The following is a 114,644-nucleotide window of genomic DNA, read 5'->3' as shown; positions in this document are numbered from 1 at the left end:
GGAGATCAAGTCCGCGCTGGCCGCCGAGCACCCGTACCGGGACTGGGTGGACGCCGGCGTGGTCCGGCTGGCCAATCTGCCGGCCCGCGACCGGGAGATCCCCAAGCACGCCGCGCTGGTCACCCGCCAGCAGGTGTTCGGCTACTCCGAGGAGGAACTGCAGATCCTGCTGCGGCCGATGGCGCTGACCGGGGCCGAGCCGATCGGCTCGATGGGCAACGACGCCCCGTTCGCCGTGCTGTCGGACCGCTCCCGCAGCCTGTTCGACTACTTCACGCAACTGTTCGCGCAGGTGACCAACCCGCCGCTGGACGCCATCCGGGAGGAGCTGGTCACCTCCCTGACCGCGACGGTCGGGCCAGAGACCAACCTGCTGGAGGCCGCCCCGGCGTCCTGCCGCCGGATCTCGCTCGAGTTCCCGGTGCTGGACAACGACGAGCTGGCCAAGCTGGTGCACATCAACGACGACGGCGACATGCCCGGCTTCCAGGCGGTCACCGTGCTCGGCCGGTACCGGGTGGACGGCGGCGGGGCCGCGCTGCGGGCCCGGCTGGACGAGATCCGCACCGAGGTGTCCGAGGCGATCGACGACGGCGCACGGCTGATCGTGCTGTCCGATCGTGGCGCGGACGCCCGCTACGCGCCGATCCCGTCCCTGTTGCTGGTCGGGGCCGTGCACCACCATCTCGTGCGGGAGAAGACGCGCACCAAGGTCGGTCTCGTGGTGGAGGCCGGCGACGCCCGCGAGGTGCACCACATCGCGCTGCTCATCGGCTACGGGGCGGCCGCGGTCAACCCGTACCTGGCCATGGCCGCCGTCGAGGAGCTGCCCGACGTCGAGCCGCAGAAGGCCACCAGCAACCTGATCAAGGCGCTGGGCAAGGGCGTGCGCAAGACCATGTCCAAGATGGGCGTGTCCACGGTCGCCTCCTACACCGGCGCGCAGATCTTCGAGGCGATCGGCGTCGGCGCCGAGGTCGTCGACGAGTGCTTCACCGGCACCACGTCCCGGCTGGGCGGCGTCGGCTTCGACGAGATCGCCGAAGAAGTGGCGCTGCGGCACCGAAAGGCGTTCCCGGCCGACGGCGTGCACGCCAGCCACCGGGAGCTGGAGGTCGGCGGCGAGTACCAGTGGCGCCGCGAGGGCGAGGCACACCTGTTCAACCCGACCACGGTGTTCAAGCTCCAGCACTCCACCCGGACCCGGCGCTACGAGGTGTTCAAGGAGTACACCCAGGCCGTCGACGACCAGGCCGAGCGGCTGATGACGCTGCGCGGGCTGTTCAAGTTCCGCGACGGGGTGCGGCCGCCGGTGCCGATCGAGGAGGTCGAGCCGGTCGCCGAGATCGTCAAGCGGTTCGCCACCGGCGCCATCTCGTACGGCTCGATCTCGCGCGAGATGCACGAGGTGCTGGCCATCGCCATGAACCGGTTGGGGGCCAAGTCCAACACCGGCGAGGGCGGCGAGGACGAGGACCGCCTCGACGACCCCGAACGCTGCTCGGCGATCAAGCAGGTCGCCAGCGGGCGGTTCGGCGTGACCAGCGAATACCTCGTGAGCGCTCAGGACATCCAGATCAAGATGGCGCAGGGCGCGAAGCCCGGCGAGGGCGGGCAGCTGCCCGGCAACAAGGTGTACCCGTGGATCGCCAAGACCCGGCACTCCACGCCCGGCGTCGGGTTGATCTCCCCGCCGCCGCACCACGACATCTACTCCATCGAGGATCTGGCCCAGCTGATCCACGACCTGAAGAACGCCAACCCGGCCGCCCGCATCCACGTGAAGCTGGTGTCCGAGGTCGGTGTGGGCACGGTCGCGGCCGGCGTGTCCAAGGCCCACGCCGACGTGGTGCTGATCTCCGGCCACGACGGCGGCACCGGCGCCTCGCCGCTGTCGTCGATCAAGCACGCCGGCGCGCCGTGGGAGCTCGGCCTGGCCGAGACCCAGCAGACGTTGCTGGCCAACCGGTTGCGGGACCGGATCGTGGTGCAGACCGACGGCCAGCTCAAGACCGGCCGGGACGTGGTCATCGCCGCGCTGCTGGGCGCGGAGGAGTTCGGCTTCGCCACCGCGCCGCTGGTGGTGTCCGGCTGCGTGATGATGCGGGTGTGCCACCTGGACACCTGCCCGGTCGGCGTGGCCACCCAGAACCCGGTGCTGCGGGAGAAGTTCAGCGGCAAGGCCGAGTACGTGGTGAACTTCTTCGAGTTCATCGCCCAGGAGGTCCGGGAACTGCTGGCGCAGCTGGGTTTCCGGTCCGTCGAGGAGGCGGTCGGGCACGCCGAGCTGCTGGACACCGCCGAGGCGGTCGAGCACTGGAAGGCGGCCGGGCTGGACCTGACGCCGATCTTCCACGTGCCCGAGCTGGCCCCGCGCGCGGCCCGGCACCGCACCACCGGCCAGGATCACGGGCTGGAGCGGGCGTTGGACAACACGCTCATCCAGCTGGCCGAGGGCGCGCTGAGCGCCGGCGACCGGGTGCGGCTGGAACTGCCGGTGCGCAACGTGAACCGCACTGTCGGCACCATGCTCGGCTCGGAGCTGACCAAGCGCTGGGGCGGCGAGGGCCTGCCGGACGACACCATCGACGTGACGTTCACCGGCACCGCCGGCCAGTCGTTCGGCGCTTTCCTGCCCAGCGGCATCACCCTGCGGCTGATCGGCGACGCCAACGACTACCTCGGCAAGGGCCTGTCCGGCGGGCGCGTGACGCTGCGGCCGGATCCGTCGGCGCCACTGGTGGCCGAGCAGAACATCATCGCCGGCAACGTGATCGCCTACGGCGCCACCGGCGGCGAGCTGTTCCTGCGGGGCAAGGTCGGCGAGCGGTTCTGCGTGCGCAACTCGGGCGCGCTGGCCGTCGTCGAGGGTGTCGGCGACCACGGCTGCGAGTACATGACGGGCGGCCGGGCCGTGGTGCTCGGCGCGACCGGCCGCAACTTCGCGGCCGGCATGTCCGGCGGCGTGGCCTATGTGCTGGACCTCAACCCGATGCGGGTCAACCACGAAATGGTCGACCTGGACGAGCTGACCGATGAGGACCAGGCGTTCCTGCACGACGTGATCAACCGACACCGCCGGGAGACCGAGTCGGCGGTGGCCGACGGGCTGCTGGCCGACTGGGAGCTGGCCGCCGGCCGGTTCACCAAGGTGATGCCCAAGGACTACAAGCGGGTGCTGGCCGCACGGGCCAGCGCCGAGGCCGACGGCCGGGACGTGGACACCGCGATCATGGAGGCCGCACATGGCTGACCCCAAGGGCTTTCTCACCACGCCTCGGGAGAACGCCAGCCACCGCCCCGTCGACCTGCGCCTTCAGGACTGGCGTGAGGTGTACGAGGAGTTCGAGCACCACCGGCTGGAGAAGCAGGCCGGCCGGTGCATGGACTGCGGCATCCCGTTCTGCCACCAGGGCTGCCCGCTGGGCAACCTGATCCCGGAGTGGAACACGCTGGTGTGGCGGCAGGACTGGCGCGACGCCATCGAACGGCTGCACGCCACCAACAACTTCCCGGAGTTCACCGGGACGTTGTGTCCCGCACCGTGCGAGGCGGCGTGCGTGCTCGGCATCAACTCCGACCCGGTGTCGATCAAGCGGGTCGAGATCGAGATCATCGACCGGGCCTGGGACGAGGGCTGGGTGACCCCGCAGCCGCCGGCTTCCCTGACCGGCAAGAAGGTCGCCGTCATCGGCTCCGGCCCGTCCGGGCTGGCCGCCGCGCAGCAGCTGACCCGGGTCGGGCACGACGTGGTCGTGTACGAGCGGGCCGACGCCGCCGGCGGGCTGCTGCGGTACGGGATCCCCGAGTTCAAGATGGAGAAGTGGCGGCTGGACCGCCGGCTCGACCAGATGCGGGCCGAGGGCACCCAGTTCCGCACCGGCGTGAACGTCGGCGAGGACGTTTCCGTTGCCGAGCTTCGGGATTCTCACGACGCGGTGGTGCTGGCCGGCGGGGCGACCGCGTGGCGGGACCTGCCCGTGCCCGGGCGGCAGTTCACCGGCGTGTACCAGGCAATGGAGTACCTGCCGCCAGCCAACCGGGCGTACGCGCACTCGCCGATCACCGCCGCCGGCAAGCACGTCGTGGTCATCGGCGGCGGTGACACCGGCGCCGACTGCCTCGGCACCGCACACCGGCAGGGAGCCGCTTCCGTCACCCAGCTGGAGATCATGCCCCAGCCGCCGGCTTCCCGCGCGCCGCAACACCCCTGGCCGACGTATCCCATGCTGTACCGGGTCACGTCGGCGCACGAAGAAGGCGGCGAGCGGCTCTACTCCGTGTCCACTGTGGAATTCCTCGGTGACGCCGACGGCCAGCTCCGCGGCCTGAAGCTCGTCGAGGTGCGGATGCAGGACGGCCGCTTCGTGCCCGTCGAGGGCACCGAGCGGGAACTGGAGTGCCAGCTCGCGTTGCTGGCCATGGGTTTCCTCGGCCCGCAGCAGGAAGGCCTGGTCACCGACCTCGGCGTTGACCTGGATCCCCGCGGCAACGTCGCCCGGGACCGGTCCTACGCCACCAGCGTCGACGGCGTCTTCGTCGCCGGTGACATGGGCCGTGGCCAGTCGCTGATCGTCTGGGCCATCGCTGAGGGCCGCTCCGCGGCGGCGGCGGTGGACAGCTATTTGACTGGCCGCACTGTTCTGCCCGCACCCATTCGCCCGACCGACCGCTCCATCGCCTAGCACCCCCGCGAGTCCCGCTCTCAGGCACACCGAATGTATGAATCCGTTTCGTGCATTCGGTGTGACGGTGGGCGGGACTCGCGGAGGTTGGACCGAACATCGACCTGGCGTCGTCCGTCCTGGCGGGCGCGGCGGCGTTGATAGCCTGACGGGGTGTCTGAACTGAGCACCAAGGGTGCCGATTTCGCTGAGTTCTGGCGGGAGCGGCATCTGTGCACCCTCACCACCGTTCGTCCTGACGGCACCCCGCACGTCGTGCCGGTTGGCGTCACCCTCGATGTTGTCGAGGGCATCGCCCGGGTCATCACGGACGGAGACTCGGCCAAGGCTCGGCAGCTGCGGTCCGCGGGGAAGGTGCATGCCGCGGTGTGCCAGGTGGATGGTCGGCGGTGGTCCACTTTGGAGGGTGTGGCGAGGCTGAGGGAGGAGCCGGAGGCGATCGCGGATGCGGTGCGGCGGTACGCGGAGCGGTACCGGCAGCCTCGGGTGAATCCGAATCGGGTGTTGGTGGAGATCGCGGTTAGTCGGGTGTTGGGGAACGTTCGGTAGGGCGTGTGGGGCGGGTGTGGGGTGGGGTCGTGTGCCCGCGCCGCGCAGTTGCCGTGCGTTGTTGATTCGGTGATTGACCGTCGCCGGGAAAGAGGGGGTTCTCCGGGTGGCTCCGGGTGGATTTTGCGTGGAGCCTCTGGGCGATGGCAATCGAGGCAAAGAACCGGGCAGGCTGCGCCTGCCTCGATCGCCGGAGAGAGAGCGTATGCCATCGCCCCCTCCACGCAAAATCCACCCTCCAAGGTTTGGGGTGGGGGTTGCTTGGGCGGTCGCACTTTTCGGCGCTGGCGCTTTGGCCAGATTTGGATCCTCATTACCTTTTCTTTGGTCCATCCCGAATTCATCTCCCGCGCTCCGCTCGGGCCGTCTTCTCGCCACCTTCTTCCTGGTCTTCACTTCAAACCCAACCTTCCGACCCCACCCTTTGTTGGCCAGTTATTTCTCTTCGTCGGGTGCTGTTTCGCTGTGGAGTTGTCAAAGAACGGGTGGTCAGTACTGGTGGGGCTGGGTGGTGTAGTGGCGGCCTTGCGGGGTGTGCCAGTGCAGGGTTCCGTCGGGATCCAGGGTTGCCGTGTAGTTGGCGTGTTTGAGGTGGTGATGGTGGGCGCAGTAGCCCTTGAGTTGGGTGGCGGAGGTTTTGCCGACCGGCCAGGGAACGGTGTGGTCGAGTTCTTGGATGGGACTGATACAGCCGGGGGCCGAGCAGGTGCCGCCGTCGCGGAGGGTGGAGAAGGTGCGGGTCTGGGCGTTGGGGCGGTAGGTGTGGGTGCCGATGGCGCAGGCGTGGCGGTACTCGTCGAGGAGCAGGCCGGCCCAGGGGCCGTGCATGGCGAGTTCGCGGGCGGAATCGGCGGCAATCGGGCCGTAGCCGTCCAGCAGGGCCGGGTCCTCGGTCAAGCCGATCAGCGTCTCCATCGAGATGGTGACATGCACCTTGACCTTGCGATCCACGCCGTAACCGAGGAAGCGGTCCAGGAAGGCGTCGGCTCGTTTCTGGTCGGTGGTGCGGTCGTCCTTGAGCAAGGCCCGGGCATCCTGGGTGAGCAGGTCGTAGGCCTGGCGGGCGTCGATGGCCGGCAGGATGATGCTGAGCTGGGCCATGCCGTCGGGCAGCGGGGTGAACTCCACCCGCCGGTCCTCGCGGGCCTTCAGGCGGCGCAGGTCGTAGCCGAGAGGGTCGGCCTCAGCGACTGCTTTGGTGGCCCGGCGGGCCAACTGCGTGCGAGTCAGGCCAGGGGCCACGTCCGCCAAGGCCGCATCCACTTGGGCGACCAGCTCCGGATCGGCCAGGTGGACCACTCGATCGTCAATGGTCTTGAGTCGGCGGGGGTCGATCTCGCCGCGCCGTAGTAGCTCCGCACATCGGGGTAGCCGGTCCAGGACGACACTGTATTCCTTCTGACGAACCACCGACTGCTCCGGCTCACGAACGGCCATGGCGATCTCGGCGGTGTCCTCGATCCCTCGAACCAGGCTGAGCTCGACGTAGTGGAGAGCCGCCATGGCCTTGCGGGTCAGAATGAGCAGAGTGAGCTTCTGATCATCGGTAAGACTCTCCACGTCCGCACCCAGGAGCAGGTCCACCATGACCCCGGAAGGCTTCGTGGATTCCAACTCTCGGGTGATTTGTTCCATGCCTCCAGAATACTCGCACACATGATCGAACTCGAATCACTGACGAGTGAATTCGGGCTTCGGGCAATACCGCCTATGCTGTGCCTGTGTCCGATCACCTGAACCCGTTACGCCAGCTCACCATCGACCAGCTGCGCCTGCGCACCAGCGAGAAGTGGCGCGCCCACCCGAGCGACGTCCTGCCGCTGTTCGTGGCCGAGATGGACGTCCCACTGGCCGAGCCGGTGGCCCAGACGATCACGGCGGCGGTCGCCCGCGGAGACACCGGCTACCCGATCGGCACGGACTACGCCGAGGCGCTGGCCGACTTCGCCCGCAAACGATGGGACTGGGACGGAATCGCGGTGCCGCGCACGGCGATGATGCCTGACGTGATGCAGGGCGTCGTCGAGATCCTGGCGGTGATCTGCGGGCCAACCGACCCGGTCGTGGTCAACTGCCCGGTCTATCCGCCGTTCTACCACTTCGTCCGACACAGCGGCCGCCCCGTCGAGGAGTCGCCTCTGGGCCCAGACGGCCGGATCGACTTCACCGAGTTGGAGAACGCCTTCCAGCGAGCCAAAGCCCGCGGCGACCGGCCGGCGTACCTGCTGTGCAACCCGCACAACCCCACCGGCGCGGTGCACACCGCCGACGAGCTGGCCACCGTCGCCACGCTGGCCGACCGTTACGGCGTAAGGGTTCTGGCCGACGAGATCCACGCCCCACTGGTCCTGCCCGGCGCGGTGTTCACGCCCTACCTGAGCGTGCCCGGCGCGGCGACCGGCATGTCGCTGATGTCCGCCTCCAAGGCCTGGAACCTCGCCGGCCTCAAGGCGGCGCTGGCCATCGCCGGCCCCGACGCCGCCGACGACATCGCGCGAATTCCCTGGTGGGTACAGGAAAGTCCGAGCCATCTGGGCGTCATCGCGCACACCGCCGCCCTCCGAGACGGCGGTGACTGGCTCGACGCGCTGCTGGCCGGGCTCGACAACAACCGCCGCCTGCTGTCCGACCTGCTCGCCGCGCACCTGCCCGACGTCCGGTACCGACCGGGCGAGGGAACCTACCTGGCGTGGCTGGACTGCCGTGCCCTCGGCCTCGGCGACGACCCCGCCGCCGGCTTCCTCGACCGCGGCCGGGTCGCCCTCAACTCCGGCCCGGCCTTCGGCACCGGCGGCGCGGGACACGTCCGCCTCAATCTGGCCACCACGCCGGAACTGCTCACCGAGGCGGTCCGGCGGATGGGAGAAGTCAGCTGAACTCGCGGGCGTTGGCCAGCACCGGGACCTTGCCCCGCGCATCGTCCACTTCGGACGGATCGAGGTCCACGACGAGCAGCTCCGGCCGGTCGACGGCCTGGGCCCGGATCTCGCCGAGCGGCGACACGACGGCGCTGTAGCCGATGCCGGTGGGCACGCCGGGCTTGGTGTCCACGCCCACGGTGGACGGATCGGCCTGGCCGCAGGCGGCGAGCCAGCTGGTGGAGTCGAGCGCACGGGCCCGGACCAGCAGCTCCCACTGCTCACGCTTGCCGGGGCCGGCTCCCCACGACGCCGGCACGAGGATCACCGACGCCCCCGAGCGGGCCAGTTTCTGGAACAGTTGCGGGAAGCGAAGGTCGTAGCAGGTGGCCACGCCGATGCCGACGCCGTCGACCGACAGGGTGAGGCTGCGGTCGCCGGGGGCGACGGTGGCCGACTCGGCGAAACCGAAGGCGTCGAACAGGTGGATCTTGTCGTAGTGCTCGTCGACGCCGGCCCCGGTGACGAGCAGGGTGTTGCGCACCCGGCCGTCGTCGGACGGCGTGAACATGCCGGCCACCACGAGCACGTCGTGCTGCTTGGCGATGTCCCGCACGGCCGAGGCCCACGGGCCGTCCAGCGGCTGGGCCAGCGGCCCGAGCGGGATGCCGAAGCGGGCCATGGCGGCCTCGGGGAACACCACGATCCGCGCGCCGAGGCGGGCGGCCTCGGCGGCCTGCTCGCCGATGGTCGCGAGGTTGACCTCGGGGTCGGTGTCGGACACGAACTGGCTCAGCGCGATACGCACGGGTGCTAGTGTATACCCCCTGTATACGAAAAAGGGGTCCGATGTCTGTCTCCGGCCGGGACCGCGCCTACGACTACCTGCGCAACACCGTGCTCGCCGATCCGGCGGCGCAGGGCACGTTCCTCAACGAGCAGGAGATCGCCGACCGGATCGGGGTGTCCCGCACGCCCATCCGCGAGGCGCTGCTGATGTTGTCGGCCGAGGAGCTGGTGCGGCTGGTGCCCAAACGCGGCGCGTACATCCCCGAGCTGACCGCGGGCGAGCTGCGCGAGCTGCTGGAGCTGCGCGGTGTGCTGGAACGGTTCGCGGCCGAACGAGCGCTGGCCGCCGGCGCCGCGCCGGTCGACGAGCTCCGAGCCGCGCTGGCCGACCAGAAGGGCAAAGATGACCGGACTTTCATCGAAGCCGACACCCGCTTCCACACCATCCTGGTGCGCGCGGCCGGCAACGAGACGCTGACCCGAACCTACGAAACGTTGCGAGCCCGGCAGGTCGTCTCCGGGCTGGTGGCGCTGCAGGGCGGGGTGCACCGGCGGGAGGCGGTGCTGGCCGAACACGAGGCGATCGTGGCAGCGTTGGCCGCCGGCGATCCCGACCCGGCCCGCGAGGCGATCACCGCGCATCTGGACGCGACGCTGCGGGCACTGCTCGCGATTCGCTGACCCGAGAGTGGTTGGCACGACACGAGGATCCGTCAAGATCACCGTCCCATGTGCACGGCGCACGCGCCGGATGGAGGGGGCCGGGGTCGACACCGACCGGTTCGGACCAAGGGTCCCCATGCTGATCGGCGCATCCACAGGACAGCTCACCGAATTGATCGAGAAATTCGAGGAACATGATCGTCGGCGCCGTTGCCGAGAAAGGCCTGGGTAGCGGGGTTGCCCCTCGCTCCCGATGGGTGTTTTGGGCGTTCTGCCCGGCACTGCACGGGTATAACCCCTCGGCGTAGCCTCGCCGGCGGCGCGCGTCGGGGCGAGCGCCGCCCTGTAAACTGTGATGAATACCTAGGCAGGACGGCTTCATCCGTGCTGAGGGAGGTGGACGGTGCCGGCGCTCGAGCCCGAGCCGACGTCGCTCGCTGCGAAGATCGACAAGCTGTTCCAGGTGGTCCGCAAGCCCAACCGCGAGCAGTACAGCCACGACGAGGTGGCCAAGGCCTGCCGCGAGGCCACCGGGGAGAGCTTCTCGACCACGTACCTGTGGCAGTTGCGCACCGGCCGCCGGGACAACCCCACCAAGCGGCACCTGGAGGCGCTGGCCCAGTTCTTCCAGGTCTCCCCCGCGTATTTCTTCGACGACGAGCAGAGCGCCAAGATCGCCGAGGAGCTGGAGCTGCTGGGCGCCCTTCGGGACGCCGGAGTACGCAACGTTGCCCTGAGAGCAGTAACGCTTTCACCCGCCGGACTCGACACCATCAGTGACATGATCGATGCGATCGCCCGCAGGGAGGCGATCCGCGACGGGGATTCCCGCTGACCGGGAGTGATGGTGCAGGACAAGCGGCTGTGGCGACGCTGCCGGGAACTGGCCGACTCGGTGCCGGTCCCCGCCCCGTTCCGCACGGACACGTTCGTCGCGGCGGTGGCCGCGCATCGGGGCCGTCCGATCGAGCTGATGCCGGCCCCGGCGACCTCGGGCGCGCCGTGCGGGCTGCTGATGACCACCGACCGGGCCGACTACATCCTCTACCCGGTCGACACCACCGAGCTGCACCAGCAGCACATCCTGCTGCACGAGGTCGCGCACCTGCTGTGCGGGCACACCGGCAGCACCGAGATCGACGCCGCCGCGACCAAGGCGCTGATGCCCAACCTCTCGCCCGAGCTGGTGCGCCGCGTGCTCGGCCGCACCGTGTACAGCGAGGCCGAGGAGCAGGAGGCCGAGTTGTTGGCCTCGCTGATCGCCCAGCGGGTGGCCCGGCTGCCGCGCCCGCCGTCGGCGGAGGCGCCGGACGAGGTCGTCCGGCTGGAGCGGGTGTTCGGGCCGCGGCGGCGACACGATGATTGAGATCGCCGCCTATCTCGGCTGCCTGCTGGCGATCCTGGTGGTCTGCTACCGGGTCCGGCCGGGCGGCGCGGAGGGGCGGGTGCCGGGCGGGCGGCACATTCTCGGCTTCGCGGTGAGCATCGCCGGCGCGCTCGGCCTGGACGCCTGGATGACGCTGGAGATCGACGGCCCGATGCCGGCGATCGCCGGGCTGGTCAGCGACGAGCTGAAGGTGGCCGCGCTGGCTTTCCTGATGCTGTTCGCCAACTCCGTACGCCCGGAGGCGGTCCGCGGCCGCCGGTACGTGCTGTGCGCGGCCGTGACCATGGTGGCGTGCGCGGTGCTGTTCTTCGCCGCCGGCGCCGACCAGACGACCGCCGTGGTGCAGCTCGCGCCGGACCGGGTCGGCGTTTTCGTGGCCTACGACGTGGTGCTGATCTGCTACGAGGTGTGGGGCCTGCTGACCTTCACCACGCTGCTCAACGAGTACGCCCGGCTGGTGGAGCCGGGCCTGCTGCGCACCGGGCTGCGGCTGATCATGGCTGGCGCGCTGGTCGGCGTGCTGTGGTCGGGCTGGCAGTTCGACGACATCCGGATCGCCTTGTCCCAGCACGAGAACACCACCAGCGAGGACGAGGTGTCGGCGGTGCTGGCGGCTTGCTGCGTGCTGGTGTCGGCGGCCGGGGCGACGCTGAGCGCGTGGGGTCCGTATCTGAGTCCGCCGCTGCGGTGGGTCGGCGCGCAGTGGCGGTACGCGCGGATCCAGCCGCTGTGGCAGGCGATGCACGCGGCGATGCCGGCCATCGCGCTGAGCACCGTCGCCCGGCAGCAGGGCGGCGTGGAGTTCGCGCTGTACCGGCACGTCATCGAGATCCGGGACGCGCAGTTGGCGCTGCGTGGGCACATCCACCCGTCGGTGCCGGAGTGGGCCGCCGACGCGGTGCGCCGCGCCGGCACCCATCCGTCCCGGCGCGACGCGACCATCGAGGCGGCCACGATCGCCGCCGCGGTGTTGGCCCACGATGCCGGCGTCGGCTACCGGGTCGGCGACCTGGCCCCGCGCTGGGTGGATCCCAGCGTGGCCGCCGAGACTCAGTGGCTGGCCCAGGTGTCGCGGGAGTTCACCCGCTCCAAGGCTGTCGCGTCCGTACGGGCCCGAATGGCCGCCGAACTCAGCGGGGTAGCGTCCACGCGCTCGTGATGATGGCGCGACTGTCCACACCGGACGGAAGCGTGCCCAGTGCGATGCCCCAGTCCTCACCGAGCCGGGAGGCGCAGAACGCGTCGGCGACGGCCGGATTTCCGTGCCGCACCAGCAGCGATCCCTGCAACACCAGCGCCATCTGCTCGACCAGCCGGCGGGCCCGGAACTCGATGTCGTTCACGTCGGCCAACTCCTTGCGCAGCAGCTCCACCGAGCGGTCCAGCCGGGCGTCCGCGCCGGCGGCCAGCTCCAGCTCGGCGAAGTAGGCCTCCACCGACTCGGGCTGGCGGGCCATCGCCCGCAGCGCGTCCAGCGCCGCGACGTTGCCGGAGCCCTCCCAGATCGAGGGCAGCGGCGCCTCCCGGTACAGCAGCGGCATGCCCGATTCCTCGACGTAGCCGTTGCCGCCCAGGCATTCCAGCGCCTCGGCGGCGTGCATCGGGGCCCGCTTGCACACCCAGTACTTGGTCACCGCCAGCGCCAGCCTTCGGAACGCCGTCTCGTCGCGGTCGGTCGCGCCGGCCAGGCGGAACATCACCACCAGCGCCGCCTCGGCCTCGACCACGAGGTCCGCCAGCACATTGGCCATCAGCGGCTGGTCCACCAGCAGGTTGCCGAATGTCCTGCGGTGGCCGGCGTGGTGCACGGCCTGTGCGACGCCGGCACGCATGCCGGCGGCGCTCCCGATCACGCAGTCCAGCCGGGTGTTGTTGACCATCTCGATGATGGTCGGCACGCCCCGGCCCTCCTCGCCGACCAGCCAGCCGACGGCGTCGTCGTACTCGATCTCGGAGGAGGCGTTGGACTTGTTGCCCAGCTTGTCCTTCAGCCGCTGGAGGTGGATCCGGTTGCGGGTGCCGTCGGGCAGGATCCGGGGCAGCAGGAAGCAGGACAGGCCGCCGGGGGCCTGGGCCAGCGTGAGGAACATGTCCGACATCGGCGCCGACGTGAACCACTTGTGGCCGCGGATAACGTATTCACCGTTACTGGTGGGCGTCGCCGTGGTCGTGTTGGCCCGGACGTCCGAGCCGCCCTGCTTCTCGGTCATCGACATGCCGGCGATCAGGCCGCGCTTCGTGCTCGGCTCGCGCAGGCCGTAGTCGTAGATCTTGGCCGCCAGCAACGGTTCGTACCGCCCCGCCAGCTCCTCGTTGTGCCGCAGGGCCGGGATCGCCGCGTACGTCATGGCCAGCGGGCACGTGTGACCGGCCTCGACCTGGCTCCACACAAAGAACTTGGCCGCCCGAGCCACGTGCGCGCCCGACCGCTCCTCACGCCAGGCCGCGCCTTGCAGGCCGTGCTCGACGCCCACCGTCATCAGCTCGTGCCAGTACGGGTGGAAATCCACCTCGTCGATCCGGTTGCCGTAGCGGTCGTGCGTACGCAGCACCGGCGGGTTCGCGTTGGCTCCCCGACCCCATTCCTGGGCCTGCGCGCTGCCCGCCAGCCGGCCCAACTCGTGCAGCTCCGGCTCGGCCCAGGCCGCTCCCTCCCGGCGCAGGCCCGCCAGCAGCGAGGGGTGCGCCGCGACGTCGTAGCCGGTCAGCGGCGGAACCTGGTTGGTGACCTCATGAGTGGGCGGCATCGTCGGCTCCCAGGGCACGAAGGGTGAAACGGACCAGACTCGGCACCGTGTCGGCGCTCGCGACACCGGCGGACAACGGGCCCACCAGCACCTCCGCGACCGCCCCCACCAGCGCCGCGGCGGAGATCTTGGCGTCCTGCGGCGGCAGCACGCCCGCCTGGATCGCCTCGGTGACGTGGCCGGCGAAAGCCTCCTGGAACACCCGCCGGAACACCAGGCGCTCGGCTTCCACCGCCGGATCCACGGGCTCGGCCAGCAGCGCGTAGGCCAGGGTCGGCGACTTCAGCGCCCGGTTCGCGAACGTCTCCACGATCGCCACCACCCGGTCGACCAGGTCTCCCGGGCCTTCGGCCGCGTCCTTGACCGCCTGCACCTCGCGGGTGACCAGGCTGCGGAACACCTCCACGACCAGCTCCGCCTTGCCCGGGAAGTACCGGTACACGCTGCCCGTCGACACTCCCGCCCGCGACGCCACCGCCGCCACCGAGCAGCCCCCGTACCCGCGCTCCGCGAGCAGGGCGACCGCGGCCGTCACCAGCGCCTCGCGCTGAGCGTCCAGCCGGGCCTGCACCTGAGGCGTACGTCGATAGGGCATGCAAGCAGTGAACCACGGTTCAGTGTTTGATGCCACGCGTGCCGCGTGGAGCTCGGCCCCCTTTAAGCCGGTGCCTCGCCCTTGCCGGATTTTCGGCCGCCGCGTCGGCTTGGGCCGGTGGGCGCGTTGTGTGGCGGCGGCCAAAAATCCGCCAACCGTGCGAAGCACCGGCGGGGCCGAGCACTCTCCTGTGTTGACGGAATGGGAGACTGTGTGCTCAGGCCAGGGGCAGGGCGTCTGAATCTAAGATGCCGGTGCGGTAGGCGATGGAAACCGCTTCGGCGCGGCCGTTCGCCTCCAGCTTGCGGATGATGTTCTTGGCGTGTGAGCGGACCGTTTCCACCGACACCACGAGCCGTTCCGCGATCACCTTGCTGCTCATGCCCTCGGCGATCAGCGCGAGGATTTCCGTTTCCCGCTGGGACAGGGCATGGCCGCGTTTATGCTCGGCGTTGGCAGGCTCACCCTTCGACTGGATCGGCACGCCGAGGTAAACGCCGGCCAGCACCTGGTGCAGATAGCTGGCCGAGGCCGTGGCCAGGGCCACCGCCTGCGCGCCCTGGCCGAACGCGAATCTGGCGTCCTCGTCCGCGTGGGCCGACGGGGTCAGCAGCACCACCACCGGGCACGGGGTGTACCCGCTGCTCAGCGACCGCACGAGGGTGAACCCGGGATCGGCCGTCTGATCCACCACGGCCATGCCGGTCACGGTCCGACTGGCGAATCGGACCGCCGCCGCCGGCGACGCCGCCGCGCTGATCGCCCCCACATCGGGAAGCCGCGACAGCACTCGCGCCAATCCGATTCGGGTCAGCGGGGAAAACCCCACGATCAACACAGGGCGACGGCGGTACATGGGCCGGATACTCTCACGCGCTGCGCCAATTGCGATACCTGGCGTGACCTACACGTCAGCCCCGATCACACCCGGTAATCCCGGAATTCGACCCCTTCACCGGATCAGATCACCGCACACTTTCTTTTCTACTGTAGGTAGATGCGAGGGGTAGTCACACCACGAGGCCCGGTCCGGCACGTGGAGTCCGACCGCCAACACAGCAGAGTGCTCGGCCCCGCCGGTGCTTCGCACGGTTGGCGGATTTTCGGCCGCCGCCACACAACGCGCCCACCCACCCACGCCGATGCGGCGGCCGAAAATCCGGCAAGGGCGAGGCACCGGTCACGAGGGGCCGAGCCGCGACGCCGAAGGCGGCGCCATGTTACTGCCCCTTCGGGTGGTATCGGCTGGATGCAGCAGTGACTCCTGTGGTTGTGCGTGACCATGACGACGTAGAACGGCTGATCTCTCGGGGGTGCTCCATGTCCAACACCGCGCGCCTGTCCCTGCTCGACGGCTTCGTGTTGTCGGCGGGCGGCCGGGAGCTGGTGGTGCCTAGGGCACAGCAGCGGTTGTTGGCACTGGTGGCCCTGCGGCGGGACACGAACCGGAACACGGCGGTGGGTCTGCTGTGGCCGGAGGGCCAGGAGGCGAGGGTGGCGGCGAGCCTGCGGACGGCGTTGTGGCGGTTGCAGCAGCTGCCGGTGCCGACGGTGCGAGTGGGCGGCGACGCGATCAGCCTGGATCCGGGGCTACGGCTGGATGTCGCTGAGCTGGTGGCGATGTCGGCGCTGGCCCGGCAGGGCTGCGACGACCTGCCGACGAGTCTGCTGCTGGGCCCGCACGAGTTGTTGCCGGGCTGGTGCGACGAGTGGGTGCTGGTGGAGCGGGAACGCTTGCGCCAGCTGTATTTGCACACGGTGGAGGGGTTCGCGGCAGCGTGCCTGCGGACGGGCCGGCACGGGGACGCCCTGGAGGCAGCGCTGGCCGCGGTGCGGGCGGATCCGTTGCGGGAGAGCCCGTATCGGCTGGCGATCGAGGTGCACCTGGCCGAGGGCAACGTGGCGGAGGCGCTGTCGACGTACCAGAACTACCGGCGTCTGCTGGCCCGGGAGATCGGCGTGGCCCCGTCCCCGATGATCCGCGGCCTCATCCACGAGTCCCTGGCCGCGGCGGTCTGACCGGCCCGTCACCAGTCGCCGTCGGCGAATATCTCGTCGACGGCGAGCCGCCGCTCCGACAGGCCCTGTTCGTGGAAGTGCCGGAGAAAGCTGTCGATGGCCGCGCGATTGGGGTCGATGCCGTACGCCCAGAAGTCGTCCGGGAAATGGTTGCGGTCCCACAGTGGCGTGAACCACGGAACCATCACGTCCATGTGTTGACCGAGAGAGCCGTGACGATAGCGATTCAGCGCGACATCCTTGGCCTCGGTGAATGCCCGGTAGACCGCCTGCATGACATCAGGTGCCAGGTCTCGGCGTACGACGAGGGTGTGCATGATGGGATAGATGCCGGTGCGGGAATAGTAGTTGCGTTCCACGGTCTCGTAGTCGGGGAACAACCGGCGAACCCGGGGCGAGCCGTCGACGATACACTGGGGCACCCGGGCGGAGATCAGGGCGTCGATCTCGCCGGATTCGAGCATGGCGCTGAGGCCCCGGCCGGCCGGCGCGGGTGAGACGTCGACGTCGGCAGGGTGGATGAGCGGCACGAAGTCGAAGGGGGTCATGGGGAAGTCGGCGCCGCCGATGACCCATCGGCATTGGTCAGGGGTGACGCCGTAGTCGTCGGCGAGCAGGCCCTTGGCAGTGACGCCGACATCGTGGCCGTAGGTGCCGAATTCGCCGATGGTCTTGCCGACGAGGTCCCGGGGTCGTTCGATGCCGCTCGCGGTGTTGACGAATATCGCCGCGTGCCGGAACTGGCGGGCCGGGAACACGGGAATCGCGACGAACGGCGGATCGGGCTGGGCCAGGGTGCGCAGATAGAAGGTCAGGCCCAGTTCGGCGACGTCGAAAGCCTGGTCTCGAACCATACGCTCGAACACGTCCGAGGCCAGTCGTCCGCTTTCGAACGTGGCGTCGACACCCTCGATGCGCACGCTGCCGTCGAACAGCGCCCGGGTGCGGTCGTACTCCATGCAACCGATGCTCAGATTCATACTAAAGGACTTTAGTGTCGACGCGGACGAGGCGCAAGCGCCGGTACGATCCGGTGGCATGAGCATCGAGGCCAGGCAGCTGTTCGCGGACGTGTCCCTCGGCGCGCCGGAGAACGCCGTCGGCTTCGTGCTGTGGCGCCTCGTCCACCGCTACCAGCGGGAGGCCGACCGCGCGCTCGCCCCGCTCGACCTCACCCAGCTCCAGTTCATGACACTGACCATGGCGGCCTGGCTCGGTCAGTCCGGCGAGCCCGTCGCCCAGGCCACCCTGGCCGAGCACGGCGACATCCAGCCGATGCAGCTGTCGCACATGCTGAAGGCCTTGGAGGGCAAGGGATTCGTCACCCGCACCCCCAACCCGGCCGATGTGCGGGCCAAGTGCGTGCAGGTCACCGCCGCCGGCCTCAAGGTCCTCCGAGAGGCGCTGCCGCTGGTGATCGACGTGCAGCGCCGCCTGTTCGGCGAGCAAGGCCTCCCCGGCGGCGGCCTCCTCCAGGCCCTGGTCGCCCTGGACCGCGAGTCCCGCTGACAGGCAACTGAAACACCAGTTCCGAGATGCCCGAACCTGTGTTTCATGTGCCCGAGAGCGGGACTCGCGGGGTTCTACTCGAAGGCGGACATGACGTGCTTGATGCGGGTGTAGTCCTCCAGGCCGTACGTGGACAGGTCCTTGCCGTGGCCGGAGTGCTTGAAGCCGCCGTGCGGCATCTCGGCGACGATGGGGATGTGGGTGTTGATCCACACGCAGCCGAAGTCGAGGCGCTTGGCCAGCCGCATGGCCCGGCCGTGGTCGCGGGTCCAGACGCTGGAGGCCAGGCCGTACTTGACGCCGTTGGCCATCGCGACCGCCTCGGCCTCGTCCCCGAACGACTGCACGGTGACCACCGGGCCGAACACCTCGTTCTGGATGATCTCGTCGTCCTGGCGCAGGCCGGAAACCACGGTGGGGGCGTAGAAGTAGCCACGGTCGCCGACCACGGAACCGCCGGCCAGCACGGCGGCGTGCGAGGGCAGCCGCTCGATGAAGCCGGCGACCCGCTCCAACTGGGAGGCGTTGTTGAGCGGGCCGTAGAAGACGTCCTCGCTGGGCGCGCCGGTCCTGATCCCCCGCGCCTCGGCGGCCAGCAAAGCCGCGAATTCCTCGTACACCGAGGCGGCGACGATCACGCGGGTGGCGGCGGTGCAGTCCTGCCCGGCGTTGAAGTAGCCGGCGGCGGCGATGCCGGCCGCGGCGGCGGCCAGGTCGGCGTCCTCGAAGACCACGACCGGGGCCTTGCCGCCCAGCTCCAGATGAGTCCGCTTCAAATCCTGGGCAGCCGCGGCGGCGACCTCCATGCCGGCCCGCACCGAACCGGTGATCGACACCATGTCCGGACGGTCGTGCGACACCAGGGCCCGGCCAGTGTCCCGGTCGCCGCAGACGACGTTGAACACGCCCGGTGGCAGGAACTCGGCGCACACCTCGGCCAGCAGGGTCGTGGACGCCGGTGTGGTGTCGGACGGCTTCAGCACCACGGTGTTGCCGGCGGCCAGCGCGGGGGCGATCTTCCAGACGGCCATCATCAGCGGGTAGTTCCACGGCGTCACCTGCGCGCACACGCCGACCGGCTCGCGCCGCACGTACGAGGTGTGCCCGGGCATGTACTCCCCCGCCGACCGCCCCTCCAGCACCCGCGCGGCACCGGCGAAGAAGCGCAACTGGTCCACGCACGGCGGGATCTCGTCGGTCTCGGTGACGGCCAGCGGCTTGCCGGTGTCGGCCGACTCGACCCGCACGAACTCGTCGGCGCGGGCCTCGATAGCGTCGGCGATCTTGAGCAGGGCCAACTGGCGCTGCGCCGGCGTGGTGTCGCGCCACGACTCGAAGGCGGCACTGGCGGCGGCGACGGCGGCGTCCACGTCAGCCGGGCCGGACAGCGGCGAGGTCGCGTACGCCTCGCCGGTCACCGGATCGACGACGTCCAGGGTGCGCCCGTCGGCCGCACCGACGCGCTCGCCGTTGACGAGATTGCTGAAGACGGTCTTGTCGGCCACCGAACGGATCCTTCCGGACACGGATTTAGTCGTAAACCATGCTCTCGCGCGACGGTATCAATTGCAACCGGTCGATTAAGTTGCTGTTTCAGTCGCCCGAACCATTGACTTCGCAAGCACGAGCGCCTTCACTACACCGCACGGGTGTGGCCCCTGTCACCCGCGGACCCTGTGGAGGCGCCCATGTCCGAGCAGCACACCCTCCGGGCCAACGTGCTCGGGGCGGCCGACACCGCCATGATGGCCGTCGCGGGCAGCGCGCCCGCCTACTCGATCGGCGCGAGCACCGCGGCCCTGGTCGCGGTCGCGGGGCTGGGCAGTCCGGCGGCGCTGCTCTGGTGCGGGCTCCCGATGCTCGGCATCGCCTGGGCGTTCAGCCACCTCGGCCGCACCGAGGTCAACGCCGGCGCCAGCTACGCCTGGGTCGGCCGCGCCTTACATCCGGTGCTCGGCTACCTGTCCGGCTGGGCGCTGATCGTCTCGGCCACGCTGTTCATGGTGGCCGGCGCGATCCCGGCCGGCTCGCTCACGCTGTCGCTGTTCGACCCGGGCCTGGCGTCGAACACGGCGCTGGTGACACTGGTCGGCGCGGTCTGGTTCGCGGCCATGGCCCTGGTGGTCTACCTCGGCGCGCACGTCACGGCCCGGGCGCAGTGGATCATGTCCGGCATCGAGGTGGCGATCCTCGTGGTGTTCCTGGTGGTCGGCCTGGTCCGCGCGCCGGGCATCGCCGTCGAGCACTTCGACTGGTCCTGGCTGGGTTTCTCGCACTTCGACGGCATGGGCGGCTTCGCCGGGGCCGCGCTGGTCGCCGCGTTCTACTACTGGGGCTGGGACGTGTCGGCCAACCTGAACGAGGAGACGAAGTCGGCCCGCCGGGCCGCCGGGCTCGGCGGCATCGTCGGCGTGGTGATCGTGTTCGGCCTGTTCCTGTGCTTCACCGTGCTGGTCAACCTGCTGCTGTCGGCCGACACCATCGCCGGCAGCAGCGGCAACCTGCTGGACCTGCTCGGCCAGGCGATCTGGCCCGGCCCGGGCGGCAAGATCCTGTCCATCGCGGTCGTGCTGTCCACCATCGCCACCCTGGAGACCACACTGATCCAGGTCACCAGGACGATGTTCGCGATGGGCCGCGACGGCACGCTGCCGCGCGCCTTCGGCCGCACCCACCTGCGCTGGCGCACCCCCACGCTGGCCACTGTCGTGGTCGCCGTGGTGTCGGTGATCCTGTTCGTGGCGGCCAACTTCCTCGGCTCGGTGGGCGAGATCCTGTCCGCCGCGATCAGCGCCATCGGCCTGCAGATCGCCTTCTACTACGGCCTGGCCGGCGTCGCCGTGGTGGTGTCGCACCGGGCCGAACTGTTCAAGAGCGTGCGCAACTTCGTGCTGATCGGGCTGTGGCCGGGGCTGGGCGCCGCGTTCCTGCTGTGGATGTTCGTGCAGGCCATCGGCTCCAACGACGCCGTGGTCAACGGGATCGGGCTGGGTCTGCTCGCGGTGGGCGTGGTGCCGATGGTTGTCGCTTGGCGCAAGGGTTCCACCTACTTCCACCGGGTCAACGCGGCGGCGGACACGGTCACCGCTGCCGTGCCAACCGGTGGAGACCTGCGATGATGCGCCGGTGCGCAGGAACACGGAGCCTCTGGACGAGGCGTCGAAACTGATCATCGAACAGCTCCAGGAGGACGGCCGGCGTCCGTACGCGGCCATCGGCAAGGCCGTGGGCCTGTCCGAGGCGGCGGTCCGGCAGCGGGTGGCCAAGCTGGTGCAGACCGGCGTGATGCAGATCGTCGCGGTCACCGACCCCATGCAGGTGGGGCTGTTCCGGCAGGCCATGCTCGGGCTGAAGGTGAGCGGCCCGATCGAGCCGGTGGCCGACGCGCTGGCGGCCATGCCGGAGATCGACTACGTGGTGGTCTGCGCCGGCCGCTTCGACATCCTCTGCGAGGCGGTCTGCGAGGACGACGCCGACCTGCTGGACCTGATGTCCAACCGGATCCGCACGGTCGAGGGCGTGCGGGACGTGGAAACCATGCCCTACTTGCGGCTGCACAAGCAGTCCTACCAGTGGGGCACCCGCTAAGACCTGCGGAATCCCTTGTATTGACCTTGCCGATGTGCGATAAACGTAGTCGAGAGCCACTTGGACGACGAAATCGGTGAGGACGCCATGACTGTCAGCCCCGGGAGCGCCGACCTCCCCGCCTCCGCCCGCGACCACCTGTGGCTGCACTTCGCCCGCCACTCCGCGTACACCGAGACCGACATCCCGGTCATCGAGCGCGGCGAGGGCGTCTACGTCTACGACACCAATGGCAAGCGCTATCTCGACGGCCTCGCCGGCCTGTTCGCGGTGCAGGTCGGCCACGGCCGCGAGGAGCTGGCCCAGGCCGCCGCCGAGCAGACCCGCAAGCTGGCGTACTTCCCGCTCTGGTCGGCCGCCCACCCGGCCGCGGTCCAACTGGGCGAGCGGCTGGCCACCCAGGCCCCCGGCGACCTCAACCGCGTGTTCTTCACGGTCAGCGGCGGCGAATCCGTCGAGACCGCGTGGAAGCTGGCCAAGCAGTACTTCAAGCTCACCGGCAAGCCCACCAAGCACAAGGTGATCAGCCGGTCGATGGCCTACCACGGCACCTCGCAGGGGGCGCTGTCGATCACCGGCATCCCCGGCGCCAAGGCCGACTTCGAGCCGTTGGTGCCCAGCGCCATCAAGGTGCCCAACACCAACTTCTACCGGGCCCCCGAGCACGGCGACGACCTTGTCGCGTTTGGACGGTGGGCGGCCGACCAGATCGAGCAGGCCATCCTGATGGAGGGCGCGGACACCGTCGCCGCGGTGTTCCTGGAGCCGCTGCAGAACACCGGCGGCTGCTTCCCGCCGCCGCCCGGGTACTGGCAGCGGGTGCGGGAGATCTGCGACACCTACGACGTCTTACTCGTGTCCGACGAGGTGATCTGCGCGTTCGGCCGGCTGGGCCACGACTTCGGGGCCAATCGCTACGGCTACCAGCCGGACATGATCACTGTCGCGAAGGGACTGACCTCCGGCTACGCGCCGCTGGGCGCGGTGCTGGCCAGCGACCGGCTGATGGAGCCGTTCCTGCAGGGCCACAACATCTTCATGCACGGCTCGACCTACGGCGGGCACCCGGTGTCCTGCGCGGTGGCGATGGCCAACCTCGACATCATCGAGAACGAGGGCATCTACGGCCACGTGCAGGCCAACGAGGCCGCCTTCCGGTCCACTTTGGACAAGCTGCGGGACCTGCCGATCGTCGGCGACGTCCGCGGGGCCGGCTTCTTCTACGGCATCGAGCTGGTCAAGGACAAGGACACCAAGCTGACCTTCACCGCCGAGGAGTCGGAGCGGGTGCTGCGCGGCTACCTGTCCACCGCCCTGTTCGACAACGGCCTGTACTGCCGGGCCGACGACCGCGCCGAGCCCGTCGTGCAGCTGTCGCCGCCGCTGATCTGCGACCAGTCGCACTTCGACGAGATGGAACAGATTCTCCGCGTCAGCCTCGAGAAAGCGTGGCAGCTCCTCTGATGGATCGCCTCAGGGCCAACTCAGTGGGTGTGGTCGGGGTGGTGTTCATGGCGATCGCCACGGCCGCCCCGATCACCGCGATGACCGGCAACGTCCCGGTCGCGGTCGGTTTCGGCAACGGAATCGGCGCACCGGCCGGCTACCTGTTCGCCACCGTGGTGCTGACGGTGTTCTCCGTCGGCTACGTGGCGATGACCAAGCACATCACCGCCACCGGCGCGTTCTACGGCTTCGTGTCGCAGGGCCTGGGCCGGGTGATCGGCCTGGCCAGCGGCCTGCTCGCGGTCATGTCGTACATCGTGTTCGAGGCCTCGATCGTGGGGATCTTCGCGTACTTCGCGCAGAGCACCGTGCTGGCCCAGTTCGGCGTGCACCTGCCGTGGCAGCTGTTCGCCGCGATCATGTTGGCCGCCACCGCGATCCTGTCCTACTTCGACATCCACCTGACCTCGCGGCTGCTCGGCGTGATGCTGGTCGCCGAGGTCAGCATGCTGTTCCTGATGGCCGTCGCGGTGCTCGTGCGCGGGGGCGGACCCGACGGGATCCCCCTGTCTCCCGTCAATCCGCTCAACGCCTTCGGCGGTCCCGCCGCCGGCCTGGGGCTGTTCTTCGCCTTCTGGTCGTGGGTCGGCTTCGAGTCGACCGCCATGTACGGCGAGGAGTCGCGGGAGCCGAAGAAGACCATTCCGCGGGCCACCCTGATCTCCGTGGTCGGGGTGGGGATCTTCTACATCTTCGTGTCCTGGATGGCCATCGCCGGCAACGGCCTGGCTCGCTCGGTCCAGGTCGCGGCCGCCGATCCGCTCGGCTTCTTCTTCGGCCCCACCGAGACCTTCGTCGGGCACTGGGCCGTGCTGCTGTTCCAGTGGCTGCTCATCACCGGTTCCTTCGCCTGCGGCATGGCCTTCCACCAGTGCGCCGCCCGGTACATGTACGCCATCGGGCGGGAGGGCCTGATCTGGAAGCGGCTGGGCCGCACGCATCCGCGGCACGGCTCCCCCTACGTCGCCTCCTTCACCCAGACCGTCATCGCCGTGGTGATCGTCGCCCTGTTCAGCCTGGCCGGCCAGGACCCGTACCTGAGCCTGTACACCCTGATGGCCATTCTCGGCACCATGGCCATCCTGATCGTGCAGACCCTGTGCTCGTTCGCCGTGATCGGCTACTTCGCCCGCAACCACCGGGAATCCCGGCACTGGTTCAAGACCTTCACCGCTCCCCTGCTCGGCGGCATCGGCATGATCGCCGTGGTCTGGCTGCTCGTCGACAACCTCGGGGCCGCCGCCGGCGCCGCCGCCTCGACCCCGTTCTTCCACGCCATTCCCTGGATCGTGGCCGGGCTGTTCGTGACAGGCATCGTCGGTGCGTTGGCGCTCAAGCGCTTCCGCCCCGACACCTACGCCATCCTCGGCCGCATCGTGCTCGACGACGCCCAGGAGCGCGCCGAGGAGGTTGCCGTCTAGCGTGTCAGGCCGCTGTCAGGGCGGTGTCAGCCCCGACGCCGACAGTGGCCGCATGACAACGAACACCACCTCGACATGGGCCGGTATGGTGCCGGTCGACGACACCGCCCTGGCCGTCACCGACACCGGCGGCCCGGGTATCCCCGTGGTCTACCTCAACGGCCAGTTCGCCACCCAGGGCTACTGGCGGCGGGTCATCGCCGACCTGGGCCCGGGGTGGCGGCACATCACCTACGACGAGCGGGCCCGCGGCCGGAAGTCGGGGCGCTCGGCCGACTACTCCTTCGCGGCCGCCGTCCGGGACGTCGACGCCGTGCTCGCGGCTCGGGGCGTGCGGCGCCCGCTGGTCGTGGGCTGGTCCTACGGCGCGTTCGTCGCGGCGCACTGGGTCAGCCGGAACCCGGATCGAGCCCTCGGCGCGGTCCTGGTCGACGGCGCGCAGCCGTTCGACTGGCTGGACGCGGCCATGGAGAAGCGGATCCGCGCGCTGTTCAAGCGATTGAACCTGGTCATGCCGCTGCTGCGGCCGACCGGCCTGACCCCGCGGATGAGCGCCGTGCAGATGGGCGACTGCAACATCGAGATCGGCCGGGTCGCCAGCGCCCGCGAACTCGGCCCGGTGCTGGACGACATCACCGTCCCGACCCGGTACGTGCTCGCCTCGGGGACGTCGCTGGGCAGCAGGGGCGATGAGCAGGAACGGATCCGGGCCAGCCTCGGGGCGGTGACCGGGCGCAACCCCAACATCCGGATCAGCGCGAAGGTCGCGAGCAACCACGGGGCGATCCTGCGCAAGGACTTCCGCGCCGTCGCCGCGGCCGTCCGCGAGATCGCTGATCGTGATTAGATCTGGTGTGAACCACTACGACACCCTGGCCGAGGCGTACACCGCCGAGAACGAGTCCAACCTGCTCAACGCCCACTACGAGCGGCCCGCGATGCTGGCGCTCGCCGGGGACGTGGCCGGGCGGCGGATCCTCGACGCCGGCTGCGGCGCGGGTCCGCTGTTCGCGGCGCTGCAGGAACGCGGCGCCGTCGTGACCGGCATCGACGCCAGCGCCGGAATGCTGGAGCTGGCCCGAAAGCGGCTCGGCGAGGAGGCGGACCTGCGGGTCGTCGACCTCGCCTACCCGCTGCCCTTCCCCGACAACACGTTCGACGACGTCACGGCGTCGCTGGTGCTGCACTACCTGGAGGACTGGGGCCCGACCCTCGCCGAGCTGCGGCGCGTCCTGCGGCCCGGCGGCCGGCTCATCGTCTCCGTCGAACATCCCTTCGCCATCTACCTCTGGCAGCGCGAGACCGGGACCAAGCCCGACTACTTCGCCACCCGCGAGCGGATCGAGGAGTGGACCATGGGCGGCCACACCGTCCCGCTGCGCTTCTGGGACCGCCCCCTGCACGCCATGACCGACGCCTTCACCGCCGCCGGCTTCCGCATCCTCAGCGTCGGCGAGCCCTACCCCGTGCCCGAAGCCCGCGAGAAGTTCCCCGACGACTTCCGCGAGCTCTCCGGCCCGAGCTTCCTGGCCTTCCTGTTCTTCGTGCTCCAGAACGACTAGGCCAGCTTGGCCTGGAGCCATTCGTGGAAGGCGCCGATGTGGTGCTCGCTAGGGACAAGCACGCCGCCCTTGGCGTAGGCGCGGGAGTTCATGGCCGGCTGGCAGCGTTCGCAGGCCTCGAAGTCCTGCTCGTTGACGCGGTGGAAGAGCTCGACGGAGCGGGAGACGTCCTTGCCGGTGTCCACAACGGACGGTAGGTAGAGCCAGTCGCACTCGACGACGGTGCGGTCGGCGGCCAACGGGAACATGCGGTGCAGGATGACGTGGTCGGGCACGAGGTTGATGAAGACCTGGGGCTTGACGGTGATGGCATAGTAGCGCCGGTCCTGGTCCTCGGTGACTCCCGGGATCCGGTCCAGGCCGGAGCTGCCGTCGACGGTGAAGCCCTGGATCTCCTCTCCGAACTCGGCGCCGTGGCCGACGTAGTACTGGGCCGCCAGGCCCTCGGTGAACTCGGGCAGCACCTCGGTGAGCTCGGGGTGGATGGTGGCGCAGTGGTAGCACTCCATGAAGTTCTCGACGATGAGCTTCCAGTTGGCCTTGACGTCGTAGACGATGCGCCGGCCCACCGAGAGGTTGGCCACGTCGTAATGGTCGATGGCCGAGGCGTCGCCCAGACGTTCGGTGCACGCGCCGACGACATCGTCTTCGAAGGACGGCGGGGTGTCGGCCAGGCAGACCCAGACGTAGCCGAGCCATTCCCGGACGTGCGCGGTGACCAGGCCGTACTCGACGCGGTCGATGTCGGGCATCTTGGTCAGGTTGGGGGCGGCGACCAGCTTGCCGTCCAGACCGTAGGTCCAGGCGTGGTAGGGGCACTGGAAGGCCCGCTTGGCCTCGCCCTCGTCCTCGACGCAGAGCTTGGCCCCACGGTGCCGGCAGATGTTGAGGAACGCCCTGACGGCGCCGTCTCTGGCCCGCGAGACCAGCACGCTCTCCCGTCCGATCTGGACGGTGCGGAACTTGCCCGGGGAGGGGATGTCCGAGGCCCGGACGGCGCAGAACCACATCGTCTCGAAGACCCGCTCCTGCTCCTGGCGGAAGATCTCCGGGTCGGTGTAGCACGCGCCGGGCAAGGTGGGGATCAGGCTGGCGGTCACGGACGTTTCCCCTCTCACCGGCGGATTCTGGCCATCTCGGGGTCGAAGAGCGGCTCGGCGCGGACCGTGGCCGGGATCTTCTCCCCGAAGTACTCGATCGTCACAGCGGCGCCGGGCTCGGCCACCGCGGGCGGCAGCCAGGCGTAGGCGACGGTCCGCCCCAAGCTGTAGCCGAACGACGCGCTGGTCACGTATCCGACGGCGGATCCGTTGCACCACACGGGTTCCTTGCCCAGCACCACGGAGCCGGGGTCGTCGACCGTGAGACAGGTCAGCTTCCGTTCCACCGCGCGGCTTTCCAACGCCGCGCGGCCGACGAAGTCTCCCTTGTCCATCCGCACGGCGAAGTCCAGCCCGGCCTCGGAGGGCGAGTGCTCGGGGGTCATGTCGGTGCCCCAGGACCGGTAGCCCTTCTCCAGCCGCAGGCTGTTGAACGCGCTGCGACCGGCGGCGATGACGCCGTGCTGCTGTCCGGCGGACCACAGCGTGTCCCACAGCTTCAGGCCCATGTCGGCGGTGGTGTAGATTTCCCAGCCGAGTTCGCCCACATAGGCCAGTCGCATGGCGGTCACCGGAACAGCGCCGAGATAGGCCCGCTTGGCCCGGAAGTAGCCGAAGGCCTTGTGCGAGAAGTCCTTGTCCACCAACGGCTGCACGAGCTCACGGGCCAGCGGTCCCCACACGCCGAGGCAGCAGGTGCCGGCGGTGATGTCCCGGACCGTGACGTCGGCCGGGGCCCGGCGGAGCATCCAGTCCAGGTCGAGGTTGCCGTTGGCGCCGACCTGGAACCGGTCCTCGGCCAGCCGGGCCACGGTGAGATCGCTGCGGATGCCACCGGTCTCGTCCAGCATCAGCGTGTACGTCACCGAGCCGACCGACTTGGCCAGGTTGTTGGTGGTCAGGCCCTGCAAGAACGCCAGCGCCCCGGGGCCACTGACCTCCAGTCGCTTCAACGGGGTCATGTCGTACAGCGCGACCCGTTCCCGGGTGACCCGGGCCTCGGCGGCGGCGATGGGCGACCAGTACCGGGCCGCCCAGTCGTCCCGTTCGGGCACGTCGATTCGCTCGACCAACGACTCGTTGGCCTCGAACCAGTGCGGCCGCTCCCAGCCGGCGGCCTCCAGGAACATCGCCCCGAGCTCCTGATGCCGCGTGTGGAACGGCGAGGTCCGAAGTGGACGCGGCGACTCCATGGGCTGCAACGGGTGCAGGATGTCGTACACCTCGACGAAGTTCTGCTGGCCGCGTGCCAGCACATAGGCCGGGGCCAGCTGGTGCTGTTCGAACCGGTTGAGGTCGCACTCGTGCGCGTCGATCGACGGCTGCCCGTCGACCAGCCACTCGGCCATGGCCCGGCCGACACCGGCCGAGTGTGTCACCCACACCGCCTCGGCCACCCAGAACCCTTGCAGGGACGGCGATTCGCCCATCAGCGGGAACCCGTCCTGGGTGAAGGAGAAGATGCCGTTGAAGCCCTCCCCCACCGCCGCGCGGCCCAGCGCCGGGAGCAGCCGCGTGGACGCGGTCCAGGCGTCCTCGAAGTCCTCGGGCGTGAACTCGAGCATGGACGGCATCGGATGCGTTGGCAGGTCGGAGATGTCGACCGGCATCGGCCGGTGCCCGTAGTAGCCGATGCCGAGCCGGTCGCCGTGCTCGCGGTAGTACAGGTCCTGGCCCTGGTGCCGCAGGATGGGCATCCGGCCGGTGAGCCCGGCGACCGGCGTGGTCTTGGCGTACTGGTGGGCCAGCGGGGTCAGCGGCACGGTCAGGCCGACGAGCTCGCCGACCGCCGGGCCCCAGAAACCGGCGCAGGAAACGACAATGTCGGCCGCGAACGTGTCGCTTGCGGTGCGCACGCCGGTGACCCGACCGTGCGCCTGCTCGACGGCGACGACCTGCTGCCGGCCGACGAACAGCGCGCCGCGGTCGATCGCCCGCCGTGCCTGCTTCTCGCCGGCCAGCACGGCGTTGGCCAGGCCATCGGTCGGCGTGTGGAAGCCGCCGAGAACATCCTTGCCCAGCAACGGAACCAGCTCGCGGCACTCGTCCGGCCCGATCAGCGCGGACGGGATGCCCCACGAGGTGGCCCAGCCGTGCCGGCGGGCCAGGTCGGCGTGCCGCTCCGGGGTCGTCGCCACCTCCAGCCCACCGACCTGGTTGAACGCCCCGAGATCACAGAGCTTGCGCACGGTGTAGGTGGCGAGCTCGGCCATGGTCTTCGACGGGTTGGTCTGGAACACCAGCCCCGGCGCGTGCGAACTGGAGCCGCCGGTCGAGAACAGCGGCCCCTGGTCCAGCACCGTGACGTCGGTCCAGCCGCGCTCGGTCAGCTCGTCGGCCAGGGCACAGCCGACCACACCGGCGCCGATGACCACGACCTTGGGCATCAGACCGCCTCCTCCGCCGTCACAGCCGGCACCTCGGCGGCGTGGTCAGCGAGCACGCCCGTCTTGTGCCGCAACACGATCCAGTAGTAGCCGAAGCCGAGCAGCGCCACCAGACCCACGAACAACACTGCACCCCACTGGAGGAACCAGTGGAACGGCGGTGTCGGGTTGTAGACCTCGCTGCGCGGCCAGGCCAGGTTGATCGCCATGCCCGCGCCCCACAACACGGCCAGGATGTTCACCGGCAAACCCCAGCGCCCCAACGAGAAGCCGTCCTTGGGCGCGTCCTTGCCGGGCCAGCTGCCGCGCAGCCGGGCGATCAGCATCGGCAGCGTCACCAGCAGGTAGGCCACGTAGATCAGCACGACGCCGATGCTGGTGACCAACTGGAAGATCTGCGGCTGGCCGATGTTGACCACCAGCAGGATCACCGCGATGATCCCGATCAGCACCGCCGGCCGGACCGGGGTGCGCTGCTTGCCGTGCACCTTGGCCAGCCAGGCGCCGGCCGGCAGGTTGTTGTCCCGGGCCATGGCGAAGGTCATCCGGATGGCCGCGGTGTGCACCGCCAGGATGCACACGGTGATCGCGATGGCCACCGCGACCAGGAACACCTTGCCCAGCCCCGATCCCAGCACGTCGATCACCACGTACTGGAGGCCGATCGTGCTCAGCTCGGGCGCGTTGATGTTGCGCACGGCCATCAGGGCCAGCAGCAGGATCAGGCCGCCGATGACGAAGGACGCGATCAGCGCCCGCAGGATGGCCCGCGGCGCGTTCTTGCGCGGGTCAACGGATTCCTCGCCCAGCGAGCTGGCGGTGTCGAAGCCGTACATGACGTACGCGGAGGCCAGCGAGCCGACCAGGAAGGCGCCGAAGTAGCCCAGCGGCACGCCGTCGCCCTTGTGGGCGGTGTCCAGCACGATCTGCGGCCCGCGCACGACCGCGAACGCGAGCAGCACCACCAGCAGCACCGCGGCGATCAGCTCGATGAACACGCCGGCGCTGTTGATGCGGGCCATCAGCTTGGTGCTCCAGGCGTTGACCACCGTGCTGAACAGGATCAGCACCGTGCCCAGGATGACCGCGTTGACCGCGTTGTCCGGCGCGATCTGGAAGAAGTCGGCGATCTGCGGGAGCGTGATCTGGTAGGCCAGCGCCACCGAGGCCACCGTGACGACCGAGGCCACCAGCATCATCCAGCCGGCCAGCCAGGCCACGTGCGGGCCGCCGAGCTTCTTGGACCAGTTGTAGATCGAGCCGGCCACCGGGTAGCGGGCCGACAGCTCGGCGAAGCACAGCGCGATCATCAGCTGGCCGACGAAGACCATCGGCCAGGACCACCAGTTGGCCGGCCCGCCGATGGAGAAGCCGAAGTAGAACATCTGGAAGGTGCCGGTGAGGATGGAGATGTAGCTGATGCCGGCGGCGAAGGTGTGGAAGTTGCCCAGGGTTCTCTCGAACTCCTGCTTGTACCCTAACTCTGAGAGTCCGTGCCCGTCGTCTGAACTCATGACTGCTCCCGGTGGCGGTAGAACTCCACCTCGGCCGGCGGCAGGGGCGGCCGGCCGAGGATCAGGTCCGCGGACTTCTCCGCGATCATCATGGTCGGAGCGTAGATGTTGCCGTTGGTGACGTACGGCATCACCGACGCGTCGACGACCCGCAGCCCGTCGACCCCGTGCACCCGAAGGGTTTCCGGGTCAACGACGGACTGCTCGTCCACCCCCATCCGGCACGTGCACGAGGGGTGCAGCGCCGTTTCCGCGTCCTTGGCCACCCAGGCCAGGATCTCCTCGTCGGTCTGCACCGACGGTCCCGGCGAGATCTCCCCGCCACTGTACTCGTCGAACGCCTGCTGGGTCAGGATGTGCCGGGCGACCCGGATCGCCTCCACCCACTCGCGGCGGTCCTGGTCGGTGGACAGGTAGTTGAACCGCAGGGCCGGCTTGACCCGCGGGTCCCTGGACGTGATCTTCACCGAGCCGCGGGCGTCGGAGTACATCGGTCCGATGTGGACCTGGTAGCCGTGGTCGCCGGCCGGCAGGGAACCGTCGTAGCGCACGGCGATCGGCAGGAAGTGGAACATCAGGTTCGGGTAGTCCACGTCCTCGTTGCTGCGGGCGAAGCCGCCGCCCTCGAAGTGGTTGGTGGCGCCCGGTCCCTTGCGGAACAGCCACTGCAGGCCGACCAGCGGCTTGTTGTACCACTTCATGTACGGCGCGACCGAGACCGGTTTGGTGCAGGCGTACTGGATGTACACCTCCAGGTGGTCCTGGAGGTTCTCGCCCACGCCGGGCAGGTGGTGCACCACGTCGATGCCCAACTGCTCCAGTTCGGCGGCGTTGCCGACGCCGGACAGCTGCAACAGCTGCGGGGAGTTGATCGCGCCGCCGCAGAGGATGACCTCGCCGGCCCGCACCTCCCGCGTCCGTCCACCCTGGACGTACTCGGCACCAACGGCTTTCTTGCCCTCGAACAGGATCCGGGTCGTGTAGGCCCGGGTCTTGACCGTCAGGTTGGGACGCTTGCGCACCGGGTGCAGATAGGCCCGGGCGGCGCTCAGCCGGCGACCGCGGTGCAGGTTGCGGTCGAAGGCGGCGAAACCCTCCTGCCGGTAGCCGTTCACGTCATCGGTGAGCGGGTAGCCGGCCTCCTGCACCGCGCGGAAGAACGCCCGGAACAGCGGGCTGTCGGCCGGGCCGCGCTCCAGCACCAGCGGCCCGTCGCCGCCACGGAAGTCGTCCGCGCCGGCCAGGCAGTTCTCCATCTTCTTGAAGTAGGGCAGGCAGTGCATGTAGTCCCAGGACTTCATGCCCTCGTCGGCGGCCCACCGCTCGTAGTCCAGCGGGTTGCCGCGCTGGAAGATCATGCCGTTGATGCTGGACGAGCCGCCGAGCACCTTGCCGCGGGCGTGATAGACGCGCCGGCCGCCCATCGCCGGCTCCGGCTCCGACTCGTACTTCCAGTCGTAGAACCGGTTTCCGATCGGCATGGTCAGCGCCGCCGGCATGTGCACCAGCGGGTCCCAGATGTAGTCGGGCCGGCCGGCCTCCAGGACCAGGACCTGCGCTCTCGCGTCGGCGGACAGTCGGTTGGCCAGGCAGCTGCCGGCGGATCCCCCGCCGACCACGACGAAGTCGTACATCCTCATCACCCCGGGAACAGGCCGAGTGGTTTCGGATCGGTGTTGGTGTAGACGTGTTTCGCCTCGCGGTACTCGTCGAGACCGGTCGGCCCGAGCTCGCGCCCGATGCCGGACCGCTTGAAGCCGCCCCATTCGGCCTGGGGCAGGTACGGGTGGAAGTCGTTGATCCACACGGTGCCGTGGCGCAGCGCGCCGGCGACCCGGGCGGCTCGGCCGGCGTCGCGCGTCCACACCGCGCCGGCCAGGCCGTAGTCCGTGTCGTTGCCGAGCTCGATCGCCTCTTCCTCGGTGGTGAACCGCTCCGCGGTCAGTATGGGTCCGAACGTTTCCTCCCGCACGACGGTCATGTCGCGGCGGCAGTCCGCGAACACCGTCGGCCGGTAGAAGAATCCCTGCTGCAACTCGGGTTCCGCCGGACGCCGGCCACCGGCGAGCAGCTTGGCGCCCTCGGCGATCGCCGACTCCACGTAGCGCTCGATCTTGGCTCGGTGCTCGGCCGAGACCAGCGGTCCGCTCTGGCTGGTCTCGTCGAGCCCGTTGCCGATGCGGATCTTGTCGGCCCGGGCGGCGACCTCGGCCACGAACTCGTCATAGATGCTGTCCTGCACCAACAGTCGCGCCCCGGCCGAGCAGACCTGGCCGGCGTGCAGGAAAACGGCGTTGAGCGCCTGGTCCTTGGCCGTCTCCAGATCGGCGTCGGCGAACACGATGTTGGGGTTCTTGCCGCCCAGTTCCAGCGCGACCTTCTTGACGTTGCCGGCGGCCGCGACCATGATCCGCTGCCCGGTGGCCAGGCCGCCGGTGAACGACACCAGGTCCACGTCGTGGCTCTCGGCCAGCGCCGCGCCGACGGTGGCCCCCGCGCCCAGCACCAGGTTGACCACGCCGGCCGGCATCCCGGCCTCCTCGATCAGCCGGACCAGCTTGATCGTGGTCAGCGGGGTGAGCTCGCTCGGCTTGACCACCATGGTGTTGCCGGCGGCCAGCGCCGGCGCGATCTTCCAGGACGCCTGCAGCAGCGGGTAGTTCCACGGCGTGATCAGCGCGCACACGCCGACCGGCTCGTAGACGATCCGGCTCTGGGTGACCGGATTTCCGGTGTCCACGACCCGGCCCGGGTGCTTGTCGGCGAGGTCGGCGTAGTAGCGGAAGACGCGGACCACGTCGTCCACGTCGGCCCCGGCCTCGCCCAGCGTCTTGCCGGTGTCCAGGGTCTCGGTGCGGGCGATCTCGCCGCGGTCCCGCAGCAGCAGGTCGGCGACGGCGTTCAGCAGCGCGCCCCGCTCGACGGCCGGGGTCCGCGGCCACACGCCTCGATCGAAGGCGGCTCTCGCCGCGGCCACCGCTCTCAGCGCGTCCCCGGCGTCGGCCTCGGCGACTGTCGTGAGCACGCTGCCGTCGAACGGGTTGATCACTGGACGGGTGTCGCGCCCGGCCGTCCAGTGCCCGTCGATGAACAGTTCCGCCACGGGGACCCCCGATCACGGTTGTTTCTGATTACGCAACGGCACGCTGAATTCGCAACAGCATTGACGGTGTGGCCCCGTCCGTCAAGGGGCCACCACCGGCCGGGCGAGCTGCCGGCGCCACCGGGAGAAGAGCTTGGGCTGGTTCATGCCGAGCACCCCGACCAGCAGGTCGCGGCGCTCGTAGACGGCCAGGAAGCTGCGCCGGTCGACGTCGCCCTCGATCACCCGGACGGTGTCGCCGTCGAGCCGCGTGCCGGCGAACTGAATGCGCACGCCGTACTGGTCTGACCAGAAATACGGCACGGAGAGGTGTGGCCGCGGGTCACCGAGCAGCGTCGCCGCCGCCGTCGCCGGCTGCTCCAATGCGTTGGTCCAGTGCTCCGACCGGTGCCGCTCGTGCAGGTGCACGCTGTACGACGCGGCAACGTCGCCGACCGCCACCACCTCGGGCAAACCCGTGGCACAGGCGGCGTCCGTGACTACGCCGTTGTCCAACTGGAGGCCGGAGCCGTCGAGCCACTCGACGTTCGGCACCGCCCCGATGCCGACCACCACCACGTCAGCCGGAATGTGCCGGCCGTCAGCCAGCTCCACGCCGTGCACCCGCTCCTCGCCGAGGATCCGCCGCACCGGGACGCCGGTGACCAGGTGGACGCCGTGATCGGCGTGCAGGCCGGCGCAGACCATGCCGAGTTCCTTGCCCAGCTGGGGAAGCAGCGGCAGCGGCTCGGCCTCGACCACCGTCACGTCAGCGCCCAGATGCCGGGCCGTCGACGCCACCTCGGCCCCGATGAAGCCGGCCCCGACCACCACCAGCCGCACGCCCGGCACGAGGGCGGCACGCAGTCCGATGGCGTCGTCCAGCGTGCGCAGCACATGCACGCCGCCGAGCCCCTCGGTGCCCGGCAGCCACCGCGCCCGCGCTCCCGTCGCGATCACCACGCCGTCGCAGCGCAGGGTCTGGCCGGTGGACAGCTCGATGGAACGGTCACGGGGATCGAGCCTGAGGGCCCGCGCGCCCAGCCGCCAGTCGAAGTCCAGGTCCTCGTCGTCCGGCGTGCCCAGGCCGATGTCGGCTGTCTTGCCGGCCAGGAAGTCCTTGGACAGGGGTGGCCGGTCGTAGGGGCGGTGCGGCTCGTCGCCGACGATCACCAGCCGGCCGTCGAAACCCTGCTGGCGCAGCGCCCGCGCGGTGGACAGGCCGGCCAGCGAGGCCCCGATCACCGCCGCGGTGCGCATCAGCAGGCCACTTCGCTGTGCGCCACCCGGATCACGCCGTCCTCGACGACCACCGGGTAGGTGCGGACCGACTTGGTCGCCGGCGGGCCGCTGGGGCGGCCGGTACGCAGGTCGAAGCACGAGGCGTGCAGCGGGCACTCCACCGTGCAGCCCTCCAGCCAGCCGTCGGCCAGCGAGGCGTCCTGGTGGGTGCAGGTGTCGTCGACCGCATACAGTTCGCCGTCCTCGGTATGGAACACGGCGACGGGCGGGTCGACGGTGTCGATTCTGACCGCCTCACCCGGCGGCAGGTCCCCGACTCCGCACACAGTGATCATTGCCGCGCGTGCCGCGCGGGGCTCGGCCGCCTCAAGCCGCACATCGTCACCCGATTTCGAAGACTCCGCAGGCTCCGCCTCCGAAATCGCGCGCCGATGCACGGCGCGGCCTCGCGTCGTGGTCGGCTCGAGCGCACGATCTGCCATCGACCCCTCCGGTTGCGTATAACACAACTTGTCGTGCTGTACGCAACAGAGTGAGCACGCGGCGATGCTCCGTCAAGGCTCCATCAGCTCGACTACAGTGCGTGCATGGCTTCGAGCGAGGGGCCGGCGGCCCTCGTGCAGTCCGTCGACCGCGCGGTGTCCGTCCTGGAGTTGCTGGCCCTGCACGGCGACATGGGCATCACCGAGCTGGCCGCCGAACTCGGCGTGCACAAGTCCACGGCGTTCCGGCTGGTGTCGGTGCTGGACAGCCGCGGGCTGGTCGAGCAGACCGGCGACCGCGGCAAGTACCGGCTCGGCTTCGGCATCGTCCGGCTGGCCGGCGCCACCGCCGCGCAGATGGACCTGTCCCGGGAGAGCCGGCCGGTGTGCGAGCGGCTGGCCGCCCAGGTCGGCGAGACAGTCAACGTGGCCATCCTGGACGGCGGCTACGCCATCAACGTCAGCCAGGTCCGCGGCAGCGCCACCGTCGCCACCATCAACTGGGTCGGCCAGCGCACTCCCCTGCACGCCACCTCCAGCGGCAAGATCCTGCTGGCCAACCAGCCCCCCGTCGTCCGTGACGAGCTGCTGGCCCGGCCGCTGACCATGTACACCCCGCGCACCGTCATCGACGCCGCCCTGCTGCGGGCTGAGCTCGACACCGCCTCCGGCACCGGCTGGGCGTCGACCGCCGACGAGCTGGAGATCGGCCTCAACGCCGTCGCCGTGCCCATCCGCGGCATGGACGGCAACGTGGTCGCCGCCCTGAGCGTGTCGGGGCCGTCGTACCGGTTGACGACGGACCGGTTCCCGGAGGTCGCGCGGCTGGCGGGCGACGGTGCGAAGGAGATCAGCCACCGGATAGGCCACACCGGCTAAGGCCCGCGAGTCCCGCTATCAGGCAACCATAGAACCGGTTCGAGACAGCCCGGTCCGGGTCGGAACCTGTATTTCGGTTGCCCGAGAGCGGGACTCGCGAGACGGGGCGACCGTCTTCCACCGGGCGGGTGTTGTGGAGAGCGCAACGGTGCGCTTAATCTGCAACAGCGCAGGCTTCCTGGAGGTGGTCATGTCCGAGCACCCCGACCGGTTGTGGCGTAATCCCGAGCCCAGGACCGGCTACGACGTGGTCATCGTCGGCGGCGGCGGGCACGGGCTGGCCACGGCCTACTACCTGGCCGCCAACCACGGCATCCGCAACGTGGCGGTGCTGGAGAAGGGGTGGCTGGCCGGCGGGAACATGGCCCGCAACACGACGATCATCCGCTCGAACTACCTGTGGGACGAGAGCGCGGCGATCTACGAGCACGCCCTCAAGCTGTGGGAGGGCCTGTCGGCCGAACTGGACTACGACATCCTGTTCAGCCAACGGGGCGTGCTGAACCTGGCCCACACCCTGCAGGACGTCCGCGAGGGAACCCGCCGGGTGCACGCCAACCGGCTCAACGGGGTGGACGCGGAGTGGCTGGACCCGGACGAGGTCCGCAAGTTCTGCCCGATCGTGAACACCGCGCAAGACGTGCGGTACCCGGTGCTGGGGGCGACATTGCAGCCACGGGCCGGTATCGCGAAACATGACCATGTGGCCTGGGCGTTCGCACGTAAGGCGGACGAGCTGGGCGTGGACCTGATCCAGGGCTGCGAGGTCACGGGATTCCTCAAACACGGCAACAAGATCACCGGCGTGGAGACGAACCTGGGGCCGATCCACGCGGGGCGGGTCGGGCTGGCGGCGGCCGGGCACAGCAGCGTGCTGGCCAGCCTGGCCGGAATCCGGCTGCCGGTGCAGAGCCATCCGTTGCAGGCCTTGGTCTCCGAACTGCTGGAGCCGGTGCACCCGACCGTGGTGATGTCCAACCACGTGCACGTGTACGTCAGCCAGGCGCACAAGGGCGAACTGGTGATGGGCGCCGGCATCGACCCGTACAACTCCTACGCGCAGCGCGGTTCGGTGCACGTGATCGAGCAGCAGATGGCGGCCGCGCTGGAGCTGTTCCCGATCTTCGCCCGGGCCCACGTGCTGCGCACCTGGGGCGGCATCGTGGACGTCACGCCGGACGCGTCGCCGATCATCGGCCCGACGCCGGTGGACAACCTCTTTGTCAACTGCGGCTGGGGAACCGGCGGCTTCAAGGCGACCCCGGCATCGGGCTGGACCTACGCCCACACCCTGGCCACCGGCCGGGCGCACGAACTGAACGAGCCGTTCGCCCTGGAGCGGTTCACCACCGGCGCGCTGATCGACGAGCACGGCGCGGCGGCCGTCGCCCACTGAGGGAGGTACCGATGTTGCTCATCCCGTGCCCCTGGTGCGGCGACCGCGACGAGACGGAGTTCCACTACGGCGGCCAGGCCGGCGTGCCGTATCCGGAGCGGCCGGCGGAGTTGTCGGACGAGCAGTGGGGCGACTACCTGTTCGTGCGCGACAACCCCAAGGGCCGGTTCGCGGAGCGCTGGTCCCACTCGGCCGGGTGCCGACGCTGGTTCAGCATCGTCCGTGACACCGTGTCGAACGAGATCGTGCGATGAGGCTCCCGGAGGGCGGCCGCATCGACCGCACGAAACCGTTGCGCTTCACCGTGGACGACATCGAGTACACGGGCTGTGCCGGCGACACGCTGGCGTCGGCGATGATCGCCAACGGGCTCATCGAGGTCGCACCGAGCACGTATCGGGGACGGCCGCGCGGGATCTTCACGGCCGGCGTGGACGAGCCGAATGCCTTGGTGCAGCTGGCTGATCCGATGCTGCTGGCCACCACCATCGAACTGACGGACGGGCTGTCGGCAACTACCTTGCGCGGCAAGGGAAGGCTCACCGACGCGCCGGACTCCACCCGCTACGACAAGCGAAACGCGCACTGCGACGTGCTGGTGATCGGCGGTGGGCCAGCCGGCCTCGCCGCCGCGCTGGCGGCCGGGCGGACCGGGGCGCGCACGATTCTCGTTGACGAGCAACGGGAACTGGGCGGCTCGTTGCTGACCGAGAACCGCCTGCTGGACTGGCTCGCCGACACCGCCGAGGAGTTGAGCGCCCTGCCCGAGACCAGGGTGCTCACCGGGACCATGGCGTTCGGCTACTACGACCAGAACTTCGTTGCGTGCGCGTCGAAAACCCGGCTGTGGCACGTCCGCGCCAAGCGGGTGGTGCTGGCCACCGGCGCGCACGAGCGGCCGCTGGTGTTCGTGGACAACGACCTGCCGGGCATCATGCTGGCCTCGGCGGTCCGCCAGTACGTCAACCGGTACGCGGCGCTGCCGGGCCAGAACATCGTGGTGGCCACGACCAATGACAGCGCGTACGGCGCGGCCTTCGACCTCGCCGACCGGGTTTCGACCATTGTGGACAGTCGACCGAATCCGCCGGCCGAACTCCTGAACCGGGCCCGGGAACTCGGCATCGAGGTGCTGGCCGACTCGGTGGTGCGACAGGCCTTGGGCACCAGGCGGATCGGCGGCGTGCTGGTCGGCGACCGGCCCATCGCGTGTGACCTGCTCGCGGTGTCCGGCGGCTGGAACCCGGCCGTGCATCTGTTCTCACAGTCCCAGGGCCGAACCCGATACGACGAGCGGGTCGCCGCGTTCGTGCCGGGCCAGTCCGTGCAGGCGCAGCACGTCGTGGGCGCCGCGAACGCCGTCTACGACCTGGCCGGCTGCCTCGAAGCGGGCTTGCGCGAGGGTCTCAAAGCCGCGAAGCTGTCCGGATTCGACGGCACACTACCGGAAGCTCCTTACACCGCAACGGAAGCACTGGCCGACCCGAAACCCGTCTGGTTCGTCGACGGTCCGGAGGACCGACAGTTCGTCGACCTGCAACGGGATGCGACCGTCGCCGACGTGCGCCGGGCGACCGGGGCGGGCATGCGGTCGGTGGAGCACGTGAAGCGGTACACGACCATCGGCACCGCTCACGACCAAGGTAAGACCTCCGGCTTCGCGGCCATCGGCGTGATCGCGCAACTGCTCGGGGCCGAGACGCCGCAGGGAACCACCACCTACCGGCCGCCCTACACGCCGGTGTCGTTCGCCTTGCTGGCCGGGCGCGACCGTGGCGAGCTGCACGATCCGGTGCGCATGACCCCGATGCACGACTGGCATGTCCGCCACGGCGCGGTGTTCGAGAACGTCGGCCAGTGGAAGCGCCCCTGGTACTACCCGCAGCCCGGCGAGGACATGAAGGCGGCCGTGCTGCGCGAGTGCCGGGCCGCCCGCACCGGCGTGGCCGTGATGGACGCCTCCACCCTCGGCAAGATCGACATCCAGGGCCCGGACGCCGGCGAGTTCCTGAACCGCTTGTACACCAACGCGTTCGCCAAGCTCAAGGTCGGCCACTGTCGGTACGGCCTGCTGTGCAAGGCCGACGGCATGGTGTTCGACGACGGTGTGGTGATGCGGATCGCCGAGGACCGGTTCCTGGCCACCACGACCACCGGCAACGCCGCCGCGGTGCTGGACTGGTTCGAGGAGTGGTCCCAGACCGAGTGGCCCGAGCTCAGGGTGTGGTTCACCTCCGTCACCGAGCAGTGGGCGACGATCGCGGTCGTCGGTCCGCAGGCCCGCACCGTGCTGGCCATGGTCGCGCCGGACGTGGACTGCTCGGCCGCCGCGTTCGACTTCATGACGTTCAAGGACGTCACGCTGGCCGACGGCACCCCGGCCCGCATCGCCCGGGTGTCGTTCTCCGGCGAGCTGGCGTTCGAGATCAACGTGGACGGCCGGCACGGGGCTCGGACCTGGGACGCGGTGATGGCCACCGGGCTGCCCACCCCGTACGGCACCGAGACCATGCACGTGCTGCGGGCCGAGAAGGGCTACGTGATCGTCGGCCAGGACACCGACGGCACCGTCACCCCGCAGGACCTCGGCATGGCGTGGATCGTCTCGCCACGCAAGGACTTCGTCGGCAAACGCTCCTACCAGCGGGCCGACAGCGTCCGCCCGGACCGCAAGCACCTGGTCGGCCTGCTGCCGCTCGATCCCGACGACCTGCTGCCCGAGGGCGCCCAGCTCATCGCCCCCGACACGCCTCTGGAGCCGCCCGTGCCCATGCTCGGGCACGTCACGTCCAGCTATCACAGCGCCGCGCTTGAGCGGACCTTCGCCCTGGCCCTGGTCAAGGGCGGCCGGCAGCTCATCGGCCAGACCGTGCTGGCGCCCCTGGAGGACCGCACGATCGCCGCGACCGTCACCGAGCCGATCTTCTACGACCCGGAGGGGACACGCCGAGATGGGTGAGGAGTGGGCAGTGGCCTCGGAGAGCAGCGCGGTGACGGCTGAGGCGGGGCTGGCGGTGAGGCTGCGGGAGATCGACGTCGACCGGCAGGTCGACCTGCGGGTCGATCCCGTCGACCCGGCCGCCACCCGCATCGGGGAGGCCCTGGGCACGCCGTTGCCGGTGGTGCCGAACACCGGCTCGGAAACCGTGCTGTGGCTGGGGCCCGACCAGTGGCTGGTGTTCGGCGTGTCCGAGGAGCGGCTGCGGGCGGCGCTGGGTGACACGCCTGGCTCCGTCGTCGATGTGTCGGCGAACCGGGTGGTGCTGGAGCTGTCGGGGCCGGGCGCGCGGGAGGTGCTGGAGCAGGGCTGCGGCATCGACCTGCACCCGAGGGCGTTCGGGCCGGGCCGGTGCGCGCAGACGATGTTGGCCCGGGCCAACGTGGTGCTGCACCAGGTGGACGCGACGCCGACGTACCGGATCCTGGTGCGGCCCTCGTTCGCGGGTTATCTCAGGTCGTGGCTTCGGGACTCGGCGACGGCCCCGGCCCGGGGTTGAGGTCGTCGGGCAGCTGCGCCATCTGCCACAGCGGCAGATGGAAGCTCTCCTTGCGGATGCGCAGGTCGTGGTAGAGCAGTGTGGACACGCCGATCGTGAACGCCTGGCCGAGCGCGTACACCACGGCCGACAGCACGGTGATCATGATCAGCGCGGTCGGCGAGAACACAGTGCTGAGCACCGCCCGCGGGTCCGGCCTCAGGCTGGTGCTGATGGACCCCATCTGCGCGAGCTGCACGAACGATATCGGCAGCTCGACCAGGTAGCTGGCGAAGTAGACGATGACCCCGCACAGCAGCAGGACGCCAAGCGCCCGCCACCAGTTGTTCGTGACCAGCCAGCGGGACCGGCGCAGCGCGGTCAGCACCGGCGCCGGTTCCAGAACCAGCGCGGCCGGCGCGGTCGCGTAGGAGATCCAGTAGAAGGCGCCGACGAGGACGCCGCCCACGAGCACCACGAAGGCCAGCAGGCCCAGCATCGGGGCGTTGGCGACGATGGCCAGCGTGACGACCGCCGCGAACGGCACGAAGGCGCAGCCGAACGCGATGAGCCAGACCAGGACGGCCAGCCCGGCCAGGGGCAGCAGCCGCGGGGCGGCCGCGCGCAGCGCCTGGGGGATCGTGGTGGGACGGCCGAGCACCGCGCGGCTCACGGTCACCGTGACCACGGCCTGGGTGAGCACCGACAACGCGAGGACCAGCACCAGCTCCAGCAGCAGGAACAGCAGCGAGCGGCCCAGGAGCGACAGGACCTGGTCCGGGTCCGCCCGCCGGCCGGCCATGTCGGTCAGCTGGTTGAACAGGGTGAGCATCGGCACGACGCCGACGGCCGTGACAATGAGGGAGCCGACGAACGGCAGCAGCAGCGTCGGCAGCCAGTTGCGGAAGACGGCCCGGAACGAGCCGCTGATCATGGCTCCCACGTCCAGCGGGCGCAGCGGGATGACCCCTGGCTGAGGCGCCTGGAACGGAGCCATCGGCGGCTGCTGCGGGTACTGGCTGTACTGCTCCGGATTGTCCGTCATGTCGCCCCCTGTGCTGCTGGGTCCATGGTGTCACGCCGGCACCGCCGGTCCGGGCCAGGGGCCTGTTGATCAGACCGTTCAGCGGAGCCGGTTACCCCGATCAGGGCACGCCAGGCGTGACCACGGTCGGCGCACCGTACCCGGTCGACCGTCGTTGACCTGGGAAAACTCCCCTTTCGGGCGAGAATCGCGAACTTATCCGCGCCGTGCCCTCCGCACCGGGGCCTCCTGGTGGCATGATGTGCCCAGAGACCGGGGCTTTTCGTTGTGATGGCCTGGCTCGGCTTACAGGGAGTTAGTGGTATGGCGCAGGGCAGTGTGAAGTGGTTTAACAGCGAAAAGGGCTTCGGGTTCATCGCGCAGGACGGTGGCGGTCCCGACGTCTTCGTGCACTACTCGGAGATCCAGGGCAGCGGCTTCAAGACCCTGGACGAGGGGCAGCGCGTGGAGTTCGAGATCGGCCAGGGCCAGAAGGGCCCGCAGGCCCAGGGCGTCCGCGCCATCTGAGCATCCGAACAGGAGGAGCCCCGCGCCACCAGGCGCGGGGCTCCTCTGTTTTTGCGATGTGACCGCAGGTCTTAACTACTTCTCAGCCTTGGCCGTGTCGTAGGCCGCCTGGTTGGCGGTGACCTCCACCATGTGCTCCTCGACGAACTCGATGAGTTCGAACAGGCGCTTGGAGGTGGCCTCGCCCAGCGGGGTGAGGCTGTAGTCGACTCGCGGCGGGATGGTCGCCTGGGCGTCGCGGTGCACGAAACCGTCGCGCTCCAGGGCCTGCAGGGTCTGGGCGAGCATCTTCTCGCTGACCCCGTCCACCCGCCGGCGCAGGGCGTTGAACCGCAGCGAGCCGTCGCGCAGCGCGGCCAGCGCCAGGATCCCCCACCGTCCGGTGACGTGCTCCAGCGTCGCCCGCGACGAGCAGTTGCGGGCGAACACGTCGAACAGGACGCGGCCGTGCTCGTCGAACTCGGGTCCGCTCATGTCAAGCATGGTACCTCACGCACAGCACACACTTGTGGCTTGCACTTTCTAAAAGTTAGTGCCATCCTCGTGACGGTACGAACCCGATCGAAGGAGCACGTCAAATGATCGTCGTGACCGGCGCCACCGGCGCCCTGGGCCGTCTTGTCCTCGCTGGTCTGGCCAAGGCCGGCGCGACCGACGTGGTGGGCCTGGTCCGCGACCCGGCCAAGGCCGCCGACCTCGGCGTGCCAGTGCGGGTCGGCAGCTACGACGACCCGGCCAGCCTGGCCGGCGCGTTCGAGGGCGCGGACAAGGTGCTGTTCATCTCCGGCAGCGAGGTCGGCAAGCGCGTCGACCAGCACCGGGCCGTGGTCGACGCGGCCAAGGCGGCCGGGGTGCCGCACCTCGTGTACACCAGCGTGCTGCACGCTGACACCAGCCCACTGGGCCTGGCCACCGAGCACAAGGCCACCGAGGAGATGATCCGAGCCGCCGGCATCCCGTTCACGTTCCTGCGCAACAGCTGGTACACCGAGATGTACGCGCCGACCTTCCAGCAGGCCGTGGCCACCGGCTCGTTCATCGGCAGCGCCGGCGAGGGCCGGCTGGCCAGTGCCGCACGGGCCGACTACGCCGCCGCAGCGGTGGCCGTGCTGACCGGAGCCGGGCACGAGAACAAGGTCTACGAGCTGGCCGGCGACGTGGCCTGGAGCTACCCCGACCTGGCCGCCGCGCTCACCACGGCCGCCGGCAAGACGATCACCTACACCGACCTGGACGCGGACCGGCACCACGCCGTCCTGAGCGAGGCCGGCCTGCCCCCGCACCTGGTCGACCTGCTCGTCGAGGTGGACGGCAAGCTGGCCGGCGGCGCGCTGACCGACGGCTCCGGCGACCTGGCCCGGCTGATCGGGCACCCCACCACGCCGCTGGCGTCCTCGATCGCCGCCGCTCTGGACAGCTGACCACGGCTGCCTCCGGCAGACTGCCGGTATGGAATCACTGACGATCACGCTCGGCGAGCACGTGTTCGACGCGCTCGCCGCCGGTCCCACGGACGGCGAGTTCGTGCTACTGCTGCACGGCTACCCCGAATTCGCCGACTGCTGGACCGACGAGCTCACCGCGCTCGGCGCGGCCGGCTACCGGGCCGTGGCCGTCGACCAGCGTGGCTACTCCCCCAACGCGCGGCCCACGTCCATTTCGGACTACGTCGTGGCCAACCTGGTGTCCGACGCGCTGGGCTTCGCCGACTCCCAGGGCGCGGACCGCTTCCACCTCATCTGCCACGACTGGGGCGGCATCGTCGGCTGGGCCCTGGCCGGCGCGCACTCCGACCGGCTCAAGTCGTTCAGCGTGCTGGCCACGCCCCATCCGCAGGCGCTGCACGCCGCCGTGAACTCGGATCAAGACCAGTACGACCGGGTCGGCTACGTACGGTTCTTCCGCAGCGGGGTCGGCCCGGCCGAGCAGGCGCTGCTCGGCGACGACGCCGCCCGGCTGCGGGGCGCCTACGGCGGGGCCGTGTCCGAGGAGCTGGTGGCCAGCAACGTGAAGCGGCTGTCCGAGCCCGGGGCCCTGACCGCTGCCCTGAGCTGGTACCGGGCCGTCCCCACCGACGACCTGAACATCGAGGCCGGCCGGGTCACCGCGCCGACGCTGTACATCTGGGGCAGCGCGGATGTGGCCCTGGGGCGGCTGGCCGCCGAGTCCACCAAGGACTGGGTGGACGGGCCGTACCAGTTCGTGGAGCTGGCTGGGGCCAGCCACTGGCTGCCCGAGGAGTCCGCGGACAAGGTGATCCCGCTGCTGCTGGAGCACCTGGCCGCGAACAAGGGCTGACCGCTTCTGCCACATGCGCTTCCCATGTGGCATCAGGGCGCAAGTGGGAAGCGCATGTGGTGAAAAGGGGGTCAGCCGCGGCGGCGGGGTTTGCCGCGGCCCTTGGGGGCGCCAGTGCTCCGCTGCCGGCCGGCGCCGGCCGTCGGCTTGCGCCGCTCAGCAGCCTTCGCCGGCGGCTGGCCACCCCGCTCAGCGGCTTTGGCCTTCTCGGCCGGCTGACTGCCCCGCGAGCTGTTCACCGTCCGTCCCCGCACGATGCCGATGAACTGCTCCATCAGCTCCGAGGTCTCCCCCGCCGGCCACGACAGCGCCACCTGCGAGGTCGGGGCGGTGGGCAGCGGGCGGTAGGTGAGGTCCTTGCGGTGGTGCAGCCGGGCCAGCGACTGCGGCGCCACCAGCAGCCCGACGCCGGCCGACACCAGCTCGACGGCATCCTCGGTGGTGACGGGCCGCTCGATCGCCGGCCGGCCGGGCAGCGGCTCCGTCCACTCCAGAACGTCGTCGAACGGGTGCAGCACCACGTCCTCGGCGAGGTCCTTTTCGGACAGCTCCTCGGCGGCGGCCAGGAAGTGGTCCTTGGGCACGATGACCACAGTCGCCTCGATGTAGAGCGGGATCGCGTGCAGGCCTTCGCGGTCCACCGGCAGCCGCAGCAGCGCGGCGTCGGCCTCGCCCCGCCGCACGGCCGCCTCGGCGTCGGCGGCGGTCACCCGGACCAGGGTCAGCGGCACCTCGGGCACCCGCTCCCGCCAGGTGCGCACCCACTTGGCCGGGGTCACTCCTGGCACGTAGGCCAGCCTGAACGTCACGGGGTCAGGCTACCGGCCGTAGGCTGGCCCCATGACGTCGCAGAAGACACCCCAGACGATGAAGCCCGCGACCGCGGCGAAGAAGCTGGGTGTGTACCTCGAAGCCACCCCCGCGGAGTTCCGGGACGGTGTGGTCTCCCGCGACGAGCTGAACGCCCTGCAGGCCGACCCGCCGCAGTGGCTGAGCGACCTGCGCCGCAACGGCCCGCACCCGCGGCCGGTGGTGGCGGCCAAGCTGGGCGTGTCCATCGGCGGCCTGGCCCGCGGCGGCATCACCGAGGCGCTGACGACCGCTCAGATCGACGAGATCAAGGCCGAGAACCCGGACTGGCTGGTGCGGGAGCGGGAGACGCAGGCCGAGTTCCGCGACGAGCAGCAGCGGCTGAAGGACCGGGACGCCAAGCCGAGCAAGTCGCGCTGAGACCGACCGGGCAGACGATGCCTTAGCCGTGCTCCGGTCGTCCGTCATTCGGCCTACGACTCCACCGGCACCACCTCGAACAGCGGGTCGACCCGGTAGCCGACGGGCTCGGTGAGCGCGACGGTGGTGGTGCTGCGCAGCACGCCGGGACAGGCCAGCACGGCGGCGACGACCTGCTGGAGGTGGCGGTTGCTGCGGGCCACGACCCGCACCAGCAGGTCCCCGGAGCCGGCGATGCCGTGCGCCTCCAGGACGTAGGGCACGGTCTTGAGCCCGGCGACGGCCTCGTTGAGCCGGCCCTGGGCGACCTCCAGGGTGACGAACGCGGTGACCTCCAGGCCCAGCGCGGCCATGTCGATCTCACGGCCGCGGGCGCCGATGACACCGTCGCGTTCGAGGCGCTGGACGCGGGCGTGCGCCGTGTTGCGGGCTACGCCGAGCAGGCTGGCCAGCTCGGTGATGCCGGCCCGCGGCCGTCGCACCAGCTCACGCAGTATGCGCAGGTCCAGTGTGTCGAGAGTCACCGTTCTGCTCACCTCGTCGTCGAGTCACCCACCTCCGTTGAGCATATCGCTCAATCAGAGCACCCTCATATTGCGCATCGCCCGCGATGGACGTGCAATTTAGCCAACTTGCGCAGGGTTAAGGGAGGTTCGACGTGTCCGATCGGCAGCTGCTCAACGGTGTGCACGCGCTGGCCCGGCTGCTCGTCGACCAGAGCGAGGCCGACCGCGCCCGGGGCTGGCGCACGGCGGGCCTGGTCTCGGGCTACCGGGGCTCCCCGCTGGCCGGTCTCGACCAGCTCCTGCTGAAGCAGTCCAAGCTGCTCGCGGAGCACGACATCAAGTTCGTGCCGGGTGTGAACGAGGAGCTCGCGGCGACCGTGGTCTACGGCTCGCAGCTGAGCACCCAGCTGCCGGATCCGAGCTTCGACGGGGTGTTCGGCCTCTGGTACGGCAAGGCCCCGGGCGTGGACCGCTCGTCGGACGCCTTCAAGCACGCCAACTGGATGGGCACCACCCGGCGGGGCGGTGTGCTGGTGGTGGCCGGCGACGACCCGGCCAGCAAGTCCTCGACGCTGCCGTCGAACTCGGCGATGGCGCTGGCCGAGTCCTTCATGCCGGTGCTGGCCCCGGCCTCGGTGGCCGACGTGCTGCGACTGGGCCGGCTAGGCATCGAGATGTCCCGGTACAGCGGCTCCTGGGTCGGCCTGACCGTGCTGACCAGCATCGCCGACGCGACCGAGGTCGTGGACACGTCGGAGCAACTGGAGATCACCGTTCCCGAGTTCAGCTGGCTGGGCCGCCCCTGGCAGCCCACGCACAAGCCGGGCGTGGACATTCCGGCGGCACTGGCGATGGAACGCGAGGTGCTGGACGGCCGACTGGCCGCGGCGACGGCGTTCGCGCGGGCCAACGGGATCAACCGGATCGAGGGCGCCCGCGACGGGGCCCGGATCGGCTTCATCGGCGTCGGACGGTCCTATGTGGAGCTTCGCGAGGCGCTGCACCGGCTCGGCATCGACGACCAGATCCACCGAATCCGGCTGCTGCGACTGGGCATGGTGCACCCGCTGGACCAGGAGACGGTGCGCGAGTTCGCCGAGGGCCTGGACGAGATCGTGGTCGTCGAGGACAAGCGGGCCTTTGTGGAGCCGATGGTCCGGGACGCCCTCTACGACCTGTCGACCCGGCCTCGGGTGCGGGGCAAGGACCTCATCCCGGTCACCGGTGAGCTGGACGCGGACCGGATCGCCTTGGCCCTGACCAAAACGCTGGTGGAGCGGTTCGGCGTGGACGCGGTGCACCCGCTGCCGCGGCGGCGTCCGCAGCTGACTCTGACGGCAGTCAGCCGCACCCCGTTCTTCTGCTCGGGCTGCCCGCACAACCGGTCCACGGTGGTGCCGGACGGGTCGCTGGCCGGCGCGGGCATCGGCTGCCACGCGATGACCACGTTCATGGACCGCAGCCTCGGCATGACGCAGATGGGCGGCGAGGGCGCGACCTGGGTCGGCGCGGCCCCGTTCAGCGGCGCCGGCCACATGTTCCAGAACCTCGGCGACGGCACGTTCTTCCACTCCGGCAGCCTGGCCGTGCGGCAGGCGGTGGCGGCCGGCACCAACATCACGTTCAAGCTGCTCTACAACAGCGCGGTGGCGATGACCGGCGGCCAGGACGCCGACGGCGGCATCGACCCGGTCGGCGTGACGCATCTGCTGCACGCCGAGGGTGTGGCGAAAATCGTTGTGGTGGCTGATGATCCGGGCAAGTACCCGCGCGGCACCGCCTGGGCATCGGGCGTGACTGTCCGGCATCGTGACGATCTGGATGCCGTACAACGCGAGTTGCGGACTGTCACAGGCACGACAGTCCTACTCTATGACCAGGCGTGTGCGGCCGAGACGCGGCGGAAGCGCAAGCGCGGCAAGGCTCCCGAGCCGGCGCAGCGCGTGTTCATCAACGAGGCGGTCTGCGAGGGCTGCGGCGACTGCGGCGCGAAGTCCAATTGCCTCAGCGTGGAGCCGGTGGAGACGGAGTTCGGCCGCAAGACCAGGATCGACCAGACCTCCTGCAACAAGGACTTCTCCTGCCTGCTGGGTGACTGCCCGTCGTTCATGACGGTGGTGCCTGGGAAGGCCAAGGCCAAGGTCACGCCGCCACAGCTGGCCGGTGACCTGCCCGAGCCGGCGCAGAAACCCGGTCAGGCCAACGTGGTGCTGGTCGGCGTCGGCGGAACCGGTGTGGTGACGGCCAACCAGGTGCTGGCCGGCGCGGCGCTGCTGGACGGCCTGGACGCCCGCGCGATGGACCAGACCGGCCTGAGCCAGAAGGCCGGTGCGGTGGTGTCGCACCTGCGGATCGGCCCCGAGCACCGGGAGCGGCCAGGTCTGGTCGGCCTGGGCGCTGCCGACACCTACCTGGCGTTCGACGCCCTCGCGGCCACGGCACCGTCCAATCTGGACCGTTGCGCGCCGGACCGTACGGTCGCGGTGGTCTCGACCAGCCAGACGCCGACCGGCGAGACCGTCACCGACCCGTCGAAGGTTTTGCCGGCCAGCACAACGCTTCTGGGCACGATCGCGGACCGCACCATCGGCGGCCGCATGGTCGCCGTGGACGCGCTCGGCGTCGCCGCCCGGCTGTTCGGCTCCACCACCGCGGCTAACTTCCTGGTCATCGGCGCGGCCTACCAGTCGGGGCTGCTGCCGATGAGCGCCGCGTCGATCGAGGCGGCCATCGAGCAGAACGGCGTCGGCGTGGCCAGCACGATCCAGGCGTTCCAGGCCGGCCGCAAGCTCGTGCTCGAACCGGGCTGGGCGACCCAGGCCGAGAGCACCGAGGACGGACTCCTGCGAGCCGAGCCGTTCATGGCCCAGGCCAAGGAGATCCTCGCCGCCGCCGGCATCGACTCGGCCACCGCGCTGACCAGGACCGCGGACCTGATCGGCTACCAGGACTCGCGCTACGCCCGCCGCTATGTCGACGTTCTCGCCGGGGTGGAGAACGCGGCGGTGCGGGAGGTCGTGGCGCGCCAGCTCTACAAGCTGATGGCGTACAAGGACGAGTACGAGGTGGCCCGTCTGCATCTCGATCCGGCCGTGCGCCAGCAGTTCGGCCCGGACGCCAAGGTGAAGGTCATGCTGCACCCGCCGCTGCTGCGGGCCATGGGCATGCGCCGCAAGCTGGCCCTGGGCCGCACCGCCGGCCCCGCGTTCCGGGTCCTGCGGTCGATGCGCCGCCTGCGCGGCGGCCGCCTCGACCTGTTCGGCTACGCCGCGGTGCGCCGTCTGGAGCGTGACCTGATCACCGAGTACGTCGCCGTCGTCGGCCGCCTGGCCGGCGCTCCCGAGGAGCTGGCGCTACGCATCGCCGACCTGCCCGACATGGTCCGCGGCTACGAGGACATCAAGGTCGAATCGGTCCGCAAGTACCGGGCCGAGCTGGCGAACCTGGTCGCCGAGCTGGGCAAACGCCCGCAGCCGGTGCGCTGATTCCGGGGGCTGCCCCGGCTCCAGAAGGGTGGGGAGCCGGGGACAGCGGGCCGGACCCCGTCACGGGGGGGTGAAACGGGGGCTGGCCGGTTTCACGGTACGTGGCCGGGCGTGACCCCATGACGGGAAAAACACCGTCGCCGCCCGGCCCAACGCCCGCTACCCGTCCGCGGACACCACGTATCCGAGCGTGCCTTCCTTGACCACCTTCGGGCTCTCGCAGTTCGCGATCACCGAGTCGAAGTGGCTGTTGCCGGCGTTGCACCGGTACAGCGGGGTGCTGACCACGCCGTCCGGCTTGTCCTTGAAGACGTAGCCGAGCAGGGCGACGGTGGTCTGGCCTTCGCACTTGCCGGTCTGGTCCACCGAGCTGAAGTGGTCGTCGGTGGTCTTCATCTTGCACGCGTAGAACTTGACCGAGCCGGGCTCGGCCTTGGACAGCAGCGAGCCGAGCGGCCCCTCGGCGGTGAAGCCGGACGGCGTGGCGACCTTGGGCGTGCCGCTGAAGTGGAAGCCGACCGGGCTGTGGTATCGGGTCAGCACCACCAGCGCCAGCGGCGGCTTGGTCTTCGTGGTGGTGGTTTTCGACGTGGTCGTGGTGGTCGTCGTCGTGGTGGTCGTGGCGGCGGTCGTGGTCGTCGTCGGCGCGGCCGTGGTGGTCGCCGTCGTCGAGTTGACGGCCGCGGCTGAGGCGACGCCGTCCTGCTGCCCGGAGTTGGCCAGCAGCACCGCCGAGGTGGCGGCCACCGCGACCGCCGCCGCGGCCGCGCCGCCGATGAGGAAAGCCTTGCGGCGGCCGGGTTTCGGCTCGCCCTCCCACGGGTCCACCGGCCGGGTCGGGGTCAGCGGCGGACCGCCGGACAGCACCTGACGCACCTGCGCCGGCAGCCACCGCTGGTACGGGTCGGCGACCAGCAGTCCCATGATCACGTCGGCCAGCGGCCGCCGGCACAGTTGCAGCCGCGGCTCCTCGTACATGATCGCGTGCAGGGTGGCGGCGGTGGTGTCCCGGTGGAACGGTCCGTGGCCCTCGACCGCGTGGAACATGGTCGCGCCCAGCGCCCACAGATCCGAGGCGGGCCCGGGGAAGCCGCCGTTGAACAGCTCGGGGGCCATGTAGCCGGGCGAGCCCAGCACGCCGCTGCTGGTGTGGCCGGGATCGTCCATGGCCCGGGCGATGCCGAAGTCGGCCAGCTTGACCCGGTCGCCGGGCAGCAGCATCACGTTGCTGGGTTTGACGTCCCGGTGCACGATGCCGGCCGCGTGCGCGACCTCCAGCGCGGACAGCAGGGCCAGGCCGATGTTGGCCACCCGGTCCGAGTCCAGCGGGCCCTGCGCGGCCATGATGTCGGCCAGCGTCGGGGCCTCCACCAACTCCATCACCACGAAGGTGGAGCCGCGGTCGGTGAGCACGTCGTACACCGTGACCACACCCGGGTCGTTGAGCCGGCCCGCCGTGCGAGCCTCCCGCAGCACCCGCTCCATGCCGCCCGGCGGCACCTGGATCTCCTTGAGCGCGACCTGCCGCCCGATGACCCGGTCGTCGGCGCGCCACACCACGCCCATGCCGCCCCGGCCCAGCTCGCCGACGATCACATACCGGTCGGCCACCACCCGGTTCACGCTGCCTGACCCCCTCCACGAGACCTTCACATCTTCCGCCATCGCTCTCCACGGCCCGCGTCTAGGGTCGGTCCCATGGCTGACGGACAGGGCACGGGGGGACAGCGCAGGGTGCTGGTCGTCGACGACGAGCCGACCATCGCCAGGTCGGTGGCGGACCGGCTGCGGGCCGAGGGCTTCGAGGTGGAGATCGCCGCCGACGGGCCGTCGGCGGTGGCCGCGGCCGCGGCCCGGCGGCCCGACCTGGTGGTGCTCGACGTGATGCTGCCGGGCTTCGACGGGCTGGAGGTGTGCCGGCGGATCCAGGCCGAGCGGCCGGTCCCGGTGCTGATGCTGACCGCCCGGGACGAGGAGACCGATCTGCTGGTCGGGCTGGCCGTCGGCGCCGACGACTACCTCACCAAGCCGTTCTCGATCCGGGAGCTGGCCGCCCGGGTGCACGCCCTGCTGCGCCGGGCCGGGCGGTCCGAGCAGCTGGACGGCCGCCGGATCGTGCTGGCCGACCTGGAGATCGACGTGATCGAGCGGCGGGTGCACCGGTCGGGCGCGGAGGTGCACCTGACGCCGACCGAGTTCCAGCTGCTGGTGCACCTGGCCGGGCGGCCGCGGGCGGTGCTGCCGCGGGAGCGGCTGCTGGCCGAGGTGTGGGGCTGGGGCGAGGCCGCCGGCACCCGGACCGTGGACAGTCACGTCAAGGCGTTGCGACGCAAGCTCGGCGCGGACCTGATCCGCACCGTGCACGGCGTCGGCTACGCCCTGGAGGTGCCGCGGTGAACCTGGTGAACCGGGTGGTGGCGCTGCTGCGGATGCTGCCCCGGCCGCTGGACCCGGTGCGGTCGATCAAGCTCAAGCTGGGCATCGTGGTGGTCGCCTCCGGCGCCACGGCGCTGGCCTTCTTCTGGTGGCAGATCGGCTGGCTGCCGCCGTGGACCTCGGTCGTGGCCATCGCGCTGGCCCTGGTCACCTCACAGGTGCTGGCCCACGGCATGACCCGACCGCTGCGGGCGATGACCGCGTCGGCCAAGGCCATCGCCCACGGCGAGTACGAGGTGCGGGTGCGGGCCACCACCCGGGACGAGGTCGGCGAGCTGGCCGTCGCGTTCAACCAGATGGCCGCCGACCTGGGCGCGGCCGACCAGCAACGGCGGGATCTCATCGCCAACGTGTCCCACGAGCTGCGCACGCCCATCACCGCGCTGCAGGCCGTGCTGGAGAACGTCGTCGACGGCGTGACCCCGGCCGACCCGTCGACCATGAGCACCGCGCTGGCCCAGACCCAGCGGCTCGGGCGGCTCGTCGAGGACCTGCTGGACCTGTCCCGGTTGGACGCCGGCGTGCTGACGCTGGCCCGGGAGGAGCTGGAGCTGGCCCCGCTGCTGGCCGACATGGTCGCGGAGGCCGAGGTCGCCGGCCGCAGCACCCGGTTCGAGGTGAAGGTCGAGCCGGCCGACGCCGTGGTGTTCGCCGACCGGGGACGGCTGCACCAGGTCGTGGCCAATCTGCTGGACAACGCCTCCCGGCACGGCCCGCGCGGCGGTCTCGTGCGGGTGCAGGCCGTCGCTCACGCCGATCACACCGTGATCGAGGTGGTCGACGAGGGCCCGGGCATCGCCGCCGCCGACCGGCACCGGGTGTTCGAGCGGTTCACCCGCGGCGAGCGCTCCGGCGACGGCGGAACCGGTTTGGGGCTGGCCATCGCCCAGTGGGTGGTGGACCTGCACGGCGGCACCATCGCCGTGGTCGACCCCGGCCGCAAGGGCTGCCGGATCCGCGTCACCCTCCCCTCCCCCTCCTGACAACCAACGTTTGGGTGTCTCCAAGACCCCCAAACCCCCGCCGTCGACACCGCTGAGTGCTGCAAACCCGACCGGGTTTGCAGTCGTTGGCGACCTCATTTCCCGGGGTTTGTGGGTCTTGGAGACACGCATACCTCAGAGCTGGTTTGGAGTTGTGATGAATCCTGCCCCGAAGCCGTGGCCGGTGTTGCTGGCCGGAGTGGTGACCGCCGCCCTGGTGCCGCTGGACAGACCGGGGGTCGGCTGGCTGCTGGCCGCGCTGCTGCTGATCGTGGTGGTGTGCACGCAGATCAGCCGGCCGAAGCTGATCAGCATCGGGTGGGCGGCGGTCACGGTGCTGCTGGTGGGCGTGGGCACGGTGCGGGCCGCGGGATGGCTGTTCACGCTGTGCCTGCTGGCGGCGCTGGTCACGGCGTCGCTGGCGGTGAGCGGTGGCCGCACGGTCACGGCGCTGGTGTTCGGCGCGATGCGGGCGTTTCCTTCCCTGACCAAGGGATTCGGCCGGATCCGCGGTGGCGGGCGGATGACGGTGTCGATCGGGATCGGCGTGACCATGGTGGCGATCTTCGGCGCGCTGTTCGCGGCGGCCGACCCGGACTTCGCCGCGCTGATCCGCGACAGTTCGCCCACAGTGGACATCGGCTCGACGTTCCGCACGCTGTTCCTGTTCTGCTGCGGCGGTTTGGTCGCCGCCGGGACGCTGCGTCCGCACGTACGTCAGCGGGTACCCCGGCCGAGTCAGGCGGTGGTCCGCCGTCTGGAGTGGGCGGTCCCGGTCGGCATGCTGGTGGCGCTGTTCGCGGTGTTTGTTGGCGTGCAAATGGTTTCCTGGTTCGGCGGCAGCGATTACGTGATGCGGACCGCCGATCTGACCTACGCCCAGTACGCCCGTACGGCCTTCTGGCAGCTCACCGCGGTCACGGTGCTGACCCTGGCGGTCATCGGCGTCACGGCCCGGGTCGCGCCCCGTGAATCAGCCACGGATAGGTTGTGGCTCAGGGGAATTCTTGGCGCGCTGTCGCTGCTGACGCTGATCGTGGTGGCGTCGGCGTTGAGTCGCATGTGGGCCTATCAGGAGGCGTACGGCTTCACCGTGCTGCGGCTTCTGGTGGAGGCGTGCGAAATCTGGCTCGGGCTGGTGTACGTCATGGTGATCGTGGCCGGCGTGCGGCTGAGCGGCCGGTGGCTGCCCAAGGGCATGCTCACCACGGGCATCGCCGCGCTGCTGGTGCTGGCGGCGCTGAACCCGGAATACGTGGTGGCCCGCCAGGACGTGCAGCGCTGGCAGCAGACCCAACGGCTGGACACGCTGTACCTGTCCGGGCTGTCGGTGGACATCCTGCCGGCGCTGGACGGACTGCCGGACCGGCTGAAGGCCTGCGCCACGCCGTGGCAGCAACTCCCGGCGGACGACTGGCGCGAGTGGAACACCAGCCGCGCCGCCGCGAGGGAACTCCCCCACCCGGTGTGCCCCTGACGCTGCGCACCGGCGGCGTTACCGTGCGAACAAGCCCGGTAAACACCGTGATTCGCACGGCCCGTGGGGTTGCCAGCGGCGGTAGCATCCTGCCGCCAGGCATGCCCGGCCCCGACGGGAGTCCACGATGAACATGGTCCAAGCCCTGCCGCAGTGCCAGGTGGGGCCGGCGATCGGGGCCGGTCGCACGGGCGTGGTGTACGCGGGCGTGCACCGGTCGCTCGGCCCGGTGGCGATCAAGCGGCTGCCGGGCATCGGCGACCGGTTCGACCGCGAGGCGAAAATCCTTGCCGGGCTTGACCATCCGCACATAGCACCGGTCCACGACTACGTGCGGGCCGGCCGCGACGGCCTGCTGGTGACCGAACGTCTCGACGGCGGCACGGTTTTCGAGCGCTTCCGCCGCGACGGCATCACGCCCGACGCCGCCTGCGCCATCGCCCTGGCCACGCTGGCCGGGCTGCGGGCCGCGCACCGGGCCGGCGTGCTGCATCTGGACGTGCGGCCCAAGAACCTGTTGTTCACCGGACAAGGTGTGCTCAAGGTCGTCGATTTCGGCCTGGCCCAAGGCCCGCCGGCCTACACCGCGCCGGAGCGGGCCACCGGTGGCCCACTGACCCCGGCCGCCGACGTCTACTCCACCGGAACCGTGCTCTATGAGCTCCTTTCCGGCACGCTGCCGGACCGTGACGCGGCGACCACGCTCCGCCAGCGCGGGGTGCCGGAGCCGCTGGCCCGCGTGGTGATGCGGGCCCGGGCAAGGGAAACCAGCAGCCGCTACCCCGACACCGAGGCGTTCGCGACCGAGCTCACCGCCGCCGCGGACGCCACCTTCGGCCACGGCTGGCAGCAACGGTCCGGCGTGCCCGTGCATCTCGCCTCGGAGTCCGCGGAACCGGTGTCGGCCGGCCAGCCGGGACTGGTGCCGACCCTGATCGCGGCGATCTCGCTGCTGGCCCTGGTAGTTCTCGCCTTCGTCGCCCCGGCCCCGGGTCCTCGCACAGCCGTCACACAGATGGCGGTAGTCGGCGTCGGTCCGGGTCAACCGGCCAATGTGGACCTGAGCCTGCCGGTGCCGATCACCGGCGGCCCGGCGACGATGTCGCTGTCCCTGGCCGGCATCCCGATCACGAGTGCCGCCGGCCAGAACTCGGTGACGTTCCCGGCCATCACCCGCTGGCTGGTCGGCGGCACGGTCACCGGCCGCCTCCAGTCCCCCGCCGGAATCCAGGAATTCCCCGCGGTGGCCCAGCAGTTCCCGCTGGCCAGCGCGATGGGCCTGGGCAGCCTGCTGGCCTGCGTGTTCTCGGTGCTGTACCTGCGATTCCTGCTGCGCACCGTCCGACGTGGACAGGAACAGACCGGCACATTCATCGGTGCGGGAGCGGTGGGCGCGCTGTTCGGCGTCGGCGCGTGGCTGCTGATCTCCGTGCTCACCGGCAACGAACCCTCACCGCTGTACGGAATCGGCTGTGCCGTCGCCGGTGTGGTCGCCGCCGTCGCGACGATGCGGGCTACTTCCGCCCGCAGTCGTAGAGATGCTCGCGCACCTCAGGACAGTGTCCAGCTGCCCAGTTGACGTTGGTCTCGGCCACCGTCCGCGCGGGTGTGTGGACATCGCCCTTGACGTAGCGCAGGTCGCCGCCGCGGATGAGGTCGAGAAACTGCTCGGTGGTCGGAAACGGTGTGCGGCCGGTGAACCCGCCCATCGGCAGGACGCTGGCCCCGGTGTGCGCGATGATCGCCGCCGCGCTGCCCGCGCCGTCCACGGCCATCAGGTAACGAGCGCCACCGCTGTTGGTCCGCAGCCAGGACACCAACTCCTCGTCCTTGGCGGATAATCCGTGCGGCTTGTGGTGCGGGGCTCCGGCGGCCGGACTGGCCGCATCGGCCGTTGCGACCCGGGCATCGGTCGACAGCGTCCAGGCCGCCGGGGTGATCAGCATCGCCACGAGCCCGACCACGCCGCCGACCGCGGTCAGCCGTGAGCTCCTGGCGGCCAACAGGGCCAACACGCCGAACACCGCGAGCACGGCCGCCAGCGGCGCGACCTGCGGCAGAATCGGCCGTGCCGGCAACACGATCGTCCACACCGCGGTCAGCAGAATCGCGGTCGGCAGCACCCAGCGATGTCGATCCCGAACACGCCAGAACAGGACCACGCCGCCACCGGTCAACGCGGCGACTGCCGGCGCGAGCACGATGACGTAGTAGCTGTGCCGGAAATCCCCGATGCCGAACGCGGCCACGTGGACGGCGAGCCACAGTCCCCACAGCACGAAGCCGCTGCGCAGCACGCCACGAGTCCACAGTAGACCCAGCACGATCGCCAGTAGGCACAACGGCAGCAACCAGCCGACCTGCGGCGCGGTCCGACTGGTCAACAGCACCAGGAAACCCTTGCCGTGCAACCGGTTCGCGGCGTTGTACCCGAAGACCATGCCCAGCGGACTGTTGTCGGCGGTGGCATCGAAGTACGGACGACTGCCGGCCGGCGTCAGCAGTGCGATCAGCAGCCAGGTCGAGGACACCGCCAGACAGACCGCCCCGGCGGCCAGCAGATGCAGCCACCGGCGCACCGGCGCGACGATCAGGTAGGCGGCCGCGAACACCGGTAGCACCACCCAGGCCTGGAGCATCTTGACCTGGAACGCCAACCCGACCCACATCCCACACGCCAGCAGCGGTCGCAGCCGATCGCTGAACATGGCCCGCTGGCAGGCGTCGGCGGCCAGCACGAGCAGCAGGGTCAGCGGTGTGTCCACGATCTCGGACTTGGCCAGCGCGGCGACGATCGGTGTCAACGTCAACGTCAGGGCGGCGAGCAGACCCGCGGTCTCGCCGGCCCAGCGGGCCACGACCCGGTAGAGCACCAGCACGGTCAGCACGGCCTCGACGACCCCGGGCAGCGCCACTGACCAATCGTGAAAACCGAACAGTCGAACCGAAAGCGCCTGTGGCCAGAACCCGCCGGGGATCTTGTCCAGGGTGATGGATCCCTGGGGGTCGAACGCGCCGAACAGGAACGCCGACCAGCTGCCGGCCATGCTGCGCACGGCGGACGCGTAGTAGTTGTGGACCGGGTGGACCGCCATGCCCCAGGCGTAGATCACCGCGGCCAGGACGCCGATCGCCGCCAGCTTCGCCCTGGTGTTCACACCATGCCCGTCAGCGCGTCCACCAGCCGCGAACGCAGTTCGGGCCGCGCGCGGACCTCGCTGGCCGACTCGATGTGCACGAAGACACCGCCCAGCCCGTCCGTCGCGTTGCCCTGCACGTTCCGGCGGCCCTCCAGGTTGCCGCAGGACTGCTCCCACACCCGGCACACCGCCAGGCCCTGGCCGGTGAGCCGGTCGGCGATCCGCTCGTGCGCCGCCGTGTGCGGCGTCGACCCCGAGGACACGACGACGTCGGTGTCCGGCAGGCTCCGGTCGTCGAAGCCGTGCAGTTGCACCTGTGGCAGACCGAGCTTGGCCAGCTCCACCGCGACCGTGTTGAACAGCGAGTCCGCGTTGTGGGCGACGTCGGCGGTGTTGTCGCCGGCCTTGCGGTGCGCACCGGCGACCAGCACGGCCGACCCCGGCACCCGCCGGTACAGCTCGATGCCGACCTGTTCGGTGTTCAGGTCGAAGTTGGGGTGCGGCACCTCGATGACCAGCCGGGGACGGGCGCCGTAGTCGGCGATGTACATGCCCCAGCCACGCGCCGCGTCCGGTTTGGTGCTGGCCAGCACGAAGTGCCGCCCGGTCGCCTCGTCGACACCGTCCGACACGGTGAATCCCAGTGGTGTCAGCGGTTTCCGCTCCGAGTCGAGGTCGGTGCCGCCGGTCAGCAGCGGCATCAGCCCGTCCAGGGCGGCAGTCCGCTCCTGCTCGCCCGGCGGTCGGTAGGGGGCGTCGGGGCTCAGGGCGTCGGCGAACTCGGACACCTCCGCGTCGAGGTCGACCTTGGCGGTGCCGCCGCCGGGCGTGCGCAGCATCACCACAACCACCACACAGACCAACAGTGTCGCGATGATCAGCAGGTTTCGTCCGGACAGCATCTGAGCACCTCTTGGTCTTTGCGGCCTGGCGGCGGCTGCCCATTAGGAAGTCATGAGTGATGCTTGCTTTACCGCGAGAACCATACTCTAATGGGTGAAGTGGTGGCCGGACGGAGTGTTAGGAGACACCCCGCCGACACCGTGGCCGCTGACCGTCGCGACGTCCACCGACTTTGGTAGGGGATGTGCGATCCAGGTGGCTGAGAAGGTGTCCGCGGGCCACAGGGGCGGCGGGCACCGCGCGGCGCAGTGAATTGCGACGAATGGATGTCGATTCCTTTCGGTTAATGGCGGGCGAATTTGCTGTGGACACGACGAGGAGTACGTGGTGCCGGAGAGGACCCCTGCGGAAACATCGGTGGAGAATGCGTTCCCCGATGGCGTGCGCGCCCCCCTTGCCGTCGTAGCGACGGCGTTCGCGCTGTTGATCGGCTGCTGCCTGGTGGTGACGCCGACGATAAACGCCGCGAACAGCGCACACATTCTGGCCCAGTCACAGCAAAGGCTGGTCGACGATCTCGCGCACGCGACGGCCGATTCTCTCGGCGAGGTCGCCGTGGAGCTGAGCACGGCGGCCAAGCTGTACTCGATCAATCCAGACCGCACTCCCGCCGACGCCGTGACGGCGTTCGCCGGCAGCTGTCCACAGGCACGTGGCGTGGTGCTAATGGCCCAGGGCACCTCGAAACCGCTGGCCCGGCTGGGCGAGCCGGTACCGGTGGAGTCCTTTCCGGACAGGGGCATCGACCGGATCACCGTCCGGGTCGTGCACGATCAGACCGGCCCGGCGGTCGTGCTGACCGCGGCGCCGGTCCCGGGGACCGACTGGATTGTCGTGGTGTCAACGGGAATCCAGGTTCCGGTCAGTCCGACGATCAGGGAATCGGCCCACGCGATCCTGCTGACCACGCCCGACGGCCGGGTCGTCCAGTCGCACGGTCGCCCCGATCCCAGCACCCGGGAGCTGATCACCTCGGGCAGCGCGGCGGCGGCCGACGGCGCCGGCGTCGCGGTGGGGGACGAGGGCAGCGGCCCGGTGGTCAACAACGCCCGCACCACGCCGCTGACCGTCTATGCGCCGGTCAAGACCGGCACACCGGCCAGTCCGGTCGGACTGAACGTGCTGCTGGTCGCGGTGGCGCCGGTCGCGACCGACAGCCAGATTCCCGTGCCGATCGACTGGACGATCACGCTGGCGGCAGTCGTCGCGGCGGCGATGGCCCTGATCGGATTCGGCTTCATCCGGCCGATCCGTCGACTTCGGACCAGTGCCCTGACCGGTGTGCCCAGCGGCCGGCACCGGTTACGCGAAGCCGAGCGGATCGCCGCCGCGCTCGAAGGCCGGCCTCGCGACGCGAGGCGGTTACGGGTCCCGGCATGGGCTGTCGTCCTCGTCGCGGCGATGCTTCCCCTGGGGTGGGCCGCCACGGTCGGGATAGCCGCCGGACAGACCACGCCGACCGTGCCGGACGTGGTCGTGCAGGGGCAACGGGCGCTGGCCGACACCGCGGCCCAGGCGTTGCGGCAACAGCTGTCCGCGAGCCTGACCACCTTGCAGACCTTCACGACCCGGGTGGGCAAGGACATGTCATCGCTTCGACCGGCGCTGGCCGACCTGGTGGCACAGAACCCGCGCTACCGCAGCGTCTACGTCACCGACGCCGCCGGCGCCATCCAGGTCAGCGCCGGCCGGACGGCACTGCGCACCGAGGAACCGCCGCCTGGCGGATCCGGTCTGCACCAACAGAACACCGCCGGTCGGGTGCCGGTGCTCTTCGCCAGCAACCCGCTGCCGGACGGAACGCACACGCTGGTCGGTGAGCTCGATGTGGCCAAGCTCTCCTCGGTGCTGCGGCGCACCGCCGGCAGCGCCCGGCTGGTCGACTCGGGGATGCGCACGTTGGCCGCGGCCGACGGCTATCGGGCGTTCGATGTGGTGGACGAGGAACCGTTGCGGCAGAACGTGACTGACGCGCTGGCCGGTTCGGCCCGCCCCGGCACCGTCGAGATCGGCGGCCAGTGGTACGTGGTCGCGTCCGCCTCACTGGCCGGCACGTCGAAGACCGATCCACTGCGCTGGACCGTGCTGCTGCGGCAGCCGGTGACCGAGCTTCCGTTGCCGGACAACAGTGTGCGCAACTTCTGGCTGTTCGCCGCGATGGCCGGCGGCGCGTTCGCCCTGGCGCTGTTCGGTTGGTATCACTGGTGTTTCGTGGGGCCGCTGCGCCGGTTGGCCGCGGCCGCGGACCTGCTCGCCGGCGGCGATCTCAGGACCGTGATCTATCCGGAGCGGCTCAACGAGATCGGCACGGTGGCGCAGTGCCTGGACGCCTGCCGCCGCCGGCGCGCCGCATCGGTCGACTAACCGCTGTCCGTGTTGGTGTGAGGGAAGCCCAATGCTATTTCTCTACCTCGTGTACCTGGCTGCCTGCTTGCTGCTGCTCGCCGGCGGCGTGGTGGAACAGCGGCGACACAACCGAAACCTGGCCCGGATCAGGCATCGGGTGCTGGTCAACGGGATCCGGGGCAAGTCGTCGATCACCCGGCTGTGCGCGGGCGCGCTGCGCGGCGGCGGATTGACCACGGTGGCCAAGACCACCGGCACCGCCGCGCGGTTCATCCACCCCGACGCCCGCGAGGAACCGGTGCACCGCAAGTTCAACATCGCCAACGTCGTCGAGCAGATCGCCATCGTCCGGCGGGCCGCCGGCTACGACCCCGACGCCCTGGTGATGGAGTGCATGGCCGTCGCCCCGCCGTTGCAGGAGATCAACCAGACCAAACTGATCCAGTCCAGCATCGGCGTGCTGTGCAACGTGCGCGAGGACCACCTCGCCGAGATGGGCCCGACCCTGGACGATGTGGCGCGGTCGCTGTGCCGGTCGATGCCGGTCGGCGGCATCTGCGTCACGGCCGAACGCGACCGCCTGCACATCCTGCAGGAGGAAGCCGACAAGCGCCGCTGCACGTTGATCGCGGTCGATCCGGAGTCGGTGACCGATGAGGACATGGCCGGGTTCGACTGGATCACGTTCAAGGAGAACGTCGCCATCGCCTTGACGGTCGCCGAGCTGTTGGACGTCGGTCGGGTCGACGCGATGGCCGGCATGTGGGCCGCCCCGCCGGATCCGGGTGTGTTGCGGGTGGACCGGTATGCGGCGGCGGGCAAGCGGTTGAACTTCGCGAACGTGTTCGCGGCCAACGATCCCGAGTCCACGGTGATGAACATCGAGCACCTGCTCGATCACGGGGCGATCGGCCGGCCGCTGCACATCGTGATCAACTGCCGGCCGGACCGGATCGAGCGCAACGGCCAGATGGGCGCGCTGGTGCCGCGTCTGCGACCGGACCGGGTGCTGTTGATCGGGGAGCCGACCCGCAGCGCGCTGGCCGCGATTCCCTCGGACTGGCGGGCCAGGGTGGTCGACCTCGGCGGCCGCCGCAGCGCACCCGAGTTGTTGGACGCACTGGTCGACGGCATCGACGAGCAGGCCTCGCTCGCGGCCATCGGCAACATCCACGGACAGGGCGAAATCCTGCTCGCCCAACTGGAAACCCTGGAGCGGCTATGATCAGCCAGGAGCTGTCCCCGGAGGTGGCCACCCTGGGGTTGGCCATCGGGTTGTTGTTCTCCCTGCTGTGTTATCTCACCACGAACCTGTCGCCGGGTGGCATGATCACTCCGGGCTGGTTGGCGTTGACGCTGGTCGAGGACTATCGGCGGGCGGCGCTGGTGGTGCTGACCACGGTGCTGACCTATCTGGCCACGCTGGGGCTGAGCAAAGTCGTGATTCTGTACGGGAAGCGGCAGTTCGCGGCGGTGGTGCTGCTCGGCGTTCTTTTGCAGACCACGGTTTTTGTATTGATCCAGGATCATTATCCGCTGTTGTACGTGCACGAGACGCTGGGGTTTGTGGTGCCCGGCCTGATCGCCTACCAGTTGGTTCGTCAGCCGCCCGCGGTGACCGTGCTGGCCACCGGATCGGTTGCCCTTGCCTCGTACGGAGTGCTGGCCAGCGGGGTGCTGGTCGGCCTGATCCCCACCTCGTAGGAGCCCCTGCCGTGAAACACATGCGCACAGCCGTGTTGCTGACCACATTAGCCGTGTCCGGCGCCGCCGTGGTGCACCTCGCTCTGTCCGGCGATGCCCCGGCCCGCGCCCGTGACAGCCAGGTGGTCGTCGCGAGCCGGGCCGTCCACCCGCCGGCCACCAGCTACAGCTACGTCCGGCTGGACAACCCACCGCGTACCGAAGTGCTGGACCAGAACGACAAACTGGTGGCCACCCTCACCGACGGCGCCCGCTCGACCGTCCTGAGTGGACCGATCCGGACGTTCACCGACCCGGCCCGAACCGCTGCGGTGATACCCACCGAGACCTGGGTGCGGTTCACGCCTCAGCCTTGGCACGCCGGGGATGAGAAGGCGGACTGGTTCCGCCCGTGGCTGACCCACGCGCTCGCCGACACCAGTGCCGACCTGCTCGCTGTCGCCACGCAGTACGTGACCGGCGCGCGTTTCGCCTTCGACGCGGACGTCGCCGACTTCCTCGGCCAGGAGTGGCAGCAGCGCAATCCGCGCATGGACAAGCTGGGCCGGCTGGATTCGGCCGGCTATGCGCGGCTGGTCTACGGCTACCGGATGGGCTACCCCGGGGACGCCGGCGGCCTGCCCCGCAGTCCGGCGGAGATCGCCAACGCCAAGCTGGGCACCGTCATCGCTGACAAGGCAACGGGTGCCGCGTCCGCCAGGTTCCTGGCCCAACCCGGCGACCTGCTGCTGTTCGCCGTCGACGGCAAGGCGACCGCGGTCGATCATGTGGGCATCTACCTGGGCGCAGACGACTCCGGGCACCCGCGGTTCATCGCCTGTCGGGGCACCCCGGACGGGCCGACGTTCGGCGACGTCGGCGGGGCGAGCGTGCTGGACGACAACGGACCGTACGCGGCCGGCCTACGCGGCATCCGCCGGCTCTGAACGAGCCGCATCCGTCCGAACAGGAGCTTCCACGGCGCGACCGCCGACTCCAAGCTTCAGTACGCGAATCGAACGAACACGATCCCACCCAGCACGAAGAACACCAGCACCACCAGAGTCGACGAATAATCCCCACTGGAGCTGGTCACCGCCTGGTCGACAACCCCCGTCAGCGCCACCCCGCAACTCGCCACGATCGTGTGCCGCCCCGGCTCGATCCGACTGAACTGCACCGGCGCCGTGAACGCCCCACCGCCGTCAGCCTGCGCCGACCCCACCTGCTCGCCGTCAGAGCTCAACGTCACCGCATGCCCCGGCTCGCACCCACTCCCGGAGGCCATCAACGTGTCCCCCGGCTGAATGCTGCTGTGGTCCAAGGTCAGCCCGCCACCGGCCTTCGGCTCGTCGGTGACCGACGGGCTGGCCGATGTCGTTGGCGTGTCGGTGGTTGTGGTCGGAGGCGTGGTTGTTGTCGTAGTGGTCGTGGCGACCGGCACCGTCGTGGTGACCGCCGGCGGCGTTGTCGTGGTGACAACCGGAGGCGTAGTGGTTGTCGTCGTGGGCGGCGGAGTCGTTACGGTTGTGGTGCTCACCGTGACGGTGAACCGGGTCAACCCCTTCTGGTCCCCGCAGGTCGCATTGATGGCGTACGTCCCGGGCTTCGCGTCGGCGGGAGCCGTGGCCAGGACACTCCCCTGTGTGCCCGGCGATCCGCTCGCCAGGGGCGCCCCCGCCCAGGTGAAGGTGATCACCCGACACTGCGAGAAGCCGCCCCAGCGGATGGTGAACTGGCTTCCGGCCGGTCCACTGGTCGGGGTCACCGACACGGCCGGCGCGGTCGCCGCCGACGCCACCGCCGGCAGCACGACGCCCACGCAGAGCGCCAGGAACGTCACTGTGCGAACAAGTATCCGCATTGCCCCATCCACTGTGGTTCGTTCGGCCCACCCCACGGCCGGCCGGCGGTAGCATCTCCCACCAGTCACGCCCGGCTCAACTGGGAGTTCTCGATGGGACGTCTCACCGGTGTCGCGGTTGCCTTGGCAGCCGGCGTTTTTCTCACGGGAACGGCACCGGCCGCCGCCCAGGGGTCGGATGATCCCCTGACGCTGACGGCCACTCTGGACGGCCAGGACATCGCCGGGCACACCATGGTGATCACGCCGCGACGGCCCGTGCAGTTGTCGGTCACCGTCACGAACGACGGCGCCGCACCAGCACATGTGCGCAGCATCCGCCTGTCCGGCACGGCCCTGGCGCTGACATTTTTCGCCTACGACACGACTTTGCCGTTCGACGTGGGCCCGCACACCAGGGTCACCCGCACCTTCGGTCTTGACCTCGCGGACCTTGACGGCCAGGCGATCGGCCTGCTACCGGCCTCGGTCCAGCTGTTCGATGTGGACCGCAACGAGCTCGTCGCCGTGGACACGGTCACCGACGTCCGAGGCTCGTTCCTTTCCGTGTACGGGGTTTTCGGCATCGCGGTCCTCCTGCTCACCATCGCTGCCTGGGCGACGTGCCTGCTGGCGCTGGCAAGGCACCGCCTGCCGGCGAACCGCTGGCGACGCGCCCTCCGCTTCATGCCGGCCGGTTTCGGCACCGGACTGGTGGCCGTGGTGACGCTGTCCGTGCTGCGGATGATCCCGCCGGAACCCACCGTCGAAATCCCGATCATCGTCGGCACCACGGCGATCGGCCTGCTCCTCGGTTACCTCACCCCGCACCCGCTGCCGCCCGCCGTCGAGCAGGAGACCACGCGCATGCCGCTGACCCACGAGGTGACCGGGTGACCGCGCCCGCCAACGTCGTGCACGCCCTGCCGCAGTACCAGGTGGGGTCGGTGATCGGGGCCGGCGGCATGGGCGTGGTGTACGCGGGCGTGCACCGGTCCCTCGGCCGCCACGTGGCGATCAAGCAGCTGCCGGCCGAGCTGCTGGACAAGCCCGGCATGGGCAGCCGGTTCGACCGCGAGGCGAAGGTCCTCGCCAGCCTCGACCATCCGCACATCGTGCCGGTGTACGACTACGTGCAGACCGGCCGGGACAGCCTGCTGGTGATGGAGAAGCTGGACGGCGGCACGGTGTTCGACCGTTTCCACCGCGGCGACCTCAAGGCGGACGCCGCCTGCGCGATCACCCTGGCCACGCTGGCCGGCCTGCACGCGGCGCACCGCGCGGGCGTGCTGCACCTGGACGTGAAGCCGAAGAACCTCTTGTTCACCGGGCCGGGCGTGCTCAAGGTCGCCGACTTCGGCATCGCGCAGGTGATCAGCGAGGGCGCCACCCTCGTCACGCACGGCGGCGAGGTCCTGGGCACCCCCGCCTACATCTCGCCGGAACAGGCCTCGGGCAACCCGCTCACGCCCGCCGCGGACGTCTACTCAGCCGGAACCGTGCTGTACGAACTGCTTTCCGGCACGTTGCCGTTCGCCACCGACCGCGGCGCGCTGAGCATGATGCGCCAGCACATCTTCGGCGATCCCCGGCCAATCACCGGCGTCCCCGAGCCGCTGGCCCGGGTCGTGATGCGGTCCCTGGCAAGGGAGACCGACCAGCGCTACCGGGACGCCGAGGCGTTCGCTGCGGACCTCGCCGCCGCGGCGGACGCCACCTTCGGGCACGGCTGGCTGCAACGGTCCGGTATCCCCGTGCACCTCACGCCCCGCGTCACCGGCAGCGTCTCGCATCCCCGCCCGACCGCCGCGCCGGAGCCGACGCTCACCGCGACCCGCATCGAGAACGAAGCCCCGCGCCGAAAGTCCGCCCTCCTGCCGGGCCTCATCGCCGCGATCTCGCTCATCGCCATGGTGGCGCTGGCCTTCCTCGCACCGACTCCCGGCCCGCGCGCGGCCGTGACGCAGCTGGCCGTGTTGGGCAGCGGACCCGGTCAACCGTCCAGTGTGGACCTGAGCCTGCCGGTGCCGATCGTCGGCGGCCCGGCGACGATGTCGCTGTCGTTCGCCGGTGTCCCTGTCGCCAGTGCCGTCGGCCAGGACTCCGTGCTGTTCCCGGCCATCACTCGCTGGTTGGTCGGCGGCACGGTCACCGGCCGCCTCCAGTCCCCCGCCGGGGTCCAGGAATTCCCTGCGGCGGCCGAGCAGTTCCCGCTGGCCAGCGCGATGGGCTCCGGCAGCCTGCTGGCCTGCCTGTTCTCCTTGGCATACCTGGAATCCACGCTGCGGACCGTCCGACGCGGACGCGGCGGCGTCGGCACGTTCATCGGCGCGGCGCCGCTGGGCGCGCTGTTCGGGCTCGGTGGGTGGCTGCTGGTCGCCGTGCTCGCCGGGCACGAACCCTCGCTGCCGTACGGAGTTGCCTGCGCTGTCGCCGGCGTGGTCGCCGCCGTGGCGACGGTGTGGGCTACATCCGTCCGAAAAGGAGCTTCCACGGCGTGACCGCCGACTCCAGCTGCACCGCCAGCGTCATCTTGGAGGCGCCCTCGGCCCGCTCCTCGAACACGATGGGCACCTCCAGGATGCGCAGGCCCCGCTTCACCGTGCGGTAGTTCATCTCCACCTGGAACGAGTAGCCGTTGCTGCGGATCGACGGCAGGTCGATGGCCCGCAGCGTGTCCGCCCGCCAGGCCTTGAAACCGGCGGTGGCGTCCTTGACCTTCAGACGGAGGATGGCGTTGACGTAGAAGTTGGCCCACGCCGAGAGCGCCTTGCGGTGCCACGGCCACTCCGACGCCGTCCGCCCGCCCTCGACGTAGCGCGAGCCCAGCACCACGCCGGCGTCGGTGCTGTCCAGCTTCTCCAGTAGGGCCGGGATGCGGTCGGTCGGGTGCGACAGGTCGGCGTCCATCTGGATCACCACGTCCGCGCCCTCGGCCAGGGCGCGGGTCATGCCGGCGATGTAGGCCCGGCCCAGGCCGTCCTTCTCGGTGCGGTGCAGCACGCCCAGATCGCCCTCTGCCGATCCCTCTGCGGCCAGACTGTCGGCGACCGCGCCGGTGCCGTCCGGGGAGTTGTCGTCGACCACCAGCACGTGCAGGTCAGGGATCCCCAGGTCGCGCAGCCGGGCCACCAGCACGGGCAGGTTCTCGCGCTCGTTGTACGTCGGCACGACAACAACAACCTTCATGGTGATCCTCTGGGGCGCGGCGACTGGATGGGGCCGGAGTCTAGTGGCAGGCCGACCCCATCCTGTCGATCATGCCGAGGCGTGTCGCCTCACCGTTTCAGGGCATGTTCCAACGCGTCCGCGACACGGGCCAGCGGTTCGGTCGTGCCCTCGGCCCGGCACAGCACCAGCGCGCCCTCCAGGCCGGCGATCAGCAGGGTGGCCAGGTTCGTCGCCGCCACCCCGCTGAAACCGTTGCGCCACAGGCAGTCCCGGAACGCTTGCTGCCAGCGGTCGAATATCTCCCGGGTCGCCGACCGGAGCGCCGGCTCGTCCGGCCCGGCGCCGAGGGTGACCGCCGCGACCGCGCAGCCGGCAGGATGGTCCTCGCCGGCCATCACCACCGCAGCGGCGGCCAGAATGGCCCGCATGGCCGGAACCGGTTCCTCGGTGGCGCACACCGCCTCGATGGCCGGGCCGACCAGGCTATCCACATAGGCCAGCACCTCGGTGGCCAACTCGGCCTTCCCACCGGCGAAGTGGTGGTAGATGACGCCGCGGTGCGCGCCGGCCGCCTCGGCGACCTCCCGGATGCCGGTCCCGGCGTAACCGCTGCCGCGGAACAGCAGCGCCGCCTGCTGGATCATCCGCCGCCGGGTGTCGCGTGCCACCGCCGGCTCCTTCCCCACGGTTGACTAGGTCGATCGACTTAGAACATACTCCCCGGCATTCTAGGTCGATCGACTTAGAACTGGCCACGAAGGGACACCGAGCGCCATGTCCGCCACCGTCCGCGCCGCGCCGGCGCGCTACCTGACCGACGTGCGGCGGTCACCGGGCCAGCTCCTGCTGCTGGTGCTGTCGCTGTGGTTCATCAGCAACGGCCCCGTCGCCTACGCGATGTGCCCGAGCTTCGCCCTCGGCTCGCACATGACCTCGTGCACGGTTCTGGCGTTCGGCTTCATCCCGGTCACCGTCAACGGCTGGCACGCCCTGTTCCACTTCATCACCGGTGTGCCCGGCCTCTTCGCCGCCCGGTCGCCCCGCGCCGCGTTCTGGTACGGCATCGGCTGCGGCTGGTTCTATCTCGTCGTCGCCGGTCTCGGGCTGGCCGGCGACACCAGCGTGCTGCACCTGATGGCCGTGGACACCTTCGGCAACTGGGTGCACGCCGCCGAGGGCGGCCTGTGCATCACCGCCGCGGCGCTCACCAGACGCGCTTTCCGGTGAGTGGTCAGCGGGCGATCTCCAGCCGGACGTCCAGAGCGTCCACCAACTCGGTGCGGGCGCGGGACACGCGGGAACGGATCGTGCCGACCGGGCAGTCGCACACCTCGGCCGCCTCGGCGTAGGACAGGCCGACCACCCTGGTCAGCACGAAGGCCTCGCGCCGCTCGGGATCCAGGCCGTCGATCGCCGACCGCAGCGCCACCAGCCCCTCGGGGCCGGCCACCTCCAGGTCCAGCCAGCCGTCGGCGCTGGTGGTGCGCGGCGACCGCTGGGCGGTGCGGATCTGGTCGGCCGCCACCCGGCGGGCGATGGCCAGCAGCCACATCCGGGCCGGCGACCGGCCCTCGTAGCGGGGCAGGGCCGCGAACGCGCGCAGATACGTCTCCTGGGCCAGGTCGTCGGCCTGGCCCTGGTCGCCCAGGTACGCCATCAGCCGGCGCAGCTGGCGCTGCGTCGACCGGACGAAGTCGGCAGCGGCCGCCCGATCGCCGCGCTGCGCGGCCAGGGCGAACTGGGTGATCTCGGCGTCGTCGAAGCCCACGCCCGGTAGATACGCCAGCGGTTACTGGCAGGTTCACCGGAACTTTCCGGCCCTCGCCGACGACCTGGCTCGACGTGGACTGCGGCATCGCGCGTGAAGCGCTCTCGGCGGCCATGGACGGGGAGGCTGTTCCCGGCCTGGCCATGACGGACGTGGACCGGCACGTGCAGGGGTGTGCCCCGTGCGCACGCTGGCAGGACCGGGCGGCCCGGATCAACCGGCTGGCCGTCCTCTCCCCCGCGGGCGAGGAGCGGGACCTGACCGACGAGGTCCTGGCCAAGGCAGTGCTGCCGGCTGGCGAGCCGAGGCCCGTGGACACAGCAGCGCTGGCCCAGACCAGTTCGCGGCCCTCCCTCCTCTACATACTGGTGCGCATCGGCCTCGTGCTCGCTGCCGTCGCACAGGCCGCCGTGGCGATCGTCGAACTGCTCGGCCAGGACGACCCGATGATGACGATGGCCGGGCACATGGACCACGAGACGTCGGCCTTCAACTTCGCCATCGGAGTGGTGCTGGCCTTCGTGGCGGCCGACCCACGGCGAGCCCGACCCCAACTTCCCTTGCTGGGCAGCGTTGTCGGTGTGCTGGTGCTCGTGTCGACCTTCGACCTCGGCGCGCACGCCGTCGGCTGGAACCGGCTGGTGACGCACATCCCGTTGGCGGTCGGCCTGATTCTGGTGGCGGCGCTGGGAAGTAACACGGGCTCGGGAACCAACCGGAGCTCCGGGACGACCGGTACTGCGACGGACGTCAGGACACGGAGGTTCCCGATGAGGACAGCGAAGCGGCTCGGCGTGCTCGGCTCGATCGTGGTGGGCGGCCTGCTCGCCGTGACGGGCAGCGCCTACGCGCACGTGACGGCGCAGCCGGGCACCGCGACGCAGGGCAGCTACACGAAGATCGCCTTCCGGGTGCCCAACGAGGAGGACAAGGCGTCCACGGTGAAGCTGGAGGTCACCTTCCCCACCGACCACCCGATCGCCTCGGTGGAGGTCAAGGACGTGCCGGGCTGGACGGCCCAGATCGACAAGTCCACCCTGGCCACGCCGCTGAAGTCGGACGACGGCCCGATCACCGAGGCCGTCTCCAAGATCACCTGGAGCGGCGGATCCCTTGCCCCGGACCACTTCGCGGAGTTCGAGGTGTCGATGGGCCCGCTGCCCACCGACACCGACAAGCTGGTGTTCAAGGCGGTCCAGACCTACGACAACGGCGACGTGGTGCGGTGGATCGACACCTCGGCCCCCGGCGGCGCGGAGCCGGAGCACCCGGCGCCGACGGTGCAGCTGACGGCCAAGAACGCCAGCACCGCGGCGGCGGTCACGCCGACGGCGGACACGAACTCCACTTCGGACAGTTCGCTGCCGCTGGCCTTCGGCATCGCCGGCATCGTGATCGGGCTGGCCGCGGGTGGCCTGGCGGTGGCGGCGCTGCGACGCGGTCGAGCCGCCGAATGAGGGCGTTCTTACTGGTGCTGGCCGGTGTGTTCGCGGCGATGGCCGCGACCGCCGGCCAGGCGTCCGCGCACGCGGTGCTGGAGTCGACCACGCCGACCAACGGCGCGGTGGTGGATTCCGCGCCGACCCGGGTCACTCTGACGTTCGGCGAGACGGTGCAGGTGGAGCCGGACGGCGTGCACGTGATCGCCCCGGACGGCTCGTCGGCCGACAACGGCAAGACCGACCACATCGACGGCCGCGGCGAAACCGTTGGCGTGCCGCTGACTTCGACGGCCCAGGGCACGTACACCGTGTCCTGGCACGTGGTCTCCGCCGACTCGCACCCGATCTCCGGCGCGTTCACCTTCTCCATCGGCCACGCCTCGGCCGCCGCCCCGGTCGCCGCGCCGTCCGCCGGCAGCCTGGCAGTGTCCATTGTGTACTGGACCGCCCGTGGCCTCGAATACGCCTCGTTCGCGCTGCTCGTCGGCTCGGTGGCGTTCGTGTTCTGGTGCTGGCCCGGCGGGGCCGTGCAGCGCAGCGTCCGACGGCTGATCGGCGGTTCATGGCTGACGTTGCTGCTGGCCACCGTGGCCGGCGCGCTGTTACAGGGCCCGTACGGCGCGGGCGTCGGACTGGACCGCCTGTTCGACGGCAACCTGTTCTCGTCCACTTTGGACATCGCCCTCGGCACCGGCGTGATCGTGCGGATCGTGCTGCTGGCGCTGGCCGCCCCGTACATCGGCGAGGTGCTGGCCACCGCCGAGTGGACGCCCGACCGCCGGGCGGTGTTCGGCGGCATCGGCGTGCTGCTGCTCAACGGTCTGGCCTGGACCTGGTCGATGTCCGGGCACGCCGCCACCGGACTGGCGGCCGGCCTGGCCATGCCGGTCGACGTGCTGCACCTGGACGCCATGGGCATCTGGCTCGGCGGGCTGGTCGTGCTGTGGCGGGCCAAGCCGCCCCAGGTTGCCGTGCAACGGTTCTCGCAGGTCGCCCTGGTGTGCGTGGGCGTGCTGGTGGCGACCGGCACGTTCCAGAGCTGGCGGCAGCTCGGCAGCTGGGCCGGTTTCCTCGACACCGAGTACGGCCGCCTGCTGCTGCTCAAGATCGCCGCCGTGCTGGTGGTGCTCGGCGCGGCCTACTTCTCCCGCAAGTGGGTGCGCGCGCACGTCGGCAAGCTGCGCCGGCCCGTGCTGGTCGAGACCGCCGGCGCGGTGATCGTGCTCGGTCTGACCGCAGCCCTGGTCAACGCCGAGCCGGCGCGCACGGCCGAGGCCGCCACCGCGCCGGTCGTGCAGGCCACGCCCGACGGCCAGACCCTGCCCTTCGACACCGGCGGCCCGAACGGCAAGGGCAATCTCAAGATCTACATCACGCCCGCGCACACCGGACCCAACCTGCTCGACGTCACCGTCGAGGACCCGACCGGCACCCCCGAGGACGTCGCCGAACTGGACGTCAACCTGACGCTGAAGGCGCAGAACCTCGGGCCGCTGAAGATCGACATGCAGCACGTCGGCACCGGTCGCTACCGGGCCGCCGAGGCCCAGATCCCCCTGGCAGGGGCCTGGCAGGTCGCGGTGACCGTGCGCACCTCCGACGTGGACGAGACCACCGCCGCCGGCACCTGGTCGGTGTCGTGACCGGATCGTTCCGCATGACGACGTGACCGTGCCTGTCGGGCCGACCGCCCGGCCGGCACCATCACAGGTGTGACCAAGGCACTGATCGTCATCGACATCCAGGAATCGTTCCGCCAGCGGGAGAGCTGGGCCCGAGTGTCCACTCCGGACATCGCCGGGCGGGCCGGCCGCCTGGTCGACCTCGCCCGCGCCGCCGGCGACCTGGTGGTGTGGGTGCTGCACACCGAGCCCGGCACCGGCACCGTCTTCGACGAGGACAGCGGCTTCGTGCGACTGATGGACGGCCTCAAGCCGGAGCCGGGCGAGCCGGTGCTGCGCAAGACCTCCCGCAACGCCTTCACCACCACCAACCTCCAGCAGATCCTGACCGCACAAGGCATCCGGGAGCTGGTGCTCTGCGGCATCCAGACCGAGCAGTGCTGCGAGACCACCGCCCGGGTCGCCGCCGACCTCGGCTTCGACGTCACGTTCGTCACCGAGGCGACCGCCACCTTCCCCATCCCGCACCGCAACGGCGTCGACGAGCTCGCCGTCGAGGACATCATCGAACGCACCGAATACGCGCTGTCCGGCCGGTTCGCCACCATCAGCACGATCGCGGAGCTGGCCGTAGGCTGACCAGATCATGCCGACCGTCGCCTTCCTGCTCGCCCCCGACGTGCACCTGCTCGACCTGGCCGGGCCCGCGCACGTGTTCGCCGCCGCGGCCAAGTTCGGCCTCGACTACCGGCTGAGCTACCTGGCCGACACGCCGGTCGTACCGACCGCGCAGGGCGTGAGCCTCCAGGCGTCGACCGAGATCCCCGCGCTGGACTCCGGCGACATGCTTGTCGTGCCAGGCTGTTCCGGCGACCGGCTGTCGCGCACCCCGCGGCTCGGGGCGGCGCTGATGACCCTGCTGCGGGAGTTCCCCGGCACCGTCGCCAGCGTCTGCTCCGGGGCCGTGCAGCTCGGCCGGGCCGGCCTGCTCGACGGGCGGCGCTGCACCACCCACCACGAGCACCAGGACGAACTGGCCCACCGGTTCCCCGCCGCCACCGTGATCCACGACGTGCTGTACGTGATCGACGGCCGGATCGTCACCTCCGCCGGCATCGCCTCCGGCATCGACCTGGCCCTGCACCTGGTCGCCACCGCCCACGGCCCGGCCATGGCCGCCCGCATCGCCCGGGAGATGGTCGTCTACGCCCGCCGCAACGGCGACGCCCAGCAGGACAGCGCCATGCTGCGGCACCGTTCGCACCTCAGCGACACCGTGCACCGCCTCCAGGACCACATCGACGCCCGCTACACCGCCCGCCTCCCCCTCGCCGAGCTGGCCCGCTCCGTCGGCTGCAGCGAGCGGACCGTCACCCGCCTGTTCGCCCAGGCCACCGGCCTCACCCCGCTGCGCTACCAGCAGCTGCTACGTCTGGAACGGGCCGAACACCTCATCGGCCAGGGCGCCACCGTGGACAGCGCCGCCCACGCCGTCGGCTTCGAGGACGCCCGCATGCTCCGCCGCCTCCGCTCCCGCCCCTAGCCCGATCGCGATCGGATCGTCGAAGTTCCCGATGTCCGTGCGGTGACAGTGCCAGGCTTCGGTTCGTGAACCCAGTCGTCACACAGATCCTGACCATCGCCGGCGTCCTGCTCGGCTCCGCCGCGACGTTCGTCGTCACCACCAGCGCCGAGCGATTACGGTGGCGGCGCACGCAGTCCGCGCGCTGGGACGACAAGCGCCTGGCGGCCTACACCGAGTACGCGAACGCCGTGAAGCGCATGGTTCGGTTGTGCCGGCGCATCGCCGAGACCAGGAACCTGCTCGCCACCGGCCGGCCCGTCGACCTCGACGCCGCGTTCGCCGAGCTGGCCGAAGCCGAGACGGAACGCGCCCTGAACTGGGAGACCGTGCTGCTGCTCGGCGATCCCGCCACGATCACCGCTGCCCGGGCCTGGCACGAACAGGCCTGGCAGCTCGAACGCCTTCTGCGCGAAGACGGCCCCGACGAGGCGGCCTTCGTCGAGGCGTACAAGAACACCATGCTCCTGCGCAACGACTTCTACGCCCACGCCCGGGCCGACCTCGGCGTCGCCAGCGGCACACTGCCCGAACTCACCTGGACGTCGCTCCAGCCTCCGACCGACCGTTGACGAGCCCCGGTCGGCGGCAATGGCGGAGCCAGGGTGGTGTGGTGGGGTCATTTCACGACAGTGATGGTGCGTGCGGTGGCGGTGTTGGTGAACGGCGTGGCCGTCGCGGTCGCGTTGGCGGTCAGGACCGACAGCAGGGGGGATGTGCCACTGACGGTGTAGGTGGTGCTCTGGCCCGCTGCGAGGCTGGGCGGAATGTTGTTCCACGTGAAGGTGGTGGTGAGCAGCAGGCGCGTGTCCACGGATGTCGGGGTGGGGGTGGCCGAGGCCCACAGGAAAGCCAGTGGCGCGGGGGTGATCTGCAAGGCGACGTTCGGGGCGGTGGCGGTGGCGGGCCCCTGGTTGGTCAGGATCAGGGTGTAGGTCACGGTCCTCGTGAGCAGGCCGGTGTTCTGGACCTGGGCGGTCAATGTCAGCGCCAGGGTGGCCCGGTTGGGGACGTTGCTCAGGGCGAAGCCGGCGGTTCCACTGACGTCTGGGGCGGTCGCGGTGACCGTGTAGGAGCCGACTGTGTTGTTGGCGGTCAGGGTCGGCGCGGTGGCCACGCCCGTCGCGTCGGTGACCGCCGTGGCGCTGGCGGCGCTCCCGGGGAAGGTAGCTGATGGCCCGCTGGTGGGCACGGTGAAGGTGACAGTGACCCCAGGGACCGGGTTGCCGTCGGCGTCGGTGACCGTGGCGGCCAATGCCGTCGGGAACGCGGTGCCGACCGCGGTGGACTGGCCGTTGCCCGCGCTGGCGGTGATGGACGCCGGGGTGTAGGTGATCGTCACCGACGGGGTGCCGGTGGTGTCCGGAGTGAAGGACGCCCCGGTGGCCGTGGAAACGGCGAAGGATGAACCCCCGCCCCCGCCACCACCGGCGCCACCGAAATCGAACACACCCGCGGAGCTGAAGCACGTGACAGTGTCGGCCGAGCCACCACCGCCACCACCCTGGTAGCCGCCACCACCGCCGCCACCGCCACCTGACGCAGCGGCGCCACCGCCACCGCCCTGTCCCAAACCGCCGGCTGCCCCAGCACTGGCCGTGTTCGCAATAAAACAGCCGGCCGGCACGGTGGTGGCCTGACCGCGCGAGCCGCCCGCGCCCCCGGTGGTGGCGCTCCCGGCTTGGCCACTGCTGGCACCGTGGATGACCACCGGCTCCGGGCCTGTGTCGGACGCGAAGGTGGCTGACATGTCCGCGCCGGACGTGCCGGCCGCCGCGGCCGCCCCACCGGTGCCGCCGTTGGCCGGGGTGCCAGCCGGAGCGTGATTACCGCCGCCACCGCCCGCCCCACCGGCTGCCACGACCAGCCGCGAGTCATTGGTCGACAACGGCGTGGACGCCGACTGGGTGCGCACGTCGGCGGCACCGCCACCGCCACCGCCAACCGAGCTACCCGCGCAGACCCCCGAAGAGGTCCCGCCGCTCTGGAAGCCGCCCGAGCCGCCTCCGCCGCCGTTGAAACCGCCTCCTCCGCCCGCGCCCGCGCTGGCGTTGGTGGCACCGTTGCCGCCGACCTCGACATACAGCGTTTGCCCTCCGGTGACCGACACCGTCGCCGTGGCCGTTTCGCCGAAGCCTCCCGCGCCGCCCGTGCCACACTCGCTCGCGCCAGACGCTCCCTTGGCGCCTACCGCCGTGACCGTCACACGCGTCACCCCCACCGGTATCGCCAGGGTCTGCTCACCACCGGTGAAGGTGAACGTCTGCGTCACTGGGGACGCCGACAGGGCCCGGCTGCCGGTCGTCCTGGCTTCCCCTGCCACTGCGGTGACCGCCGACGACAGGAGTCCACAGATTGCGAAGATCGCAATAGGCAGAACACGGCTACTACGCATGGGGTACTCCAACAGAAGGGAGGATTGCCACGGTCAGCGGAGCTAGTGCAGACCCAAAATACCTATACCCCCAAGGACCATTCGGGTGATTCCACTGGTCGGCCATCGTAGACCATTCGGGTTGTCGGTTCCGTCGACATACCCGATCAGCGGTCCCGCACATCACCGGTCGAAGTCAAGTCTCAGGACGTATCTTCGCTCATGAACCGAGGGGTGCCGTCGCGTTACACGTTGCCGCGATCACCGCATCTCAATGAAATCCCGCCCCGCCGATACGGCAGACAGCACTACACACAACGAGGGCGACCGTTGAAACAAACACCCGCTCAGCGGCTAGAAGAGGACGTTTCCGGCTAAGCGCTTCGGCTCAGCCCTTCCCCTCGCGGGCGAAGCTCGGTTCCGCCGCCTCCAGTCGCGGCACCGCGACGCCCAACCGTCGTGCTTCGGCCAGGGTGTCCCGGCAGACCTCACGCGGCTCCTCGGCGTCAGGGGCGGAGTGCGCCGCAAAATTCACGCGCACCGGCGCGACATGAGCAGCCAGCCAGGCGAGCGCGGGGGCCATCAGCCAGGTGGGCACCCGGAACAGCAGCACACCGCCCCGGTGACGTCGCAGGTCAATGCCGCGCGCCTGGAGAAGCGGCAGCAGTTCGCGGCCGGTCAGCAGCGCCTCACGGAAGTCGCTCGTCGACCCGGCCAGCTTAGACAGGGAACCCAGCCGCAGGCCCTGCGAGAACAGGCCCGCATCCGACACGAAATGGACCCACAGCCAGCCGCGGAAGTCAGGCCGCTCCTTAAGCCGGAACCCGGCCTCGCGAAACGCCTGGCGCACGGCCCGCTCCCGGTCGGTCGGGGGCTGGCCGAGGGTGCCGAAGACGACCGACGGCAGCAGCGCCCCGCGGAGCACGCCGTCCGCGCCGAAACCGCCACCAGCCTGGGGAAAGCCCCAGGCGATCCGGTCGACGGGAAGTGCGCCGATCGCGGCCAGCGGCTCGGCCCAGACGTTGCCGAAGACCAGCACCGTCGCTTTGCTGACGCGCGGGGCCAGGAAAGCCGCCGCCTCCGCGAGGCGGTGGTGCGGCACGCTCAGCACGATCAAGTCGAAATCGTGGTCCGGCTCCAGCGCCTCGCGGTAACGCACCGGCCACTTCTCCACGACGCGCTGCCCCCACACCCGGCGCCGCATATCGAACAGGTCGAGGTCCACCGTGTCCCCGTACGCCGCCGCGCGGCCCGGGCGGACGTAGAACTCGACGTCATGTCCCGCCTGTTGCAGGGCCCAGCCGTAGACCGTGGCGATCACGCCTCGGCCGAACATCAGGATCTTCACGCTGCACCTCGTGGGGTACGATCGATCTGGAGATCATCTCCACTTTCCAAAATATGGAGGTCATCTCCATTTGTCAACAGGAGGCAGCGCATGACCGCCGACAAGCCACTGCGGGCCGACGCCCAACGCAAGCGCGAGGCCCTGCTCGCCACAGCCCGGGAGGTCTTCGACGCCGGCGACTTCTTCGACCTGCGCTTCGACGACTTCGCCCGCCTGGCCGGGGTGGGCACCGGCACGCTGTACCGCCACTTCCCCACCCGGGAGGCGCTGGCCGAGGCGGTCTACCACGGGGAAGTCGCCACGCTGTGCGACCGCGCCCGCCAGCTACAGGCCACGCTGCCCGCGGCGGAGGCGTTGGCGGCCTTTCTGCGCGGCATGGTCGACCACATGGACGCCCACCAGGGCCTGGCCCGGACGCTGGCCACGCTCATGGCCGATCGCTCGAGTGCCCTCGCCGAGGGCAGCCGGGCGCTGGAGCAGGCTGTCACCGACCTGGTGGCCGCCGCCGTGAAGGACGGCGCCGTCCGCGACGACGTGAGTGCCGGTGCCGTGATGATGGCGCTGCACGGCATCGGTGCGGCCCATGACCGCCCCGGGTGGCGGGCCGAGGCCGACGGTGTCATCACCCTCGTGTTGGACGGGCTCCGCCGGTCGTACTCAGGCGACAGCCTGCGCGAGCAAAACAGTGCCGGCGAGTTGACCTGAAATGCACCACCATCGGCGACCCCTCCGAGGCCAAGGTCAGCACTGAACGCGGCATGTGCCGATGTCCGGGAGTTGCGGCGGTCACTGGCCGTAGGAGTAACGAAGGTCAGCGAAGAGCAGTTGGTTGAGCCTCCGCCGAAGGTGGCCGGTTTTGCTCTGGTCAGGGGCTTCGTCAGGGGTGACCAAGGTGAACGTCAGCGAGGTCTCTCCGCCCCGAGCAGCCGTCAGCTCCAAGTGCACCTGGTCGTTGGGTCTGCCTGGCCAAAGGGATGACCACACGACGCGGTTGGGCTTGTCTGCCTCCAGGACTCTGGGTTCGACTTCGTCGGGCAGCAAGTTGAGCCAGGGCCGTGTTCCTGGCCGGTGCGGCTCCGTGAGCGACCCCCAGACGACGAATGGAGGTGCGGGCAGCCTGCGTGCCCTCGAACCGATCTCGGTCATGCCAACAGCGTAGGTGGCCCCTACCTCGACGTACGGGCGGTCATCGGTATGAGCGAGCAACCACCTCTCGGCGGCGTGAGAGAGTGTTCGGACGCCTCGTCGATGATGTGGCTACTGGCGATCTCGGCGGCCACGCCGTTGTCATGGCGCTGCGTTTCGGTCTGGCTCCGTGGCCAGCCACCCGAAGTGGCGAGCGGTGTTCGCCAGGATGTCCATCAGCTGTGGTGCGATACCGAACCGTTCGCGGTTGATCGTCAGGCTGTCGGCGAGGTCACCGTGCGAGGCACGTTCGGTGGCCGCCTTCCAGTCCGCCAGCATCTCAAGCAGGTCGACCAAGGTCATGCCGTTGATTCCGTCGGGAAAGTGCTCCGGATGATGACGGTTGTGCGCGTAATGGTGTCGCAGCCCCTCGCCCATCGCGTCGACCAGGGTCCGGTACTCCACGCTGCCGTAGGTCGTGGCGCGCAGTTGCGGCACGACCTCGTCGTAGACGGCCCGCTCCGGCTCGCGGGTCTTGCTCAGGTCGTGTCGGACCGACCGGTCGAGCAACTCCTTGATCAGCTCGCCCATCAGCTCGGCGACTCGCAGGCTGTGCCAAAGAGTGTCTGGCGTGGAGTCGTACGACATGTCATGTACCCCCTGATGTGGGCCTCCTCAGCCATTGGCCAGGACGCCCGTGATGCGATTCCCAACGCGCAGGATCAAGTGTGCGGTCTGCACCTGATCCGGGGAACGCCCGCGTCGGCAGTCCCACCACGGCCCAGCGCGTCTCACTCGTGGCCCGCCACGCCCCGCGCCGTCGTCCTCGGCACGATCACAGTGAGCCGAGAACGGCGATGAGCTCGACGATGTTGTACGCGGTCGGGAAGTCCGGCGCTTCGTAGCGCAAAGTGCATCCGTCTACGCGTTCCATGCCGGGCACCAGCAGGGCGTGTTCGGCCATGTACGGCCGATGCACCTGGACCTCCAGCCGCACCAGGCCCTCGAACCGCCGTGCGCGCACGGCGGCCCGGTCGGCCAGCGCCAGCGGCACCTCGAGCTCGATTCGCCGGCACGCCTCCTCGGGATGGATCATCCTCGCCGCGCGGGCGCCGAGCGCCCGCTTGACCACCACACAGCGCATACCCGCCGCCACCTCGACCGCCTCGGCGGCAACGGTGTCGTCGCCGCTGACCAGAACCGACGGCACCCCGTAGTGAGCGGCCAGCGCGGCGTTGAGGCCGAGTTCGCCGAGGGACGAACCATCGCAACGCACATCGGCAATGACCCGGCCGGAAACAGTGTGCGCCAGAACCGAACGGGCCGCGCCGGCCTTGCCGTGGTAGCCGACGAACAACACGGCGTCGATGTCGGCGTCGAGCCCGGCCAGCATCCCGTTGGGCCTGGGCGTCCCCCGCAGCAGTTCGGCCCGCTGGTTCAGCAGCTCGGGCAACAGGTTCCGGAATTGTGCGTGCGCGTCAGCGACCAGCACCTGCGCGTCCGCCGCATAGGCGTAGACGCCCCGCACCGCGGCATTGGCCTCCGCGGTCAGCAGCGCGCGGTTGCGCTCGTACTCGCGATGACCTGGTTGGATGTCATCGCTGTGGACCACCCCGGCGATGCCCTCCATGTCGACCGAGACGAGCACTCGCACGTTGACCACACCTCTCCGTCGATCGCCGGCCACCCAAGCCCATGGTGCCTCGGCCGGCTGGATGTGGCGCTCAGTGGCGAATCAGCCGTGCATACGGCAACTGTTTGACGACACAATCTTCTCCGTGTGGCGGACACGGACTCGGCCAGAGTTGACAAGGGGCGGGTCAACCAGTTGTAACGGCTCTGACCTGGTGATCTGAGACCGGATCTCGTTGTCTGACCAACCAGTTGGTCAAGTGTGGCGATCTGTCCGGGAGGGAGGCCAACCACTGCCCGTTCGACCCAAAAGCTGAGCAGGGCTTAGTACACACCTTGGAAAAAGTCGGCACGGATGTCAGCGTGGGCGTATCTGGAACCGCCCCCGCCGCTCCTGCACTGCGTACCCAGGGGGGCGCATCCAGCAGGACGGAGTTGACGTTGCACGTGATGCCGGTACCGGCCGAACGGGGTCTGCCCCTCGACGCCGCGCTCGCGCGTGGCCTGGCCGCCGCCGGGGAGCTGGGCCTGAGCCCGGACTTCACTCCCCTGCTGGACGCGAACCCGGGCAGCTGGCAGTGCACGCTGCGGTACGGCTGCGTGAAGGTGCAGGCGGCCGACGGCCTCGGCCACGGCGACCCGGAGACGGCCAAGGTCGGGGCGCTGTTCGAGGCCCTGGAGCACTACCTGTGCGGCCTGGACGGCCTGCGCAACCGGCAGGTCCGCCTGCACGACGCGCACGAGGTGGCGCACGGCCCGCTGGCCGCGGACCCGCTGATCGCCCAGCTCGCCGACGGCCCGGCCCGCGAACTGGGCTGCGTCCGCTACGAGGCGCTGGACGGCAGCGCCGACGCGCACGTGCCGGTGTTCCTGACCATCCCGGACTACCGCGGGGAATCCGGGGAGTCGGCCCGCTTCACCGTCGAGGACTTCTACGACTACACCGCGGCCGACCCCCGCATCGAGGCGGTCGGCTGGGCCGCCGGCGCGTACGCCGCCGAGGCGCTGGTGCACGCGGTCAACGAGACGATCGAGCGGGACGCGCTGGCCCAGCTGCTGGCCGACCGCTCCCGACCGCTACGGGTGGTCGACCCGGCGGCGCTGCCGGCGGACCTGGCCGAGCTGCTGGTCACCGCGGCCGACCGGTCGGGACGCTCCGTGCACCTGATCGACATGACCTCCGACCTGGACGTGCCGGCCTTCTACGCGTACCAGGCGCCGGCTTCGGGCGAACGGCCGGCAGCGGCCGGCAGCGCGGCGGCGCTGGGCAGCCGGGTCGCGGCGGCCCGGGCCCTGACCGAGCTGATCCAGGGCCAGAGCGCCCCCGTCACCCGGCCGATTCCCGACTTCACCGACCGGCTGCCGGACGCGGCGGAGGTCGGCTTCGACGAGACCAAGCAGCCGACCACGCCCCGCGAACACCTGGACCTGCTGGTGAACATGTTGCGCGACAAGGGATTCACCCCGTACGCGCGGGAGCAGTACGGGACCAGGAACCTGGCCGTGGTGAACGTGTTCGTGCCGGGGCTGGAGCGGTCGACCGACGGCCGGCGGCTGCGGGTCAGTCGCCGGCGTGCTCAAGCGCCCACCGGGTGAGCGCCGGGCGGGTGGTCAGCCGCAGCTTCTTGTAGCTGTTGTGCAGGTGCGTCTCGATGGTGCGCTCGCTGAGGAACAGCCGCTCGGCGATCTGCCCGTTGGTCAGCCCCGCGCCGACCAGCCGCACGATCTCCCGTTCCCGCTTGCTCAACGGCGGTGTGCCCGGTTTCGGCACGGGCAGCGGGGCGCCCATCGCCGCCAGCCGCGCGGCGGCCCGGTCGAGCCGCTCGGGGTCGTCCAGCATCAGCCCTTCCTGCCGGACGGCCAGCGCGTCGAGGAACGGCGAGGTCTTGGCGCCGTTGCGCAGGTCGTCCAGAACCTGTTGCGCCACAGCGTGATTCTTGCGTGCGACGGCCAGGTAGCCGGAGTAGGCGACCCGTAGCCAGTCGACGGTGAGGTCGCGCAGCGGCCGGTGCGGGAGGAAAGCCGAGTCGTCGACGGCCGCGCCGGTGCGCAGCGCGTAGGCGAGCTCGGCGAGGTCGACCGCCAGCACGAAGTCGTCGTACGTGGTGTCGTAGTCGGCCCGCGCGTCCTTGAGGTCCCGCTCGGCACGGGCCAGATCGCCGTTCTCCACCAACAGGAACGCGCGGGCGGCCAGCGCCCGGCCGACCAGCCGGTCCTGCCCGACCACCCGCTCGGCCAGCGCCAGGCTCTCGTCGGCGACGGCCAGCGCCCCGGGCAGGTCGCCGGCCGCGAACAGCGCGAAAGTCCTCACGTAGGCGACATAGTGCACCGCGCTCGGCAGAAAGACCTGCACCGACACGGCTCCCGGATTGTCGGCGGCCCGCACCCCGCCCGCGGGATCGCCGCGGAGCAGCGCCAGGCTCGGCGCCAGCAGTCGCGGCGTGTACGTGTACTGGTCGCGCACATCGGGCGGGGCGAGCTCGGCCGTCTCCAGGGCGATCAGGTTCTGGGTGTGCGCACCGGCGTAGTCGAGGCCGAGGCGGGCCACCATGCCCGCGCCGAAGTGCGCGACCGACCGGGCCAGGTCGTCGTCCCGGAGCCGGGCCAGGTTGATCATCTGGTCCAGCGCCTGCCACATCGTGGCCGTGTCGCCGGCCCGGACCGCCACCAGCCAGTGCACCATCAGCCCGATCGGCGGGTCGTCGTCGTCGAACGGCACCGGCCGGGGCAGCTCCGCCGGATGGCCGCGCTCAGCCTCCAGCATCGACCGGTAGTAGCCGAGCAGCCGCTGGCGCAGCGTGTCGCCCGCGCTCTGCGCGATGGAGTCCGCGTCGTCCCACATCAAGGCGGCGTCGTCGAGGCGGCCGCTGGCCTGCAACGCGAAGGCCAGGTCGGTCATCAGGTCCGGCACCAGGTCAGCGCGCCCGGCGGCCTTCGCGTGGTTCAGCGCCACGCTGAGATAGTTGACGGCCTCGTGCGCGTCGTGCACGTCCAGCGCGCGTTTCCCAGCCGCGCCAAGGACTTCGCTCGCCCGGACCGGGTCGACCATGTCGCCGGCGTCGCGGTAGTGCGGCGCGGCCTCCAGCACGTCGGCCGGGCCCAGCTCGGCGGCGATCGCCGCGTGCAGCGAACGTCGTTGTCCCACCGTGAGTTCCGCGTAGGCGACCTCGGCGTACAGCGGATGCGCCACCCGGTAGGTCAGTGCCGAGAAGCTTTGGGCAGGGCCGTCCACCAGCTCCTCGATCAGGCCCTGGTCGAACAACTTCCGCAGCACGGCGTCGAATCCGTCCTCGGCCCACACCGCGCGCAGCAGCCGCGGCGAGCCGCCGGCCCCGGCCACGGCGATCAGCTCCAGCAGCCGCCGGGCCCGATCGTCCAAACGCTGCAAGCGATCCAGCACCACGTCACGGACGATCACCGGCAGCCCGGCGGCGTCCCGGAGCGCCCCGCCGCCGACCAGCGCCGTGACGAACAGCGGCACGCCCTGGGCGCGGGCGGTCACCTTGCGCAGCACGTCGTCCTGCGGCCGCGTGCCGAGCAGGTCGCCGACCAGTTCGCCGACCGCGTTGTCCGACAACGGTTCCAACGCCATCTCGACCGAGGAGTCGTCGCGTCGCACTGTCATCGCCAACGCCGCGAGCGGGCCGCCCGGCTCGGCGCTGCGGTAGCCGAACCACAGCAGCAGCCGGCGGCGGCTCCCCCGGCTCAGGTGGTGCAGCAGCTCGATCGTGCCGCGGTCGGCCCAGTGCAGATCGTCCACAACGAACAGTGCCGGCCGCCTGGCGGTGATCCGCCCCGTCAGGCGCAGCACGGCCTCGAACATCCGGGTCCGCTCCAGCTCCGGATCACCGGACAGCGGGGCCGGCGACAGGCGAGGATCGGCGATCAGGCCGGCTATGTCGTGCAGGCCGTCCAGCAGCCGTGCCGACTCCGGCTCGGGGAGCGAGCCCAGGTGACGGCGCAGCGCCTCCACCACCGGGGCGTAGGCCAGGCCGGCCTGCAACGGGCTGGACGAGCCCATCAGCACCGCGAAGCCATGGTCCTTGGCCTTGTGCAGCGCGCTGATCGCCAGCCGCGACTTGCCGATGCCGGCCTGGCCGGACACCAGCAGCACGCGGCCGTCGCCGCCTTGGACCGCGTCGATCGCCCGGTCGACGATCCCCAGCTCACGATGCCGGCCAACCAGCCTCGACTCCACGCGGCAGAGTATGCACCAATCGGACTAGGGCTTGAGCCCGGTCAGCACGGTGAGCGCCGGCAGCCGGCCCACGTCGACGCGGGCCGGCCCCCGCCAGCCAGCGGCGGTAGTCGGCCGGGTCGTGGATGGCGCCGCCGCGGGTGCGCAGCAGCAGGGACAGCTCGTGGGTGGCCGCGCCCTGCGAGCCGGCCAGCGTGTCGATCACCGCCAGCGTGCCGCCGGAGCGCAGCGCCGGGGCCAGCCGTCGGATCAGCTCGGCGGCGGCGGCGCCGTCCAGCAGATGGCAGACGCCGGGCAGCACCACCAGGTCGTACTCGCCGGCCACCGGGCGGGCGTCGAACAGGCCGCCGGGCAGGAAATCGAACTGCGGCGACCAGTCGGTCCGTCGATTGGCCGGCACGTCCAGCAGGCTGACGCGGCACTTCGGGTCGCGGGCAGCCAGCGCCGCGCCGCAGGGTGCCCCGTCCACGCTGACGTCCAGCGCACGCCGGGCGGCCGGCAGCTCGGTGACCACGTCGGCGCGCATCCCGTGCAGCAGCCCGGTGATCACGTCGCGCTCGGCCTCGCGGGCCGGCAGGCCGGTGCGCACCGAGTCGGTCACCTGGTCCCGCCAAGGCAGCAGTGGGTGCACCCCGGCCAGCCCCGGGGTCGCCGGCTCGTAGCGGCCGTCGGCGCGGCGCTGCACCAGGCCGCTGTCGGCCAGCGTCGCGAGCACCACTCGCACTCCGCGAACGCTTGCCCCGCACGTCATCGCCAGGTCCTCGACGCTGGCCGGGGTGCGGTCGATGTGGTCGATCAGGCCCAGCTGCACCGCCGCCGAATAGGCCGAAAGAGTGGCCGCGGCGCGGTGCAGGCCCAACAGCGCGGCGGTCATCGGGCCAGCATCCGGCGCAGGATCGCGACGCTCTCCAGCGCCGCCGCGTCGGCCTTGGCGTGCTCGCGGCGAGCCGAGTGCAGCTGGGCCAGGTTGATCAGCGCCCAGGACAGCTTCTGCTCGTGGTCGGCGTTGTCCGGCTCGGCGGCGGCCCGCTCCCGCAGCGCCGCCACCGCCCGTTCCGTGATCTCCACGGCGTCCGCCCGGTGGCGCTCGGCGTGCGAAATGCCCCAGCAGCTCTCCGCCTGCCGGACAACGTCCTGCTTCGTCCCCATGCCGGCAATGCTGGCGGCGTCCGGGTGAACGCGACAATGCGATCCGGTACGTAATCGGGGCCGGGCAGCGAAGTTACGTACCCGCCGACCAGGCCGCCGCCTGCTTGGCGATCAGGGTGCCGAGGTCGCCCGCGGCGAGGTTGAAGTCCAGCGCGTGCAGGCCGTAGAAGTTGGCCTGCGGCGGGCCGACCAGGTTGTCGCCGCCGACGATGTCCAGCCACGACACCGTGCCGTTGCTGTCGGTCGCCTGCTTGCACTGGCCGGTCAGCGTGCCGTAGTAGCGGGCGAAGCCGGTCGGGTAGTTCGGCACCGTCAGCGACTGCCCGAGGCCACTGATCCGGCCGTACGGGTTGAGATCGTTGCCGCCGACCAGTTCCCGCGTGTACAGGACGGTGTCCAGTGGCACCGGTCCCTGGGCGTTGGTCAGCAGGGCCGCCGGGTTCACGCACAGCACCTGGTGACTCGGGTCGCCGGCCACCCGCACGATGTCCGCGTCGCTGCCCGGCGTCTGGCCGCCGGGCTTGAAGCTCGAATAGGCCACCACGCAGGCCGTGTCGGTGGCGTGCTGGCAGGCCGGCACGTGCTGGAACGTCGCCTTCGGGTCGCTGCCTCCGCCGTCCGGCCGCCCCGTCGGGACCACGATGTGCCCGCCGAGCAGGATCGCCGAGACGAGCTGCTTGGTCATCTCCGGGTTGCCGTCGAACTTGTGCTGGATCAGCGCCGTCAGCACCGCCGACCCCTGCGAGTGGCCCAGCAGCACCACTCCCCTGCGCCGGCCCGTCGCCGGATCCGTGTTGTCGTGGTCCCAGTAGTGCTGGAAGGCCTGCTCCACGTCGCTGATGCCGGTCGAGTAGTCCGGCGGGATCTTGGTGATCATGGACAGGGCCAGCTCCGGCAGCGTCCGCTGGCGGTACACCGGGGCGAAGATCCGGCAGTGCGGCAGCAGCATCCCCATCTGCGCGATGGCCTGCGCGAACTCCTCGTCCGACGCCGCCGGGACCAGGTTCGGCAGGGTGTCCACCGTCGGGTAGACGTAGAAGCAGTCGACGCCCGGCCCCGTCGCCACGCCCGGGCCGCCCGTCACGTCCGTGGTGTCGAGGGGTACTTGGTCGTGGCTGACCGGGTACGTAGCCGTCGTCGGGCCACAGCTGTCGTGGCACAGCCACACCGGCGCCGGCAGCGCGTCGGCCGGCCCGACCAGGCTCGCCGTCAACGTGACGGCGGCCGCGAGGGATCCCCAGAGCATGGGAGAAGTAGAGCAGGTCACTCCGCCACTCAGCCCCCACCCTCCCCCGATCGGCGGATAAACCGCTAACGCAGGAGAGTGCGAGGCCCCGCCGATGCTTCGCACGGTTGGCGGATTTCGCCCGCCGCCACCCGACGCGCCCCACCACTGAGCTGGATGCGGCGGGCGAAATCCGGCAAGGGCGAGGCATCGGCTACCCGGGGGCCGAGCCACGACGCCGAAGGCGGCGCCATGTCACTGGGTGTACCCGGGTGCGGCGGCCGCCACCACCGCACCCGGCCCCCTGGAGCACGCGCCGCCGCGTGCCCAGAGACTGTTACGCGCCGCGGACCCGCCGGATCGTGTCGCGGTACCACAGGGCGCTGGCCTTGAGGGTTCGCTGCTGGGTCTCGTAGTCGACCCGGACGATGCCGAACCGCTTGGCGTAGCCGTAGGACCACTCGAAGTTGTCCATGAGCGACCAGGCGAAGTAGCCGCGGACGTCGGCGCCGGCCTCGCGGGCGGCGGCGACGGCGCCGATGTGGGACTGGAAGTACGCCACCCGGTCGTCGTCCTGCACGTAGTCGTCGGCGTCGGGCTCGTCGGCGTAGGCCGCGCCGTTCTCGGTGATCACCATCGGCAGGCCGGGGTAGTCGCGGCCGAGGCGCACCAACAGGTCGGTGAAGCCGGCGGGGACGATCTCCCACCCCATGTCGGTGACCGGCAGCCCGGACATGACCTGCCGGGTCACCGGCCGGCCGTTGGCGTCGCGGCTGGAGCCGTTCTCGTCGACGCCGGAGTAGCGGTGGCTGGAGTAGTAGTTCACGCCCAGCACGTCCAGCGGCGCGGAGATGATCTCCAGGTCGCCGTCCTGCACCGGGATCTCCACGCCCTGCTGGAGCAGGTCGGCGACGACGTCCTTGGGGTAACGGCCGTAGCGCAGCGGGTCCAGGTAGATCCGGGCCCCCAGGCCGTCGGCCCGGCGGGCGGCCTCGCGGTCGGCGGCGCTGTCGGTGGCCGGGTAGGACGAGCCCATGTTCAGGGTGATGCCGAGCTCGATGGGCGAGGTGGCCGCCTCCCGCATCCGCTGCGTGGCCAGGCCGTGCCCGAGCAGCAGGTGGTGCACGGCGGCGATGGCGGCCGGGAACTCCTGCCGGCCCGGCGCCTGGCGGCCCTCGGAGTAGCCGAGCATGGCGGTGCACCACGGCTCGTTCAGGGTGGTCCAGATCCGCACCCGGTCCTGGAGCTTGTCGAACACCATCATCGCGTAGTCGGCGAACCGGTAGGCGGTGTCCCGCACCGGCCAGCCGCCGGCGTCCTCGAGCTCCTGCGGCAGGTCCCAGTGGTAGAGCGTGACCCACGGGTCGATGCCCTGGCCCAGCAGCTCGTCGACGAGCCGGTCGTAGAAGGCCAGGCCCTTCTCGTTGACCGGACCGGTCCCGCGGGGCTGGACCCGGGGCCACGCCACGGAGAACCGGTAGGTGTCCACGCCGAGTTCCTTGATCAGCGCGACGTCCTCGGGCATCCGGTGGTAGTGGTCGCAGGCCACGTCGCCGTTCTCGCCGTTGTGCACCATGCCGGGCGTGCGGCAGTAGGTGTCCCAGATGGACGGCGTGCGGCCGTCCTCGTCCACGGCGCCCTCGATCTGGTACGCGGAAGTGGCCACGCCCCAACGGAAGTCGGCCGGCAGGCGGCCGATGAGGTCGGCCTCGACCGCGGCGGCAGTGGATTCCATCGATTCTCCTCCAGTGTGGGTACGCGGGTCAGCGGACGGGGTGCAGCCAGCAGGCCACGCTTCTGTCCGACCCGCCGGGGGCGTCGGGCACTCCGAGCACGGGCAGGTCCTGTGCGCACGGCTCGAAGGATTTCGGGCACCGCGGGTGGAAAGCGCACCCGGTCGGCATCGCCCGCAGGTCCGGCGGCGACCCCGGAATGCCCGTCAGCTCCCGCTTCGGCCCGCGCAGCGCGGGGAAGGAGCCGAGCAGTCCGGCACTGTAGGGGTGGAACGAGTTGGTGTAGATCTCCTTGGCCGGAGCCTCCTCCACGATCCGGCCGCCGTACATGATGGCGATCCGGTCGGAGAACTCCACCAGCAGCGACAGGTCGTGGGTGATGAACAGCACCGAGAAGCCCAGCCGCTCCCGCAGCTGCACCAGCTCGCCCAGGATCTGCCGCTGCATCACCACGTCCAGCGCGGTGGTCGGCTCGTCCATGATGACGATCTTCGGCTCCAGGGCCAAGGCCATGCCGATCATCACGCGCTGGCGCATGCCGCCGGACAGCTGGTGCGGGTAGCTGTCCATCCGGTCGGTCGGGATGCCGACCAGGGTCAGCAGCTCACGGGCCCGGGCCAGCCGCGCGTGCGGGCTGCCCTTGGGGTCGTGCGCCTTGATCACGTCGGTGAGCTGGGTGCCGATCCGGTGCACCGGGTTGAGCGAGTTCATCGCGCCCTGGAACACGATCGACGTCTCGGCCCAGCGGAACCGGCGAAGCTCCTCATTGGACAGTTCGAGCACGTCGTAGGGCCCGCGCTCGGGGTCGTGGTAGACCACGCTGCCGCCGGCCACCACGCCGGGCGGGGGCAGCAGCCGGGTCATGCCGTAGGCCAGCGTGGACTTGCCGCTGCCGCTCTCCCCGGCCAGGCCCAGCACCTCGCCGCGGTGCAGGGTCAGCGTGACGTCGCTGACCGCGCGCACGGCCTCGTCGCCGAGACCGTAGTCGACGTCGAGGTTCTTGATCTCCAGCAGTGGTTCGCCAGTCACCGGTTGTTGTCCTTCCCGAGCACCGGCGTGAAGCCGATCCGCATGCGCACCGACTTGCCCTTGATCCGGCCGGAGTTGCGCAGCCGGGGGTTGACGATCTCGTCGATGCCGAAGTTGAGCAGCGACAGCGCGGTGCCCAGCACGGCGATGGCCAGGCCGGCCGGCACGAACCACCACCACGCGCCCTGGGCCAGCGCCTGCTGGCTCTGCGCCCAGAACAGGATGGTGCCCCAGTTCCAGTCGGACGGGTCGGAGACGCCGATGAAGGCCAGCGTGATCTCCGAGAGCACGGCGAAGATCACCGTGCCGACGAAGCTGGAGGCGATGATCGCGGTCAGGTTGGGCAGCAGCTCGAAGAAGATGATGCGCCAGGTCTTCTCGCCGGTCGCCTTGGCCGCGTCCACATAGTCCCTGCCGCGCAACGACAGTGTCTGCGCGCGCAGCACCCGGGCGCCCCAGGCCCACGAGGTCAGGCCGATCACCAGGCCGATCGTGGTGTTGCTGACCGAGGGCAGGATCGAGGCCACGATGATGATCAGCGGCAGCGCCGGGATCACCAGGAACACGTTGGACAGCGCGGACAGCGCCTCGCCGCCGGTGTTGGCCAGGTAGCCGGAGCTGACGCCGATGATCACGGCCAGCGCGGTGGCCACCACGCCGGCCAGCAGGCCCACGTAGACCACGCCGCGGGCGCCGGACAGCACCTGGCTGAAGATGTCCTGGCCCAGGTGGGTGGTGCCGAACCAGTGCGCGGACGAGGGCGCGGCGATCAGGTCGCTGCCGCGGGCGTCCGGGTCGTAGGGCGCCAGCATCGGGCCGAAGATGGCCAGCAGCACGTAGAAGCCGAGGATGATCAGACCGGTCAGCGTCTTGCCGTTGCTGATGAACCGGAACTTCTGCCGCCGGGCCGGCTTCGGGCTCGGCGCGGACTCCCCGGCGGCGGTCTGCAGGTCGACGGTCGAGATGGCCACGGCTCAGCCCTCCTTGCGGGTGCGCGGATCGAGCACCAGGTAGGCCAGGTCGGCGATGAAGTTGGCGGCGAGCACGGACAGCGTGATGATCAGGAAGATGCCCTGCATCAGCGGGTAGTCCTTGGCCCCGACCGCCTGGAACAGCTGGAAGCCGACGCCCGGGTAGGAGAACACGATCTCCACCAGCAGGGTGCCGCCGACGATCAGGCCCAGCGACAGCGCGAAGCCGGACACGTTGGGCAGCAACGCGTTGCGGGCGGCGTAGCTGAGCATCACCCGGCGGTCGGACAGGCCCTTGGCGTGCGCGACGGTGATGTAGTCCTCCGAGGACACCGTCACCATCATGTTGCGCATGCTCAGGATCCAGCCGCTCATCGACGAGATCAGGATGGTCAGCGCCGGCAACAGGCTGTGCTGCACCGCGCTGCCGATGAACTCGGGCGTGAAGCCCGGCGTCACACCCGGGTCGTAGCCGCCGGAGGACGGGAAGATGCTGTTCGGGCCGGCCAGCAGCTCGATCATGATCAGGCCGAACCAGAAGTACGGCACCGAGGACAGGAAGGTGGTCACCGGCAGCACCAGGTCCACCCAGCTGCCCCGGCGCCAACCGGCCAGCACGCCCAGGCCGGTGCCGATCATGAAGCTGACCACGGTGGTGATGCCGACCAGGGCCAGCGTCCACGGCAGGCTGGAGCTGATCACCTCGGACACCGGCGTCGGGAAGAACGTGAACGACAGGCCGAGGTCGCCGCGGAACAGCTGGCCCCAGTAGTCGAAGTACTGCTGCCACAGCGGCTGCTGCTTGTCCAGTCCGAACAGGACGTACAGCGAGTGGATGGCGTCGGCGTTGAGCTGGCCCCGCTCCTTGGAGATCAGGGCCTGCACCGGGTCGCCGGGGATCAGCCGCGGGATGAAGAAGTTGATGGTGATCGCGGCCCACGCGGTGAAGACGTAGAACACGATCCTGCGCAGGAGGTAGCTCATCCGGCCGCCTCCCCGCTCGCCACGGGCTGGTCCGCGAACAGCCAGCACGCGGCCCAGTGCCCCGGCTTGTCGCCGATCTCCAGCCGCGGCGGGAGATCGGTCTTGCACCGCTCCATCACGTGCGGACAGCGCGGGTTGAACCGGCAGCCCTGCGGCGGCCGGATCAGGCTGGGCGGCTCGCCCCCGACCTCGTCGGCCCGGGCGGGCCGGTCGGGGTCGGGAGCGGAGTCGATCAGCAGCTGGGTGTACGGGTGGGCCGGATTCTGGGTGACGGTCTCGCTGTCGCCGCCCTCCACCATCCGGCCCGCGTACATGACCACCGTGTCGTCGGCGAAGTAGCGGGCCGACGCGATGTCGTGCGTGATGTACAGGATCGCCAGGTTCAGGCGTTCCTTCAGGTCCCGCAACAGGTTCAGCACGCCGAGCCGGATGGAGACGTCCAACATGGACACCGGCTCGTCGGCCAGCAGGGCCTCCGGGTTGGCGCCGAGCGCGCGGGCGATGGCCACGCGCTGGCGCTGCCCGCCGGACAGCTCGTGCGGGAACTTGTCGATGTAGCGCTCCGGCGGCGTGAGCTGCACCCGGGTCAGCAGCTCACGCAGGGCTTCCTCGATGTTCCCGTTGTCGTTGCCGTGGATGCGCAGCGACCTGGTCAGGTGGTAGCGCACCGTGTGCACGGGATTCAGGGAGCCGAAGGGGTCCTGGAAGATCATCTGCACCCGCCGGACGTACTCCCGGAACCGGCGCCCGCTTCTGACGTTCACCGGCTCGCCGTGCAGCCGGATCTGGCCCGAGGTCGGGTGGTGCAGCTGGGCCAGCAGTCTGGCGACGGTGGACTTGCCCGAACCGGACTCGCCCACCATCGCCGTGACGTGGCCGCGGCGCAGCGTGAAGCTGACGTCGTCGACCGCGTGCACGCTGCGTGCCTTGCGGGTCAGTAGCTCCCGGCCTTTCCTGCGCACCGGGAAGTGCTTGCTGAGACCGTCTACTTCCAGGACGACCTCACCGGTCTTGTCAGTCATGTCAGGAGGCCGGCCTCAGGTGCAGGACGATGTCGAGGGCGTTGATCAGGGTGGGCTGCCCGGGGGCGTACTCGTCGCTGGTGGACGGCCACCCGGTCCAGTTCTTGGTGCTGTACTCGCCGCCGACGTTGGCCGCCGAGGTCGGCACCATCGGCATCTGGTCCACCATGATCTTCTGGATCTGGTTGAGCGCCGTGCTCCGGGACGCGTCGTCGGTCGCGTTCACGTAGGTGTTGAGCGCGTTGGTCGCGTCCTGGTTCTGGAAGCGGCCGTAGTTGCCGTTCACACCCGGGGTGCCGACCGGCTTGTACAGCGCGCCGTCCATGATGCTGGCGTACATCTGGTACGGGGTGGCGCCGGAGTCGGTCCAGTGCATCGCGGCGTCGAAGTTGCCGGTGTCGATGTCCTTGGTCCAGGTGTCCTGGTTGGCCTTGTCGACGGTGGCGGCGATGCCGATCTTGGACAGGTTGTCCTTGATGATCTCCAGGTCGGTCTGGTAGTCGGACCAGCCGGCCGGGTCGGTCAGGGTCAGCGTGACCGGCTTGCCGTCCTTGTCCTTCAGCGTGGTGCCGTCCAGCTTGTAGCCGGCCGAGGTCAGCTTGGCCTTGGCCCCGTCCACGTCGACCTTGACGGTCTGACCCTTGTAGTCCGGCGAGATGAACGACTCGCCGGCCGGCGTCGGGATGCCGGTGGGGCTGGTCACCGCCGGGTAGAAGTAGCCGGCCTCACCCTGGTTGAAGATGTCGTCCCGGTTGATCACCATGCTGATCGCCTGGCGCAGCGCCGGGTCGTTGAACGGCGCCTTCTGGGTGTTGAACCACAGGCCGTGCACGCCCAGGCTCGGCGGGAAGTAGATCTGGTAGTGCGCCGGGTCCTTGCTGGTGTAGACGGCCTTGTAGTTCGGGATGAACACGAAGCTCCACTCGCAGGCGCCGGTGGCCAGCGCGGTGGTCTGCGCGTTGTTGTCGGTGTAGGAGGTGTAGCGGATCTCCTTCACCTTCGGCAGGTCCTGCCAGTAGGAGTCGCGCACGTCCAGCGTGATCGTCTGCGGCGTGAAGGACTTCAGCGTGTACGGGCCGGTGCCGACCGGGGTCTTGATCGGGTCGGTGGCCGGGTCGGAGATCGTGGACCACTGGTGCTTGGCCACGATCGGGATGTCCGACAGGATCTTGACCTGGTTGACGAACTGCGGCGTCGGGAAGGTCACCGTCAGCTTGTTGGAGCCCGCGGCGGTGATGTCGCCGAACTGGATGCCGTTGTTGTTCAGCGCCGGCGTGGACTTCAGCAGGTTGAACGTGAAGGCCACGTCGTCGGCGGAGAAGGCCTGGCCGTCGGACCACTTCACGTTGTCGCGGGTGGTCAGGTTCAGCGTCTTGTAGTCGGCCGACCAGGACCAGTCGGTGGCCAGCCACGGCTTGGCCTTGTCGGCCGGCTTGGCCGAGTTCCACATGGTCAGCGGCTCGAAGATCATCCGCCGGTAGCCCAGCGACGCGCCCGCCGAGGAGGACAGGAACGGGTTGTTGTTGTCGGTCTGGGGCCCGTTGGGCATGCCGACGTTGAGCACGCCGGCCGCGTTGCTGCTCGCGGTGGAGCCGCCACCACCGCACGCGGTGAGGGCGAAGGCTGCCAGGATGCTGCCGGCTACGGCGAAGACCACTCTGCGACTGACGCGCATGGGTCCTCCTTGTCGTCTGCGAGGAGGTGTGACGGCGCGCCGCCCGTACGGCGCGGTGTTGCGGCAGAGTCAACCTGCGTGTCCCAGCTCACGTCAATAACGGAGCGGTCACAAAATTAACCCTAAATTTAAGCCTTGAACAAAAACCCTGGCCAGTGCCGTTGCCCGCAGGTGACGTCGTAGCAGGCAGAGTGAGCCTAGTCGCACGGTGTGCGACGGCGGCAGTACCCAGCGTGTCGACTTCAGGGGACGTTCGGTCACATGAACCCGTCAACGTATGCTGGCGAACGACCCAGCGGCATGCAAGATCCGCGAGGTCGCGCCGGTCTCTGGACCGCAGGCTCAGCTCGATCGATGCCCGCGCGGAACGCGCTGCTGGGCACTGTTCATCGATCGAGTTGAGACAAGGGAAGAGACCGGGTTCGAGCGACCTCGCCCCGCGCGGCACGCGCGGCAACGGCACAGCGAACGTCGGCTAGCCTCGGGGACGAGACAGGCCATGGACTTCCGCGTCGGCCGGGGTCCCCCGACCGGGTTTCTTGCTGTATTAAATTATGGCGCTAACTTAGTCGGTCCGGCATCCTGTCACGCAGACGTCCCCACCGTCGATGGGCACCCCATGGAACCAAAGCGCACCACGGTTCGCGATCTTCGCCGCCACAACAGGTCCACGCTGCTGTCGAAGCTGTTCTTCGACGGGCCGCTGAGCCGGCACGAGCTGAGCCAGCTCACCGGCCTGTCCGCGGCCACCGTCAGCAACGTGACCGCCGAGCTGGTCGAGGATCGCCTGATCGTGGAGGCGGGCCTGGTGGAGTCCGACGGCGGCCGGCCCCGGGTGCTGCTGCGGGTCGACCCCAAGTACGCGCACGTGGTCGGCATCGACGTCGGCGAGACCGGCCTCAAGGTGGAACTGTTCGACCTGTCGATGACCCGGCTGGCCGCGGCCGACCTGCCGCTGAACTCGGTGGAGCCGGACCCGGCCGAAGTGGTGGCCCGCACCGCCGAGGGGCTGCGCCAGGTGATCGAGGCGGCCGGCGTGACCGAGAGCAGCGTGCTCGGCGTCGGCATCGGCGTGCCCGGCACGGTGGAGAAGGGCACCCGCACCCTGGTGCACGCCCAGACCATCGGCTGGGACGCGGTGCCGCTGCCGTCCATGCTGCGCGACCAGGGCATCCGGCTGCCGCTGTTCCTGGACAACGGGGCCAAGACCCAGGGCCAGGCCGAGATGTGGTTCGGCGCCGGCCGGGGCGCGCGGCACGCGGTGATCGTGCTGGTCGGCTCCGGGGTGGGCGCGGCGGTGATCACCGACGGCCAGACCTACGCCGGCTACAGCAGCAGCGCCGGCGAGTGGGGCCACACCACCATCGTCTACGGCGGCCGGCAGTGCCGCTGCGGAGCCCGCGGCTGCCTGGAGGCCTACGTCGGCGCGGAGGGCATCCTCGACCGCTACCGCAAGGCTCGCGGCGGCCGGGGCGCGGTCGACACCGACGAGCAGGCGGCGCTGGCCGCGCTGGTGACCGCGGCCGACAACTCCAAGATCGCGGCCAAGGTGCTGGACGACACCGCCGGCTATCTCGGGGCCGGCATCGCCAACCTGATCAACCTGTTCAACCCGGAGCGCATCGTGATGGGCGGCTGGGCCGGGCTGGCGATGGGCGAGCCGTGGCTGGAAGTGGTCAAGAAGGCCACCGCCGAGCACGCGCTGCGCCACCCGTATGAGCAGACCTCGATCGAGCTGTGCCGGCTGGGCCCGGACGCCGTGGCCGTTGGCGCGGCGACACTTCCGGTGGCGGCGCTGCTCGACGCGGGCGGCGATCCCCGCGAGTCGACGCGCAGCGTGGCCTGACGGCGGGGTTTTCGCTAGGGCGGGTGGTCTTGGCCGACGGATCGGGTGGCACACCGGGCGGGTGTCACCGGGAGCCTCCTACGCTCCGGTCGTAGTCGACCTGGAGGCGACAATGACGTCACTTGCCCGATCCCGTCGTATCGCGGTCGCCGTGGCGGCCATGCTGCTCACCGGCCTGGCCACGGCCACCACCGGCCACGCGGCACCGGCCGTGACAGCGGGATTCACCGACGACTTCAACGGCCCGGCCGGCAGCCCCGCCGACGGCAGCAAGTGGAACTACCAGACCGGCGACAACGTGAACAACCACGAGCGCCAGTGGTACACCGACGGCAACCGCAACGCGGCGCTGGACGGCCAGGGCCACCTGGTGATCACCGCCAAGAAGGAGGGCGGCCACAACTGCTGGTACGGCCCGTGCCAGTACACCTCGGCCCGGCTCACCACGTTCGACAAGTTCTCGCCCCAGTACGGGCACATCGAGGTGCGCATGCAGATCCCGCGCGGGCAGGGCATGTGGCCAGCGTTCTGGATGCTGGGCACGAACATCAACAACACCCCGTGGCCCAACTGCGGCGAGATCGACATCATGGAGAACGTGGGCAAGGAGCCCAACGCCGTGCACGGCTCCATCCACGGCCCCGGCTACTCCGGCGCGCAGGGCCTCAACGCCCCCTTCAACGGCCCGGTCTTCGCTGACGGCTTCCACACCTACGCCGTGCACTGGGCCAAGGACTCCATCAAGTTCTCCGTGGACGGCAAGGTCTACGTGACCCGCACACCCCAGGACGTGAGCGGCAAGCAGTGGGTGTTCAACCACCCCTTCTACCTCATCCTCAACCTGGCCATCGGCGGTGACTGGCCGGGCGATCCCGACGGCGGCACCCAGTTCCCGGCCAAGCTGGTCGTGGACTACGTGCACGCCAGCTGACCGCGTTCCCCTCGTCCCGCCCGGCGCGCACCCCACACCGGGCGGGACGTCGTTTTAGGGGTTTACCTCACGCCTTGCATCTAGCCGTGAACTATGTCCGTTCGCTAGTGTGAGCACCCCTGCACGTCGCGTTTTGGGCGGTTCACCGCACGTGAGCCGCCGCCGCCTCCCAAGACGCGTCGCGGTTCGACCTGGAGGCGACAATGACGTCACTTACCCGTACCCGCCGGATAACCGTGGCTGTTGTGGCCGCCGCGGCGGCGGTGCTGACCTGCATGACATCTGGGGCTACCAGCAGCGCGGCCCCGCAGTTGACGGCGACCTTCACCGACGACTTCAACGGCCCGGCCGGCGCGGCCGCCGACGGCAGCAAGTGGCAGTACGAGACCGGCGACAACGTGAACAACCACGAGCGCGAGTGGTACACGGCCGGCGCCGCCAACGGGGCCCTGGACGGCCAGGGCCATCTGGTGATCACGGCCAAGAAAGAAGGCGGCCACAACTGCTGGTACGGCCCGTGCCAGTACACCTCGGCCCGCCTGAACACCTCCGGCAAGTTCACCGCTCAGTACGGCCACGTCGAGGCGCGCATGCAGATCCCGCGCGGCCAGGGCATGTGGCCGGCGTTCTGGATGCTGGGCACCAACATCGGCAGCGTCGGCTGGCCCAACTGCGGCGAGGTCGACATCATGGAGAACATCGGCAAGGAGCCGAACACCGTGCACGGCACCATCCACGGTCCCGGCTACTCCGGCTCCAACGGCATCGGCGCGGCCTACAACGGCCCGGTCTTCGCCGACGGCTTCCACACCTACGCCGTCGACTGGGCCCCGAACTCCATCAAGTGGTCGGTGGACGGCCATGTCTACGAGACCCGCACGCCCGCGGACCTGGGCGGCAAGAGCTGGGCGTTCAACCACGGCTTCTTCCTCATCCTCAACCTGGCGGTCGGCGGCTACTGGCCGGGCGACCCCGACGGCAACACGAAGTTCCCGGCCAAGCTGGTCGTGGACTACGTTCATGTCACCACTGGCTGACGTATAACGGTTTCCGCGAACCGTCCGGCGTGCACCCCGCGCCGGGCGGTTTCGCCACGCCCTAGTCGATCTTGACGTCGCGGGACTTGTTCCTAGTCTTGGCCAAACTCGTCGCTCAGGCATTGCCAAATCTGGTCTATACCTCCGATACTCGGCATAGCCGGCGGGCAGATCCCCTGCGCCCGTTGACATCCGCACACCCCTGCCCAGATTTCGCAGCCCTGCAAGGAAAACCGCCGCACTCTGCCGAGATCCGCCCTCGGCCGGCGCCTCCTGCGGTGCGAACTGACGTTCCCTGAGAGGCGAGATTCCCCCATGCGCAGAAGACGTCACCTCCTGCTGGCCGCGGTGCTCGCGGCCGCCACGATCGTCCCCTTGGGACTGACGGCGTCGGCGGCGCCCGCCGCCCCCGCGGCCGCCACCTTCACCGACGACTTCGACGGTCCGGCCGGCAGCCCGGTCGACGGCGCCAAGTGGCAGTACGAGACCGGCGACAACGTGAACAACCACGAGCTGGAGTGGTACACCGCCGGCGCCAACAACGGCGCGCTGGACGGCCAGGGGCACTTGGTGATCACGGCCAAGAAGGAGAACCCCGGCAACAACAACTGCTGGTACGGATACTGCCAGTACACCTCGGCCCGCATCAACACCTCGCAGCGCTTCACCCAGGCCTACGGCCACTTCGAGGCGCGCATGCAGATCCCGCGCGGCCAGGGCATGTGGCCGGCGTTCTGGATGCTGGGCGACAACATCGGCGACCCGAACGTGGGCTGGCCGGCCAGCGGCGAGATCGACATCATGGAGAACGTCGGCTTCGAGCCTGGTTCGGTGCACGGCACCATCCACGGCCCCGGCTACTCCGGCTCCAACGGCGTGGGCGCCGGCTACACGCTGCCGGGCGGCCAGTCCTTCGCCGACGGCTTCCACACCTTCGCGGTCGACTGGGCGCCCAACAGCATCACCTGGTCCGTGGACGGAAACGCCTACGAGACAAGGACTCCGGCCGACATCGGCGGCAACCGGTGGGTGTTCGACCACCCGTTCTTCATCATCCTCAACCTGGCGGTCGGCGGCTACTGGCCCGGCAACCCCGACGGCAACACGCCGTTCCCGGCCAAGCTGGTCGTCGACTACGTGCACGTGACCACCAGCAACACCACGCCACCCGGCGGTGGCGGCACTATCACCGGCCTCGGCGGCAAGTGCGTGGACGTGGCGAGTGCCAACAACGCCAACGGAACCCCGGTGCAGATGTACGACTGCAACGGCACCGCCGCGCAGCAGTGGAGCGCCGGCGCGAACGGCAGCCTCCAGTCGCTGGGCAAGTGCCTCGACGTGGCCGGCGCCAACGCCACCAACGGCACCAAGGTCCAGCTCTACGACTGCAACGGCACCGCCGCGCAGAACTGGTCCCGTCCCGGCGACGGCACGATCCGGGCCCTGGGCAAGTGCCTGGACGCCACCAACAACAGCTCCGCCAACGGAAACCAGCTCCAGATCTGGGACTGCGCCGGCTCGGCCAACCAGAAGTGGACGGTGAACAGCTGATGCGCAAGCGTCTTCTCGCCGTTCTCACCGGTTTCCTGTTGGCCCTGCCCCTGTTCGCCGCCCCGTCGGCGCTCGCGGCCGACCCCGGCGGCCCGTCGGCCAGCCAGCTGCTGGCCAAGGTGACCAACTGCCAGCAGATCTCCAACGGCAAGTACGCCACTGACGAGGGCCAGGCCGCCACGATCCCGGTCTGCCAGGCCAATGGCGCGGTGTTCTTCAAGGCGGACATGGACGTCGACTGCGACGGCGTGCGCACCGCCCAGTGCAACGAGCAGACCGACTGCTGCTTCTACCCGGACACCGCCTTCCACACCTCCACCGACCAGCCCCTGGACGCGGCCAAGCTGCCCTACATCGTGCTGCCCAGCCCGTCGGGCACCTGGGACTACCGCACGGCCGGCATCGACGGCGGCGCGGTGGTCGCGGTGATCTACAACAACCAGGTGACCTACGCGGTCGTCGGCGACACCGGCCCGACCGGAATCATCGGCGAATCCTCTTACGCCACCGCGCAATCGCTGGGCATCAACCCTGATCCCAAGAACGGCGGCACCGACAGCGGCGTCACCTACATCGTGTTCCCGCACTCCAAGGTGAACCCGATCGAGAGCCACGCCAGCGCCGTGACGCTGGGCCAGCAGCTGGCCACCACGTTCGTCGGCGGCGGCACCAATCCGCCCCCGCCCACCGGCGGCACGATCGCCGGCCTCGGCGGCAAGTGCGTCGACGTCGCCGGCGGGAACTCGGCCAACGGCACCGCGGTGCAGCTCTACGACTGCAACGGCAGCACCGCCCAGCAGTGGACCGCCGGCTCCGACGGCACGATCCGCGCCCTGGGCAAGTGCCTCGACGTGGCCGGCGCCAACTCCGCCAACGGAACTCAGGTCCAGTTGTACGACTGCAACGGCACCGCCGCGCAGAACTGGTCCCGTCCCGGCGACGGCACGATCCGGGCCCTGGGCAAGTGCCTGGACGCCACCAACAACAGCTCCGCCAACGGAAACCAGCTCCAGATCTGGGACTGCGCCGGCTCCGCCAACCAGAAGTGGACGGTGGCATGATCAGGAAGTCCGTCACGCTGCTGGCCGGCGCGGCCGCCATGGCGGCTCTGCTGCCCGGCCTGGCCCACGCGGCCACCGGCACGATCACCGGCTTCGGCGGCAAGTGCGTCGACGTGGCCAGCGCCAACAACGCCAACGGCACCGCGATCCAGCTCTACGACTGCAACGGCACCACGGCCCAGCAGTGGACCACCGGCGCCAACGGCAGCCTCCAGGCGCTGGGCAAGTGCCTGGACGTGGCCGGCGCCAACTCGGCCAACGGCACCAAGGTCCAGCTGTACGACTGCAACGGCACCGCCGCGCAGCAGTGGACCATCGGCGCCGACGGCACGATCCGGGCTCTCGGCAAATGCCTGGACGCGAGCAACAACAGCTCCGCCAACGGAACCCTGTTGCAGATCTGGGACTGCGCCGGCTCCGCCAACCAGAAGTGGACGGCCCCCAGCGGCGGCACCACTCCCCCGCCGCCCCCGCCCAACGGGGCGATGGCCGTCGCGCCGTACTACTACAACGGCTGGGGCAACCCGCCGGACCCGCGCACCATCATGAGCGCCACCGGCGTCAAATGGTTCACCATGGCCTTCGTGCTCAACAACGGGTACTGCACCCCGATGTGGGACGGCGGCCGGCCGCTGACCGGTGGCGTGGACCAGAACACCGTCACCACCATCCGGTCGGCCGGCGGCGATGTGGTGCCGTCCTTCGGCGGGGCCAACGGCAACAAGCTGGAAGCGTCCTGCAACAACGCCAACGACCTGGCCGGGGCCTACCAGAAGGTGATCAACACCTACGGCCTGAAGGCGATCGACCTCGACTTCGAGGGCGACGTCTACGGCAACGGCACGATCCAGCAGCGCCTGGTCGACGCCCTGAAGATCATCCGGGCCAACAACGCCGGCCTGGCGATCTACGTGACCATCGGCAGCGGCCAGAACGGCCCCGGCAACGACCTGATCACCCGGGCGGCCAACTCCGGGCTGACCGTGGACGTGTGGACCATCATGCCGTTCGACTTCGGCGGGGCCGGTCAGGACATGGGCCGGCTCACCCAGCAGGCCACCGACGGCCTGGAGCGGGCGGTCCGGGACGCCTACCACTACACCGACGACGTGGCCTACCGGCACAGCGGACTGTCCTCGATGAACGGCATCACCGACAACAACGAGCTCGTGACGGTGGCCAACGCACAGTCCATGCTGGCTTACGCCAACCAGCACCACCTGGGCCGGTTCACCTTCTGGTCGGCCAACCGGGACCGGCCGTGCCCCGGCGCCTACCCGAACGACGACACCTGCTCGGGTGTGTCGCAGAACGCCTGGGACTTCACCCGGACGTTCGCTCAGTATCAGGGGTGACCTGACAGGACGGCGCGGGGAGACCCGCGCCGTCCGTATGCTCCCTCCGGTGCAGCGCATGGAGCACTGGCAGAGCAGGCTCGACGAACTGGCCCGGCGGCACGGCGTGCCGGGCGCCGTCCTGGGGATCTCGTGCCCCGAGTGGACGGAAGTGGTCGCCACCGGCGTGGTCAACACCGGGACGGGCGCGCCCGTTCGGCCGGATTCGGTGTTCCACCTGGGGTCCATCACCAAGGTCTACGTCACCACCGCCGTCATGCGTTTGGCGCAGGACGGCCGACTGGATCTGGACAAGCCGGTCGCCGCGGTGCTGCCGGAGCTACGTCTCGGTAGTCCGGATGTGACCGATCGGGTGAGCCTTCGTCACCTACTCACCCACACGAGTGGCATCGACGGGGACGTCTTCGTGGACACCGGCCGCGGCGACGACTGCATCGCCCGCTACGTCGCCCAGCTGGCCGACGTGGCCCAGAATTCCCCGCTCGGCGCCACCTGGTCCTACTGCAACTCGGGGTTCAGCCTGGTGGGCCGGGTGGTCGAGCAGGTGACCGGGCAGGTGTGGGACACCGCGATGCGGGAGCTGGTGTTCGACCCTCTCGGGTTGCGCGACACCCTCACCCTGCCGGAGGACGCCCTGCTCCGCTCGGCCGCCGTCGGCCACATGCTCGAGGACGGTCGCTCGGTCCCGGTGCGACAGTGGCAGCTGCCCCGCTCCATCGGCCCGGCCGGACTGATCGTCTCCACCGTTTCGGACCTGCTGGCGTTCGCGCGCCTGCACCTCGACGGCGGCTCGCTGCTGACACCGTTGTCCATCCAGCAGATGCAAGTCGAGCAGGTTCGGGTCGACGCCAAGTACTCGCTCGCCGAAACCTGGGGCCTGGGCTGGGCGCGGCTGGTGTGGAGCGGGCAGCCGCTGATCGGACACGACGGCGCCACCATCGGGCAGCAGTCGCATCTCGTGCTGCTGCCGTCCCAGGGGCTGGCCGTGGCGCTGCTGTCCAACCGGCGCACGCCCCATCTGTACGAGGACCTGTTCCGTGAGGTCTTCGCCGAACTGGCCGGCGTCGACATGGCCCGCCAACCCGTGCCCCCGCCCGAGCCGCTGGGCCTGTTGCCCACGGAGTACGTCGGCACCTACGAGCGGGCCGGGCAGCGGATCGAGGTGGTCATCGAGTCCGGCCGGCCGGTGCTGCGGGTGACCACCCTGGGCAAGCTGGCCGAGTACGTGTCGGATCCGGTCGAGGAGCTGCCCATGGTGGCCCTGGAGCCCGATGTCTACCTGGTGCCCCTGACGGGCAGCGATCACTGGCTACCCGTCAGCTTCTACCAACTGGCCGACGGCTCCCCCTACCTCCACTTCTCCGGCCGAGCAAGCGCCCGCCACCCCTAATACCCCCGCTCCCCTCCCCCGTCAACGCCTCAACGCTTGGAAAGGGGCATTCCTCTCGTCCAACGAGAGGAATTGAGCTTTGATCATGGTGGGGCGGGTGGCGGAGGGGTGCGGCAGACTCTGGGGGCGTGGAGGTCATCACTGCCAAGACGCTTCGGCTGATCATGCTGCTCGGCGTGGCCGGGGGCTATCTGGACGCGTTCACGTTCGTGGCCCACGGCGGCGTGTTCGCCAACGCCCAGACCGGCAACGTGGTGCTGCTCGGGGTCGACGCGGCCCGTGGTGACGTGGCCGGGGCGCTGGCCCACGTCCCGCCGCTGATCGCCTTCGTGCTGGGCGTGGCCGCGGCGGAGACGTTGACCCATCCCCGCGTCGCCCCGGTCGTGCGGCGGCCGGTGCGGGTGGCGCTGGTGATCGAGATCGCCGTGCTGCTGGTGGTCGGGGCGACCCCGACCTGGTTCGCGAGCAGTGCCGTGGTGCTGGCGGTGGCGTTCGTGGCGGCGCTGCAGAACGCCACCTTCGGCACGGTGCAAGAGTGGTCGGTGAACACCACGATGACCACCGGCAACCTGCGCACCGCGGCCCGCGCCACCTACCGGGCGGTCTTCCGGCGCGACGCCGGCGCGGCCCAGCAGGCCCGCACCTTCGGCCTGGTGGTGCTGTGCTTCCTCGTCGGCGCGGGTGTCGGGGCGCTCGTCACGGAGCTGCTCGGGAACATGGCGGCCTGGGGTGCGAATTTTCTGATCGTGACCGGATTGGCGCTTTTCTTCCTGGACGAGCGGCCGCCGGGTTAGGGTCCCCACCGCCATCGAGCAGGGGGGAACTACATGAAAAAGTACCTGGTCACGGCGGTTGCCGGCGTACTGGCGCTGGCCCCGGCCGCCCATGCCGACACCACGTCCACCGTCACCCAGATCTCCGCGCCCAGCCCCTACCCGGCCGGCTGCGACCACAAGGACCCCGTCGGCGCCAACTACCCCAACGCCGAGGTTCAGCCGGACATCGCGGTCGACCCACGCAATCCGTCCCACATGGTCTCGGCCTGGCAGACCGACCGCTGGTCCGGCGTCGGCGGCCACGGCCTGGTCACCGCGGCCACCTTCGACGGCGGCCGCACCTGGACCCGGGCCACGCCGGCGGTGTCCACATGCGCCGGCGGCGCCTTCGACCGCGCCACCGACACGCAGGTGAGCATCGCCCCCAACGGCATGGTCTTCCTGGTCTCGCTGAGCATGAACACCACCACGGCGCAGGGTGATCACGCGCTGCTGGTGGTCAAGTCCGGCGACGGCGGCCGCACCTGGGGCGCGCCGACCACGATCATCCGCGAGGGCACCGGGGACACCGCGAACATCTGGAACGACCTGCCGGCCGTCTACACCACCGGCAAGGACGTCTACGTGGCGTGGGACCGGATCAACCTGACCGACGGCACCGGGCCGATCTACCTGGCCCACAGCGGCGACGGCGGGGCGACCTGGGGCGCGCCGCGCAAGGTCGCCGACTTCGGCGCCGGCAACGGCGTCTCCGGCATCCGGCTGGCCACCGCCCAGGGCCACCTGGTGGCGTTCTTCCAGTACTACCAACTGAAGCCGGACGGCGTCTCCTACGACCAGTCCTGGCGGTCGATCCGCTCCGACGACCACGGCGAGACCTGGTCCGCGCCGGTCGTCGTCGGGGCGACCAAGTCGGCCGCCACCACCGCGCCGGGCGGCAAGAACATCCGCGACGGGCGCGACATCTTCGGGCAGCTGGCGGCCGGCCCGCACGGCGAACTCCGGGCCGTGTGGGAGGGTTCGCAGTTCGCCGGTGACCACAACGGCACCGTGCTGGCCTCCTCCACCGACGGCGGCGCCACCTGGTCCACCCCGGTTCCGGTCGGCTCCTCCCCGGCGCAGCAGTTCATGCCGGCCGTGGCGGTCAACTCCGACGGCGTGACCGGCGTGACCTACTACCAGCTCGACAGCACCGGCACCAGCTACTGGCAGGCCACCTCCGGCAACGGAACCTCCTGGCACACCACCAAGTTGGCCGGACCGTTCGACATCACGTCCGCGCCGGTGGTCAACGACGGCTCGTACTACCTCGGCGACTTCCACGGCATGGCCGCCGCCGGCCCGTGCTTCGTCTCCGTGTTCGCCAGGGCCAACAGCGGACAGCCCGACAACCGCACGGACGTTCTGGTCACGCTCTCGTAGCAGATCCCTTGGCCCGAACGGCAGCGTCCGCTCGTCGCCGACCGGAACGTGCCCCCGGTCGGCGGCGATCGCTGCAAGTTGCAGGCGCCGGCCGTCCACCCGGATGACGGACTACCCGGCCGCTGACATCGGGTTATGTTCAATCCGTGCTGGAGAGCCAGGATCCTGACGAGTTCATCCGCGCCGCCATGCGGTGGCACTTCGATCCCGCGACGGGGTCGCCGTTCTGGCTCGCCCAGGCGCGGCGGCTGGGCTTCGACCCGCGCCAGGAGGTGCGCTCGGTCGACGACCTCCGGCTGTTCCCCAACATCGTCGACGAGCTGCGGGACGTCCGGGCCGAGCACCTGATTCCCCGTGGCTACGGGGAGAACGCCGATGTCGTCGGCGTGTACGACAGCGGCGGCACCACCGGCGCGCCCAAGCGGGTGGTGTTCCTGGACGACTGGGTGCAGCGGATGATCACCCACATGCTGGAGCCGCTGGACCGGCTCCGGGTGCCGCTCGGCCTGAACTGGCTGGGCATCATGCCCACCGGCCCGCACGCCGTCGGGCACTTCGTCGGCCTGGTGGCGCGGGCCCGCCGGGGCCTGATGTTCACCATCGACATGGATCCCCGCTGGGTCCGCAAACTCATCGCGTCCGGGCAGCCGGCCCAGGCCGACGCGTACATCGAGCATCTGGTCGAACAGTCCGCGCATGTGTTGCGCAGCCAGGAGATCGGCGTGCTGATGACCACGCCGCCGATGCTGGAGCGGCTGGCCCGCCGGGACGACCTGCTGGCGCTGATCACCAAGAACGTCAAGCTGATCATGTGGGGCGGGGCTCACCTCGACGCCGACACCCACGACCTGTTCCGCACCGAGGTGTTCCCCGGCATCCCGCTGCACGGCGTGTACGGCAGCACCATGATCATGGGCGGCGCCAACCAGCGGCTCGGCGACACCGAGCTGCCCACCTTCGACGGCTTCGGCCCGCACATCACCTTCCGCGTCGTCGATCCCGACACCCTAGACCAGGTGCCCTACGGGACGCGGGGCCAAGTCGTCACCAGCCACGTCAGCAAGTCCATGCTGCTGCCCAACAATCTCGAACGGGACACCGCCATCCGCGTGCCCGCGCCACCCGGCCAGCCCGGCGATTCCCTGGCCGATCTGGCCCCGGTTCAGGTGTTCGGCGACGAGACCGTCATCGAGGGCGTGTACTAGCGATGTTCACTGTGGACGCTCTGGGTCCCGCCGGCCCTTACCGGGCGCGCAAGCAGCTCACCGTCACCGACGTCACCGGCATCGCGGTCGCCTCCGTCAGCCTCGTGCCCCGGTTGTTCGTCACCCGCGTGATGTCCGCCCTGCACAAGGCTTCCCCGTTACCCCTGCCCGACCGCCTCGCCGCCCTGACCGCCGCGGGTTCCTTGTTCGCCAAGGACTCCGACGCGTACGTCGACCTGGTGGCACGAGTCTCGGGCCTACCCGTGCCAGACATCCGTTTCGCCGTGGACACCATCGCCGAGGCCTGCGCCACCGCCCACGAGGCCGCCGGTCAGGGCCGCCCGATCGGGACCACTGTGGACGGTGGTGCCGTGTGGACCAGGCGTGGCAACGTCTTCGCCGTCCATGCCGCCGGCAACCACCCCGCCGTGCATTCCCTGTGGCTGCAAGCGCTTGCCCTCGGCTACCGCGTCGCCGTGCGGCCCTCTCGCCGGGAACCCCTCACCCCGCACCGCCTCGTCACCGCACTACGCGCCGCCGGCTTCGGTTCCGACCAGGTCGCGCTCCTCCCGTGCGACCACGACGTCGCCGACGAACTGCTCCGCTGCGCCGACCTCGCCCTCGTCTACGGCGGCGACGAGGTAATCGCCAAGTACGGCGCGAATCCCCGAGTACTCCCCCAGGGCCCGGGCCGTTCCAAGGTCCTCGTCGCCGCCGACTCGGCACCGGACCTCGACACCATCGTCTCTTCCATCGCCCATCACGGCGGCGTCGGCTGCATCAACGCCACCGGCATCCTCGTCGAGGGCGATCCCGCTCCCCTGGCCGACGCCCTGGCATCCAAGCTGGCCGCCCTGCCCGATTCGGTCCTCCCCCGCTACCCCCTCGGCGCGGCCCTGGCCCTCCGCAACCACCTGGCCCGTCGGGCGGTCGGCACCCAACCCCTGCTCGGCGCCGACCAACTGGTCACCGACCTCGGCGACGGCTCGGCGGTCATCCGCCCGGCCCTGCACCTGCTGCCGTCGGCCACCGCCCCACAGCTGGCCGCCGAACTGCCCTTCCCGTGCGCCTGGATCGCCCCCTGGAGCCGCGCCGACGGCCTGGGTCCGCTGCGCGACACCCTCGTCCTGACGGCGATGACCCAGGACGACGAGCTGATCACCGACCTGCTCGCGGAGCCCACCATCGCCAACGTCTACCTCGGCGACGTCCCCACCCACCACTTCCGCCCCGGCCTGCCCCACGACAGCTACCTGTCCGACTTCCTGATGCGGACCAAGGCGGTCGCCGGCCGATAAGCGGCCTATAGGGTCCGCTGGGTGCGGGAAGTGATGCTCGGAATCGACGTCGGCACGACCGCGGTCAAGGTGGCGGCCTTCGGCCTCGACGGCGAGCCGCTGGCCACCCACGCCACCGCCTACCCGACCCACCGGCCCCGTCCCGGCTGGGCCGAGCAGGACGCCGGCGACTGGTGGCGCGGCGTCCGCGAAGGCCTCGACGCCGTGGCCCGCGGGCACCAGGTCCGGGCGGCCGGCATCGTGAGCCAGGTCAACACCCACGTCCTGGTCGACGAGCACCTGAACCCGCTCACGTCGGCGATCATCTGGCAGGACCAGCGCTGCGCGGCCATCGCCCGTGAACTCGACGGCCGGTTCACCGAAGCGGACAAGCTCCGCATCTGGGGCGCGCCGGTCGTGCTGGACGCCTCGTTCGTCGGCGCACGGGCCGAGTGGTTCGCCCGCACCGACCCCGACGCCTGGCGGGCGGCCCGCTGGATCCTGAGCCCGAAGGACTTCGTCGCCGCCAAGCTCACCGGCCGGGTCGCCACCGATCCGCTCTCCGGCGTCCGCGTCGCCGGGGCCGATGGATACATTCCCGAGGCCGTCGGCGTGACCAACGGCCTCAACGACAAACTCCCCGAGATCCGGCCGCCCGAGGCCGTGCTCGGTCACGTCGGCGACCTCGGCGCTGATCTGGTCGTCGGCACCATGGACGCCTTCGGCGCGGTCTTCGGGGCCGCCACCACCCGGCCCGGCCGGGGCATGATCTCCGTCGGCACCTCGCTGGTGGTGGCCGGGGCGTCGGACGTCCACGTGCCGACGCAAGGGGTCGTCACGTTCCCACCCCGAAACGACGTGTACGTGCACGCCGGCCCCACCCAGGCCGCCGGCGACGCCGTCCGGTGGTGGAGCCGGGTGAGCGAGCTCAGCATCCCCGAGGTCTTCGCCGACGCCGCCGAGGGCACGCCGGGCGTGATCTTCACGCCGTACCTGTCCGGCGAGCGGGCCCCGATCTGGGACGCCGAGGCCCGGGCCAGCTTCCTGAACGTGAGCTCGGCCACCACCCGGGCCGACCTGTCCCGGGCCGTGCTGGAGGGCGTGGCCATGTCCGGCCGGCACGTGCTCGATGCCGTGGAGAAAGCCTGCGACCAGCCCATTCCCTCGCTCGCCCTGTGCGGCGGCGGGGCGCGCAGCGACCTGTGGGCGCAGATCTTCGCCGACGTGCTGCGGCGGCCGATCCAGCAGCTCAAGGTGCACGACAGCGCCGCGCTCGGGGCCGCCCTGCTCGGCGCGGTCGGGGCCGGCCTGTTCCCGGATGCCGAGACCGCCGCCGAGGCCACCGTCGCCGTCCGGCGCACCGTCGAACCCGGGCCCGATCCGGCGCGTTACGAGGCATACACGCAGGTGCACGACGCCCTCCGGGACATCCACCGGTGGTTGATCCAACAAAATCCCCAGTTCTGGCGGACGGAGGATTGAGATCAACCGGAACGGGTAATCCCTGTGCCTGATGGAGGGGAGGACGGATGGACGAGCATCGGGACGGGACAGTGCGGCTGCTGGTCCGAACGGCCGTGGATCGCATGCAGGCGTCGGATCCGGATGGCGCACTCGAGGCGCTGACGGCGGTCTACCGCGCCGCCGACCGCGGCCCGCGCCAGGCCGCCGACGTGCTGGCCGACGCCTCGGCCGACATGCTGAAGTCCCTGTGTGTGCAGGTCGGCACCGACGCGCCGATCAAGATGCAGCTGGGCGACACCGAGGGCAACGAGATCCCCATCGACGACATCGACCCGCCGCTGCGGGCCAGCTTTCGCGCGGTGATGGCCCTGGTGAACTCCGACGAGCAGGCCGCCGACATCCAGCTCGACCTGGTGTTCGACCGGCAGGACCCCGAGGAGGACACCGTCGCGCTGATGCACCTGCTGCTGTGGACCACCGATCTGCTGACGGCCTGTCGTGAGGGCGGTGCCCGGGCGCCGGACTGGCTGGTCGACTCCTCGGCCGGCTAGAGCGAAAAGGAAGCACCCCAGATGAACACCTTCGAGGAGACGGTCGAGCTCGCGGTGCCGCTGCGCACCGCCTTCGAGCTGTGGACCAGCTACAACTCCTCGCCGCGTCCGGTGACCGTACGGCGGCAGGACGAGCTGGTGGCGTGGCCCGGTGGCCGCGTCACGTTCCAGTACGTCGACACCCACACCACCAGGCTCGCCCTGCGCGCCGACGCCGACAGCACCGCCGCCGGCATCCTGCTGCGCTTCAAGGAGTTCGCCGAGTCCGCCCCGGTGGCCGCCCCGGCCGCCCGACAGTACTGGCGAGTGGAAAGAGCCTGATCGGGTTACCCCCGCCGGGGTAGATTCGTCCTCCCGCCGCCCCGGAGTTTGGTAGGCAGACATCAGCACCGGGGAGGGAGTCACGCTGATGTCGACAGGCACTCCGATCTTCGACCAGCTGGCCGCGGCCAGTGGCCTGCGCTGGGTGATGCTGCCCGACGGCCGGATCAAGGTTGCCCTGGGGGAACCAAGGCAGCAGGAGCCGACGCCGGAGCCGGCCGCGCCGGCCCACCACTCCCAGGTCCCGTGACGCCCCCGGCATTCACTGGCCCGGCCGGGGCCGCCCCACCACCACTCCCCCCGACCGTCCCCATCTGAGTGGCTCACGTGACTTCTGGAGCCCACCTGAGTGGCTCACTTGCGGGCCGGAGTCACACCTGGAGGCATGTGAGTGGCTCACGTGTGGGGTTGGGCACACCTGAGTGGCTCGCTTGACTTCCCGAGCCGCCGGCCGACGCCATGTGAGTGGCTCACGTGACTTCCAGGACCAAGTGAGCCACTCAGGTGGCGAACCGGGGAGGTGGACCGGTGGGGAGGGTGCCGGCGGTTAGCTGGCTGCCGAACCCGGGCCCAGCCAGGCGAGGGCGGCGGTGACCAGGGCAGTGACGCCGCCGTCCAGGGTGGGCTGGAGCAGCGGGGCGAAGTGGGGCGAGTGGTTGGAGGGGATGTCCCGCTCGAAGGTGCCGCCGCTGTACGCCGTGACGAAGCGCTCCTGGTCCTCGCCGCCGAACAGCCAGTAGACGGTGGGCACGCCGGCGGCGGTGCCGAAGTGGCCGAAGTCCTCGCTGCCGGTGACCGGACCGGGGTCGATGATCATGGGGAAGGCCTCGTCGAGGGCGGCCTTGGTGCGAGCCATGGCGGCGTCGTCGTTGACCAGCACGGGGAAGGCGCTGTGGAAGGTGAGCTCGGGCTCCCGGGGCGCGCCGGCGGCGGTGGCCTCACCCCGGATGATGCGCTCGATGGCGGCGAGCACCCGGTCCCGCACCTGGACGTCGAAGGTCCGCACGTTCAGGGCCAGGTCGACGTGGTCGGGGATGATGTTGTCCTTGGTGCCGCCGTGGATGGAGCCGACGGTGACGACGACGGACTCCTTGGCGGCGACCTCCCGCGACACGACGGTCTGCAGCCGCAGCACGGTGGACGCGGCCATGACCACCGGGTCGACGGTGGTCTCGGGCCGCGAACCGTGCCCGCCCTTGCCGTGCAGCCGCACGTCGATGCTGTCGGTGGCGGCGAACGCGGGCCCGGGATGGCAGCCGAGCCAGCCGGCGGGAATGGGGGCGAGGTGCTGGCCGAGGGTGACATCGGGCCGGCCGAACCGCTCGTACAGCCCGTCGTCGACCATGGCCTTGGCCCCGGCGGCCATCTCCTCAGCCGGCTGGAACACGGCCAACACGGTGCCCGACCACTGGTCCCGGCCGCGGGCCAGCAGGTCGAGCGCCCCGAGCAGGCAGACGGTGTGCATGTCGTGCCCGCAGGCGTGCATGACGCCGTCGACGGTGGACCGGTACGGCAGGTCGGTCTGCTCCTGCACCGGCAGCGCGTCCATATCGGCCCGCAACAGCACGGTCGGCCCGGATCCGTTGCGCAGCAAGGCGACCACGCCGGTGCGGCCGACGCCGGCGGTGACCTCGCAGCCGGCCGCCGCAGCCCGCCGGGCGACCTCGGCCGCGGTGCGGTGCTCCTCGAAGGCCAACTCCGGGTGGGCGTGCAGCTCCCGGTACAGGTCTTCGAGACCGGGCCGGACGTCGTCCAGGCCCTTCATCACGGATGCACGCGCCGAGGTCATGCCTGCGACACTACAGAGCGAGCCGGCGCTCGCCTGAAGTGATCTTCAGGTCGTTGATGCTGGCGTAGCGGCGGGCCATCAGGCCGTTCTCGTCGAACTCCCACTGCTCGTTGCCGTAGCTGCGCCACCACTGCCCGTCGGCGTCGCGGGACTCGTACTCGAAGCGCACCGCGATCCGGTTGCCGGTGAACGCCCAGAGCTCCTTGCGCAGCTTGTAGTCCTGCTCCCGGGCCCACTTCTGGCGCAGGAACTCCCGGATCTCGTCCCGCCCCTTGAGGAACACGTCCCGGTTGCGCCACTCCGAGTCCTCGGTGTACGCGAGCGCCACCCGCTCGGGGTCACGGCTGTTCCACGCGTCCTCGGCCGCCTGCACCTTGGCCCGGGCGGTCTCCTCGGTGAACGGCGGCAGCGGCGGGCGTTGCTCGGCCATGGTCGTCTCCTGTCGCTAGAGAACGGTCGTTCTCCGAGCTACAGTAGGAGAACGTTGGTTCTCCACGCAAGGGGCGGACATGATCGAACAAGCCGAGGTGCTGGCCGCGGCCGAGACGCTGTTCTACGAGCGGGGGGTGCAGCAGGTCGGCATGGACCAGGTGCGGGCCGCCGCCGGCGTCTCGCTCAAGCGGCTCTACCAGCTGTTCCCGTCCAAGGACCGGCTCGTGCTGGACTACCTGACCGCCCGCGACGAGCGCTGGCTGGCCTCGGTCCGGGAACACGCCGGCAAGGCCGGCACGGTGCTCGCCGTCTTCGACTGGCTGGCGGAGTGGTTCGCCGAGCCCGACTTCCGCGGCTGCGCCTTCGTGAACTCCTTCGGCGAGCTGGGCGGCACCTCGGACGCCGTCGCCGGCATCGCCCGCCGGCACAAGGAAGCGTTCCGGCAGCTGATCCGGGACCTGGCCGGCGACGACGAGCTCGGCGACCAGATCACCCTGCTGGCCGAGGGGGCGATCACCATGGCGGCCATCGGCGGCACCGTCGAACCGGCCCACCAGGCCAAGCGAGCGGCGCTAACCCTGCTTGACGGTGCGCATCAGAACCGCCGTCTCCAGTGACGTGATCTCCCGCAGTGGCCCGACACTCTCGGTCAGGTACCGGTAAAGCCCGGCGCTGTCCCGACATGCCACCACGGCGACCAGGTTCGTCGGCCCGGTGGTGGCCGCCACGAAGGACGTCTCCTCGTGGTCGGCCAACCGCCGACCGACCTCGGTCAACGCATGCGGCGGCACGGTCAGCCACAGCCGGGCCTGCGTGCCGTAGCCCAGCAAGTTCGCCGGAATGTCCACTTGGTACGAAACGACACCGT

The 114,644-nt window shown here is 70.2% G+C and carries 103 protein-coding genes (2 of these 103 only partly in view); 61 read left to right on the top strand and 42 right to left on the bottom strand.

Annotation, left to right across the window (positions count from 1 at the left end):
* From gltB to JJ691_RS04750, 3 genes are all read left to right on the top strand, one after another.
* Positions 1–3,253: the 3' portion of a glutamate synthase large subunit gene (gene gltB / locus JJ691_RS04760; RefSeq protein ID WP_211767579.1), read on the top strand. 1,247 nt of this gene lie to the left of the window's left edge; the window shows 3,253 of its 4,500 coding nt (coding positions 1,248–4,500); its start codon lies beyond the left edge, outside the window; it ends in the stop codon at positions 3,251–3,253.
* A complete protein-coding gene (locus JJ691_RS04755; protein ID WP_211767578.1) occupies positions 3,246–4,685 on the top strand; it encodes a glutamate synthase subunit beta in 1,440 nt (479 codons plus the stop codon). The genes gltB and JJ691_RS04755 overlap by 8 nt, the downstream gene beginning before the upstream one ends.
* Before the next feature lie 153 nt (positions 4,686–4,838).
* Positions 4,839–5,234, top strand: a complete 396-nt coding sequence (locus JJ691_RS04750) for a pyridoxamine 5'-phosphate oxidase family protein (RefSeq protein ID WP_211767577.1) — start codon at positions 4,839–4,841, stop codon at positions 5,232–5,234.
* A gap of 489 nt (positions 5,235–5,723) precedes the next feature.
* Here the strand turns inward: JJ691_RS04750 and JJ691_RS04745 are convergent, their stop codons facing one another.
* Entirely contained in the window at positions 5,724–6,869 is a 1,146-nt protein-coding gene (locus JJ691_RS04745; protein WP_211767576.1) for a DUF222 domain-containing protein, read from the bottom strand.
* Between the two features lie 86 nt (positions 6,870–6,955).
* Here JJ691_RS04745 and JJ691_RS04740 point away from each other — a divergent pair, with 86 nt between their 5' ends.
* A complete protein-coding gene (locus JJ691_RS04740) occupies positions 6,956–8,110 on the top strand; it encodes a MalY/PatB family protein (protein WP_249227685.1) in 1,155 nt (384 codons plus the stop codon).
* Here the strand turns inward: JJ691_RS04740 and JJ691_RS04735 are convergent.
* Complete coding sequence (locus JJ691_RS04735; protein WP_211767575.1) at positions 8,103–8,900, bottom strand: carbon-nitrogen hydrolase family protein; 798 nt, start codon at positions 8,898–8,900, stop codon at positions 8,103–8,105. The two genes, JJ691_RS04740 and JJ691_RS04735, sit on opposite strands and share 8 nt — an antisense overlap.
* A 41-nt stretch (positions 8,901–8,941) precedes the next feature.
* On the opposite strand from JJ691_RS04735, the gene JJ691_RS04730 reads away from it, so the two are divergent.
* The 4 genes from JJ691_RS04730 to JJ691_RS04715 all read left to right on the top strand — a co-directional run bounded on the left by JJ691_RS04730 (position 8,942) and on the right by JJ691_RS04715 (position 12,090).
* Positions 8,942–9,562, top strand: a complete 621-nt coding sequence (locus tag JJ691_RS04730) for a GntR family transcriptional regulator (RefSeq protein WP_211767574.1) — start codon at positions 8,942–8,944, stop codon at positions 9,560–9,562.
* A gap of 385 nt (positions 9,563–9,947) precedes the next feature.
* Entirely contained in the window at positions 9,948–10,379 is a 432-nt protein-coding gene (locus tag JJ691_RS04725) for a helix-turn-helix domain-containing protein (protein ID WP_211767573.1), read from the top strand.
* A gap of 9 nt (positions 10,380–10,388) precedes the next feature.
* Positions 10,389–10,910, top strand: coding sequence for a hypothetical protein (locus JJ691_RS04720; protein WP_211767572.1), 522 nt, complete (start codon positions 10,389–10,391; stop codon positions 10,908–10,910).
* Positions 10,903–12,090, top strand: coding sequence for an MAB_1171c family putative transporter (locus JJ691_RS04715; protein ID WP_211767571.1), 1,188 nt, complete (start codon positions 10,903–10,905; stop codon positions 12,088–12,090). Before JJ691_RS04720 ends, JJ691_RS04715 begins: the two co-directional genes overlap by 8 nt.
* Here JJ691_RS04715 and JJ691_RS04710 read toward each other — a convergent pair.
* The 3 genes from JJ691_RS04710 to JJ691_RS04700 form a co-directional block, all read right to left on the bottom strand.
* Complete coding sequence (locus JJ691_RS04710; RefSeq protein WP_211767570.1) at positions 12,062–13,678, bottom strand: acyl-CoA dehydrogenase family protein; 1,617 nt, start codon at positions 13,676–13,678, stop codon at positions 12,062–12,064. The genes JJ691_RS04715 and JJ691_RS04710 overlap by 29 nt on opposite strands.
* The gene (locus tag JJ691_RS04705) at positions 13,662–14,273 is read right to left on the bottom strand and encodes a TetR/AcrR family transcriptional regulator (RefSeq protein ID WP_211767569.1); all 612 of its coding nucleotides are present in this window, start codon (positions 14,271–14,273) and stop codon (positions 13,662–13,664) included. Before JJ691_RS04705 ends, JJ691_RS04710 begins: the two co-directional genes overlap by 17 nt.
* 217 nt (positions 14,274–14,490) lie before the next feature.
* Positions 14,491–15,129 carry a helix-turn-helix transcriptional regulator gene (locus JJ691_RS04700; RefSeq protein ID WP_211767568.1) on the bottom strand — a complete coding sequence of 213 codons (639 nt, stop codon included), beginning with the start codon at positions 15,127–15,129 and terminating at the stop codon, positions 14,491–14,493.
* 464 nt (positions 15,130–15,593) lie between these two features.
* Here JJ691_RS04700 and JJ691_RS04695 point away from each other — a divergent pair, with 464 nt between their 5' ends.
* Positions 15,594–16,292, top strand: a complete 699-nt coding sequence (locus JJ691_RS04695; protein WP_211767567.1) for an AfsR/SARP family transcriptional regulator — start codon at positions 15,594–15,596, stop codon at positions 16,290–16,292.
* Positions 16,293–16,300: 8 nt separating this feature from the next.
* Here the strand turns inward: JJ691_RS04695 and JJ691_RS04690 are convergent, their stop codons facing one another.
* Positions 16,301–17,338 (bottom strand): 4,5-dihydroxyphthalate decarboxylase, encoded by a 1,038-nt coding sequence (locus JJ691_RS04690; protein ID WP_249227684.1) that lies wholly within the window; start codon positions 17,336–17,338, stop codon positions 16,301–16,303.
* Here JJ691_RS04690 and JJ691_RS04685 point away from each other — a divergent pair.
* Positions 17,331–17,801: a MarR family winged helix-turn-helix transcriptional regulator gene (locus tag JJ691_RS04685; protein WP_211767566.1), complete on the top strand. Its 471-nt coding sequence runs from the start codon at positions 17,331–17,333 to the stop codon at positions 17,799–17,801. The two genes, JJ691_RS04690 and JJ691_RS04685, sit on opposite strands and share 8 nt — an antisense overlap.
* Before the next feature lie 74 nt (positions 17,802–17,875).
* On the opposite strand, the gene JJ691_RS04680 is transcribed toward JJ691_RS04685, so the two are convergent.
* Positions 17,876–19,306, bottom strand: coding sequence for an aminobutyraldehyde dehydrogenase (locus tag JJ691_RS04680; protein WP_211767565.1), 1,431 nt, complete (start codon positions 19,304–19,306; stop codon positions 17,876–17,878).
* Positions 19,307–19,489: 183 nt separating this feature from the next.
* On the opposite strand from JJ691_RS04680, the gene JJ691_RS04675 reads away from it, so the two are divergent.
* From JJ691_RS04675 to JJ691_RS04650, 6 genes are all read left to right on the top strand, one after another.
* Positions 19,490–20,920, top strand: a complete 1,431-nt coding sequence (locus JJ691_RS04675) for an APC family permease (RefSeq protein ID WP_211767564.1) — start codon at positions 19,490–19,492, stop codon at positions 20,918–20,920.
* 7 nt (positions 20,921–20,927) lie between these two features.
* On the top strand, positions 20,928–21,389 hold the full coding sequence (locus JJ691_RS04670) for an Lrp/AsnC family transcriptional regulator (RefSeq protein WP_249227683.1): 462 nt from the start codon (positions 20,928–20,930) through the stop codon (positions 21,387–21,389).
* A gap of 87 nt (positions 21,390–21,476) precedes the next feature.
* Positions 21,477–22,853: an aspartate aminotransferase family protein gene (locus JJ691_RS04665; RefSeq protein WP_211767562.1), complete on the top strand. Its 1,377-nt coding sequence runs from the start codon at positions 21,477–21,479 to the stop codon at positions 22,851–22,853.
* Between the two features lie 47 nt (positions 22,854–22,900).
* Positions 22,901–24,316, top strand: coding sequence for an APC family permease (locus JJ691_RS04660; RefSeq protein ID WP_211767561.1), 1,416 nt, complete (start codon positions 22,901–22,903; stop codon positions 24,314–24,316).
* A gap of 52 nt (positions 24,317–24,368) precedes the next feature.
* Positions 24,369–25,163 (top strand): alpha/beta fold hydrolase, encoded by a 795-nt coding sequence (locus JJ691_RS04655; RefSeq protein WP_211767560.1) that lies wholly within the window; start codon positions 24,369–24,371, stop codon positions 25,161–25,163.
* A complete protein-coding gene (locus JJ691_RS04650) occupies positions 25,156–25,878 on the top strand; it encodes a class I SAM-dependent methyltransferase (protein ID WP_249227682.1) in 723 nt (240 codons plus the stop codon). Before JJ691_RS04655 ends, JJ691_RS04650 begins: the two co-directional genes overlap by 8 nt.
* Here JJ691_RS04650 and JJ691_RS04645 read toward each other — a convergent pair.
* The 7 genes from JJ691_RS04645 to JJ691_RS04615 all read right to left on the bottom strand — a co-directional run bounded on the left by JJ691_RS04645 (position 25,875) and on the right by JJ691_RS04615 (position 35,538).
* Entirely contained in the window at positions 25,875–26,978 is a 1,104-nt protein-coding gene (locus JJ691_RS04645) for an aromatic ring-hydroxylating oxygenase subunit alpha (protein ID WP_249227681.1), read from the bottom strand. The two genes, JJ691_RS04650 and JJ691_RS04645, sit on opposite strands and share 4 nt — an antisense overlap.
* Positions 26,979–26,992: 14 nt before the next feature.
* Positions 26,993–29,365 (bottom strand): GcvT family protein, encoded by a 2,373-nt coding sequence (locus JJ691_RS04640; protein WP_211767559.1) that lies wholly within the window; start codon positions 29,363–29,365, stop codon positions 26,993–26,995.
* The gene (locus tag JJ691_RS04635) at positions 29,365–30,879 is read right to left on the bottom strand and encodes an APC family permease (RefSeq protein WP_211767558.1); all 1,515 of its coding nucleotides are present in this window, start codon (positions 30,877–30,879) and stop codon (positions 29,365–29,367) included. Before JJ691_RS04635 ends, JJ691_RS04640 begins: the two co-directional genes overlap by 1 nt.
* Entirely contained in the window at positions 30,876–32,519 is a 1,644-nt protein-coding gene (betA, locus tag JJ691_RS04630) for a choline dehydrogenase (protein WP_211767557.1), read from the bottom strand. Before betA ends, JJ691_RS04635 begins: the two co-directional genes overlap by 4 nt.
* Positions 32,519–33,982, bottom strand: coding sequence for an aldehyde dehydrogenase family protein (locus JJ691_RS04625; protein ID WP_211767556.1), 1,464 nt, complete (start codon positions 33,980–33,982; stop codon positions 32,519–32,521). The genes betA and JJ691_RS04625 overlap by 1 nt, the downstream gene beginning before the upstream one ends.
* A gap of 81 nt (positions 33,983–34,063) precedes the next feature.
* The gene (locus JJ691_RS04620) at positions 34,064–35,221 is read right to left on the bottom strand and encodes an NAD(P)/FAD-dependent oxidoreductase (RefSeq protein WP_211767555.1); all 1,158 of its coding nucleotides are present in this window, start codon (positions 35,219–35,221) and stop codon (positions 34,064–34,066) included.
* Entirely contained in the window at positions 35,221–35,538 is a 318-nt protein-coding gene (locus JJ691_RS04615) for a bifunctional 3-phenylpropionate/cinnamic acid dioxygenase ferredoxin subunit (protein WP_211771269.1), read from the bottom strand. The genes JJ691_RS04620 and JJ691_RS04615 overlap by 1 nt, the downstream gene beginning before the upstream one ends.
* 252 nt (positions 35,539–35,790) lie before the next feature.
* Between JJ691_RS04615 and JJ691_RS04610 the strand changes: the two genes are divergently transcribed.
* The 5 genes from JJ691_RS04610 (at position 35,791) to JJ691_RS04590 (ending at position 41,457) form a co-directional block, all read left to right on the top strand.
* On the top strand, positions 35,791–36,564 hold the full coding sequence (locus JJ691_RS04610; protein WP_211767554.1) for an IclR family transcriptional regulator: 774 nt from the start codon (positions 35,791–35,793) through the stop codon (positions 36,562–36,564).
* Between the two features lie 190 nt (positions 36,565–36,754).
* Complete coding sequence (locus JJ691_RS04605; RefSeq protein ID WP_211767553.1) at positions 36,755–37,960, top strand: sarcosine oxidase subunit beta family protein; 1,206 nt, start codon at positions 36,755–36,757, stop codon at positions 37,958–37,960.
* Between the two features lie 11 nt (positions 37,961–37,971).
* Complete coding sequence (locus JJ691_RS04600) at positions 37,972–38,214, top strand: sarcosine oxidase subunit delta (protein ID WP_211767552.1); 243 nt, start codon at positions 37,972–37,974, stop codon at positions 38,212–38,214.
* Positions 38,211–40,919 (top strand): 2Fe-2S iron-sulfur cluster-binding protein, encoded by a 2,709-nt coding sequence (locus tag JJ691_RS04595; RefSeq protein ID WP_211767551.1) that lies wholly within the window; start codon positions 38,211–38,213, stop codon positions 40,917–40,919. The genes JJ691_RS04600 and JJ691_RS04595 overlap by 4 nt, the downstream gene beginning before the upstream one ends.
* A gap of 10 nt (positions 40,920–40,929) precedes the next feature.
* Complete coding sequence (locus JJ691_RS04590) at positions 40,930–41,457, top strand: sarcosine oxidase subunit gamma (RefSeq protein WP_249227679.1); 528 nt, start codon at positions 40,930–40,932, stop codon at positions 41,455–41,457.
* Here the strand turns inward: JJ691_RS04590 and JJ691_RS04585 are convergent.
* Positions 41,411–42,481 carry a hypothetical protein gene (locus tag JJ691_RS04585; protein WP_211767549.1) on the bottom strand — a complete coding sequence of 357 codons (1,071 nt, stop codon included), beginning with the start codon at positions 42,479–42,481 and terminating at the stop codon, positions 41,411–41,413. The two genes, JJ691_RS04590 and JJ691_RS04585, sit on opposite strands and share 47 nt — an antisense overlap.
* Positions 42,482–42,784: 303 nt before the next feature.
* Between JJ691_RS04585 and JJ691_RS04580 the strand changes: the two genes are divergently transcribed.
* Positions 42,785–42,988, top strand: coding sequence for a cold-shock protein (locus tag JJ691_RS04580; RefSeq protein WP_211767548.1), 204 nt, complete (start codon positions 42,785–42,787; stop codon positions 42,986–42,988).
* A gap of 75 nt (positions 42,989–43,063) precedes the next feature.
* Here JJ691_RS04580 and JJ691_RS04575 read toward each other — a convergent pair whose 3' ends face one another.
* Positions 43,064–43,462: a winged helix-turn-helix transcriptional regulator gene (locus JJ691_RS04575; RefSeq protein ID WP_211767547.1), complete on the bottom strand. Its 399-nt coding sequence runs from the start codon at positions 43,460–43,462 to the stop codon at positions 43,064–43,066.
* A gap of 104 nt (positions 43,463–43,566) precedes the next feature.
* Here JJ691_RS04575 and JJ691_RS04570 point away from each other — a divergent pair, with 104 nt between their 5' ends.
* Both JJ691_RS04570 and JJ691_RS04565 read left to right on the top strand, forming a co-directional pair.
* Positions 43,567–44,409 carry an NmrA family NAD(P)-binding protein gene (locus JJ691_RS04570; protein WP_211767546.1) on the top strand — a complete coding sequence of 281 codons (843 nt, stop codon included), beginning with the start codon at positions 43,567–43,569 and terminating at the stop codon, positions 44,407–44,409.
* Positions 44,410–44,437: 28 nt separating this feature from the next.
* The gene (locus tag JJ691_RS04565; RefSeq protein WP_211767545.1) at positions 44,438–45,286 is read left to right on the top strand and encodes an alpha/beta fold hydrolase; all 849 of its coding nucleotides are present in this window, start codon (positions 44,438–44,440) and stop codon (positions 45,284–45,286) included.
* 71 nt (positions 45,287–45,357) lie between these two features.
* Here JJ691_RS04565 and JJ691_RS04560 read toward each other — a convergent pair whose 3' ends face one another.
* Positions 45,358–46,095 (bottom strand): LysR family substrate-binding domain-containing protein, encoded by a 738-nt coding sequence (locus JJ691_RS04560; protein WP_249227678.1) that lies wholly within the window; start codon positions 46,093–46,095, stop codon positions 45,358–45,360.
* Positions 46,096–46,126: 31 nt separating this feature from the next.
* Between JJ691_RS04560 and JJ691_RS04555 the strand changes: the two genes are divergently transcribed.
* A complete protein-coding gene (locus JJ691_RS04555; protein ID WP_211767544.1) occupies positions 46,127–46,516 on the top strand; it encodes a DUF5997 family protein in 390 nt (129 codons plus the stop codon).
* 53 nt (positions 46,517–46,569) lie between these two features.
* On the opposite strand, the gene JJ691_RS04550 is transcribed toward JJ691_RS04555, so the two are convergent.
* On the bottom strand, positions 46,570–47,040 hold the full coding sequence (locus tag JJ691_RS04550; protein ID WP_211767543.1) for an Lrp/AsnC family transcriptional regulator: 471 nt from the start codon (positions 47,038–47,040) through the stop codon (positions 46,570–46,572).
* A 134-nt stretch (positions 47,041–47,174) separates the two neighbouring features.
* Between JJ691_RS04550 and JJ691_RS04545 the strand changes: the two genes are divergently transcribed.
* Positions 47,175–50,507 (top strand): indolepyruvate ferredoxin oxidoreductase family protein, encoded by a 3,333-nt coding sequence (locus tag JJ691_RS04545; RefSeq protein WP_211767542.1) that lies wholly within the window; start codon positions 47,175–47,177, stop codon positions 50,505–50,507.
* Positions 50,508–50,666: 159 nt separating this feature from the next.
* Here JJ691_RS04545 and JJ691_RS04540 read toward each other — a convergent pair whose 3' ends face one another.
* Positions 50,667–52,130: a serine/threonine-protein kinase gene (locus tag JJ691_RS04540; RefSeq protein ID WP_442912678.1), complete on the bottom strand. Its 1,464-nt coding sequence runs from the start codon at positions 52,128–52,130 to the stop codon at positions 50,667–50,669.
* Positions 52,131–52,205: 75 nt separating this feature from the next.
* Between JJ691_RS04540 and JJ691_RS04535 the strand changes: the two genes are divergently transcribed.
* The 4 genes from JJ691_RS04535 (at position 52,206) to JJ691_RS04520 (ending at position 56,982) form a co-directional block, all read left to right on the top strand.
* Complete coding sequence (locus tag JJ691_RS04535; RefSeq protein WP_211767540.1) at positions 52,206–52,904, top strand: response regulator transcription factor; 699 nt, start codon at positions 52,206–52,208, stop codon at positions 52,902–52,904.
* 32 nt (positions 52,905–52,936) lie between these two features.
* On the top strand, positions 52,937–53,926 hold the full coding sequence (locus JJ691_RS04530; RefSeq protein ID WP_211771267.1) for a HAMP domain-containing sensor histidine kinase: 990 nt from the start codon (positions 52,937–52,939) through the stop codon (positions 53,924–53,926).
* Positions 53,927–54,083: 157 nt separating this feature from the next.
* The gene (locus JJ691_RS04525; protein WP_211767539.1) at positions 54,084–55,403 is read left to right on the top strand and encodes a DUF4153 domain-containing protein; all 1,320 of its coding nucleotides are present in this window, start codon (positions 54,084–54,086) and stop codon (positions 55,401–55,403) included.
* Between the two features lie 127 nt (positions 55,404–55,530).
* Positions 55,531–56,982 (top strand): serine/threonine-protein kinase, encoded by a 1,452-nt coding sequence (locus JJ691_RS04520; RefSeq protein ID WP_211767538.1) that lies wholly within the window; start codon positions 55,531–55,533, stop codon positions 56,980–56,982.
* On the opposite strand, the gene JJ691_RS04515 is transcribed toward JJ691_RS04520, so the two are convergent.
* A complete protein-coding gene (locus JJ691_RS04515; protein WP_211767537.1) occupies positions 56,918–58,561 on the bottom strand; it encodes an ArnT family glycosyltransferase in 1,644 nt (547 codons plus the stop codon). The genes JJ691_RS04520 and JJ691_RS04515 overlap by 65 nt on opposite strands.
* A complete protein-coding gene (locus JJ691_RS04510; protein ID WP_211767536.1) occupies positions 58,558–59,445 on the bottom strand; it encodes a hypothetical protein in 888 nt (295 codons plus the stop codon). The genes JJ691_RS04515 and JJ691_RS04510 overlap by 4 nt, the downstream gene beginning before the upstream one ends.
* Positions 59,446–59,827: 382 nt before the next feature.
* Between JJ691_RS04510 and JJ691_RS04505 the strand changes: the two genes are divergently transcribed.
* Genes JJ691_RS04505 through JJ691_RS04490 form a run of 4 tightly spaced genes read left to right on the top strand, consistent with a single transcriptional unit; the run spans position 59,828 to position 64,422 of the window.
* On the top strand, positions 59,828–61,810 hold the full coding sequence (locus JJ691_RS04505) for a HAMP domain-containing protein (RefSeq protein WP_211767535.1): 1,983 nt from the start codon (positions 59,828–59,830) through the stop codon (positions 61,808–61,810).
* 31 nt (positions 61,811–61,841) lie between these two features.
* Positions 61,842–63,017, top strand: coding sequence for a poly-gamma-glutamate synthase PgsB (gene pgsB / locus JJ691_RS04500; RefSeq protein ID WP_211767534.1), 1,176 nt, complete (start codon positions 61,842–61,844; stop codon positions 63,015–63,017).
* On the top strand, positions 63,014–63,496 hold the full coding sequence (locus JJ691_RS04495; protein WP_211767533.1) for a poly-gamma-glutamate biosynthesis protein PgsC/CapC: 483 nt from the start codon (positions 63,014–63,016) through the stop codon (positions 63,494–63,496). Before pgsB ends, JJ691_RS04495 begins: the two co-directional genes overlap by 4 nt.
* 20 nt (positions 63,497–63,516) lie before the next feature.
* Positions 63,517–64,422 carry a hypothetical protein gene (locus JJ691_RS04490; RefSeq protein ID WP_211767532.1) on the top strand — a complete coding sequence of 302 codons (906 nt, stop codon included), beginning with the start codon at positions 63,517–63,519 and terminating at the stop codon, positions 64,420–64,422.
* Positions 64,423–64,478: 56 nt separating this feature from the next.
* On the opposite strand, the gene JJ691_RS04485 is transcribed toward JJ691_RS04490, so the two are convergent.
* Entirely contained in the window at positions 64,479–64,727 is a 249-nt protein-coding gene (locus JJ691_RS04485) for a hypothetical protein (protein ID WP_249227677.1), read from the bottom strand.
* A 55-nt stretch (positions 64,728–64,782) separates the two neighbouring features.
* Between JJ691_RS04485 and JJ691_RS04480 the strand changes: the two genes are divergently transcribed.
* From JJ691_RS04480 to JJ691_RS04470, 3 genes are read left to right on the top strand one after another with little or no spacing between them, the layout of a single operon-like run.
* A complete protein-coding gene (locus JJ691_RS04480) occupies positions 64,783–65,391 on the top strand; it encodes a hypothetical protein (protein ID WP_211767530.1) in 609 nt (202 codons plus the stop codon).
* Between the two features lie 41 nt (positions 65,392–65,432).
* Positions 65,433–66,215, top strand: coding sequence for a hypothetical protein (locus JJ691_RS04475; RefSeq protein ID WP_249227676.1), 783 nt, complete (start codon positions 65,433–65,435; stop codon positions 66,213–66,215).
* Positions 66,212–67,819, top strand: a complete 1,608-nt coding sequence (locus tag JJ691_RS04470) for a serine/threonine-protein kinase (RefSeq protein ID WP_211767529.1) — start codon at positions 66,212–66,214, stop codon at positions 67,817–67,819. Before JJ691_RS04475 ends, JJ691_RS04470 begins: the two co-directional genes overlap by 4 nt.
* On the opposite strand, the gene JJ691_RS04465 is transcribed toward JJ691_RS04470, so the two are convergent.
* Positions 67,785–68,507, bottom strand: a complete 723-nt coding sequence (locus JJ691_RS04465; RefSeq protein WP_211767528.1) for a polyprenol monophosphomannose synthase — start codon at positions 68,505–68,507, stop codon at positions 67,785–67,787. The two genes, JJ691_RS04470 and JJ691_RS04465, sit on opposite strands and share 35 nt — an antisense overlap.
* Positions 68,508–68,596: 89 nt before the next feature.
* Positions 68,597–69,157 (bottom strand): TetR/AcrR family transcriptional regulator, encoded by a 561-nt coding sequence (locus JJ691_RS04460; RefSeq protein WP_211767527.1) that lies wholly within the window; start codon positions 69,155–69,157, stop codon positions 68,597–68,599.
* A gap of 106 nt (positions 69,158–69,263) precedes the next feature.
* Here JJ691_RS04460 and JJ691_RS04455 point away from each other — a divergent pair, with 106 nt between their 5' ends.
* Entirely contained in the window at positions 69,264–69,716 is a 453-nt protein-coding gene (locus tag JJ691_RS04455; protein ID WP_211767526.1) for a DUF4383 domain-containing protein, read from the top strand.
* Positions 69,717–69,720: 4 nt separating this feature from the next.
* On the opposite strand, the gene JJ691_RS04450 is transcribed toward JJ691_RS04455, so the two are convergent.
* Entirely contained in the window at positions 69,721–70,257 is a 537-nt protein-coding gene (locus tag JJ691_RS04450; protein ID WP_249227675.1) for a sigma-70 family RNA polymerase sigma factor, read from the bottom strand.
* Positions 70,258–70,331: 74 nt separating this feature from the next.
* Between JJ691_RS04450 and JJ691_RS04445 the strand changes: the two genes are divergently transcribed.
* From JJ691_RS04445 to JJ691_RS04425, 5 genes are all read left to right on the top strand, one after another.
* Positions 70,332–71,714: a DUF1775 domain-containing protein gene (locus JJ691_RS04445; RefSeq protein ID WP_211767525.1), complete on the top strand. Its 1,383-nt coding sequence runs from the start codon at positions 70,332–70,334 to the stop codon at positions 71,712–71,714.
* Positions 71,711–73,342: a copper resistance CopC/CopD family protein gene (locus JJ691_RS04440; RefSeq protein WP_211767524.1), complete on the top strand. Its 1,632-nt coding sequence runs from the start codon at positions 71,711–71,713 to the stop codon at positions 73,340–73,342. The genes JJ691_RS04445 and JJ691_RS04440 overlap by 4 nt, the downstream gene beginning before the upstream one ends.
* A 69-nt stretch (positions 73,343–73,411) precedes the next feature.
* Positions 73,412–73,960 carry a cysteine hydrolase family protein gene (locus tag JJ691_RS04435; protein WP_211767523.1) on the top strand — a complete coding sequence of 183 codons (549 nt, stop codon included), beginning with the start codon at positions 73,412–73,414 and terminating at the stop codon, positions 73,958–73,960.
* A 7-nt stretch (positions 73,961–73,967) separates the two neighbouring features.
* Complete coding sequence (locus tag JJ691_RS04430; RefSeq protein ID WP_211767522.1) at positions 73,968–74,864, top strand: GlxA family transcriptional regulator; 897 nt, start codon at positions 73,968–73,970, stop codon at positions 74,862–74,864.
* A 65-nt stretch (positions 74,865–74,929) separates the two neighbouring features.
* The gene (locus JJ691_RS04425) at positions 74,930–75,475 is read left to right on the top strand and encodes a hypothetical protein (protein WP_249227674.1); all 546 of its coding nucleotides are present in this window, start codon (positions 74,930–74,932) and stop codon (positions 75,473–75,475) included.
* Between the two features lie 47 nt (positions 75,476–75,522).
* Here JJ691_RS04425 and JJ691_RS53030 read toward each other — a convergent pair whose 3' ends face one another.
* Both JJ691_RS53030 and JJ691_RS04415 read right to left on the bottom strand, forming a co-directional pair.
* On the bottom strand, positions 75,523–77,175 hold the full coding sequence (locus JJ691_RS53030) for a hypothetical protein (protein WP_211772285.1): 1,653 nt from the start codon (positions 77,173–77,175) through the stop codon (positions 75,523–75,525).
* A 490-nt stretch (positions 77,176–77,665) separates the two neighbouring features.
* Positions 77,666–78,625: a ketopantoate reductase family protein gene (locus tag JJ691_RS04415; RefSeq protein WP_211767521.1), complete on the bottom strand. Its 960-nt coding sequence runs from the start codon at positions 78,623–78,625 to the stop codon at positions 77,666–77,668.
* A gap of 90 nt (positions 78,626–78,715) precedes the next feature.
* On the opposite strand from JJ691_RS04415, the gene JJ691_RS04410 reads away from it, so the two are divergent.
* A complete protein-coding gene (locus tag JJ691_RS04410) occupies positions 78,716–79,330 on the top strand; it encodes a TetR/AcrR family transcriptional regulator (RefSeq protein ID WP_211767520.1) in 615 nt (204 codons plus the stop codon).
* Positions 79,331–79,912: 582 nt separating this feature from the next.
* Here the strand turns inward: JJ691_RS04410 and JJ691_RS04405 are convergent.
* Both JJ691_RS04405 and JJ691_RS04400 read right to left on the bottom strand, forming a co-directional pair.
* Positions 79,913–80,398 (bottom strand): DUF5662 family protein, encoded by a 486-nt coding sequence (locus JJ691_RS04405; RefSeq protein ID WP_249227673.1) that lies wholly within the window; start codon positions 80,396–80,398, stop codon positions 79,913–79,915.
* 187 nt (positions 80,399–80,585) lie between these two features.
* On the bottom strand, positions 80,586–81,404 hold the full coding sequence (locus tag JJ691_RS04400; RefSeq protein ID WP_211767519.1) for a M55 family metallopeptidase: 819 nt from the start codon (positions 81,402–81,404) through the stop codon (positions 80,586–80,588).
* Positions 81,405–81,832: 428 nt separating this feature from the next.
* Between JJ691_RS04400 and JJ691_RS04395 the strand changes: the two genes are divergently transcribed.
* Complete coding sequence (locus JJ691_RS04395; protein WP_211767518.1) at positions 81,833–82,978, top strand: YcaO-like family protein; 1,146 nt, start codon at positions 81,833–81,835, stop codon at positions 82,976–82,978.
* Here JJ691_RS04395 and JJ691_RS04390 read toward each other — a convergent pair.
* From JJ691_RS04390 to JJ691_RS04345, 10 genes are all read right to left on the bottom strand, one after another.
* Positions 82,944–85,580: an ATP-binding protein gene (locus tag JJ691_RS04390; protein ID WP_211767517.1), complete on the bottom strand. Its 2,637-nt coding sequence runs from the start codon at positions 85,578–85,580 to the stop codon at positions 82,944–82,946. The two genes, JJ691_RS04395 and JJ691_RS04390, sit on opposite strands and share 35 nt — an antisense overlap.
* Positions 85,549–86,454 carry a methyltransferase family protein gene (locus tag JJ691_RS04385; RefSeq protein ID WP_211767516.1) on the bottom strand — a complete coding sequence of 302 codons (906 nt, stop codon included), beginning with the start codon at positions 86,452–86,454 and terminating at the stop codon, positions 85,549–85,551. Before JJ691_RS04385 ends, JJ691_RS04390 begins: the two co-directional genes overlap by 32 nt.
* The gene (locus JJ691_RS04380; RefSeq protein ID WP_211767515.1) at positions 86,451–86,729 is read right to left on the bottom strand and encodes a hypothetical protein; all 279 of its coding nucleotides are present in this window, start codon (positions 86,727–86,729) and stop codon (positions 86,451–86,453) included. The genes JJ691_RS04385 and JJ691_RS04380 overlap by 4 nt, the downstream gene beginning before the upstream one ends.
* Before the next feature lie 73 nt (positions 86,730–86,802).
* On the bottom strand, positions 86,803–87,975 hold the full coding sequence (locus JJ691_RS04375) for a DUF3089 domain-containing protein (protein ID WP_211767514.1): 1,173 nt from the start codon (positions 87,973–87,975) through the stop codon (positions 86,803–86,805).
* Between the two features lie 316 nt (positions 87,976–88,291).
* On the bottom strand, positions 88,292–89,689 hold the full coding sequence (locus JJ691_RS04370; RefSeq protein ID WP_211767513.1) for a GH1 family beta-glucosidase: 1,398 nt from the start codon (positions 89,687–89,689) through the stop codon (positions 88,292–88,294).
* Positions 89,690–89,717: 28 nt separating this feature from the next.
* Positions 89,718–90,716, bottom strand: coding sequence for an ABC transporter ATP-binding protein (locus tag JJ691_RS04365; RefSeq protein ID WP_211767512.1), 999 nt, complete (start codon positions 90,714–90,716; stop codon positions 89,718–89,720).
* Entirely contained in the window at positions 90,713–91,687 is a 975-nt protein-coding gene (locus JJ691_RS04360) for an ABC transporter permease (RefSeq protein ID WP_249227672.1), read from the bottom strand. Before JJ691_RS04360 ends, JJ691_RS04365 begins: the two co-directional genes overlap by 4 nt.
* Before the next feature lie 3 nt (positions 91,688–91,690).
* On the bottom strand, positions 91,691–92,671 hold the full coding sequence (locus JJ691_RS04355; protein ID WP_211767511.1) for an ABC transporter permease: 981 nt from the start codon (positions 92,669–92,671) through the stop codon (positions 91,691–91,693).
* Positions 92,668–93,693 (bottom strand): ABC transporter ATP-binding protein, encoded by a 1,026-nt coding sequence (locus JJ691_RS04350; protein ID WP_211767510.1) that lies wholly within the window; start codon positions 93,691–93,693, stop codon positions 92,668–92,670. The genes JJ691_RS04355 and JJ691_RS04350 overlap by 4 nt, the downstream gene beginning before the upstream one ends.
* 1 nt (position 93,694) lies before the next feature.
* A complete protein-coding gene (locus JJ691_RS04345; protein WP_211767509.1) occupies positions 93,695–95,368 on the bottom strand; it encodes an ABC transporter substrate-binding protein in 1,674 nt (557 codons plus the stop codon).
* Positions 95,369–95,987: 619 nt separating this feature from the next.
* Here JJ691_RS04345 and JJ691_RS04340 point away from each other — a divergent pair.
* From JJ691_RS04340 to JJ691_RS04270, 15 genes are all read left to right on the top strand, one after another.
* Positions 95,988–97,214 carry an ROK family protein gene (locus JJ691_RS04340; RefSeq protein ID WP_211767508.1) on the top strand — a complete coding sequence of 409 codons (1,227 nt, stop codon included), beginning with the start codon at positions 95,988–95,990 and terminating at the stop codon, positions 97,212–97,214.
* 112 nt (positions 97,215–97,326) lie between these two features.
* Positions 97,327–98,145: a glycoside hydrolase family 16 protein gene (locus JJ691_RS04335; protein ID WP_211767507.1), complete on the top strand. Its 819-nt coding sequence runs from the start codon at positions 97,327–97,329 to the stop codon at positions 98,143–98,145.
* A gap of 203 nt (positions 98,146–98,348) precedes the next feature.
* Positions 98,349–99,182 (top strand): glycoside hydrolase family 16 protein, encoded by an 834-nt coding sequence (locus tag JJ691_RS04330; RefSeq protein WP_211767506.1) that lies wholly within the window; start codon positions 98,349–98,351, stop codon positions 99,180–99,182.
* A 315-nt stretch (positions 99,183–99,497) separates the two neighbouring features.
* On the top strand, positions 99,498–100,733 hold the full coding sequence (locus JJ691_RS04325) for a glycoside hydrolase family 16 protein (RefSeq protein ID WP_211767505.1): 1,236 nt from the start codon (positions 99,498–99,500) through the stop codon (positions 100,731–100,733).
* Complete coding sequence (locus tag JJ691_RS04320; RefSeq protein WP_211767504.1) at positions 100,733–101,794, top strand: glycoside hydrolase family 75 protein; 1,062 nt, start codon at positions 100,733–100,735, stop codon at positions 101,792–101,794. Before JJ691_RS04325 ends, JJ691_RS04320 begins: the two co-directional genes overlap by 1 nt.
* Positions 101,791–103,149, top strand: a complete 1,359-nt coding sequence (locus JJ691_RS04315; RefSeq protein WP_211767503.1) for a chitinase — start codon at positions 101,791–101,793, stop codon at positions 103,147–103,149. Before JJ691_RS04320 ends, JJ691_RS04315 begins: the two co-directional genes overlap by 4 nt.
* A 58-nt stretch (positions 103,150–103,207) precedes the next feature.
* The gene (locus JJ691_RS04310; RefSeq protein ID WP_211771261.1) at positions 103,208–104,539 is read left to right on the top strand and encodes a serine hydrolase domain-containing protein; all 1,332 of its coding nucleotides are present in this window, start codon (positions 103,208–103,210) and stop codon (positions 104,537–104,539) included.
* Positions 104,540–104,667: 128 nt separating this feature from the next.
* Positions 104,668–105,333, top strand: a complete 666-nt coding sequence (locus JJ691_RS04305; RefSeq protein WP_211767502.1) for a YoaK family protein — start codon at positions 104,668–104,670, stop codon at positions 105,331–105,333.
* 33 nt (positions 105,334–105,366) lie between these two features.
* A complete protein-coding gene (locus tag JJ691_RS04300; RefSeq protein ID WP_211767501.1) occupies positions 105,367–106,737 on the top strand; it encodes a sialidase family protein in 1,371 nt (456 codons plus the stop codon).
* A 146-nt stretch (positions 106,738–106,883) separates the two neighbouring features.
* Complete coding sequence (locus JJ691_RS04295; protein WP_249227671.1) at positions 106,884–107,942, top strand: AMP-binding protein; 1,059 nt, start codon at positions 106,884–106,886, stop codon at positions 107,940–107,942.
* A gap of 2 nt (positions 107,943–107,944) precedes the next feature.
* Positions 107,945–109,240, top strand: coding sequence for an aldehyde dehydrogenase family protein (locus JJ691_RS04290; RefSeq protein ID WP_211767500.1), 1,296 nt, complete (start codon positions 107,945–107,947; stop codon positions 109,238–109,240).
* 21 nt (positions 109,241–109,261) lie between these two features.
* Positions 109,262–110,701: a xylulokinase gene (locus JJ691_RS04285; RefSeq protein ID WP_249227670.1), complete on the top strand. Its 1,440-nt coding sequence runs from the start codon at positions 109,262–109,264 to the stop codon at positions 110,699–110,701.
* 47 nt (positions 110,702–110,748) lie between these two features.
* Positions 110,749–111,234, top strand: a complete 486-nt coding sequence (locus tag JJ691_RS04280) for a hypothetical protein (RefSeq protein ID WP_211767499.1) — start codon at positions 110,749–110,751, stop codon at positions 111,232–111,234.
* Positions 111,235–111,255: 21 nt separating this feature from the next.
* Positions 111,256–111,555 (top strand): hypothetical protein, encoded by a 300-nt coding sequence (locus JJ691_RS04275; RefSeq protein ID WP_211767498.1) that lies wholly within the window; start codon positions 111,256–111,258, stop codon positions 111,553–111,555.
* Between the two features lie 88 nt (positions 111,556–111,643).
* Positions 111,644–111,805 (top strand): hypothetical protein, encoded by a 162-nt coding sequence (locus tag JJ691_RS04270; protein WP_211767497.1) that lies wholly within the window; start codon positions 111,644–111,646, stop codon positions 111,803–111,805.
* A 297-nt stretch (positions 111,806–112,102) separates the two neighbouring features.
* Here JJ691_RS04270 and JJ691_RS04265 read toward each other — a convergent pair whose 3' ends face one another.
* Positions 112,103–113,344: an amidohydrolase gene (locus tag JJ691_RS04265; RefSeq protein WP_211767496.1), complete on the bottom strand. Its 1,242-nt coding sequence runs from the start codon at positions 113,342–113,344 to the stop codon at positions 112,103–112,105.
* Between the two features lie 10 nt (positions 113,345–113,354).
* The gene (locus JJ691_RS04260; RefSeq protein WP_211767495.1) at positions 113,355–113,774 is read right to left on the bottom strand and encodes a nuclear transport factor 2 family protein; all 420 of its coding nucleotides are present in this window, start codon (positions 113,772–113,774) and stop codon (positions 113,355–113,357) included.
* A gap of 79 nt (positions 113,775–113,853) precedes the next feature.
* On the opposite strand from JJ691_RS04260, the gene JJ691_RS04255 reads away from it, so the two are divergent.
* Positions 113,854–114,393, top strand: a complete 540-nt coding sequence (locus JJ691_RS04255) for a TetR/AcrR family transcriptional regulator (protein WP_211767494.1) — start codon at positions 113,854–113,856, stop codon at positions 114,391–114,393.
* Here the strand turns inward: JJ691_RS04255 and JJ691_RS04250 are convergent.
* A protein-coding gene (locus JJ691_RS04250; protein ID WP_249227669.1) for an Lrp/AsnC family transcriptional regulator crosses the window boundary here: on the bottom strand, positions 114,349–114,644 show its 3' portion. It continues 646 nt past the right edge of the window; only the last 296 of its 942 coding nucleotides appear in the window; its start codon lies off the right edge, out of view — the gene reads right to left on this strand; the stop codon is at positions 114,349–114,351. The two genes, JJ691_RS04255 and JJ691_RS04250, sit on opposite strands and share 45 nt — an antisense overlap.

The organism is Kutzneria sp. CA-103260 (assembly GCF_018263855.1).
Classification (GTDB): Bacteria; Actinomycetota; Actinomycetes; order Mycobacteriales; family Pseudonocardiaceae; genus Kutzneria.
The sequence above is the reverse complement of the archived record's forward strand: the minus strand, read 5'-3'. Positions and strand labels throughout refer to the sequence as shown.

Coding starts and splice junctions, on each gene's coding strand:
- pgsB (WP_211767534.1), top strand. CDS start 61,842: ATGCTATTTCTCTACCTCGTGTACCTGGCTGCCTGCTTGCTGCTGCTC.
- JJ691_RS04480 (WP_211767530.1), top strand. CDS start 64,783: ATGCTGCTGTGGTCCAAGGTCAGCCCGCCACCGGCCTTCGGCTCGTCG.
- JJ691_RS04385 (WP_211767516.1), bottom strand. CDS start 86,454: ATGACCGCCGCGCTGTTGGGCCTGCACCGCGCCGCGGCCACTCTTTCG.
- JJ691_RS04345 (WP_211767509.1), bottom strand. CDS start 95,368: ATGCGCGTCAGTCGCAGAGTGGTCTTCGCCGTAGCCGGCAGCATCCTG.
- JJ691_RS04340 (WP_211767508.1), top strand. CDS start 95,988: ATGGAACCAAAGCGCACCACGGTTCGCGATCTTCGCCGCCACAACAGG.
- JJ691_RS04335 (WP_211767507.1), top strand. CDS start 97,327: ATGACGTCACTTGCCCGATCCCGTCGTATCGCGGTCGCCGTGGCGGCC.
- JJ691_RS04440 (WP_211767524.1), top strand. CDS start 71,711: ATGAGGGCGTTCTTACTGGTGCTGGCCGGTGTGTTCGCGGCGATGGCC.
- JJ691_RS04520 (WP_211767538.1), top strand. CDS start 55,531: ATGAACATGGTCCAAGCCCTGCCGCAGTGCCAGGTGGGGCCGGCGATC.
- JJ691_RS04685 (WP_211767566.1), top strand. CDS start 17,331: ATGAGCATCGAGGCCAGGCAGCTGTTCGCGGACGTGTCCCTCGGCGCG.
- JJ691_RS04635 (WP_211767558.1), bottom strand. CDS start 30,879: ATGAGTTCAGACGACGGGCACGGACTCTCAGAGTTAGGGTACAAGCAG.
- JJ691_RS04495 (WP_211767533.1), top strand. CDS start 63,014: ATGATCAGCCAGGAGCTGTCCCCGGAGGTGGCCACCCTGGGGTTGGCC.
- JJ691_RS04640 (WP_211767559.1), bottom strand. CDS start 29,365: ATGCCCAAGGTCGTGGTCATCGGCGCCGGTGTGGTCGGCTGTGCCCTG.
- JJ691_RS04380 (WP_211767515.1), bottom strand. CDS start 86,729: ATGGGGACGAAGCAGGACGTTGTCCGGCAGGCGGAGAGCTGCTGGGGC.
- JJ691_RS04555 (WP_211767544.1), top strand. CDS start 46,127: ATGACGTCGCAGAAGACACCCCAGACGATGAAGCCCGCGACCGCGGCG.
- JJ691_RS04270 (WP_211767497.1), top strand. CDS start 111,644: ATGTCGACAGGCACTCCGATCTTCGACCAGCTGGCCGCGGCCAGTGGC.
- JJ691_RS04370 (WP_211767513.1), bottom strand. CDS start 89,689: ATGGAATCCACTGCCGCCGCGGTCGAGGCCGACCTCATCGGCCGCCTG.
- JJ691_RS04255 (WP_211767494.1), top strand. CDS start 113,854: ATGATCGAACAAGCCGAGGTGCTGGCCGCGGCCGAGACGCTGTTCTAC.
- JJ691_RS04580 (WP_211767548.1), top strand. CDS start 42,785: ATGGCGCAGGGCAGTGTGAAGTGGTTTAACAGCGAAAAGGGCTTCGGG.
- JJ691_RS04690 (WP_249227684.1), bottom strand. CDS start 17,338: ATGCTCATGCCACCGGATCGTACCGGCGCTTGCGCCTCGTCCGCGTCG.
- JJ691_RS04620 (WP_211767555.1), bottom strand. CDS start 35,221: ATGCGCACCGCGGCGGTGATCGGGGCCTCGCTGGCCGGCCTGTCCACC.
- JJ691_RS04745 (WP_211767576.1), bottom strand. CDS start 6,869: ATGGAACAAATCACCCGAGAGTTGGAATCCACGAAGCCTTCCGGGGTC.
- JJ691_RS04475 (WP_249227676.1), top strand. CDS start 65,433: ATGGGACGTCTCACCGGTGTCGCGGTTGCCTTGGCAGCCGGCGTTTTT.
- JJ691_RS04695 (WP_211767567.1), top strand. CDS start 15,594: ATGTCCAACACCGCGCGCCTGTCCCTGCTCGACGGCTTCGTGTTGTCG.
- JJ691_RS04355 (WP_211767511.1), bottom strand. CDS start 92,671: ATGAGCTACCTCCTGCGCAGGATCGTGTTCTACGTCTTCACCGCGTGG.
- JJ691_RS04300 (WP_211767501.1), top strand. CDS start 105,367: ATGAAAAAGTACCTGGTCACGGCGGTTGCCGGCGTACTGGCGCTGGCC.
- JJ691_RS04275 (WP_211767498.1), top strand. CDS start 111,256: ATGAACACCTTCGAGGAGACGGTCGAGCTCGCGGTGCCGCTGCGCACC.
- JJ691_RS04575 (WP_211767547.1), bottom strand. CDS start 43,462: ATGAGCGGACCCGAGTTCGACGAGCACGGCCGCGTCCTGTTCGACGTG.
- JJ691_RS04675 (WP_211767564.1), top strand. CDS start 19,490: ATGTCCGAGCAGCACACCCTCCGGGCCAACGTGCTCGGGGCGGCCGAC.
- JJ691_RS04260 (WP_211767495.1), bottom strand. CDS start 113,774: ATGGCCGAGCAACGCCCGCCGCTGCCGCCGTTCACCGAGGAGACCGCC.
- JJ691_RS04265 (WP_211767496.1), bottom strand. CDS start 113,344: ATGACCTCGGCGCGTGCATCCGTGATGAAGGGCCTGGACGACGTCCGG.
- JJ691_RS04325 (WP_211767505.1), top strand. CDS start 99,498: ATGCGCAGAAGACGTCACCTCCTGCTGGCCGCGGTGCTCGCGGCCGCC.
- JJ691_RS04730 (WP_211767574.1), top strand. CDS start 8,942: ATGTCTGTCTCCGGCCGGGACCGCGCCTACGACTACCTGCGCAACACC.
- JJ691_RS04410 (WP_211767520.1), top strand. CDS start 78,716: ATGACCGCCGACAAGCCACTGCGGGCCGACGCCCAACGCAAGCGCGAG.
- JJ691_RS04705 (WP_211767569.1), bottom strand. CDS start 14,273: ATGCCCTATCGACGTACGCCTCAGGTGCAGGCCCGGCTGGACGCTCAG.
- JJ691_RS04315 (WP_211767503.1), top strand. CDS start 101,791: ATGATCAGGAAGTCCGTCACGCTGCTGGCCGGCGCGGCCGCCATGGCG.
- JJ691_RS04720 (WP_211767572.1), top strand. CDS start 10,389: ATGGTGCAGGACAAGCGGCTGTGGCGACGCTGCCGGGAACTGGCCGAC.
- JJ691_RS04715 (WP_211767571.1), top strand. CDS start 10,903: ATGATTGAGATCGCCGCCTATCTCGGCTGCCTGCTGGCGATCCTGGTG.
- JJ691_RS04605 (WP_211767553.1), top strand. CDS start 36,755: ATGTCCGAGCACCCCGACCGGTTGTGGCGTAATCCCGAGCCCAGGACC.
- JJ691_RS04525 (WP_211767539.1), top strand. CDS start 54,084: ATGAATCCTGCCCCGAAGCCGTGGCCGGTGTTGCTGGCCGGAGTGGTG.
- JJ691_RS04710 (WP_211767570.1), bottom strand. CDS start 13,678: ATGCCGCCCACTCATGAGGTCACCAACCAGGTTCCGCCGCTGACCGGC.
- JJ691_RS04455 (WP_211767526.1), top strand. CDS start 69,264: ATGTCCGCCACCGTCCGCGCCGCGCCGGCGCGCTACCTGACCGACGTG.
- JJ691_RS04290 (WP_211767500.1), top strand. CDS start 107,945: ATGTTCACTGTGGACGCTCTGGGTCCCGCCGGCCCTTACCGGGCGCGC.
- JJ691_RS04510 (WP_211767536.1), bottom strand. CDS start 59,445: ATGCTGTCCGGACGAAACCTGCTGATCATCGCGACACTGTTGGTCTGT.
- JJ691_RS04330 (WP_211767506.1), top strand. CDS start 98,349: ATGACGTCACTTACCCGTACCCGCCGGATAACCGTGGCTGTTGTGGCC.
- JJ691_RS04530 (WP_211771267.1), top strand. CDS start 52,937: ATGCTGCCCCGGCCGCTGGACCCGGTGCGGTCGATCAAGCTCAAGCTG.
- JJ691_RS04405 (WP_249227673.1), bottom strand. CDS start 80,398: ATGTCGTACGACTCCACGCCAGACACTCTTTGGCACAGCCTGCGAGTC.
- betA (WP_211767557.1), bottom strand. CDS start 32,519: ATGAGGATGTACGACTTCGTCGTGGTCGGCGGGGGATCCGCCGGCAGC.
- JJ691_RS04310 (WP_211771261.1), top strand. CDS start 103,208: ATGGAGCACTGGCAGAGCAGGCTCGACGAACTGGCCCGGCGGCACGGC.
- JJ691_RS04430 (WP_211767522.1), top strand. CDS start 73,968: ATGCCGACCGTCGCCTTCCTGCTCGCCCCCGACGTGCACCTGCTCGAC.
- JJ691_RS04465 (WP_211767528.1), bottom strand. CDS start 68,507: ATGAAGGTTGTTGTTGTCGTGCCGACGTACAACGAGCGCGAGAACCTG.
- JJ691_RS04350 (WP_211767510.1), bottom strand. CDS start 93,693: ATGACTGACAAGACCGGTGAGGTCGTCCTGGAAGTAGACGGTCTCAGC.
- JJ691_RS04320 (WP_211767504.1), top strand. CDS start 100,733: ATGCGCAAGCGTCTTCTCGCCGTTCTCACCGGTTTCCTGTTGGCCCTG.
- JJ691_RS04565 (WP_211767545.1), top strand. CDS start 44,438: ATGGAATCACTGACGATCACGCTCGGCGAGCACGTGTTCGACGCGCTC.
- JJ691_RS04490 (WP_211767532.1), top strand. CDS start 63,517: ATGCGCACAGCCGTGTTGCTGACCACATTAGCCGTGTCCGGCGCCGCC.
- JJ691_RS04280 (WP_211767499.1), top strand. CDS start 110,749: ATGGACGAGCATCGGGACGGGACAGTGCGGCTGCTGGTCCGAACGGCC.
- JJ691_RS04610 (WP_211767554.1), top strand. CDS start 35,791: ATGGCTTCGAGCGAGGGGCCGGCGGCCCTCGTGCAGTCCGTCGACCGC.
- JJ691_RS04615 (WP_211771269.1), bottom strand. CDS start 35,538: ATGATCACTGTGTGCGGAGTCGGGGACCTGCCGCCGGGTGAGGCGGTC.
- JJ691_RS04700 (WP_211767568.1), bottom strand. CDS start 15,129: ATGTACCGCCGTCGCCCTGTGTTGATCGTGGGGTTTTCCCCGCTGACC.
- JJ691_RS04585 (WP_211767549.1), bottom strand. CDS start 42,481: ATGACGGACAATCCGGAGCAGTACAGCCAGTACCCGCAGCAGCCGCCG.
- JJ691_RS04595 (WP_211767551.1), top strand. CDS start 38,211: ATGAGGCTCCCGGAGGGCGGCCGCATCGACCGCACGAAACCGTTGCGC.
- JJ691_RS04755 (WP_211767578.1), top strand. CDS start 3,246: ATGGCTGACCCCAAGGGCTTTCTCACCACGCCTCGGGAGAACGCCAGC.
- JJ691_RS04535 (WP_211767540.1), top strand. CDS start 52,206: ATGGCTGACGGACAGGGCACGGGGGGACAGCGCAGGGTGCTGGTCGTC.
- JJ691_RS04570 (WP_211767546.1), top strand. CDS start 43,567: ATGATCGTCGTGACCGGCGCCACCGGCGCCCTGGGCCGTCTTGTCCTC.
- JJ691_RS04665 (WP_211767562.1), top strand. CDS start 21,477: ATGACTGTCAGCCCCGGGAGCGCCGACCTCCCCGCCTCCGCCCGCGAC.
- JJ691_RS04375 (WP_211767514.1), bottom strand. CDS start 87,975: ATGCTCTGGGGATCCCTCGCGGCCGCCGTCACGTTGACGGCGAGCCTG.
- JJ691_RS04600 (WP_211767552.1), top strand. CDS start 37,972: ATGTTGCTCATCCCGTGCCCCTGGTGCGGCGACCGCGACGAGACGGAG.
- JJ691_RS04660 (WP_211767561.1), top strand. CDS start 22,901: ATGGCGATCGCCACGGCCGCCCCGATCACCGCGATGACCGGCAACGTC.
- JJ691_RS04395 (WP_211767518.1), top strand. CDS start 81,833: ATGCCGGTACCGGCCGAACGGGGTCTGCCCCTCGACGCCGCGCTCGCG.
- JJ691_RS04655 (WP_211767560.1), top strand. CDS start 24,369: ATGACAACGAACACCACCTCGACATGGGCCGGTATGGTGCCGGTCGAC.